Source organism: Amycolatopsis solani, from assembly GCF_033441515.1.
GTDB lineage: Bacteria > Actinomycetota > Actinomycetes > Mycobacteriales > Pseudonocardiaceae > Amycolatopsis > Amycolatopsis solani.
The window spans coordinates 4,316,074-4,426,301 of sequence record NZ_JAWQJT010000001.1 but is presented as its reverse complement, the minus strand read 5'-3'; the positions used below and the strand labels follow the sequence as shown (position 1 = coordinate 4,426,301).

Here is a 110,228-nt window from a genome sequence, read left to right as displayed (position 1 = left end):
GACGACCAGCAGGCCGTGGGCACCGGCCGCTTCGGCCTGCTTCGCCTGCTCGATGCTGTGCGCCGTGTTGTTGGTGCCCGCGCCGGCCACGACGGTCGCGCGGTCGCCGACGGCCTCGACCACGGCGCGGATGAGCTCCTGCTTCTCCGCGTCGCTCGTGGTCGGGCTCTCGCCCGTGGTGCCGTTGATGACGAGGCCGTCGTTCCCCAGCTCCACGAGGTGCTCGGCCAGCTCCTGCGCCCGCTTCAGGTCCAGCGCCCCGTCGGCGTCGAAGGGGGTGACCATCGCGGTGAGCACGCGCCCGAACGGTCTTCCGGGCGCTGCGGTAGGTGGGTTGGACATGCTCCAGACGGTACCCCGTCACCCCGACAAAACCGCGCCGACCTGGTCACCAACGGCGAAGTGCGTAGGATTTCCGGGACCCGGCCGCTCGTCGCGGAACTTCTACTTGACCTTGGTCACGATCGGCGCCGTGATGGGGCCGCCGTCGGACTTGGCGAGCAGGCAGTAGAACTCGCGAGTGGGCTCCTCGCCGCTCTTGGACGGCGAGCTCTGCCACTGCTGCTGGGTCGGCACGAGCGCGCGGTAGGTGAGGTCCTGCCGCTTCGCCTCGGGCACGATCGACGACCGGAACGCGGTCGCGCACGCCGCCTCGGCGCTCGCCGTCACCGCGGCCAGCCCCGGGTAGTCCGCGACCTTGGCGTCGTCGGAGTTCCAGTTCTCGACCGACAGCAGGCCGCCGATCTCGTAGACCTCCAGCAGGTGGCTCTGGGTGCAGTCGCCCTTGTTCTCGTCTTCGCTGATGATCGCGCCGTCCTGCACCGGGGTGTTGAAGCACCGGTAGTAGCTGCCGATGTTCGCGCGCACCTGGCCGCCGAGGCCGAAGGTCATGGTCGGCTGCTTCTGCGGGTCGGCCGCGGGCGTCTGGTAGGCCTTGCCCGCGAAGAAGCCGCCGACCAGCGCGCCGACGACGAGCAGCGCGGCGAGCGAGAGCCACAGCGCGCGGAGGTTCTTCTTCGGCGGCGGCTGCGGAGCCGTCCGCGTCGCCGGGGCGCCCAGCATCGCGGTGCCGTTCGGCGGGGTCGGGCGCACGCCTTGCGCCGTGGTCAGGAGGTTCTGCGCCTGGGCGGCGGAAAGCCGTGCGTCGGGGTTCGCGACGAGCAGGCCGAGGATGGCCGCGGCGATCGGGCCCTGCCCGCGCGTGAGGTACGGGATCTCGGTCATGATCGCGTGCAGCGTCGCGGCGGTGGTCGCGCGCTCGAACGGGATCGAGCCTTCGACGGCGAAGAACAGCGTCGCGCCGAGGGACCACAGGTCGGACGCGGGCAGCGCTTCGCGGCCTTCGACGCGCTCCGGGGCCATGAACGCGGGCGAGCCGACGATCATGCCGCTCGTGGTCAGGCGCGGGTCGTCGACGGCGTGCGCGATGCCGAAGTCGGTGAGCTTCACGCGGCCGTCCGGCGCGACCAGGATGTTCGCCGGCTTGACGTCGCGGTGCACGATCCCGGCGGAGTGCGCGGCCTGCAGCGCGGCCAGGACCCGCTCCCCCATCAGCGCGGCCTGCGCGGCGGGCATCGGGCCGCGCTGGCGCACGAGGTCGGCGAGGCTCGGCGCCTCGACGAGCTCCATCACGATGAAGGTCGTGCCGCCGTCGGTGACGACGTCGTAGACGGTGACGACGGCGGGGTCGTTGAGCCGCCCGCCGGTGCGCACCTCGCGCAGCGCGCGCTCGGAGAAGACGGCGGCCGACTCGGCGTCGGGCAGCCGCAGTTCCTTGACGGCGACCTGCCGCCCGATGACCTGGTCCTGGGCCCGCCACACGACACCCATGCCGCCGCGGCCCAGTTCGCCGAGCAGGAGGTAGCGGCCGGCGACGACCCGCTGACCAGGCGTGACGGGCGCCTGAGGTGGGTACGGCCGGGTCTGTTCGTCGGTCACGGTGCTCCTTTTGGCGGCGGTCGCGCAGATGCTAGTCCGACCGCTTCGGAGCGCGGGGGGTTCCGGGCAATTCGCGCTTCTCGCCCGGATACGGGAGCCAGCGGTAGCCCGGTGCGAAATCGCTGAACTCGGCGCGCCCGCCGGTGGCCGCCCAGATGTCTTCGTCGATCACGAGCCCGGGGAACACCGTCAGGTCGCGCTCGGCCATCAGCTGCGCGTAGGTGCGGAACTCGGCCGTCCCGACGCCGGCGAGGGCGAAGCGGTAGACCGGCGGCGCGGTCCGCAGCAGCCAGTAGAGCCGTCGCCCGGCCCCGGTCATGGCCGCGGGATCGGCGGGCACCGGCTCGGGCGCCACCCCGCACCACCAGCCGGCGCCGTCGGAGAAGACCCGCACCGGCCAGCCGTCGAAGTGGCGTGCGAGGTCCCTGGCGAAGTTCTCGCGTGCGCCGCATTCGGCGTTGAGGGCATAGGCCATCGGCTCAGCCTACGAAGGTCAGGTAGATCAAGACCAGGTTCAGCGCGATGATGACGGCCGCGATCACGCACGCCGCCACGGTGGTCAGGCGGCGGTTCGCGTCTTCGCCCATCAGCGTGCGGTCGGCCGTCAGGCGGATCAGCGGCACCAGCGCGAACGGGATCCCGAACGACAGCACCACCTGGGACACGACCAGCGCGGCGCTCGGGTCGGCGCCCAGCGCGAGCACCACGATCGCCGGCGTGAGCGTCACCAGGCGGCGCAGGACCAGCGGGATCCGCTTGTGCAGCAGGCCCTGCATGATCATCGCGCCCGCGTACGCGCCGACCGACGTCGAGGCCAGGCCGGAGGCCAGCAGGCCGATCGCGAACAGCAGCGCGACGCCCGGGCCGAGCGCCCCGGCGACCGCGCTGTGCGCGCCCTCGATGCTGTCCACACCCTCCTGGCCCTGCAGGTTCGTCGCGGCCAGCAGCAGCATGCCGAGGTTCACCGCGCCGGCCAGGAGCATCGCCAGGCCGACGTCGGCGCGGGTCGCGCGCAGCAGGCGGCGGCGCTGGGAGCCGTCCGGACGGCCGTGGCGGTCGCGGACCAGGCCGGAGTGCAGGTAGACCGCGTGCGGCATGACGGTGGCGCCGAGCATCGCCGCCGCGATCAGGACGCTGCCCGAGCCGTCGAACCGCGGGACCAGGCCGCCGAACGTTTCCGCCGCCGACGGCGGCTCGACGAACAGGCTGGCCAGGAAGCCGACGGCGATGACAAGCAACAGGCCGGTGACGACCCGTTCGAACGTCCGCTGGCCGCCGCGGTCCTGGACCGCCAGCAGCGTCAGCGAAACCGCGCCGGTGATCAGGCCGCCGGCGATGAGCGGCAGGTCGAACAGCAGGTTGAGGGCGATCGCGCCGCCGACCACCTCGGCCAGGTCGGTGGCGATGGCGACGACCTCGGCCTGCGCCCAGTAGGCGAGCCGCGCGGACCGGGGCAGCCGGGCGCGCAGGGCTTCCGGCAGCGACATCCCGCTGACCAGGCCCAGCTTCGCCGACAGGTACTGCACCAGCACGGCCATCAGGTTCGCCGCGACGATCACCCAGACCAGCAGGTACCCGTACCGGGCGCCGGCGCTGATGTTGGAGGCGACGTTCCCGGGGTCGACGTACGCGATCGCGGCGACGAACGCCGGCCCGAGCAGGGCCGATCCCGTGCGCAGGCGGGACATCAGTCTCGGCCGCACGGCCTCGGTCACTGCCATGGCGTCTGCCTCTCAACCGGATGTCGGGGACCCCAAATCGAAGTTTAGGCGTGCCGAACTTTCGATTTCAAGGGTGACGGTTCCCACCGTCGCGCCCGGAGTACCCGGCGAGCGACCGCTCGAACGGCGTCAGGGGTTGGCGACCTCGTGCCCGGATTCGCGCAGCGCCTTCACGGCGTGCTCGAGGTCGGCGCCGCGGACGAGGATGTGGTCGGTGTCGAACGTCGACATCGAGAACAGCGCGACCCCGGCCGCGGCCAGCTCCGAAGCCAGCGCGGCGATGATGCCGGTCAGCGTGAACTCCAGCGGGCCGCGGACCGAGAGGAGCCGCCAGCCGTCCTCGGCCGCCGTGCTGCCGCCCGGCTCGCGGCCGGCCGGGCAGATCACCGACAGCTCTTCGGGGGTGCGGGTCACCGAGACGAAGGCGTCGCCGGGCTCGAAGAGCTCGGCGGGCACCGGGGCGTCCGCAGGCAGCCGGACGACGGCGTAGTCGCCGGGGCGGACGTCGATCGCGAGTCGTTTCATCAGCCTTCGAACACCTTCGGGCTCGTGGCGATCTCGGTGCCGTCCGGCAGCGTCGAGATCGTGAAGTCCGCGAAGACGTTCGCGGCGGCTTTCTGCAGCTGGCGCAGGCATTCGACGGCGAGCTCACGGATCTCGACATCGGCGTGCTCGGTCGCGCGCATCGCGACGAAGTGGCGCCAGGCGCGGTAGTTGCCGGTGACGACGATCCGCGTCTCGGTCGCGTTCGGCAGCACCGCCCGCGCGGCCTGGCGGGCCTGCTTGCGGCGCAGCGTCGCGCTCGGGACGTCGGCGAACTTCTCCTCCAGGCCGGCCAGGAGCTCGGTGTAGGCGTCGACGCTCGCCTGCGTCGCGGCGAGGAACTTCTCGTGCAGGACCGGGTCGTTCGCGATCACGTCCGGCTCGACCACGGCGGCGGTGCGCTCCGGGACGTAGCGCTGCGAGAGCTGGGAGTAGGAGAAGTGGCGGTGGCGGATCAGCTCGTGCGTCAGCGACCGGGAGATGCCGGTGATGTAGAAGGTCACCGAGCCGTGCTCCAGCACCGAAAGGTGCCCGACGTCCATGATGTGCTCGAGGTAGCCGGCGTTGGTCGCGGTGGCGGGGTTGGGCTTCTGCCAGGACTGGTAGCAGGCCCGGCCGGCGAACTCGGCCAGCGCCGCGCCGCCGTCGGCGTCGGTCGACCACGGGACGTCCTCGGGCGGGAAGAACTCCGTTTTCGCGATCAGCTGCACCCTGGGTGACACGGTTTCGGTCACGTCAGCACTCCTTGTCCACGACTCCCCCGGCAGCCTAGCCGCTTCCTTGACTGACACCACGGATGACGTCATAGTGGTGTCATGGACTTGACGCCGTACATCGCCAACCTTCGCGAGGACCTCGCGAACACGGCTGCCGCCGGGGACGAGCAGACCCGGCGAGCGGCCGCGCTGCTGTCCTCCGCGCTCGAACCAGCCGTCCGCTTGACGTTGATGAACGCTCTCGCCGACCTCGCCGCCGAGGTCACGGCCGCCCTGCCGGGTCAGGTCGTGGACGTGCGGCTCGACGGGCGCGACGTCCGCGTGGTCGTCACCGGCGCCGCCGAGGAGCCGGCGTCACGCACGACACCACGTGACACCACGCCGCCACCACCACCGCTCGACGGCGGCGACATCAGCCGCATCACGCTGCGCCTGGTCGAGCAGATCAAGGGCCAGGCCGAGCGCGCGGCGGCGGCGCAGGGCGTCTCGCTGAACACATTCGTTTCCCAGGCCGTGCAGGGTGCGCTCGGTGGCGGTGGCCACCAGAAGCACCACGGCAAGGACGACCGGTCCGGGTCGCGCCTGCACGGCTGGGTCCAGGGCTGAGGGGACGGACATGAGCGAGGAACAGACGACACCGGCCGACGAGCTGGTGCGGGTCGACGACTTCGAGACCGAGGTCCCGCTGGAGCTCGACGTCAGCGTGACGATCGGGCGTGTCGAGGTCGTCCTCGAAGGGACCTCCGGCGCGCGGGTGGAGCTGCGGCACGACCAGGGCGAGCAGCAGCCGTGGGTGGCGGGGGTGAACAACCTGCTGTCGTGGGTCGGCGAGCGCTTCGGCGACCAGCTGGGCGTCGACCCGGCGGCCTCCCCCGCGGAAGCGGTGCGCCAGAGCCGGATCGAGAAGCTCGGCAACCGCCTGGTCGTGCAGGCGCCCAAGGCGTGGCAGCTGCGGAACGTGGCGCTGGCGGTGAAGGTGCACGCCCCGGTGGGTTCGCACGTGGAGGTGCGCGCGGGCGCGGCGGACGTGACGGTGACCGGTTCCGCCGGCCGCGTCGACCTGCTGACGGGCTCGGGCGAGATCAAGCTCGACCGCGCGGACGGCTCGGCCACGATCCGCACCGGCAGCGGCGCCATCACGCTCGGCCCGACCCTGGCGGGCCTCCAGGTCCGCAGCGGCAGCGGCAGCGTCGAGGCTTCGTCACTGGCGGGCTCGGCCACGCTGGCGACCGGAACGGGCAACGTCTGGCTGGGCGCGGTCTCGGGCGAAGTGATGGCCCGCACGGGCAGCGGCGACCTGTCGGTCGCCGACGCGGCTTCGGGATCGTTGGACTTGATCACGGGTTCAGGTGAGGTCCGGATCGGCATCCGCGGCGGGACGGCCGCCGAGATCGATCTGACTTCCAGTGGCGGGCGGGTTTCCAGCGAGCTGGACGTGCTGGAGGCGGCTCCGGAGGGGGACGTGAAGTTGAGGGTGCGGGCCCGGACGGGCTCCGGCAACGCCGTGGTGACACGCGCGGCCGGCTGAGTAAGGGGGAGACGGGCCGTTCCCGGCGGGGGTGCCGGGGGCGACCCGTCTTTTATGCGTGGTGGCGGCCGCGCGGTGCTGTGGCCCGGCGCGATCCGGTGGCAGCGCGGCGGGGGCACGCCCGCCTTGCACTCGGGGAGGGTTGGCGGCCGCGCGGTGCTTCGGCGGTAGCGGCGGCCTGGCGCGATCCGGGGCCAACCCGGCCGAGGCGCCAAGGACCGCCCGGCTTGCGCAAGGAGGGAGCGGCGGCGACGCGGGGGATGGCGCGGCGGCCGGTATCGGCCGGACCGCGGCAGCTGCCGTGGTCCGGCGCGATCCTGGGGCAGCCCGGCGGGGCCGCCGAAGGCGGCCCTGCCTTGCGCGCGGGGAGGGTTGGTGGCCGCGCGGTGCTTCGGCGGTAGCGGTGACCCAGCGCGATCCGGGGGCAACCCGGCCGAGGCGCCAAGGACCGCCCATCTTGTGCGCGGGGAGGGAGCGGTGGCCGCGTGAGGATGGTGCGGGAGCTGCGTTCGGCGCCGTGGCCGCAGCGGTGGTCCGGCGCGACCACCTCGCCGCGTCCACTGTGGACATCCGCGGAAGGCTAAGCCTGGCCGGTCAGCAGGTTGATGAGGCTGTGCGGGGTCCTCTCGCCGAAGCACAGGTCGAAGTCTCGGGCCGCCTCGGTCGCGGCCTCTGCGCTGCGGGGGAACAACGCCCGCTCGTACTCGGCCAGTGCGGCCTCCACGTCGTCCGCGTGGGCGGCGATCGCCCGGCCCAGGTCGGCGCCGTCCTGCATGGCGAGGTTGGCTCCTTCGCCGTTCGGGACCGACAAGTGGGCCGCGTCGCCCAGTAGGGTTACTCCTGGGGTGCGTGGCCAGCTGTGGCCGGGCGGCAGGGTGTTGATCGGGCGCAGGACCGGGGGCGTCTCGCCGTCGGTGATTAAGGCCGTCAGTTCCGGGGCCCAGCCCTCGAATTCCGCCGCGATCTGGGCCGTGGCCGCGGCCCCGTCGGCGAAGTCCGTGAACCAGTCCTGTGGCTTGGACAGCACCACGTACGTGTGGAGCGTGCCGCCCGATTCGCGGTGGGCCTGGATGCCCTTGCCCGGCTCCGGCGCGAACAGCGCCCCTCCCCCGGCCGCCTTCGCGGTCGACGGGTGGCGGGTGTCGGCGTCGAACAGGAACGTCTCGACGAACGATGTGCCGACGTACTCCGGGACCGCGGCCGACACCAGGGGGCGGATGCGGGACCACGCGCCGTCCGCGCCGACGAGCAGGCCGGTGGTCGCCGTCGTGCCGTTGGCGAACGTCAGCTCGTGGCGGCCGTCGCCGAGGGGGCGGGCGCCGGTGACCTTGTGGCCCCAGCGGACCGTGTCCGCGGGCAGTGAGTCCAGCAGGAGCCCGCGCAGCTCGCCGCGCTGGACCTCGGGGCGGGTGCCCGTGCCGTCGTCCGGCTCGTCGAGCAGGACCTTGCCGGTGCGGTCCAGGATCCGCGTCGCTTCGCGGCCTTCGAGGATCAAGGCGCGGAAGCCGTCGGTCAGGCCCGCCGCCTCGAGGGCCGGCTGGCCGTTGCGCTCGTGGATGTCGAGCATCCCGCCCTGCGTCCGCGCCGACGGCGAGCTCTCCGCTTCGTAGACCGTGACCGGGATTCCGTGTACGTGCAGGACGCGGGCGAGCGTGAGCCCGCCGAGCCCGGCGCCGACGACCACCACGGGGTCAGTCATCGCGACTCCTCTCTTTGGAATGTCGTTCCAATCTTGGAACGGCGTTCCAGACATGTCAAGATGAGGCATGGCACAACGGCGCGCGGAAGCCCTCTCGCGGGCGCGCATCATCGAGACGGCGGTCGAGCTCCTCGACGCCGACGGCGAGAGCGGGTTGACGTTCCGGGCGCTGACCGAGCGCCTCGCCACCGGCCCCGGCGCGATCTACTGGCACGTGGCGAACAAGGGCGAGCTGCTCGACGCCGCGACCGGCGCGGTGGTCGCGGCCGCGCTGGCCGTCGAGCGTGCCGCCGAATCACCCCAGGACGAGGTCCGCGCCGTCGCGCTCGGCCTCTTCGACGCGATCGAGGACCACCCGTGGCTCGCCGCGCAGCTCTCGGCGCAGCTGTCACGCGGCCCGGCGGGCCCGGTCGCGCCGAAGATCTTCGAGAGCATCGGACGGCACGTCCGCGACCTCGGCGTGCCGAAGGGCAGCTGGTTCACGGCGACCTCGGCGCTCGTGCACTACGTCCTCGGCGCCGCCGGCCAGAACGCGGCGAACGCGCGCGTCGTCAAGGCCGGCACCGACCGCAGCGAGTTCCTCGACGCCGTTTCGACGGCGTGGGAAGCACTCGACGCCGAGGAGTACCCCTTCGCCCGTGCGGTCGCCGAGGAGATGCGCGACCACGACGACCGCGAGCAGTTCCTGGCGGGCGTCGACCTCATCCTGACCGGGATCGGCACGGTCCATGCGCTGGATTAGACGTCAGCGCACCAGCCTCGCCAGCGGACCGGCCAGGTCGCCGCGGGAACCCACCGCGACGCCGGACAGGCCGAGCCACTCCGCCATGTGCCGCAGCTCCGCCGCCAGTTCCGGGAGCACGCGCGCCACGTCCGCGCCCTCCTCCGCGAAGGCGCCCTGGACCCGCAGGACGCCCGCCGCGCGGTCGGACTTCAGGTCCACCCGCGCGACCAGTTCGCCGTCCAGCAGGAACGGGAACACGTAGTAGCCGTACACACGCTTCGGCTCCGGGACGTAGATCTCGATCCGGTAGTGGAACCCGAAGAGCCGCTCGGTGCGGGCGCGTTCCCAGATCAGCGGGTCGAACGGGCACAGCAGCGCCCGGCCGGTCACCGAACGCGGCGTGCGGGCTTCGGCGTGCCGGTACGCCACCGCCTTCCAGCCGCGGACCGAAACCGGCTCCAGGACACCGGATTCGACCAGCTCCGCCACCGCCTGGCGCGCCGGGGCCGGGCCGAGGCGGTAGTAGTCGCGCAGGTCCGTCTCCGTCGCGACGCCCAACGCGCGCGCCGAGCGCTCGATCAAGCCGCGCGCGCCCTCCTCCGCCGAGACCGTGCGCGCCAGGACGTCCGGCGGGACCACCCGCTCGGTCAGGTCGTAGAGCCGCTCGAACGACCGGCGCGTGCCCGTCGTCAGCTGGCCGATGCCGAACAGGTACTCGCAGACGCGCTTGACCTCCGACCGCTCCCACCACGAGCCGGGCCCGCGCCGCTGCGCATCCGCCTCGACTTCGCGCTCGATGCCGCCCGCGCCGATCGGGCCGAGTTCCTTGACCACCGAAAGGATCTCGTCGACCAGCCCCGGCGACTTCTCGATCAGCGGGCCGTAGTGCTTCCACCAGCCGTCCCGCTTCGCGCCCGAGCGGATCAGCGGCCAGTCCTCGACCGGCAGCAGGCTCGCCTCGTGCGCCCACGTCTCCACCAGCATGCGCGGCTGACGGGCCGAGTGCGCCCACGCCGCCGCGTCCAGCAGCGCGGGCTCGTACGCGCCCAGCCGCGAGAACACCGGCATGTAGTGCGCCCGGACGGCGACGTTCACCGAGTCGAGTTGCAGCAGCTGGACGCGCGAAAGCACGCGTTTCAGGTGCCGCCGGGACGGCTCGCCGGAGGGACGCGGGTCGCTGAAGCCCTGTGCGGCCAGGAAGGTCTTCCGGGCCGTCGAGACGCTGATCGTTTGCATGGTGCCGTCATGGTGCCACCCACCACCGACAAAAACGGGCACCGCTATGTTCACGTCCTATGAGCGACGCCGCCGTCCGCCCCGCCGACCTGTCCGACGCCGCGGAGATCGCCCGCATCCAGCGCGAAACCTGGCACGCCGCCTACGAAGACCTGCTGGGCAAGCAGGCGCTCGCCGAACTGGACGCCGCCGACCTCGCCGGCACCTGGACCGAGACCATCGACTACCCCGGCACCCTCGTCTACGTCGCCACCGAAGGCGAGTACACCGTCGGGTTCTGCGTCGCCGGCCGCGCGCCCGAGGGCGAGATCGCCGCCGCCGACGGCAGCCTGCCCGAAGACGCGGGCAGCACCGGCCTGATCGCCACCCTGCTCGTCGAGCCGCGGTGGGGACGGCGCGGGCACGCCGGACGGCTACTCGCGACGGCCGCCGCGGGCCTGCGGGCCGACGGCGCCGGCCGCGGCATCGCCTGGGTCGCCCAGGGCGACCACGCCACCCTGGCCTTCTACCGCCGGGCCGGCTGGAACCCCGACGGCACGGTCCGCACCCTCGACACCGGCGAGCGCCTGCTCCGCGAGGTCCGGCTCACCGGCACCCTCGACCTGGCGCTCACCTGAGTCGCGGAAGATCACCCAGCGCATCACGGCGTACATGAACACGCCCTCGCAGGCGCCCGCGAGCAGCCGCGAGACGTGGTACTCGACGCCCAGCGCGGTCAGGCCCGCGCCCACACCCAGCAAAAACGCGGCGTAGTTGACGGCGATCGCCACGACGTAAAGCGCAAGCTGGATTCCGACGGCGGCGTGGGAATGGAAGTTGAACGTCCGGTTCAGCGCGAAGCTGAGCCCGAACGCGCAGCCGTAGGCGACCGTGATCGCCAGCCAGAGCGGCCAGCCGAGAAAACCGTGGAAAACGGTCAGCAACCCGAGGTCGACGCCGAACGTCAGACCGTTGATGACGCAGAAGCCGAGAAACGTCGGGGCCACGATCCGCGACAACCCGAACGGCAGTATCCGGACGACGGCCCGGCACAGGGCGCCGAAGCGGTCAGCGGGCGTACGGGATTGCTCGGCGGCCACCTCGTCAGCGTTCCAGCGGGAGGTGACCGGGAGCCGTCCGGCAGGTGATCTTCTGGTGCGGGCCACCGGCCGAAGTGGGGGGCTAACCCCCGTGTTTCCAGGTTTCGAACTGATAACGTGGAGAACGCGAGCGATTTTCGGGAGGTGACACGATGAGCTGGATCCTGCTGACGCTGGGCGTCGCGTTCGGTTCGGCCATCGTGCCGCTGATCAACGCCGAAGTGTTCCTGATCGGGCTGTGCGCGAGCCAGCCCGGCCTGCACTGGCTGTGGCTCGGGGCGGCCGTGGCCGTCGGGCAGATCGCCGGGAAGACGCTCTACTACCTCGCCGCGCGGGGGACGATCAAGCTGCCGAAGCCGTTGCACGACCGGCTGCACCGCGAGCGGCCGATGACCCCGCGGCGGGTGCGCTGGCAGTTGCGGACCAAGCGGTTGCGGGGGTGGGTCGAGCGGCTGCGGGAGCGGTGTCACCGGCACCCGCACTGGATGGCCGGGACGTACGGGGTCAGTTCGCTCGTGGGGTTGCCGCCGTTCATGGCGACCAGCGTGCTGGCGGGGCTGGTGCGGATGCGGCTGGCGACGTTCCTGACCACCGGGCTCGCCGGAAGGTGGATCCGGTTCAGTTTGATAGCGGCTTCACCTGCGGTGTTTGCGGGATGGTTGCACCACTGAGGAAGTTGAGTCGGTCCGAAGGTTGACTGGCTTCAGCTTTTTAGCGAGTCAACCATTGGACGGCGGCCGCGACGGCGACGGCCACGGCGAACGCCCAGCCGCCGATCGGCTGGGTCAGGACCGCCACCAGGAAGCAGAACGCCGCGAAGCCGCGGAGGCCGCTCAGCACGCCTCGCATGGTCGCGACGGCCGCTGCCGGGCCCCCTTGCGCCAGGGCGAAGGCCGCGACGACGGTCGTGCCGGTGGGGAACGGAGCCAGGACGCCGGTGCGGTCCGGACCAAGGCGCCCGGCGGCGGCGGTCAGGACGAGGACGAGTCCGGCGGTCGCCAGCGCCCGGGCGGGGAGGTCCCACCACGGCAGGCTCGGCGGGCCGGTTTCGTCCGACCTGTGCGAGCCCGCTTGTCTTGGCTCGCCCGCCCCACGCAAGCCCGCTTGGCTCGTCCGACACAGTGAGCCCGCTCGTCTCGGCTCGCCCGCCCCGCGCGAGCCCGCTCGTCTTGGCTCGTCCGACACAGGTGAGCCCAGCTCCCCGAACACCGGCGAGCGGGCCGGCAGAAGCCGTGTGCCTGCCCAGGCCGCCGCCAGGGCCGAGCCCAGTGCGATCCACGCCGGGACCGGGGCGAACGACAGCGCCAGGTCCGAGGCGAGGCACCCGAGCCATCCCACCAGCACGGTGACCGGCCACCCGCGAGCAAGCCCGACCCGGGCGAACACCACCGCGAACACCGCCAGCGACACCAACCCCGACAGCGATGCCGAAGCCGCCCGGGACGCGAAGGCCGCGCCGTGGTCCAGGTACGTGATCAGCAGGATCGGCCCCGCCACCACCGGCATCGCCACCAGGAGGCCGGCCACTCCCGGGCCCCACCGGCGACCGGCCAGTGAAGAGCCGGCTACCAGCAGCGGGGCCAGGACGAGTTTCAAGACCAGCATCACGGAGTCCAGTCCGCCGGGCTCAGCGAGGCCGCCACCCGCACGAAGCCGCGGACCAGCGGGCCTCCCCCGGCCTTCGGCCACGCCACGACCAGGTCGCTCGGCGGGCGGTCCACCACCGGGACGACGCGCAACCCCGGCGGCAGCGGCTGGCCGAGCGGGGCGAACGCCGAAATCCCGTTCCACAGCGCCGCCTGCAGGCACTCCTGGATCGTCCGCACGACCGGCCCACCGGGCACACCGCTCGTCCAGTACGCCGCCCAGGCCGGGTCGGTGCCGTCCGGGAGGCAGATCCAGCGGCGGCCGGCCAGGTCCGCCGTGGACACCGACGGCCGCCCGGACAGGGGGTCGTCGTCGCGCAGGACCACGCCGGTCCGGACCGGGCGCAGCACGTGGACGCTGATTCCGTTGTCCACGAACGGAGTCCGGGTCAGTGCCACGTCGACCAGGCCCGCGCGCAGTCCCGCCGTCGGGTCGGCGAGGTCGGTCTCGTGGACCCGGACGTCGACGTGCGGGTGGCGTTCGCGGAACAGCGCGACCAGGCGGGCGCCGGCGTGCTCGGCGGTGTCCGCCAGCGTGCCGACCGTCAGGGTCGCCGCGCCCGCCGCGGTGACGCGGTCGCGGATCCGGTCCGCCCGCGCCAGCAGCGCGACCGCCTCGTCGTAGAGCAGCGCGCCCGCGGCGGTGAGCGAGACGCCCTTCGGCGTGCGCTCGAACAACGTCGCGCCCAGCTCGTCCTCCAGCCCGCGGACCGCACGGCTCAGCGGCGGCTGCGCCATGTGCAGCCGCCCCGCCGCGCGGCCGACGTGCCGCTCCTCGGCCACCGCGACGAAGTACCGGAGCACGCGCAGGTCCATACTCCCACGGTATCGAGTCGACGCAGCCGGTCTTGGACGCCCGCCGCCGCGCAGACCGATGATCAGGGGCATGGACCTCAGGATCGGGTGCTTCCGCTACGACACCACCAGCCGGCTGTTCGAAACGACCACCGTGGAAACCGCCGATACGCTGCCGGAGATCTTCGAACGGCTGATCCGCGGGAACGAATTCGACGTCGCCGAACTCGGCCTCACGTTCTACCTGCGCCTGCTCGAAGAGGACACGCCCTTCGTCGCGTTGCCGATCTTCCCCAACCGGGTGTTCCGGCACTCCTGCGTCTTCGTCAACACCCACGCCGGCATCACCGGGCCGGGTGACCTCACCGGCCGGACCATCGGCGAATTCGGCACCTACGGCCAGGACTCGGGCGTCTGGGCCAAAGGCATCCTGATGGACGAGTACGGCTTCGAGCCCGAGGCGAACCGGTGGGTGATCGGCGGGCTCGAACACCCGTCGGCGCCCTTCGGCTTCGTCCCGCACCCGCACCCGCCGGCCCTCGACGTCACCACCGCCGGGGACGGCAAGACGCTGAGCGACATGCTCGACGCCGGCGAGCTCGACGCGCTGTTCTCCGCCAACGTCCCGCAGTGCGTGCTCGACGGCTCCCCGAACGTCGCCCGCCTGTTCCCGGACTTCGTGGCGCGAGAGCGCGAATACCACCGCCGCACCGGGATCTTCCCGATCATGCACACGGTCGTCGTCCGGCGGGAGCTCCTGCGGGAGGACCCCGGCCTGGCCCGTCGCGTCTACGCGGAGTTCGAAGCCGCGAAGGACGCCGCCGCGGCGCGCTACCGCCGGAACCGGCGGCTCTACCAGGTGCAGACCATGGTCCCGTGGGCGAACGCGCTGGTCGACGAAACTCTCGCCCATTTCGGCGAAAACTGGTGGCCCTACGGGATTTCCGCCAACCGCGTGACCCTCGAGACCTACCTCAGGTACCACTACGAGCAGGGGCTGTCGTCCCGGCTCTGGCGGCTCGAAGAGATCTTCGCGCCGGAGCTACTCGGCACCTGAGCGGTCGGCGGCTTCCAGCTCCACCGCCCGTTTCATCGTCTCGCGGGCCCGGCGCCGGTCGCCCGCGATGTCGTACGCGTAGGCCAGCTTGTACCAGGCCCGCCAGTTCTCCTGATCCGCTTCGACCTCCGCGCGGCGGTCTTGGAACCACGCGTCGGCCGCGTCGCGGTCCACGCGGCCCGAGGGCCTGCGGGGCAGGTCCGAGACGTCCGGGAGCTCGCCCTCGGCGTCCAGACGCCGCGAGAGCCGCTGGATCTGCAGGCCGTTGCGCCAGGTCACGACGACGATCCAGATGCCGAGCAGCGGCAGCAGCAGCACGCCGACGCCCAGCGCGATCCCCGCGCCCGTCCCCGACGCGAACAGCGCGAACGCCCGGTCGGCGAGCAGGACCAGGTAGACGACGAGCGCCGCCGTCATCAGCAGCGCGACGTTGCGGGCCTTCACAGGTCGAGGACGTTTTCCAGGCCGACCGTCAGGCCGGGGCGCTTCAGCACCTCGCGCACGCCGAGCAGCACGCCCGGCATGAACGACGTCCGGTCGAGGGAGTCGTGGCGGATGGTCAGGGTCTCCCCCTCGCCGCCGAACAGGATCTCCTCGTGGGCGACCAGGCCCGGCAGGCGGACCGAGTGGACGTGGACGTCCTCGACCGAAGCGCCGCGGGCGCCGTCCAGCTCGGACGTCGTCGCGTCCGGGCCCGGCGTCACGCCCGCCTCGGCCCGCGCAGCGGCGATCATCCGGGCGGTGTGCGCGGCGGTGCCCGAAGGCGCGTCGGCCTTGCGGTTGTGGTGCAGCTCGATGATCTCGGCGGAGGCGTAGAACTTCGCCGCCTGGGCCGCGAACCGCATGGCCAGCACCGCGCCGAGGGCGAAGTTCGGCGCGATCAGCACACCCAGCGACGGCTTCGGCTCCAGCAAGGCACGCAAGGAGGCCAGCCGCTCCTCGCTGAAGCCCGTGGTGCCGACGACCGCGTGGACGTCGTGCTCCACCAGGTACTTCAGGTTGTCCATCACGGCGTCGGGGTGGGTGAAGTCCACGACCACCTGCGCCTCGGCGAGCGCCGAGAAGTCGTCGCCCGCGTCCAGCGCCGCGACGACCTTCATGTCGCCCGCGCTTTCCACGGCCTTCACCACCGTCGCGCCCATCCGGCCCCGGGCACCGAGCACACCGACGTTGATGGTCATGAAGCGATCACCTCGTGCAGGTCGTCAGGAAGGTCGTCGGCGTGAGCGTACGGCCCGACGACCGCCGCCGCCGTGACCCCGCCCGGGCGCGCGAACAAAGTGCGAGCGAGCGCACACACGTCCTCGGTGGTCACCGCGTCGATGCGCGCGATCGTGTCGTCGACGCCCAGGTAGCGGCCGTAGTTGAGCTCGGTCTTGCCGATCCGTGACATCCGCGACGACGTGTCCTCGAGGCCCAGCACCAGCCCGCCGCGCAGCTGGCCCTTCGCGCGGGCCACCTCGGCGTCGGTCAGGCCGTCGACGCCGACCTTGTCGAGCAGCTCGCGGATGACGCCGGCGACGTCGCCGAGCTTCTCCGGCTGGCAGCCCGCGTACACGGCCATGTGGCCGGTGTCGGCGTAGCTCGCGACCGACGAGTACACCTGGTAGGCCAGCCCGCGCTGCTCCCGGATCTCCTGGAACAGCCGCGAGCTCATGCCGCCGCCGAGGGCCGCGTTGAGCACCGACAGCGCGAAGCGCCGCTCGTCGTGGCGCGACAGCGACCGCAGGCCCAGCATGACGTGCGCCTGCTCGGTGTCGTCGGTGTGCAGCGCCAGCTTCGGCACGGTCTTGATCCGGGCGCGGCCCTCGCGCGGCGCGACCGGCGTCGCGGTCCCGTTCAGGCGGTCTTTGAGCGCCTTGCGCACCAGGCGCAGCACCTGGTTGTGGTCGACGTTCCCGGCCACGGCCAGCACCATCCGCGGCAGGGTGTAGCGGCGCTTGTAGAAGCTCCGCAGCGCGGACGGCGACATCTCGATGATCGACTTCTCGGTGCCGAGCACCGGGCGGCCGAGCACGTGGTCGCCGAGGATCGCGCTGACGAACGTCTCGTGCAGCAGGTCTTCGGGGTCGTCGTCGCGCATCGAAATCTCTTCGAGGACGACGCTGCGCTCCATGTCCATGTCGCGGTCGGTGCACAGCGCCTCGAACACGACGTCGGTGACCAGGTCCACGGCCAGCGGGAGGTCGGCGTCGAGCACCTGCGCGTAGTAGCAGGTGTGCTCCTTCGCCGTGAAGGCGTTGAACTCGCCGCCGACCGCGTCGATCTCCTCGGCGATCTGCTTGGCGTCGCGGTTCTTCGTGCCCTTGAACAGCAGGTGCTCGAGGTAGTGCGCGGCACCGGCGACGGCGACCGGCTCGTCGCGGGAGCCGATGCCGACCCACAGCCCGACCGTGGCCGAGCGGGACGCCGGGACGTGCTCGGTGATCACGCGCAGGCCGCCGGGCAGCACGCTGCGCTTGACGACCGCACCGTCCGGAGTGGACTCGAGCGTGCGGGTGGTGCCGACGGGCTGTTCGTGCCCGGAAACCTGCCGTGCCATGGGTTCCTTACTCACGATGCCGCGAAGGCCCCCTGCCGCCGGCGGTCGTGAGTGTTTAGTCGGGTTCTAACCCGACTAAACACTCACGACCCGCACCGAGCGGATCAGGAGGCCTTCACGCTGACTGGACTTGCTTACGCGTCGGCCTTCTCGGCGTCGGCGGCGGGGGCGTCGGCTGCGGGAGCCTCGTCCTCCTTGACGACGATCAGGCTGATCTTGCCGCGGTTGTCGATGTCGGCGATCTCGACGCGGAGCTTGTCGCCCACGTTGACGACGTCCTCGACCTTGGCGATCCGCTTGCCGTTGCCCAGCTTGGAGATGTGGACCAGGCCGTCCTTGCCCGGCAGCAGCGAGACGAACGCGCCGAACGCGGCCGTCTTCACCACGGTGCCGAGGAAGCGCTCGCCGACCTTGGGCAGCTGCGGGTTGGCGATGGCGTTGATCAGGTCGATCGCCGCCTCCGCCGACGGGCCGTCGGCCGCGCCCACGTAGATCGTGCCGTCGTCCTCGATGGAGATGTCGGCACCGGTCTGCTCGGTGATCGAGTTGATCATCTTGCCCTTCGGGCCGATGACCTCGCCGATCTTGTCCACCGGGATCTTCACGCTGGTGACGCGCGGCGAGTACGGGCTCATCTCGTCCGGGCCGTCGATCGCCTCGGCGATGACCTCCAGGATGGTGAGGCGAGCGTCCTTCGCCTGCTTCAGCGCGGCGGCGAGCACCTCGGAGGGGATGCCGTCGAGCTTCGTGTCCAGCTGCAGGGCGGTGATGATGTCCTTGGTGCCGGCGACCTTGAAGTCCATGTCGCCCATGGCGTCCTCGGCCCCGAGGATGTCGGTCAGCGCGACGTAGCGGGTCTCGCCGTCGACCTCGTCGGAGATGAGGCCCATCGCGATGCCCGCGACCGGCGCCTTCAGCGGCACGCCGGCGTTGTACAGGCCCATCGTGGACGCGCAGACCGAGCCCATCGAGGTCGAGCCGTTGGAGCCCAGCGCCTCGGAGACCTGGCGGATCGCGTACGGGAACTCGTCACGCTTCGGCAGCACCGGGACCAGGGCGCGCTCGGCGAGCATGCCGTGGCCGATCTCGCGCCGCTTCGGCGAACCGACGCGGCCGGTCTCGCCGGTGGAGAACGGCGGGAAGTTGTAGTGGTGCATGTAGCGCTTGTGCGTCTCCGGGGACAGCGAGTCGATCTGCTGCTCCAGGCGAAGCATGTTCAGCGTGGTGACGCCCAGGATCTGGGTTTCGCCGCGCTCGAACAGCGCCGAACCGTGCGCCCGCGGGATCACGGCGACCTCGGCCGCGAGCGACCGGATGTCGGTGAGGCCGCGGCCGTCCATGCGGATCTTGTCCGTGAGGACGCGCTTGCGCATGATCTGCTTGGACAGCGCCTTGAACGCGGCGCCGATCTCCTTCTCGCGGCCCGCGAAGGCTTCGCCCTCGCCGATGCCGACCTTCTCCAGGACGGCGGCCTTGACCTCGTCGGTCGCGGCGTCACGGGCCTGCTTGCCGGCGATCTGGAGCGCGTTCGCCAGGTCGTCGGTCGCGATCGCGGCGACGGCGTCGTAGGCGTCCTGCTGGTAGGCCGGGAAGACCGGGAACTCGCCGGTCGGCTTGGCGGCGACGTCGGCCAGCTCCTGCTGGGCCTGGCACAGCACCTTGATGAACGGCTTGGCGGCCTCGAGGCCCTCGGCGACCGAGACCTCGTCCGGCGCCTTGCCGCCGTCGGCGATCAGGTCGAGCGTGTGCTCGGTGCCCTCGGCCTCGACCATCATGATCGCGACGTCGTCACCGACGATGCGGCCGGCGACGACCATGTTGAAGGTCGCCTTCTCCAGCTGCGACCAGGTCGGGAACGCGACCCACTGGTCTTCGATCAGGGCGACGCGCACGCCGCCGACCGGGCCCGAGAACGGGAGGCCGGCGATCTGGGTCGACGCCGAAGCGGCGTTGATGGCCAGCACGTCGTACGGGTCGTCCGGGTTGAGGCTCTGGACGGTGATGACGACCTGGATCTCGTTGCGGAGACCGTCGGCGAACGACGGGCGCAGCGGCCGGTCGATCAGGCGGCAGGTCAGGATCGCGTCGGTCGAGGGACGGCCCTCGCGGCGGAAGAACGCGCCGGGGATGCGGCCGGCCGCGTACATGCGCTCCTCGACGTCCACCGTCAGGGGGAAGAAGTCGAAGTGGTCCTTCGGGTGCTTCGACGCGGTCGTCGCCGAGAGCAGCATGGTCTCTTCGTCGAGGTACGCGACGACGGCGCCGGCGGCCTGCTTGGCCAGGCGGCCCGTCTCGAAGCGGACGGTGCGGGTGCCGAACCGGCCGTTGTCGATCACGGCTTCGGTCTCGTGCACGGTGACTCCGGTGGAGTCGGTCATGGATGTTTCTCCTCTTTGGTTCCTTCAGTCGGCGCGAGTCTCCCACCCTGGGACCCATTTCGCCTGAGGACGCTCGAGGAGTGGTGCCGGTCTTCGATCGAAGCCCCCGGGACTCTTCCCGGGAACCACTACCGAGGACCGGCGGACGGGATCCTCGTGCGCGCTCGCGCCGTTGTTTCCGTACTTGCACCGAGGGGGAGCAGCCGCCGGCCGCTCCCCCTCGGTTTCGAGCTATCGGCGCAGGCCGAGGCGCTGGATCAGCGCACGGTAACGCTCGATGTCCACCTTCATCACGTAGTTCAGCAGCCGGCGGCGACGGCCGACCAGCAGCAGGAGCCCGCGACGCGAGTGGTGGTCGTGCTTGTGAGCCTTGAGGTGCTCGGTGAGGCCGACGATCCGCTTGGTCAGCAGCGCGACCTGGGCCTCGGGGGATCCGGTGTCCGAGTCGTGCACGCCGTACTCGGCCAGGATCGACTTCTTGTCTTCGGTGGACAGCGCCACTTGTGTTGCTCCTCGAAATAATCAGTGCCGTGCGGCCCCGGGCGTGGATGCACGCCGGGAAGACGGTCACGGCCGCCACGGACTGCAGCCGGACCCGCTCGTGAGGTTACCAGTCGGCTGAACAGCGGCTTCAGGCGCCGTCCAGCTCGAACACCCGCGCCACCCGGTAGCGGGGACCACCCGGCTCGCGCTCGCTGACCACGAGCGCCACCTCGGCGGCGTGCCACTGCCGGCTCGTGAAGCCGGCCAGCTTCTCCTTCCAACGCGCGGCGAGCCCCGGTTCTTCCCGGGGGAACCTCGCGAGCGTCAGGTGGGCCGTGTACGGCCTCGCCTCGGCGTCGGCGCCCGCGGCGTGCGCGAGCGGCGTCAGCTCCGGTCCGGCGGCAGTCAACCACAGCACCCCGGGGAACGTCGCGGCCTTTTCCAGCCGGACGCCGGCGCCCGCCCGCCCGGCCAGGCGCTCCCCCAGCCAGGCCGCCCGGGTCTCGACGTCGTCCTGACCGTAGTAGGCGAGCGTGACGTGCCAGCGCTCCGGCGGCTCCCAGCGGAGCCCGCCGCCCGGCTCGCCCACGGCTTCGGCGACCGCCGCGACGACGTCGTCCGGCGGCAGCAGCGCGCTGAACAGGACCGGCATCAGGAGCCGTTGCCCGCCCGGCGGAGCAGGTCGGCGATGGCCGGGAACTCGTCGTCGAGGCGCTTGGCGGCCTCGCCGAGGTCTTCGTCCTCGGCCAGGTCCCGCAGGTAGGCGAGGACCTTCGCGTCCTCGTTGACCACCGGGATGTTGTCGCGGCCGACGGTCGGGCGGGAGTCGCGGACGTCCTCCATCGCGGCCAGCATCGCGTCGCGGTTGCCGGCGGCGACCTCGGGCACCAGGATCTTGCGCTCGAGCATGATCATCCTGGCCAGCACGACCGGGTTGCCGATCTTCGCCCGCCGCCCGCTCATCACCTGGCTGAGCATGGGGGCGCTGATCCCGAGGACTTCGGCCAAGAACGCCTGCGAAACGTCGAACGCCACGACGAGCCGGCGCACGCGGTCGCCGAGCGGCTCCCCGTACCACTCGCGCTGCAACGCGATGTTCCGCTGGACGATCTTGTGGTCCTCCACCAGTTCCGCTCCCCTAAAACCCGCTTGGCCGGACGGCCTGCGAGCACCGTCCGTGAGCATCTTGCCATCGCCGTCCGGCGCGTGACCGCGAAATCCCCTATTCGTCCCCGGTCGGGGCGTCCGAGGGCACTTCGAGTGCCTTTCTCGTCTCGATCACGTCTTCGTCGATCTGCGTGACGAGCCCGGCCGAGTCGGCGAAGCGGACCTGGTCACGCAGCCGCGTCACGAAGTCGATCGCCACGTGCTGGCCGTAGAAGTCTTCGTCGACGTCGAGGACGAACGCCTCGACGGTCCGCTCGCGCCCGGAAAACGTCGGGTTCGTGCCCACCGACACCGCGGCGCGCAGCCGGCGCGACGGGTCCGCCGAGCGGGTGAACCACGCGCTGTACACGCCGTCGGCCGGGACGGCGGCGAAGCGCGGCGTCGACAGGTTCGCCGTCGGGTAGCCCAGCTCGTGGCCGCGGCCGTCGCCGCGGACGACGATGCCCTCCAGGCGGTGCGGGCGGCCGAGCGCCTCCGCCGCCGCGACGACGTCACCGGCGTCGATGCACGACCGGACGTACGTGCTGGAAAAGGTGATCGCCGATTGGTCCTCTTCGGACAGTTCCTTGCCCTGCAGTTCCGCGCCGTAGGCGGCGAAGCCGAAGCGGCGGCCGAGGGTGCGCAGCATCGCGACGTCGCCGGCGGCCTTGGCGCCGAAGGTGAAGTTGTCGCCGACGATCACCGCGGCCGCGTGCAGGCGGTCGACGAGGACCTCGTGCACGAACTCCTCCGGCGCCAGCCGGGACAGCTCCAAGGTGAACGGCAGCACGCAGAAGACGTCGACGCCGAGGCTCTCGACGATTTCCGCCTTGCGCCGCAACGTGGTCAGCTGCGCCGGGTGGCTGCCCGGGCGCAGCACCTCCGACGGGTGCGGGTCGAACGTCAGCATGACGCTCGGCAGCCCCCGTTCGGCCGCCGCGGCCACGGTCCGGCTGATCAGCTCCTGGTGCCCGCGATGCACCCCGTCGAACACGCCGATGGTGACCACGCACCGGCCCCAGCCGCCGGGAAGGTCCCCCAGCCCACGCCACCGCAGCACGTCGCACTCCCGTCTCTGTAAGGCCCACCCTAGGCGGGCAGCAACACCACCACCGCGCGGGACACGCCTTGTTCGTCCGCGGCCAGCGCGAGGACCCGGCCGTCGGGTCCGAAGAGCCCGTAGGTGCCTTCGAGCCCGGCCGCGGGGATGCGCTGCCCGTGCCGGACCGCCTTCGCCGTGGCCGCGTCCAGGTCGCGCCTCGGGAAGGCGGCGGCGACGGCGGCGTCGAGGTCCAGGCTCAGCTCGGGCTGCTCCTCGAGCTGGTCGAGGGTGCGGGCCTTGGCCAGCGTGAAGGGGCCGACCGTGGTGCGCCGCAACGCCTTCAGGTGCCCGCCGCAGCCGAGGTCCGCGCCGAGGTCGCGGGCCAGCGCGCGGACGTAGGTGCCGGACGAGCACTCGACGACGGCGTCGAGCTCGACGTGGTCCTCCTCGTGCCGGACGGCCAGGACGTCGAAGCGGTAGACGGTGACCGGGCGCGCCGGGATGACGACGTCTTCGCCGGCGCGGACGCGGGCGTAGGCGCGCTTGCCGTCGATCTTGACCGCGCTGACCGCGCTCGGCACCTGCTGGATGTCGCCGGTCAGCTTCGCGACGCCTTCGGCGATGCCGTCGTCGGTGACCTTCCCGGTGTCCCCGGTCGTGAGGACTTCGCCCTCGGCGTCGTCGGTCGTGGTGCTGCTGCCGAGGCTCAGGGTGGCCAGGTAGGTCTTGCGGTCCAGCGCCAGGTGGCCGAGCAGCTTGGTGGCGCGCTCGATGCCGAGCACCAGCACGCCGGTCGCCATCGGGTCGAGCGTGCCGGCGTGCCCGACCTTGCGGGTGCCCATGATGCGGCGAGCGCGGGCGACGACGTCGTGCGACGTCATCCCGGCGGGCTTGTCGACGATCAGCAGACCGGGCGGCGGGGCGGGACGGCGGGGCGGTTTGGGGCTCGACACGCGGCAAACCCTAGCGGCCGCCGATTGGGGAACGATCAGGCCGTTCAGGCGGCGACGATCGGCGTCTCCGGTAGTGCGGCGTCCCAGCGGCGGCGCGTGATCCGGACCGGCAGCTCCTCGCCGCGGGCCTCGGCCAGGAACAGGTGGGCGCGGGTGCGGCGCCACCAGACGAGCATCCGGGAGGTGCCCACGGCGAGGATCGCGACGATCGCCAGCAGCGACAGCCGGAAGTTCCCGCCGGTCCACTCCAGCAGCACGCCGACGGCGAGCGCGGCGATCGTGGTCGCCACGAACCCGCCGACGTTGACCACGCCGGTCGCGGTGCCGACACGGGAGAGCGGGTTGTAGTCGCGGGCGAGCGCGAACCCGATCATCGACGCCGGGCCGCCGAGGGCGAGGAAGGCGAACGCGGGCACGAGCACCGGCACCGGAACGGTGCCGGGCCAGCTCAGCAGCACCGCCCAGATCAGCGCGGCCCCGCCGATGTACCCGCCGACCAGCGGCATCCGCAGCGACGGGTGCCTGCCGATCACGCCGCCGAGCAGCGGCCCGCCCGCCATCGACCCGAAGACGAACACGGTGAGCAGCGCGCTCGCGGCGGCCTTCGACTGCCCTTGGCCCTGGACCAGCCAGGGGACGCCCCACAGCAGCGTCAGCGCGTTCGGGGCGAACATCGTGCTGAAGTGGACCCAGAAGCCCAGCCGCGTCCCCGGCGTCCGCCAGGCTTCGGCGACCTGGTGGGCGAGCTGGCGCGGGCGGACCTGCTCGCGGGCGGGCTGCGCTTCGCCGTCCGGGACGTCCCGGACCCGCAGCGCCACGACCAGCGTGTAGAGCACGGTGAGGGCACCGACGGCGAGGAAGGTGGGGGTCCAGCCGGAGACGTCGAGCAGCAGCGACAGCGGAACGGTGGCGGCGAGGTTGCCGATGTAGCCGACGGCGGCGGTGAACGACGTCAGCAGCGCGTACTGGCGGCCCGGGAAGTGGGCCGCGACCAGGCGCAGCACGCTGACGAAGGTCAGCGCGTCGCCGAGTCCGAGGACGCCGCGGGCGAGCAGGCCGAGGCCGTAGGAGTGCGCGATGCCGAGCAGGAGCTGCCCGGCCCCGAGGATCAGCACGGCGGCGATGAGGACGCGACGGGGACCGTAGCGGTCGACCAGGACCCCGGTCGGGATCTGCATCGCGGCGTAGACGCCGACCTGGAGGACGGTGAAGGTGCCGAGCGCGGCGGCCCCGACTCCGAACCGTTCGGCCGCCTGCAGCCCGGCGACGCCGAAGGAGGTGCGGTGGAAGACCGCGAGGAGGTAGACGGTGACGGCGGCGAGCCAGATGAGCCAGGACCGTGCGGTGGCGCGGCCGGTGGCGGGCGGCACGATGACCTCCAGGGGTTCGGCGGTGTTCGGGGCGTGGAACGCCTGCGCTGCCGTCCCTACTACTTGTATCGCCTAAGCAACGGCGAAACATAGCCGTTATCCGGGTGGTTTTCGCCACAGGGTCGGGGGCGTCACACGTGGTCAGGGTGTTGCCGGGGGGCGTCGCTCGGACGGGTGAACGGGGCGGCCCGCGGTCGTGGGGGCAGCCGGGCACAGAGCGGGTCAGGCCGGGCGGATCGCGCCCGTCACCGCCCAGGTGCCGGAGCGCCAGCGGGCCACCACGAACGCCAGCCGGATCACCATGAACAGCGACAGCCCGGTCCAGATCCCCGTCAGGCCCCAGCCGAAGCCCAGGGACGCCCAGATCAGCGGCAGGAAGCCCAGCGCCGCGCTGCCGAGGGTCGCGTTGCGGAGGAAGGCCGCGTCGCCAGCGCCGAGCAGCACTCCGTCCAGGGCGAACACCACCCCCGCGATCGGCTGCAGGGCCACGAAGAACCACCATGCGTGCGGGATCTCCGCCAGTACGCCCGGGTCGGACGTGAACGCGTGCGGCAGCACCCACGACAGCGCCGCGAACAGCACGCACAGGAAGCACCCCAGCAGCAGCCCGTACGCCGTGATCTGGTTGGCGACCCCGCGGGCCTGCCGCGCCGAGTTCGCTCCCAAGGCCGCGCCGACCAGCGACTGCGCCGCGATCGCCACCGAGTCCAGGACCAGCGCGAGGAACGTCCACAGCTGCAGCACCACCTGGTGGGCGCCGACCGCTTCGGTCGACGTGCGGGCCGCGACCGCCGCCGCCGAGACGAAGCACGCCTGGAACGCCAGGCTGCGCAGGACCAGGTCGCGGCCCAGGCCGAGCTGGGCGCGCATCACCTTGAAGTCCGGGCGCAGCCCCACCTTCTCCTTCACCAGCGCCGCGAAGAACAGCGCCGCCGAGATCACCTGCGCGACGACGTTCGCGATCGCCGAGCCCTCCAGGCCGAGCCCGGCCCCGTAGACGAGCACCGGGCACAGCACGGCCGAGATCCCGTTGCCCGCCAGCACGTACCGCAACGGCTTCGCGGCGTCCTGCACCCCGCGCATCCAGCCGTTGCCCGCCATCGTGACGAGGATCAGCGGCGCCCCGAACAGCGCGATCCGCAGCCACGACACGGCCGCGGACGCGATCTCGTCGCTGCCCGAGAGCGCGCGGGCGATCGGCCACGCCAGCAGCTGCCCGGCGCCGAGCACGAAGAACCCGACGAACAGCGCCAGCCACGTCGCCTGGACGCCTTCGCGGACCGCGTCCGCCCGGCGGCCAGCACCGTGCAGGCGCGCCGTGCGGGACGTCGTGCCGTAGGACAGGAACGTCAGCTGGCTCGACACCTGCGCCAGCACCACCCCGCCGAGCGCGAGGCCCGCCAGCGACAGCGCGTCGAGGTGCCCGACCACGGCGGTGTCGACCAGCACGTACAGCGGCTCGGCGGCCAGCACCCCCAGCGCGGGCACGGCCAGGCCCAGCACGCGCTTCGCCGGCACCCGCTCGGTCTCCTCCACGTTCACCACGAACCGGACTCTAACCGCCCCCACCGACAGTCCTGACCGGCGGGAACGGCGGAACTTTCCGGGCCCGCCGGCCGACGCCGGTCACGCGACCAGCGCCGCCAGGTGATCCAGCCGCGGGAGCACCACGTCGGCGCCCGCGTCCGGGACCAGGAGCAACACCCGTTCCAAGCCCAGCTCCGCGTAGCGGGCCAGCATCGCCGGGTCGGCGGCACCGTTGAACAACGTCACCGGCACGGGCGCGCCGGCACGCTCCCGCAGGCGGCCCAGGCGGACGGCGAAGGCGCCGATCGTGTCCGCGGTCACGTTCTGGGCCAGCCAGCCGTCGCCCCAGGCGAGGACGCGGTCCTCCACTCCCGGGCCCATGCCGCCGACCAGCACCGGCGGGACGCGGCGGGGCTTCGGCCACGACCAGAGCGGGTCGAAGTCGACGAACTCGCCGTGGAACTCGGCCTCGTCCTCGGTCCAGATGGCCCGCATCGCGCGCACCCGCTCGGCGAGCAGCCGCATCCGGGTGCGCGGGTCGGTGCCGTGGTGGGCCATCTCTTCGCGGTTCCAGCCCGCGCCGACGCCGAAGAGGAACCGGCCGCCGCTGAGCAGGTCGAGGGTGGCGACCTGCTTGGCCGTGACGATCGGATCCCGTTGCACCACCAGGCAGACGCCGCTGCCGACCCGCAGCGTGGTGGTCACCGCCGCGGCCGCGGTGAGCGCGCCGAACAGGTCGAGCGAGCGCAGGTACATCCGCGGTAGTGCGCCGCCGGGCGGGTACGGCGTCCGGCGCGACACCGGGATGTGCGTGTGGTCGCAGAAGAACAGCGACTCGAAGCCGCGTTCCTCCGCGGCGGCCGCCAGCGCGCCCGGCGCGATCCCGTAGTCGGTGGGGAACGCGCACAGCCCGATCTTCACGCGCTGTCCCTCGCTTCCGCGCCGGTCAGGGCGAGCACCCGGGGCACGAGCCGCGCCACCAGCCGCTCCGGCGGGGTGCGGGCGTCGAGGACCAGCCAGCCATCGCGGGCCGCCCAGCGGTCGAGCGTGGCCGCGATCGACCGCTGGTGGGCCAGGAAACTCTCCCGGGAGCACGACAGGTCCATCCCGCACTCGAACGGCACCGCCCGGCCGTCCTTGCGCGCCCACGCGTCTTCGGGGTCGATGCGGAGGTGGACGGTGAGGTCCGCGGCGGGCAGCCCCGCGCCGACCGCCTCCACCCAGGACACGTCGGCGCCGTAAGCGATTTCGCTCGCGGCGTGCTTCTGCCAGTGCCCGTCGAGCAGCAGGATCTCCCCGGTCCCGGCCGGCCGGCCGGTGAGCGCCAGCGCCGAAGCCCACAGCAGGAACAGCAGCCGGGGCACGCCGGGCATCAGCGCAGCGCACCGGCGCGCCACGGCGACGTCGCCGGTCAGGCAGCTCGCGGTGGGGTACCGGACGGCGTCGGCGATGTCCCAGCGGTCGACGCGCGCCGCCGCGTGGCCGGCGGCGGTGAGCCGCTCGGCCAGCAGCGCCGTCACCGTCGACTTGCCGGCCCCGTCGGCGCCGACCACCGCGACGACGGGTCCACTTCGGACGGTCACGGGCGCGCGACCTGCGGGTGCACCGTGTACCCGGGTTGCTCCCGGATCAGCGCGGTCACCGCCGGATCCGCGGGCAGCCGGGGGTTGCGCGCGCCCGCGCCCGGCCGGTCGGGGCCGTCCAGCGCGCCGATCGCCAGCAGGCCGCGCAGGGCCGGGGACAGCTCACCGCCGTCGAGGCCGAAGCGGTCGGCGTCGCGCCAGGCCGCCACGACCGATTCGTCGACCGCGTACGCCTCGTCGTCGCTCATCAGCGCGATGCCCTCGGAGAACCGCACCGGCGCGAAGAAGGGGCTGCGCCGGGACGTCTCCCCCGCCGGGGCGGGCAGCTGGGCGAGCGGCTTGTCCCAGCCCTCCGTCACGCACCACGACAGCAGCAGGTTGCCGACGCGCAGCCGGTGGGCTGCAACGACTTCGACGTCGTCGAGCCCGGCGGCGAAGACCTGGTTGAGCAGCCGCCACAGCTCCTCCGCCCACGGCGCGGTCGCCTCGGTCCGCCGCAGCCTGCGGAAGAGGAACTTCGGCCCGACGTAGAGGTCGTCGGCCGCCGCCAGCAGTGCCTCCGCCGCGTTCTCCAGCGCGATCGCGGACGCCGTCGCCGCGGTGTAGCGGTCGCCGCTGAGCAGCGCGCCCCAGACGTCCTCGGCGAAGGCCGCGAAGATGTTCGCGTGCCGGGCGACGAGGATCCGGCGCACGACGTCCCGGCGCAGCGGCGCGAGCACGTCCTGCCAGGCCGGGGCCACCTTGACCCGGTGCCCGGTGGTCAGCCGGACGAGCGCGTTGAGCACCTTGAACTCGAGCAGGAACTGCTCCCGGTCGGTGCCGGTGGCGGTGAACCGGGTGCCGAGCGCGGCCAGCCGGCGCACCAGCGCACCGTCCAGTTTGGTCACGTGCACCAGCACGCCGTCGTGCTCGTAGCCGTGGTCCTGGCCGGGCAGGTGGTCGCCGACGGCGTAGACGTCCACATCGGACGTCCCGTGCCCGAGGCCGACGGCGAGGCTGCCGGCCAGGTACGCCAGTTCGATCTCGCCGCCGAGGCGGTGCTCGACCACGTGGCGGACCGCCGCGATCTGCCGCTCGGTGAAGTACACGTCGGGGATGGCGGGCTCGGTCATCGCGCGTCACCCGCCCAGCGCACCGGAAGCTCCCACAAACCGCTCACCTGCATCTCCCTCCGCCAGCGCAGGGCCCCTTCGGGCACCGCGAGTTCGAGTCCGGGCAGTTCACGCAGCAGGACCGCGAGGCCGGTCTGCAGTTCGGCCCGCGCCAGTTCGGCGCCGAGGCACCGGTGCCGCCCGGCACCGAACGCCACGTGCGGGTTGTGTTCCCTGGCCAGGTCCAGCCGCTGCGGGTCGGCGAACACCTCGGCGTCGCGGTTGGCCGCGTCGGTCAGCGGCACCACCACCTCGCCGCGGCGCACCATCCGGTCGGTCAGCCGGACGTCCTCGGTCGCGACGTGCGGGGTGCCGCCGCCGGTGGTGAACGACGTCCAGCGCAGCATCTCCTCGATCGCCCGGTCGAGCGCCGCCGGTTCGCCCCGCAGCGACTCCCAGCGGGCGCGGTCGGTCAGCAGCAGGTAGACGCACGACGCGAGCTGGTTGCTCGTCGACTCGTAGCCCGCGACGAGCAGCCCGGCGCTCATCACGATGGCTTCCTCGCGCGAAAGCTCGTCCGCCCGGCCGGGAACCGGGGCGAGGTCGGCGATGATGCCCTCGCGCGGGGCGCGGCCAGCCCAGATCTCGTCGACCAGCGCGGTGAAGTACTCGTGCATCGCGCGGTGCCCCTCGGCGACCTCCGCCGGCGACGCGTGGCCACGCGACATCATCGCGTTGACCCACGGCCGGAACCGGCCCCGGTCCGTGGCCGGCACCCCGAGCAGATCGCTGATCACCGCGAGCGTGAACGGCACCGCGAACTCCTCGACGAGCTCCGCTTCGGTGCCCCGCGCCCGCAGCCCGGCGATCAGCTCGGCCGCCAGCGCGGCCAGTCCCGGGCGCGCGGCCTCGGCCCGCCGCGCCGTGAAGCCGGCCGCGACCGTCCGGCGCCGCCGGGTGTGCACCGGCGGGTCGGTCAGCAGCAGCGCGAGCGAGCCGGCCTCGCGGTCGAACAACGCGCCGTGGGCCTCGCGGCTGAACCTCGGGTCGCCGAGCACGGTCCGCACGTCGTCGAAGCGCGTGGCGAGCACCGCGGGCCGCCCGCCCGCCAGCGTCACCGGGCACAGCGCGCCGGCGCCGAGGATCTCCCGGTACTCCGGCGGCGGTTCGAGGCCGGGTCCTTCGGCGAACGGGAACGACGGGGCGCTCATCAGGCAACCTCCTCTGTGCGCAGCAGCCGGACCGTGCCGGCCGCGCCGTCCAGCTCGATCCAGCCGCCGTCGGCGATGGCGGTGGTGGCGCCGGGCACGGCCACCACGGTCGGGATGCCCAGCAGCCGTCCGGTGATCGCGGTGTGCGACAGCAGGCTGCCGCGTTCGACGACGATGCCCTTCGCCGCGGTCATCAGGTACAGCCAGCCGGGATCGGTCTCGCGCGCGACGAGGATGCGGTCCCGGCAGTCCTCGACCGGGGCGGTCGGGTCGAGCACCACCGCCGCCCGGGCCCGGACGACGCCGCGGCTGGACGCCAGTCCCCGCAGGACGTCGCCCGGCGCGGGGCCGCTGCGTGCGGCGTCGCGGCCGGGGCCGTCCGGGGACAGGTAGGCCGGCGGCGCGGGTTTTTCGCGCCACGCCTCGAGTTCCGCCCGGCGCCGCGCGGCCAGGTCCGCGAGCCCGGCCGTCCCGCCCGTGCCGTCGATCGCGCCGAGCACCTCGTCCACGCGCAGGTGGACGACGTCGCCGGCGTCGGCGAGCCGGCCGTCGGCGGCCAGGACGGCACCCAGCCGGTAGAGGATGTCGCGGCTGACGCCGTAGAGCTGACTGCGGCACAACCGGGTGTCCTCGCGGGCCTTGACGAACCGCCGCAGCGCCCGCACGCAGAGCCCGAGCGCGATCCGGCGCGCCGGGCTCGGGCAGGCCCGGCGCAGCCGCCGGACGCCGTCGCGGCGGGCGTTGCGCTCCGCGGCGCGGTTGCCCTCGGCGGTCTCGCCGCTCGCCACCAGCGGGCGCAGCACGCCGATCAGCCGCCACGGGTCCTGGCGCGGTGTGCGGACCTCGAGCTTCAGGTCGTGCACGGTCCGGTCGCCGTACCGGCGCAGGTGCTCCGCGAACGCCTCGGCGACGTCGCTGCCGAACCGGCCGCCGACGATCGCGTCGTGCACCTCCCGGTCGGTGCCGTCCGCCAGCGCCGCGGCCAGCCGCGGGTCCCGCCGCAAGCGCGTGGCCAGCCGCAACGCCGACCGCAGGGCCAGCAGCGAGCGGTTCTCCGGGCCGCCGGGCAGCAGCCCGACGAGCAGCGCCGGGTCGCCGTCGGTCCAGCGGGCCAGCAGCCGTTGCGTGACGGTCAGGCCGACGAGCAGGAAGTAGCCGTTGAGCAGGGTGACCGGCCACGGCCCGACGAACTCCGCCCAGATCCGGCGGTACCGGCGGACCAGCTCCTCCGGCGCGACGCCGTCGAGCGGCCCGGTGGCCGCGGCGAGATCGTCCCACCACGTCAGGAAGCGGCGCACGGCGAGCGGGTGCCCGAGCAGGCTCGCGACCGCGCGGGGCAGCGCCCGGAGCGTCGTCAGCCACCCGTGCCGGGGCAGCGGCGGCGCGTCGTCGAGCTCGTCGCCGGACAGGCCCAGCGTCCGCTGCCACGTCGGGCGCAGCTGTCCCCAGCCCGGCATCAGGGCGTGCAGCCGGTACCAGGCGTCGAGCTGGTAGTAGACGCGCCCGTCGAGCAGCCCGATCATCCGCGCGAGGTCGCCGGCGTGCCGGTCGAGCCGCCGGGCGGGCACGCCGATCCGGCGGTAGAACCCGCGGAAGCAGACCTCGTAGAACTCCTGGGCCTGCGAGTAGGTGAGCGCGCAGGTGACGCCCGGGAAGCTCTCGGTCAGGTTGTGGTTGGTCCAGAGGACACCGGACGCGGGGGCCGGGTCGTCCCCGGCGAAGACGATCGGGCGCGCCTGGACGAGTTCGATCGTCCCGTCCGCGGTCAGGGCCCCCTCGATGTCCTGCGGGGCACCGAAGTGCGCGGCCACCCGCGCGGCGAGAGCGCCGATAGCCCGCACCTCGGCGTCGGTCAACACCGGTGCGGCGCGGAGCCCGGCCGGGACTCCGGTCACCCGCGGCTCCCCCGCGCGGGCGGGATCGGGGGCGACCATGCGGTGCTTCGGCACGACCGTGCGCGTCACGCGGCCGGTCGCGGGGTCGTGCGCGAAGTGGTCGACGTCGGCGAGCTCCTGAACCACGCCTTCGCCGAGGCCGTACGCGGCCGCGACCAGGTGGTGCGCGGCCCCGGTGCGCGGATCCCGGCTGAACGCGACGAACGAGCGGGCCGCCGGCACCATGCGCTGCACGCCGACCGCGACCCGCGCCCCGCCCGGGTCCGCGCCGCGCAGCCGCCGGTAGGCCACCGCCCGGTCGGTGAACGCGGACGCCCAGCACTCGGCGACCCGGGCGAGCAGGGCCTCGCGGCCCACGTTCAGGAAGCTGTCGCTCATCCCGGCGAACGGGTCGGCCGCGCTGTCCTCCCCGTCGCCGACGACGCAGGCGCGCACGGCGACCACGCCGTCCGGACCGGCGAGCTCGTCGAACGCCGCCAGCAGCCGCCCGGCCAGCGGCTCCGGGACCCCGCCGCGGCTCAGCACCCGCCGCCGGTCGGCGGGGTCCTCGGCGGCCGCACGGGCGAGAGCGGCGTCGAACGCCTCCACCGGCACGCAGAAGAACTCCGGGACCCGGAAGCCCGCGGCGCGGAGCTCGGCCTGGCGGGCGAACTTGTTCCCGACGGCGGCGGGGTCGGTCAGCCGCGGGCCGTCGCGCAGGAGCTCCACGGTCACCACACCCCCGGGACCAGCCGGGCTCGGCCGGCGGCGAACGCGGGGTACCCCGGGACGCCGAAGAGCATCCGTTCCTCGACGCGGATCCGCCACACCAGCGCACCGGCGAGCACCACCAGCCCGACGGCGCCTGGCACGGTGAACAGGTAGGCGGTGTAGCCGGCGCTGGCCACCAGCATCCCGGTGTACGCCGGGTGGCGGACCGCGCGGTACGGCCCGGTGGTGACGACCTCGTGGCCGTCGTGGCGCAGCACGCGGTGGGTGTAGAACCGCCCGAGCTCGCCGATCGCCCGCAGCCGCAGCGCGATCCCGCCCAGGAACAGGGCGGCGGGGGCCAGCACCCACCAGCCGATCCCGCCCCACGGCAGCGGGCCGAGCGCGCCGGAGACGACGACCACGGTGCGCGAGAAGCCGTAGGGCAGCACCGTCGGGTCGGGCGGCGACGTGCCGGCGGGGGTGAAGGTGATCCGCGATTCCGCGACGATCCAGACCAGGTGGACCAGCACGAACCCGGCGGCGACCGCGGACCGCGGGTCGGCGGCCGACAGCAGGCGGAGCACGAGGCCCACGCCGAGCGCGGCGACGATGACGAAGTACAGGAGCCGGGGAACCTGGTTCACCCGCACGAGGCCGATCACGCGGCGGCCTCCCCGGAGAAGCGGTCACGCGCGGCGCGGAACCGCTCGTACGCGGCGGCGCTGACGGTGATGGCGACGTACTCGAACCGGCCGGCGACCACGCCACCGGCGTCCAGCAGGTCGAACGAGACGGCCAGCTTGGTGCGCTTCACCGGCTCGCGGACCCAGCGGAACGAGTACGCCGGGCTCGGCGGCGACGCCGGCAGGTCGGCGTGGAAGGCCGTCCACAGGACCGTGGTGCCGTAGGACCAGCCCGCCGCCCAGTGCTCCAGCACGGTGAAGAACTGCCGGCTCGACTCGATCAGGCCGCGCGCCGAGAAAGCGGGCTCACCGGAGTCCAGGTAGTGGCCCGGCCGGGCGAGCAGGGCCGGCGCGGTGACCTCCGCCCCGGCGTCGGCCGGGACGCCGAGCACGATGTTGTCCTCGTCGACGCGGTGCACGAGGTCCTTGGGACACAACGCGTCCCGGGTGTCGCCGGGGTGCGGGGCCGCGGCCGGACGGGCGAGACCGGCGACCCGCCGCAGGGTCCCGGCGCAGATGTCGGCGTCGGCCTGCTGGGCCAGCAGCGACCACTGCCCGGGCACGCCCGGTTCCGGGGCGAGACCGAGCTCGACCGGGCCGGCCAGCGTGCCCATCGCCGGGAAGCGCAGGTCGAGCACCAGCCGCTCGGCCCCGCCCGGCCGCCCGGTCACCGACTCGGCGAGGTCGAGCAGGCCGCAGATGGTGAGCGAGCCGGGCAGGTGGTCGAGCGGGTGGTCGAAGAAGAAGGGGTGTTCGCGCGGGACGGTCAGTCCCGCGGTCCACCCTGGACCCGTTTTCCGCACCGGCCCGGTCAGCGGCTTCGCTTCGCTCATGCACGCCTCCTTCGCTCCCCGCCGGACTCGACCGGCGTCACCGCAGCATCGCGCGTGATCGCGGCGGGGATTGCTCCCCAGTGCGGAGACGGTGAACGAAGTGCCGAACTCCCGGGCGGCCAGTGCGTTCCGCACGATCTCCCGGAGCCGGCCAAGCGCCCCAATGTGGCGTTCGGTGCGTCCAGCGCACCCAATGTGGCGTTCGGTGCGTCTGACGCACCCAATGCCACATTGGGGCGCATCCCGCGGCCGTCAACGAACCGGGGCCGGATGCGGTTAGAGGAGTGGCGCCCGCTCCAGTGCAGCGCGCAGTCCCGCGAGGACCTCCTCGGCGGTGCCCGGGATCGTGCAGCCCGCGGCCTGCCGGTGCCCGCCGCCGCCGAACTCCGCCGCGACCGCCGAGACGTCGATCCCGATGGAGCGCAACGAGATCTGCCACTGCCCCGGGTCGGCGAGGTCCTGCTTGAGCACCGCGGCGACGGCGGCCTCGCGCACCGAGCGGACGACGTCGACGACCGACTCGACCTCCTCGGCCCGCACCGTCCCGGCCGCGTCGACGCCGACCACGGCGTGCACGAAACCCTTGCCCCGCGCGGCTTCCGGTTCCAGCCGGGCGCCGCTCAGCACCGACGACAGCATCGGCAGCCACGCGAACGGGCGCTCGTCGACGATCCGCCGTACGACGGCTTCGGCGTCGACGCCCGCCTCGAGGAGCCGCGCCGCCATCCGGTGCGTCTCCGGGCTCGCCCGGCGGAACCCGCTGGTGTCGGTGACGATCCCGGCGTAGATCCCGCGAGCGATCGGCTCGTCCAATTCGGCGCCCAGTTCGTCCAGGATGCGGAACACCAGGATCGCGCTGGCCTCGGCCGTCTCGTCGACGACGTGGCAGGTGCCGTAGCCGGTGTTGGTGGCGTGGTGGTCGATCACCAGCACGGCACCGGCGGTCTCGACGCGCCCGGCGAGCCGGCCCAGCCGCTTCGGCGTCGGCGTGTCGACGCAGACCAGCAGAGGTTCGGTGGCCGGGAGGTCGTCCGGGTGAGTGAGCAGCCCGTCCTCGTCGAGCCACCGCAGCGTCTCGGGCGCCTCGTCGGGCTCGCCGAACGAGACGCGCACCTTCGCACCGCGCTGGACGAGGGCCCGGCCGAGGGCGAGCGCGCTGCCCAGCGCGTCGGCGTCCGGGCGGATGTGGCCGAGGATCGTCACGTCGGTGGCCGAGGCGAGCAACGCCGCCGCGGCCCGGATGTCCTGCGCCGAAGTAGGGGTCACGGTGCGTCACGCTACGCTCTGCGGGATGCCTGAGTACGCGATGCTGGTCTACCCGTCGGCCAACCGGGTCTACGCCGCCTCCTCCGCCGCCCTGCTGCGCGCCGAGCTGGCGGTCTTCGGCGCGGCCCTGGCGGCCGAACTGTCCGCGATCGACGAGGCCGAGCTGGGCGGCGTGGGGTACGTGCGCTTCACGAGCTCGGCCCCGCTGGGCGAGCGCGACCTGGCGATCCTGTCGAACCTGTCCTCGTTGTACGCGCTGTTCGAGCTGGGCGACGGCGTCCTCCGTCCGGTGACGGTGACACCGCTGGCGAAGGCGGACTCGGACCTGCTGACGATCCAGAAGTACGCGGGCAAGACGAACGAGCTGTTCACGAAGCTGCTGGTGAACGTGACGCTGATGGCGACGGCGGACCCGTTTTCGGCCAAGGCGAAGTACCTGCTGGACCCGCTCTGTGGTCGCGGCACGACGCTGAACCAGGCGATGATGTACGGCCTGCACGCGACCGGCCTCGACGTCGACGGCAAGGACTTCGAGGCGTACGAGGCGTTCATCAAGACGTGGCTGCGGAACAAGCGCGTGAAGCACACGGCGGAGTCCGGCCAGCTCCGCCGCAACAAGGTGCGCCTGGGACGGCGGCTCGACATCGAGTACGCGCTGTCCAAGGAGGACTACAAGGCGGGCGAAACCCGCAAGCTCACGTACTTCCAGGCCGACACGCTGACCACCGACGAGGTGCTGCGCGCGAACTCCTGCGACGTGATCGTGACCGACGCACCGTACGGCGTCCAGCACGGCAGCCACCGCGAAGCCGGCCTGCAACGCAGCCCCCGCGACCTCCTCGCGGCGGCGGTCCCGGTGTGGACGCGGGTCCTGCGCCCGGGCGGCGCGCTCGGCATCTCGTGGAACACCACGGTGTTGCCGCGCGAGGAGCTCGTCGAGGTGCTGCGGAAGGCCGGGCTCGACGTGCGGGAGGGCGGGCCGTGGGAGGAGTTCGCGCACCGGGTCGACCAGGCCATCCTGCGTGACCTGGTCGTCGCGGTGAAGCCCACGTCTTGAGTCGACAGAGCCTGAGCAGGGCCATCCCGCCTACGGGTGGACCAGTTCGTCCAGCTTCTCCATCGACCTGCGCTCGCCGAGGTCGGCCGCCGCGCGGGAGAGACGTCCGTGGTAGTGCGCCGAGATGGGCAAGGCGTCCTCGTAAAGCCACGAGCACAGGGTTCTGAACGCCAACTCCTCCTCGCCGACTGCGACCAAGTGCCGGACATCGGCTATCACCTCTTCCGACACCAGCGGGGAATCGGCCAGGAGGTTCAGCACCAACGACTTCACGTTCTCGGGCATGGCGCCTTCCAGTGGTGACCCGCCATCAGGACTGCGTCAGCTCGGCCGGCTTCGGCACCTGCCCGTTCTCCTCGACAGCCGCCGCAGCCGGCGGCGGTGGCGTGCTCAGCCCCCGCTTCACCGAGTCCAAGATGGACAGTCCCTGGCCCACCAGGCCCGCGGCCATCTCGCCGAGGCCGTCCGCGCCGTTGAGGATGTTGACGTTCGCGCCCGACAGGCCGCGGCCCGCTTCCTTGACGATCTGCGGGAGCTGGTCGATCAACATCCGGTCGAGGGCGACGCGGTTGTTCGACGCCGCTGCCTCGGCCTGGACGCGCATCTTCTCCGCCTCGGCCAGTGCCAGGATGCGGATGCGCTCGGCTTCGGCGTCGGCGGGCTTGATGACCTCGGCCACCAGCTGCTGCTGCCGCAGCTCCGCCTCGCGCTGGGCCAGCTCGGTGCGCGCGTCGATGACCTCCTGCTGCGCCCGCGCCTGCGCGAGCGGGCCCGCCTGCGCCGCCTCGGCCTGGGCCTTGTCGACCTCGGCGCGGTACTGCGCCTGCACGATCGACGTCTGGCGCGCGTACTCCGCCTGCGTCCGCTGCGACTTCTGCTCCGCCTCCGCCGCGGCCTGGTTCGCCACCGCCTGGGCGATCTGGGCATCCCGCTGGATGGCGGCGTTGTGCGGGGCGGCCATCGCGGCGATGTAGCCGAGCTTCATGTCGTCGATCGACTGGATCTGCAGCGCGTCCACGCTGAGCCCGATCTTCGCCATCTCGACCGCCGAACCGTCCAGCACCTCGGTCGCGAGCTTCTGCCGCTCGGTGATGATCTCCTCGACCGTCATCGACCCGATGATGGACCGCAGGTGGCCGGCGAAGATCCGGCCGGTCAGCACGGACATCTGGTCCTGGTCGGAGAGGAAGCGCTGCCCGGCGTTGACGATGCTCTCGGTGTCGTTGCCGACCTTGAACGCGATCACCGCCCGGACCGTCAGCGCGATCGCCTGTTTCGTGACGCACACTTCGGTCACTTCGGCCTCGCACATGGAAAGCGTGAGGAACCGGACTTTCCGGAAGACCGGCATGACGAACGCGCCGTGGCCGGTGACGACCCGGAACGGCGACGTGCCCTTGCTGTGCTTGCCCCCGGAGATGAGCATCGCCTCGTTGGGCGCCGGAACGCGATAACCGAACACCGCTGTCCTTCCGCGAACACTAGGAAACCGGATCCGGGGCGTCCCACGCCACGACGTCGACCGCGCGCCGTCCCCGGGCTTCCACGACCAGGACGGTCGTGCCCTTCGGCAGCTCCGCGTCGGACCAGGCCAGGAAGGTTTCCGAGCCACCCCTGATCCTGATCAGCACCTCCCCCGGGCCCCGCTGCCCGCGGGTGCCGACGAGGAGGACTCCCGTCCGGCCCGCCGGGGAGAGGTCGGAGTGCATGGTGCCGGCCTCCCTCGGTGGACCGCCTCGGTGCGGGTTCCGCCCCCGCTGAACCCCATTGTGCTCCCGGCGGCGGCCGTTGGTGGGCGCCGCGAGGTACCGATCCGGTGCGTCCCGGTTGGCTATACTGCGGAGCGTGACGGTCGAGCATCGCCCCCTGCGCGCGGACGCGCGGCGCAACCGGGAGGCACTGGTCGCCGCCGCCCGGGAGGTCTTCGGGGCGAAGGGGGTCGACGCCCCGCTCGACGAGGTCGCGCGGCGGGCCGAAGTCGCCATCGGGACGCTCTACAACCGGTTCCCCACCCGGGCCGACCTCGTCGAAGCCGCTTTCCTGCCGGCGCTGCAAGAGGCCGAAGCCGTCACCGAAGAAGCGCTCGCGCGCGACGACCCGTGGGACGGTTTCGTGCACTTCCTCGAACGCTCGATCCTCATGCAGGTCGCCGACCGCGGGTTCACCGAGGTGTGCTCGCGGGTGTTCGATCCGGACTCCGGGATCGAGAAAGCCAAGCGCGCCAAAGGTTCCCGGCTGAACCGGATCATCGAACGCGCTCAGGAGGCCGGGGCGCTGCGGGCGGACTTCCGCGGGCCCGACCTCGCCATCGTCTTCGCCGCGGCGACCGCCACCCCGGACTGGCGGCGGGCGCTCGGCATGGTCCTCGACGGGCTGCGCGCGCGATGAGCTGGCTCGCCGACACCCGCGATTCCTACGACACCGTCGCCGAGAGCTACGCCGAATTCATGCGGGACGCCATCACCATGCGGCCGTACGTGCGCGCGGCGCTCGACGTGCTGGCCGCGCGGGTCGACGGGCCCGTCGTGGACGTCGGGTGCGGGCCCGGGCACGTCACCGCGCACCTGCGCTCGCTGGGCGTCGACGCCGCCGGGGTGGACCTCTCGTCGAACATGGTCGAGCTCGCCCGGCGGAACCACCCCGGGCTGAGGTTCGACGTCGGGTCGATGACCGACCTCGACCTGCCCGACGCGTCGGTGGCCGGGGTGCTCGCGTTCTGGTCGCTCATCCACGTCCCCGACGACGAGGTCCCCGCGGCGCTGGCGCACTTCCGGCGTGTCCTGCGGCCCGGCGGCCTGCTCGTGATCGGCTACCACGTCGGGGCCGGGAGCCGGCTGAAGACGCAGGGGTACGGCGGGCACCCGATGCGGGTGCACGTCCACCTCCGGCAGCCGTGGTGGCTGGCCGGGCGGGTGCGCAAAGCCGGGTTCGCCGTCGAGTCCGAATGGCTGCTCGACAAGGAAGCCGAAGTGCCGCAAGGGATCCTGTTCGCGACGGCCTAGAGCCGCGTGCCGACGAACTTCAGGACCTCCGGCAGGATCCCGCGCCAGTACTCGTCCTTGTGCCCGCCCGGGGAAAACCTCGACACCGCGGGCGAAACCGCTTTCACGAGCTTCTTGTCCGCGCCCAGGAACGGATCCGACTCGCCGCACCAGACGCCGAGAGCGGCCGGGCGGAGGTCCGGGGCGTGCAGCAGCGGTTCTTCCGCGCGCCAGTTGTCCTCGCCGGAGAACACCTTGCGGCTGCGGGCATCCGGCCAGTCCACGAACAGGGCCGCGCTCGCCGTCGCGACCGCCTTCAGGTCCGGGTGGGCGCGGGCGAACCTCAGCGCGCCGAAGCCGCCCATCGAGATGCCGAACACCGCCGACGCCGGACGCAGGTCGCGGGCGGTCAGCCAGGCCGGGACTTCTTCGGTGAGCATCCGCTGCGGATCGTCGCCGCCACCGACGTCCACCCAGTAGTGGTCGCCGTCGACGGCCGCGATCGCGAACGGCGGGGTGCCGGCGCGGACCGCCGCCGTCAGCAGGTCCGGGACGCCCAGCGACAGGAACGTCCGGGCCTGCGCGCCACGGCCGTGCAGCGCCAGGCACACCGGAAGCCCCGACGCCGGGACGCCGGCCGGGGTGATCAGCACCAGGTCGACGTCGGTGTCGCGGGCGTCCGACCGCATGCGCTGGACCGTCACCGGGTCGCGCAGCACCGAGGGACGCGTCGGCGCCGGCACCGCCGGCGGGCCGGGCGGGGGTTCGGCGGACGAGCAGCCCGCCAGCAGCGCGAGTGCGCTGCCGGCGAGCAGGCCGCGGCGGGAGAGCACGAGGTCAGCCCCGGCTCTCCTCCTCCGCCAACTCGTCGTCTTCGGCCTCTTCACGAGGCGCCTTGTACGGGTCGGGCTCGCCGGCGTGCTGGGCGCCGGTCGCGCGGCGGGCGACCTCCGCGTCGGCCTCACGGGCCTTCGCGAGGAGGTCTTCGATCCGCTTGGATTCTTCGGGAATCGTGTCGGCGACGAAGGTCAGCGTCGGCGTGTAGCGGACGCCGGTGCCCTGCCCGACCTTGGTGCGCAGCACGCCGCGCGCCGATTCGAGCGCGGCGGCCGCACCCGCGAAGTCCGGGACGGAGTCCAGCTTCTCGCCGAGCACCGTGTAGTAGACGGTCGCGTCGTGCAGATCGCCGGTGACCTTCGTGTCCGTGATGGTCACGTAGTCCAGTCGCGGGTCCTTGACCTCGTGTTCGATCGCGGACGCGACGATCTGCGAGATCCGCTTGGCGAGCTTGCGAGCCCGAGCAGGATCGGCCATGTCGTTCTCCTAGAAAGATCTAATCGTCGGGACCGAGCAGCCGCCGCCGGGCGGACAGGAGTTCGAACTCCGGCCTGCTCGCCACGTACCGCTCACACGAGTCGAGCACGTCCCGGACGTGCTCGCCACCTTCGGCGACCACGGCCACCCCGATGAGGGTCCGGCGGTGCAGCTCGGTGTGCCCGGCCTCGGCCACCGACACGGCGAAGCGCTTGCGCACTTCGGCCAGCACCGGACGGACCACGGACCGCTTCTGCTTCAGCGAATGGACGTCGCCGAGCAGGATGTCGAGCTCGAGAGCTCCGACGTACATAGGCAAATGAGGTGGTGTAGTAGGGAGACACCGGGTGTGCGCGAAACGCACACCCGGTGTCCGATCGTCCTTACGCTCGCGGCTTCTCGCGCTGCTCGTACGTCTCGATCAGGTCGCCGACCTTCAGGTCGCCGTACGAACCGAGCGTCAGACCGCACTCGTAGCCTTCGCGAACCTCGACCACGTCGTCCTTGAACCGCCGCAGCGAGCTGATCGGCAGGTTCTCCGCCACGACGGTGCCGTCGCGGAGCAGACGGGCCCGGGCGTTGCGCCGGATCTCGCCGGACATGACCAGGCAACCCGCGATCGTGCCGATCTTGGAGGACTTGAAGACCTCGCGAACCTCCGCGCGGCCCAGCTCGACCTCTTCGTACTCCGGCTTGAGCATGCCCTTGAGGGCCTGCTCGATCTCGTCGATCGCCTGGTAGATGACCGTGTAGTACCGGACGTCGACGCCCTCGCGGGTGGCCCGCTCGGTCGCCTTGCCCTGGGCGCGGACGTTGAACCCGAGGACGATCGCGTCGGACGCGGTCGCCAGGTCGATGTCCGACTCGGTCACGCCACCGACACCGCGGTGGACCACGTTCAGCTCGACCTCGTCGCCGACGTCCAGCTGGAGCAGCGAGGCTTCGAGGGCCTCGACCGTACCCGAGTTGTCACCCTTGATGATCAGGTTGAGGCTGTTCGTCTCCTTCAAGGCGGAGTCGAGGTCCTCGAGGCTGACCCGCTTGCGGCGCGACGCGTTGAGCGCGTTGCGCGTACGAGCGGCGCGGCGCTCGGCGATCTGCCGGGCGACGCGGTCCTCGTCGACCACCAGGAAGGTGTCGCCCGCACCCGGCACCGAGGTGAACCCGATGACCTGGACGGGACGCGACGGCAGCGCCTCGGTCACGTCGACGTTGTGCTCGTCGACCATCCGGCGGACGCGGCCGTAGGCGTCACCCGCCACGACCGAGTCGCCGACGCGCAGCGTGCCGCGCTGGACCAGGACGGTGGCCACCGGGCCGCGGCCGCGGTCGAGGTGCGCCTCGATCGCGACACCCTGGGCCTCCATGTCCGGGTTGGCCCGGAGGTCCAGAGCGGCGTCGGCGGTCAGCAGGATCGCCTCGAGCAGGCCGTCGATGTTGATGTTCTGCCGCGCGGAGATCTCGACGAACATCGTGTCGCCGCCGTACTCCTCGGCGACCAGGCCGTACTCGGTCAGCTGCTGCCGGATCTTGTCCGGGTTCGCGCCTTCCTTGTCGATCTTGTTGATCGCGACCACGATCGGGGCCTTGGCGGCCTGCGCGTGGTTGATCGCCTCGACCGTCTGCGGCATCACACCGTCGTCGGCCGCCACCACGATCACCGCGATGTCGGTCGAGTTGGCACCACGGGCACGCATGGCGGTGAACGCCTCGTGACCCGGGGTGTCGATGAAGGTGATCAGGCGCGGGTTGCCCTCGAGCTCGGTCTCGATCTGGTACGCACCGATGTGCTGCGTGATGCCGCCGGCCTCGCTCTCGCGGACCTTCGTCTTCCGGATCGTGTCGAGCAGGCGGGTCTTACCGTGGTCGACGTGACCCATGATGGTCACGACCGGCGGCCTGACCTGCAGATCCTCTTCGCCACCCGCGTCGTCGCCGTAGGTGATGTCGAAGGTTTCCAGCAGCTCGCGGTCTTCTTCCTCGGGGCTGACGACCTGAACCGTGTAGTTCATTTCGCCGCCGAGCAGCTCGAGGATGTCGTCCGACACGGACTGCGTCGCGGTGACCATCTCACCGAGGTGGAAGAGCACCTGCACCAGCGAAGCCGGGTTGGCGTCGATCTTCTCGGCGAAGTCGGTCAGCGAAGCACCCCGCGGCAGCCGGATCGTCTCGCCCTGCCCCTTGGGCAGGCGGACGCCGCCGACGCTGGGCGCCTGCATGTTGTCCATGTACTCCTGGCGCTTCTGCCGCTTCGACTTGCGACCCTTGCGCGAGGGACCACCCGGACGCCCGAAGGCACCCGCGGTACCGCCACGGCCACCGGGGCCACCACGGCCACCGCCGCCGCCACGGAAACCGCCGCCACCGCCGGCCGGGGCACCCGTGCCGCCGCCGGGACGGAAACCGCCGCCACCGCCGCCGCCACCGGGACCGCCACGGAAGCCACCGCCGCCGCCACCGCCACCGGGACCGCCGCGGAAACCGCCGCCGCCGCCACCGGGGCCGCCACGAGCGCCGCCGCCAGGACCGCCACGGGCACCGCCACCGGGACCACCGCGGGCGCCGCCACCGGGACCGGCGGGACGCTGCGTGCGGCCCGGCATCATGCCGGGGTTCGGCCGCGGGGGCATGTTGCCCGGGCTCGGCCGGTTGCCACCGGCGCCACCACCGGGACGCGGGGCCGGGCGGTCACCCGAACCCTGGCCGCCACCGGGACGCGGCGGGCGGTTGTCGCCGCCCTGGCCGGGACCGCCGGGACGCGGGCCCTGCGGCCGCGGGGGCGCGCCGGAACCGACACCGAACGGGTTGTTGCCGACGCGCGGGGTGCGCGGGCCGGGCTTGGGACCGCCGGGCTTGGGGCCCTGCGGCTTCGGCGGGACGACCGAGCCGGTGCCGCCCTGAGCGGGCGCGGCCGGGGTGTCCTGCTTGGGCGCGGCAGGAGCTTCGGCCTTCGCGGCCGGGACCTGCTGCTGGGGTGCGGGCGCGGCGGGCTGCTGACGCGGGCCGGGCCGGGGACCGGGGCGCTGCCCCGGGGTGGCCGGCTTCGACGCCGCGGGCGCCTGCTGCTGGGGTGCGGCCGGAGCCGACGCGGCCGGAGCGGGCGCCGCCTGGGCCGCCGGAGCCTGCTGCTGAGCAGGCGCGGGGGGCTTCGGGGCGGCGGGCTTGGCGGCCGGCGGGCCGGGGCGCGCCGACGGACCGGGGGTGGGCTTCTTGGCGCCCTTGGGGGCGTACGCGTCGCGGAGACGGCGGGCGACGGGCGCCTCGACCGTGGACGACGCGGACTTGACGAACTCGCCCTGTTCCTTCAACTTCGCGAGAACGTCCTTGCTGGTGATGCCGAGCTCTTTCGCGAGCTCGTGTACGCGGGCCTTGCCTGGCACAACTCTCCTCATCTAGGGGAGGCCAGGCGGAAAACCCGCTGACCTCGTCCTTATTGTCTGACGCTCATGGCTTCAGCTTCACGGCTGACTCATGACGGGTCGACCTGCTTCCTTGGTTCCTCGCGACCCCGGGAACGTCCCGGGCTCGTGGTGCGTAGTGGTGTGCTCGACGAACTCGCGGAGTTCACGAACGTCGAGCACCCCCGGGGCCCGCAAGGCCCTGGGGAAGGCTCGCCGCCGTTCGGCCTTGGCCAGGCAGTCCGGGTCGGGGTGCAGCCAAGCCCCCCGGCCCGGCAGCCGCCGACGTCCGTCGACGACCACCCGCCCGGCCACCGCGACCACGCGCAGCAGCTCACCGATCAATGCCCGCCGCTTGCAACCGACACAAGTCCGCACCGGGAGATTCCGGTGGGGCTGGTGCTCGGCTACCCGCCGCGGGCGTTGAACCACTCCTGAGTCTAGCGCTTCGACCTTCACTCAGCCGAACCGGTTGTCGCGGCGGGCCGCGTCGGACCGGCGTGGTCTTGATCACCCTCGTCGTCCACCGGTGCGGCGTCGCTGCGGATGTCGATCCGCCAGCCGGTCAGACGGGCGGCGAGGCGGGCGTTCTGGCCCTCCTTGCCGATCGCCAGCGACAGCTGGAAGTCCGGCACCACGACGCGGGCCGTCTTCGCCCGCTCGTCCACGACTCGTACCGAAACAACCTTGGCGGGCGACAGCGCATTCCCGACGAAGCGGGCCGGGTCCTCGGAGTAGTCGATGATGTCGATCTTCTCGCCGGCCAGCTCGCTCATCACGTTGCGCACGCGCGCGCCGACCGGGCCGATGCAGGCGCCCTTGGCGTTGACGCCCGGCACGGTGGACTTGACCGCGATCTTGGTGCGGTGCCCCGGCTCGCGCGCGACGGCGGCGATCTCGACGGTCCCGTCGGCGATCTCCGGCACCTCGAGCGCGAAGAGCTTGCGCACCAGGTTCGGGTGCGAGCGCGAGAGCGTGATCTGCGGGCCGCGGTTGCCGCGCGAGACGGTGACCACGTACGCCTTGATCCGGTTGCCGTGCTCGTAGGACTCCCCGGCCACCTGTTCGGCCGAGGGCAGCACGCCCTCGGTGTCCCCCACCTGGACCACGACCATGCCGCGGGCGTTCGCGCGGGCGTCGCGCTGGATGACGCCGGCGATGATCTCGCCCTCCTTGGTGGAGAACTCGCCGAACGTCTTCTCGTGCTCGGCGTCGCGCAGCCGCTGCAGGATGACCTGGCGCGCGGTGGTGGCGGCGATCCGGCCGAAGCCCTCGGGGGTGTCGTCCCACTCTTCGTCGACCTGGCCGTCGTGGGTCAGCGTGTGCGCGAGGACGCGCACCAGGCCCGTCTTGCGGTCGATGTCGATGCGGGCGTGCGACTGGTGGCCCTCGGTGTGCTTGTAGGCGGTCAGCAAGGCCGTTTCGATGGCCTCGATCACCGTTTCGAAGGGGATGTCCTTGTCCCGTTCGATCGCCCGCAACGCGGCGATGTCGACGTTCACTTCGACCCCTTCTCCGTCTCGGCGGCGATGATGCCGGACGCGTCGTCTTCGAGCAGTTTCAGGTCCTCGGCGGGCGGCTGCTTGAACTCGATCTCCACGACCGCCTTCGCCACGTCGGCGTAGCGGACGTCGCGGAACTTGCCGCCTTCGAGGACACGGGCGGCGTCCGCGCCCGCGTGGCCGACCCGGCCGATGAAGGCCGTGCCCTCGGCCGGGGTGATCTTCACCAGCCGGTACCGCGCGCGCCGCCAGTGGCGGGCCTGGGTCAGCGGGCGGTCGAGCCCCGGCGAGGTGACCTCCAGCGTGTAGGCGCTCGCCAGCACGTGGTCGTTCTCGTCGAGCGCCGCCGAAACCTTGCGGCTGACCTCGGCGACCTCGTCCAGCCCGACCCCGTCGTCGGCGTCGACGACGACCTTGACCAGCTGCCGCCGGCCGGCCTGCTGCACCTCGAACGAATCGAGGTCGAAACCCGCGGCGTTGACGGCTTCGGCCACTATCGGCTGGAGCCGGCTGGCGAGTTCTCCTGGCACGTGGGGCTCTCCTAGGTTGCGCGGGTCGGTGGTGGACCAGCTTATCCGGTCGCCCGCTCGGGCCGCGCGAGCGGCGGGGGCGGGCGGGGGCCTGGCAGGATGGGCCGACGTGACCGGAAGACCGACCGACCTGACCCGTCGTGCCGCCCTCCGCGCGGGGGCGCTGGCCGCGCTGGCCGTCCCGCTCGCCGCCTGCGGGCCCGGCTACGACGAAAGCCCCGACCCGCTGCAGCCGCTGCTGGCCGCCGCCGACGCGGACGCCACCGCCGCGCGGGCACTGGCCAAGGGCGAAGACGCCGCGGCCCAGCTCGCCACCGCGCGGGCGGCGCACGCGGCCGCGCTCAAGTCCGAAGTGGACCGCTTGAACCGGCCGAAACCGTCGCCGTCGCCTGCCCCGCCCGCCCCGGCGGCGCTGGGCGATCTGAAGGAGCGGCTGGCGACCGCGCGCAAGCAGGCCGAAGACCTCGTCGGCGGGCTGCCGCGCTACCGCGCCGGCCTGGTCGCGGCGGTCGCGGCGGGCTGCGCGGCGCTGCAGCGCATCGACCCGGCGCTCGGCCCGGGCGAAGACGCGCCGAAGGTGGGCGTCGCGCCCGGCGGCGCCGTGCCCGCGGAGGCGGTGGACCCGCTGCAGACCGCGCTGGCCGCCGAGCACGCCGCCGTGTGGGTGTACGGGCTCGTCGGCGCGTTCCTGCCCGCGGACTTCGGCGAAGGCGAGAAGAGCGGCGCCGCCGAGCACGCCCTGCGCCGTGACTTCCTGCAGGCGACGCTGGCGGCCTCGGGGGCGACCCCGGTCGCGCCCGAAGCCGCGTACGTGCCGAAGAACCCGGTGACGGACGCGAAGTCGGCTTCCCAGGTCGTCGCGACAGCCGAGGCGGACTGCTCGTCGGCGTGGCTGGCGGTGGTGAACCACACCGACGACGCGGGCCTGCGGACGACGGCACTGCACGCCCTGGTCGCGGCCTCCCGCCGCGGCACCCCGTGGCGCGCGGAGGCAGGCGAGAAGCCCACGGCGATCGCGATGCCCGGCCAGTCCGGCTGAAAAGCCGTGAAGGCCTCCTTCCCGGCTCTTATGGCCGGTAAGGAGGCCTTCACGGCTTGTGGTCAGGAGTGGAGGTCGGCCGACAGGCGCAGCGCGTCGTCGGCGATCTTCTCGATCAGGTCCTTGTCGGTGTGCTTCTCGTAGAAGTCGGCCAGCACGATCACCGTGTCCGTGCCGTCGACCTTCGAGGCGTACGCCGAGTTCTTGCCGGTCAGGCTCGGGGTGCCGGTGCCGGCGAAGGTCTTGTCCCGCACCAGGTCCGTCACGTTGCCGGTGTTGTCCTGGTCGGTGAGCGCCTTGAGCGACTTCGCCTTCGACGAGTCCGGCATCCCCACGACGACCACCGAGACCAGCGCCTTCGCGCCGCCCGTTTCGGTCGTGTACAACGCGCGGACCAGCGACTGGCACGGGTTGTCCTGGAAGAAGTCCTTGGTCCTGCCGTACGAGTTCGCCGGGCAGTCGTCGGCGCGCGCCGGCCCGGCGACCTTGGTGAACTGGTACAGCCCCGACGTCTGCGACGGCGGCTGCGCGACCGGCTCGTCCGGCGTCGAGTCGTGCCGGATCAGGAACCACAGCAGCCCGGCGACGACCGCGATCGCGACCAGCCCGGCGCCCCGGAGCAGCAGGGCCCGGGTGTCGCGCGCGGGCGGGCCCGGCGCGGGCGGGCGGGGCTGCGGGGGAACCGCGCCCAGCGGGGCCGTGTCGGACGGGCCTGGGGTGAAACGAGCACCAACCACGGCTCCATACGGTAGTTCACCGCCCGGACGGCGTTCACTCGAATGCGTGTAAGACGCGTTCGACGTCGTCAACGGTGTTGTAGAGGTGGAAACCGACCCGCACGCGGCCGCCGCGGAGGCTCGACGCGATCCCGGCCGCCGCCACCCGCTCCGGATCGGCGTCGAGCGACACGATCGCGGTACCGCGCGGCGAGAGCCCGAGCTTCTCCAGCAGCGCGTCGGCCAGCCCGGTGTTGTGCGCGTGCACCTGCGCCAAATTCACTCCATCGAGGTACTCCAGCGCTGCCGCGGCGCCGACCTGGGCGAGCCACACCGGGGAGAGGTCGAACGCGCGCGCGTCGGCGGCCAGGCGCAGCGGGAGGCCGTAGACGCTGGCCCACGGGTCCTCCCCCGCGTACCAGTTCGCCGCGACCGGCCGGGTGCGCTCGTGCGCGTCGGGGCGGACGTAGAGCCACGCGCAGCCCCGCGGCGAGAGCAGCCACTTGTAGCCCGCCGCGACCACCCAATCGGCCCAGGCGACGTCGAGCGGCAGCCAGCCCACCGCCTGCGTGGCGTCCAGCAGCACCGCCGCCCCCGCGGCTTCGGCGGCCGCGCGCAGGGCCGGGAGGTCCGCGATCCGCCCGTCGGCGGACTGGACGACGCTCACCGCGACGACGTCGTGGCCTTCGACCCGCTCCGGAAGCAGCTCCAGGGGCACTTCGGTGACCGTGACGCCCGGGTTCGCCGCGAAGGGGAACGTGACGCTGGTGAAGTCGCCCTCGGCGGCCAGGACGCGGGTGCCCGCGGGCAGCGCCGCGGCGACGTTGGCGACGAGCTGCGAGGCCGACGCCCCGATCGCGACCCGCTCGGCGCCGACGCCGAGCAGCCGGGCGAACCCGGCCCGCGACCGCACGACGTACTGGTCGAACTCGCCCGGCCGGGTCGCCCCGGTCCGCCACCGCTCGACCGACTCGGCCACGGCTTCGGCCACCGGCGCGGGCGGGATGCCCACGCTGGGCGTGTTCAGGTATCCGGGCGGGACGGCGAAGTCGGTTCCGAAGGCACGCATGCCCCGACTCAAGCAGACCGGGCCAAGCCGTTTAAGGCAGCAGCGCGACTACGTCGGCGTAAGAGGGCGGGCTCAGCGGCAGGTCACGGCCGTCACGCACGGCCCGCGCGGCCTCGGCGGCGGCCGCGAGGGCCATCCGGTAGGGCAGCGAGCCCAGGCTGATCCGGGCGACGCCCAGCTCCGCGAGGCCGGCCACGGTGACCTTCCCCGGCAGGAACAGCAGGTTGAGCGGGAGACCGGCGGCGACGATCCGCTCGACGTCCGCCGGCTCGGCGAGGCCGGGCACGAACACGCCGTCCGCACCCGCCGCCGCGTACGCCCGCACCCGCCGCTCGGCTTCGGCGATCGAGTGGCCGCCCACCCAGTGCGTGTCCGTCCGCGCGTTGACGAACAACGACGGCACGCGCTCCTTCACGGCCGTGACCAGCGCGGACTGGACGTCGACCGCGGCCAGGGAGCCGTCCGCGCGGCCGTCTTCGAGGTTGACGCCGACGGCACCGGCCGCGGCCAGCTCCTCGGCGAGATCGGCGACCGCGGCCGGGTCCGCGCTGAAGCCGTCGGCGATGTCGACGCTCACCAGCACGTCCAGCCGGGCCAGGCGGGCGGCGAGCGCGACGGTCGCGGCCCGCGTCGACGGCGCGCCGTCCGGCTCCCCCACCGCCGCGGACACCCCGAGGCTCGTCGTGCCGAGCGCGCGGAACCCCTGCGCGGCGAGGAAGGCGCCGACGCCGAACTCCCACGCGTTCGGCAGCAGCAGCGGGGACCCGGGAACGTGCAGGGCACGGAATTCGTCCATGCCCCGAAACCTAGGCCCGCGACGCTTCGGCGGGCACCGAAGCGAACGGCGCGGCGTCCGCGTGAGCCCTCGCGGACTCGCAGGGCTCGGAAATCCTGAAGAGACACCGGCCGAGGCAGTGGCCGCTGTGGACCACTACCTCGGCCGGCTGTTCACCGGCTGACGCCAGCGAGCCCCCTCGGCTCCCTGGGCCACCGGACCCGCGGAGCGCAAGCGCCGTGGAGGACGCCCGCTCCGCCGCTCAACCACCACCGGAACTCGCCGCTTGGGCCTCGCGCGGCGCCGGAATCGCTCCGCCGGGTGCCCGCGAACGCTTGCCACGGTCGCGGGCCGCGCAGCGCGCAGCGCCGAAACCGCCGCGCCGCCCGCTCCGCCACTCGACGGCCGCGAGCGCCGTGGCGGCGGGCCGGCCGGCCGCCGGAACTCGCCGCGGGCCGCGCTCACGTTGCCCAGCGCCGAACCGGCTGTGCCGCCGCCGAACTCGCCGCGGGCCGCGCTCACCTCGCTGCTCACCGGTCCGGCCGCGCCGCCGCCGGAACTCGTCGCGGCCCGCGCTCACGTTGCCCAGCACCGAACCGGCCGCACCACCAGCCGGCGGCACCGCTCAGCCCCCGCCGCCGCCCCCACCCGACGCCGCCGAGATCGCGGCCGTGCGGGCCGCGCTCACCTCGCGGATCACCTTGCGCAGGGCCGGGACCACCGCGCCCGCCTGCTCGCCCAGCTGCGCGATCCGGGCCTTGTACCGCCGCCGTTCCGCGCGCGGGAGGACCGCGCCCAGCTCGGCCGCCGCGGCCAAGGCCGTCAACGCCGCGATGCCCGGGGCCACCTCGCCCGTACTCCGCAGCGCCGACGTCACCTCGTCGTGCAGCGCGGCCGCCTCGGCACGATCGCGGACCGCCGGGCGGCGGCGCGGGAACAGGCCGAGCAGCCGGGACGTCCGCAGCGTGATCACCCCGGCTGCGTCGAGCTGGGCCTCCAGGGACTCGAGCGTGCCGCGGGCGCCGCGGCGGACGCGGGTGCGCCACTTGCGGTGCGGGTCCGCCGACAGCTCGGCCAGCAGGTCGTCGAGCACCAGGTGCCCGGTGCCGCCGGCGCCGGTGACGACCGGGCGGCCGTCCTCGTCGGCGACCAGGCCGCGCAGCACCAGGTCCGTCAGCGCCGCCGCGCGGACCAGCAGTGCCACGCGCTCGCGGTCCGGCAACCGGTCGCGCCGGGTGTCGCAGGCGAGCAGATATGCCCGTGCGGGCAGGGAAAGCATCGTCGTTCTCCTCACTGCCGCTTCAGCGCGGGCCAGATGTCCCGCCACGGCGCCGTCCGGCCGTCGTATTCCCACAGCAGTCCGTCGACCACCGTCGTTTCGCGCGCGAAGTACGGCCGCAGCTGCCCGGGGTCGAAGCCCGCGAACAGCACCGCGTCGGCCGACTCCGGTGGCGGGCCGAAGTACCAGTACCCGCGGTGTCCACTGTAGACACGCTGGATGCCGTACGGCGGCCCGTAGAACTCCGTCACCGCCGCGAACGGGTAGATCTCGGCGTACACCGCGGTCCGCGCCCGGACGTCGGCGGGCAGGGCCGCGTACGCCTGCCCGATCGCCTTCGCCAGCTCCTGCTGCGGCAGCTCCCCCTGCGCGAACGCGCTGCCGAGCAGGAACGGCCCGTACGACGTCCGCGCCGTTGCCGGCCACACCGGCAACGCGGCCAGCGTCACCACCGCCGACAGCGCGAACACCGGCCACACCACGGCTTTCCACCAGCGGACCAGATTCCGCCGGGTCAGTTCGGTGGCCGCGGCCGCGAACGGCACCGCGTACAACCCCATCACGTAGTTCGCCCGGCCGTGCATCAGCAGCACCGCCACCGAGACCGCCAGCGCCGCGACGCCGAGGTACCGGTACGGCCGCAGCTCGGGCGAGCGCAGCAACCGCCACATCCCGTACCCCAGCGCCAGCACGCCCGCCCCGACCCCGGCGCCGAGGAGCGCGTCCCGCGCGAAGCTGCCGTAGCCGGGGAATTCCGCCGCGACGACGTCACTCATGTGGGTGTACGGCCAGCCGTGCGTGGCCTGCCAGACCAGCGTCGGCAGCGTGGCGGCGACCGCGATCGCCGCACCCAGCCACAGCTTCGGCCGGCTGAACAGCTCCCGCGGTCCCAGCCACAACGCGGCGAGCAGCACCGCCGCCCACAACGCCGGGATCAGGAACTTCGTCTCCAGCGACACCGCCGTCACGACGCCGGCCCACACGAGCAGGCCGTCGCGGCGCGTGCGGGTCCAGCGGACCAGCAGCCACGTGACGACCGTCCAGAGGAACGGGTCGAGCACGTACGTGGCCAGCCAGTGGCTCGCGATGACGACACCGGACGTCGCGTAGCACCCGGCCGCCAGCACCTGGGCCCCGCGGCCGCCGCCGAACTCGCGGGCGATCAGCGCCGTGACGACCACCCCGGCCGCCGCGGCCAGCGTCATCGGCAGCCGCAACCCGACCAGCGAACCCGGCGCGAGCCAGTCCATCGCCGCCGCCAGTGCCGGGATGAGCGGTGGCTGGTCGAAATACCCCCAGTCCAGGTGATCTCGACCGGCCACCAGGAAGTAGAGCTCGTCGAAGCCGCCGGCGTAGCGCCCGCTGGTCAGCAGCAGCGCGAGCCCGGCCAGTCCCGCGACCACGAGCACCGGGCCCGTGGCGAACGTCGTCTTCGGTCGCGTTAGGACGGTCACCGTTCCTCCCCCCTCGTCGTGGTGTCCCCAGTCCACCGGTTCGGCGGGCCCCGGCGAAACCGGACGAGGGTGGTGATCGCGGCGACGAAGGTTGCGGGCCCTGGCGGCCGGGTGCAACTTTGGTTGCGATCCGGGCGCGGCGGCCTCGCGCGGCGGTTACCGTGACCGGGTGACCACCGCCCGGCGGCCGTTGTGGCCGAGCCGTTCCGACGCCTGCTGGCTGTTCTTCGCGGCGTTCGCGTTCGCCGGGATGAACGTGCTCTTCTTCGCCATCGGCGACCGGACGACCGGCGCGCTCGGCCCGGCGGCCGGGCTGGTGCTGCAGGTCGTCTGCGACCTCAGCCTGGTGCTGCTGTTCCGGTTCCCGGTCCAGGTGTGCGCCTTCGTCACCGCGGTGGCGTTCGCGATGCTCGCGTCCGACGTCTTCGCGCCCGGCCTGCTCGTGCCGGTCCACCCGCTCGCCCTGCTGACCGTCCCGACGATCACCCCGGTGATCCTGTCGCAGGCGGCGCGGGTGCTGGACCGGCGGACCGTCCTGTGGGTGGCCGGGATCCTGGCCGTCGTGGCCTCGCGGCCGTGGGCGCCGGACTGGGCGGTCACGCCGTTCGGGCTGCTCAGCACGGCGCTGCCGGCGCTGGTTTCGCTGTACTTCGAAGCGCGGCGCCAGCTGCTGCAGTCGTTGCGCGACCGCGCGGAACGGGCCGAGCGCGAACAGCACCTGCTCGCCGAGCAGGCCCGCGCGGAGGAACGGCGGCGGCTCGCGGGCGAGATGCACGACGTCGTCACGCACCGGCTCAGCCTGATGGTGCTGCACGCCGGCGCGCTCGGCGTCGTCTCGGCCGAGCCGTCGGTGCGGACCGCGGCGGAGGACATCCGCCGCGAGGGTGCCCAGGCGCTCGACGAGCTGCGCGACCTGGTCGGTGTGCTGCGCAACGGCACCGAGGTCGTCGGCGCGCGGACGCTCAGCCCGGCCGAACCCGGCGACCCGGCACGGCTGGTGGAGGAGTCCCGCTCGGTCGGGGTGACGACGGAGCTGGTGGTGGACGGCGACCCGGCGCGGGTGTCCCCGACCGTCGCGCGCACCGCGTTCCGGCTGGTCCAGGAGGCGCTGACGAACGTGCGCAAGCACGCGCCGGGCGCGTCGGCGACGGTTTCCCTGCGCTACCACGACGACGGGCTGGACGTCTCGGTCGGCAACACGGCCGCGGCGCGCCCGCCCGACCCGGCGCTGGCCGGCAGCGGCTCCGGCGCCGGGCTGGCCGGCCTGCGCCAGCGCGTCGAGCTGGTCGGCGGCCGCTTCGACGCGGGTCCGGCACCCGGCGGCGGGTTCCGGGTCGGTGCGATACTGCCCGCTTACGTACCGACGGCGGAAGGCACGCACTGTGATCCCGGTGCTCGTGGTCGATGACGAGCCGATGGTGTGCGCCCACCTGCGCACGATCCTGGGCTCGGCGGGCGACATCGACGTGGTGGCCCAGGCGGCCGACGGCGCCGAAGCCGTCGAAGCCGTGGTCCGGCACCGGCCGCGCGTGGTCCTGATGGACCTGCGGATGCCGGGCGTCGACGGCCTGACGGCGATCGCGCGCATCACGGCCATGCCGGACCCGCCGGCGGTGGTCGCGCTGACGACGTTCGACGCGGACACCTACGTCATCCGTGCACTGCGCGCGGGCGCGGCGGGCTTCCTGGTGAAGTCGACCCCGCCGGAGGACCTGATCGGCCTGGTCCGCGTGGCGGCGGACGGCCACACGGTGCTTTCGCCGTCGGCGGCCCGCCGGTTGGTGGCGCTGTCGTCGGACGGCCGCGAACGCGGGGAGGACGCGCGGCGCCGGACCGCGGGCCTCACCGACCGCGAGCGGGACGTGCTGGCGTGCCTGGGCGAAGGACTGTCCAATGCGGACATCGCGGGCCGGCTGCACTTGGCCGAGGCGACGGTGAAGAGCTACGTGTCGCGGATGCTCGTGAAGCTGGAGTGCGCGAACCGGACGCAGGCGGGGTTGCTGGCCCACGAGGCGGGGTTGGTGGTCCGCTAGGGCCACAGCAACGGGAAGGCGCGTGAGACCGCCCAGCCGATGAGGGCGAACCAGGCGGCGATCCAGACGAAGCCCGGGATCCCGGTGTACTCCGCGAGTACGGCGGCATCGTCCTGCTGGGCCTCGCCCCGGAAGCGGTTGAGCACGAGCACCCGCAGGCCGCCGATCTCACTGGTCAGCAGCAGCCAGGCTTCGGCGTAGGCGACGCCGTCCCGCAGCCAGTGCGGTGCCCAGCGCAGGGCGCAGAACGCGATCGCCCCGACCGCGGCGACCGCAGCGAAGGTGAGCAGGTCCCGGGTGAACACCAGCAGGAAGACCATCGCGGCCGCGGTCAGCGCCAGCACCGCCGGGACGAGCCCGCGGTGCAGCAGCGCCGCCGCGCCCAAACCGGCCAGCGGGGGCATCGCGTACCCGGCGGCGCCGATCAGCACCCCGGCCAGTGCCGACGGGATCCGCTGCCACGTGCCGCCGGACTCGGCCCCCGTGACTTCGACGCGCAGGACCTTGCCCCCGGCCAGGACGCTCACCAGCGCGTGCCCGCCCTCGTGGAACAAGGTGCCCAGGAAGTTGGCGCGGTAGAGCACGCTGCGCCGTCCGTTCGCCGGCGCGGCGAGCGAAACCAGCACCACCACCCCGGCCAGCAGCGCGGTCGTCGCGACGATCCCCCGGCCCGGCGCGGGCACGGTCTCGTTGAGCACGGCGAACGCCGACGCCATGGCGTCCCTCCCGGAGCCGTTTTCCCCAGTGTCGCCGGGAAAACGGCCGGGTGGGAGAGCGTTCGCCGATTGTCCAGGAGCTGTCCTGGCCTACGCCGAAGCGGGCGTGTGCTCCGCGTCGTAGGCGTCACGCGCGTCCTGCACCGAAGCCATGTGCACTCGCGCCCACTGGTCCAGCATCTCCAGCGGCTCCGACAGGTTCCGGCCCAGCGGGGTCAGCTCGTACTCCACCTTCGGCGGGATCGTCGCGTACGCCGTGCGGGTGAGGATGCCGTCGCGGACCAGGCTGCGCAGCGTCTGCGTGAGGACCTTCTGCGAGATCCCGTCCACGCGGCGGCCGATCTCCGTGAAGCGCAGGGGGCCGCCCTTCAGGGCGCCCACGATCAGGACGGTCCACTGGTCGCCGATGCGGTCGAGCAGCTGGCGGGTCGGGCAGTTGCGGTCGTACGGGTCGGGTCGCCACACAGCGCGTCTCCTCACTTTCCCGGAGAGAGTAACACGCGTTTCAGCCGGTGGGAGCCATCAGCGCTTCGAACAGGACCCGCAGGTGACGGCGCCCGCGTTCCCACCGTGCTTCGAGTTCGTCCTGGTCCTTCGTCGCCCAGCTGGCGATGAGGATGCCGCGCACGACGTCCATCGCCGTGTACACCGCGTGCAGGAACTCGTGGTGCTCGGCGTGCTCCGGCAGCAGCGCCGTGCCGAACTCGACCAGGCTGGACGTCGCGATCGGCTCGACCACGGCCATCTGGCGGCGCAGCTCGGGATCCGTGCGCGAGGCCACCCACAGCTCCACCGTCGCCGAGAACACCGGGCCCTGGTGCATCTCCCACATCAGCTGCAGCGCGTCGCCGACCGGGTCGCTGGACGCGCGGAGCCGGTCGAGCTCGGCCATCGCGACCTCGGTGCGCTTGGCCGCCAGGTGCCGGATCGCCGACGTCACCAGGTCGGCCTTGGTCGGGAAGTGGTGCACCTGCGCGCCGCGCGTGACACCGGCGCGGTCGGCGACGCGGGTGGTCGTCGTGCCCGCGTAGCCGTACTCGACGAGGCAGTCGATCGTCGCGTCGAGCAGCCGGACGCGCATCGCCGCGCTGCGCTCCTCCTGCGTGCGGCCGGTCGATCCCCGTCGTGGCGCTGACATGCGCCCACCTTATGGGGCCGCGGTCGCCGCCTCGACCAGGCCCGCCACGACCCGCTCGATGAACCGCGCCAGGAACCGGCGGTAGAGCGGGCCCGTGCCGGGGATCTTCGCCGTGAACGTCGAATGCCAGTGGATCTCGGTGCCGCCGTCACGCGGCGAAAGATCGACGTGGGCGACGTAGTCCCGCAACGGCAGGCCGTGCTCCAGCGCGTAGCCGAACCGCCGGCCCGGCTCCAGCGCGACGATCTTCTCGTACGACTTGACGCCGCCGGTCCGGAACAGCCGGACCGCGCCGAGCCCTTCCGGCTCCCCCTCGCCCTCGCGGACCAGCTCGAACGAGCCCAGCGGCGACCACTCCGGCCAGCTCGCGCCGTCGCGGAGGAGCGCGTAGACGGCGTTGGGCGGCGCGGACGTCCGGCCGCGCACGGAAATTCTCTGTACCATCTGGTACGTGTACCATCTGGTACATGATCGGGACAAGCCCGCGCGACCGGCTCCTGGCCTCGGCCATCGACCACATCGCCCACCACGGCGGGGCGGGCAAGAGCCTGCGGGCGCTCGCGGCGGACCTCGGCACCAGCCACCGCATGCTGATCTACCACTTCGGGTCGAAGGAGGGCCTGCTCACGGCGGTGGCGCGCGAAGTGGAAGCCCGGCAGCGCGCGGCACTCGCCGGCCTCGACCCGGCGGAGTTCTGGCGGCGACTCACCGACGACGACCTGCGCGCCAACGAAAAGCTCTTCTTCCAGCTCTACGGCCAGGCCCTCGGCGGCACGCCGGGCACGACCGGGCTCCTCGACGGCGTCGTCGACGACTGGCTCGGCCCGATCGAAGCGCTGCTCGCGCAGTACGGCGTCCCGGAGGACGACCGCGCCGCCCACGCCCGGCTCGGCCTCGCCGTCACCCGCGGGCTGCTGCTCGACCTCGTCACGACCGGCGACCGCGAAGCCGTTGACGCCGCCATGGCGCAGTTCCTGGCGAGGTACGGACCACGCACGTGATACTGGCGCGATGCGCCTGCTACTGGGGATGTCGGCCGCACTGCTCACGACGATCGGGGTGACGCCCGTGGCGGCGGCCGCGAGCCCGCCCGTCCGCGAGACGGCGTGGGTCGAGACCGGCACAGACCACGATCGGGACGGGAAGATCGACCGCGTCGCCGCGGACGTCGTGCGACCGGCGACGGGCGGCCGCGTCCCGGCGATCCTCGACGTCAGCCCGTACTACGCCTGCTGCGGCCGCGGCAACGAGTCGCAGAAGAAAACGTACGAACCGGACGGCACCCCGGCTCAGTTCCCGCTCTTCTACGACAACTACTTCGTCCCACGCGGGTACGCCGTGGTGCTCGCCGACGTCGGCGGCACGAACCGCTCGTCGGGGTGCTTCGACGACGTCGCGAACGGCAACGCCGTCGTGGACTGGCTCAACGGCCGGGCGACGGCCTTCGACGCGCCCGAGGCCGGCCGGCCGGTGACGGCGGACTGGGCGACCGGGGACGTCGGCGCGATCGGCAAGTCCCAGGACGGCGCCACCGCGATCGGCATGGCCGCGTCCGGGATCCGCGGGCTCAAGACGATCGTGCCGCTCGAAGGGGTCGCCGACAACTACGCCCAGCTCATCGCGAACGGCTCGCCGCTGGCCACGCCGGAGCACACCGGGTCGGCCTTCACCTACAACGAGCGCGCGGCCGGGCTGTGCAAGCCGTTCGAGGCGGACCTCAAAGCGCGGATGGGCACGAACGGCGACTACAACGCCTACTGGCGCAGCGTGCGCTACGTGCCGGAACCCGGTCAGGCGAGCGTGCTCGTCGCGCAGGGGTTCGGGGACGGCGCCGTCGCGCCCGACCAGTTCGCCGCCTACTGGGACGCGCTCGGCCGGGCGGGGGTCCCGCGCAAGGCGTGGCTGAGCCAGGCCGGGCACGTCGACCCGTTCGACCTCCAGCGGGCGCAGTGGGTCGAGACGCTGGGCCGCTGGTTCGACCGCTGGCTGAAGGGCGTCCGCAACGGCGTCGAACACGAGCCCGCCGTGCACCTCGAGACCACGCCGGACCACTGGACCGACGTCCGGAGCTGGCCGCCCGCGACCGCGCCGGTGACGTTCCGGCCCGGCTCCGGCACGGCCACGGTCGTCGACGACCCCGCCGTGGGCCGCGAGGAATGGGCGGCCGGGGTGTCGGCCGCGCGGTTCACCGGTGCTTCCCTGCCCGCCGAGGTCCGGATCGCCGGGTCGCCTTCGGTGACGGTCACGGCGTCGTCCGACAAGACCGCCGCGCGGCTCGGCGTCGCGCTCGTCGACTACGGCCCGGCGGACGTGCGGAACACGGCGAACTTCGGCAGCGGGATCAGGAACCTGGCGACGACGTCGTGCTGGGGCGTGAGCCGGCCCGGGGATTCCGCCTGCTTCCTCGACACGGCCACCGACCTCGTGCACGTCGACCACCGGATCATCGCGTACGGCTCGGCCGACCTCGGGCACCACGCGTCGCTGCGCCGCGGCGAGCCGCTCGTCCCGGGCCGGGCGTACCCGATGACGTTCACCCTCACCGCGCTCGACCACGTCGTCCCGGCCGGGCACCGGCTCGGGCTGCTCCTCGGCGGCACCGACGGGCTGCGGTTCGACCCGGCGTTGCCGGCTCTGGGTGACACGCTGACGTTCGACCTCGCGCGCACGTCGGTCACCTTCGGCCTTACAAAGCCCGAACAGTAGGCGGACGCCCTTCGAACACCGCCGCGCGAAAGTTCTCCTCGTACCCCTTGAGACGAGGAGAAACGATGCGAGGAACCACCTGGACGCGGCTGGCACTGGCGGGCTGCGGGAGCGCGGCCTGCCTGCTGGTGGCGGCACCGCTGGCCTCGGCCCAGACGACGTCGCCCGCCCCGGTCGCGCCGATCACGCTCAGCCCCGAGGAGTCGCAGCAGGTCTGCTCGGACTGGGTGCCGAAGCTGCAGAAGAAGGCTGACAACCTGAAGAAGCGGATCAACGGCGGCGCCGAGATCAGCGGCTCGGTCGCCAACCTCAAGGCGCGGGCCGCCGACCAGCGCGCCAAGGGCCACACGCAGCGCGCCGACCAGCTCGACCAGCGGGCCACCAAGCGCCAGGGCCGCGTCGGCGAGCTGGACGCGGCCAAGCAGAAGCTCGACGCCTTCGCGTCCGCGCACTGCAAGCCGGCCAAGTGAGGGCGGCGAGGATCGCGGCCGCGGTCGGGGCCGCCGCGCTCATCGCGCTCGGCTGCTCCGGCTGCCGCGACAACCTGATGGGGTCGCCGCCCGGCAGCGCGCCCGCGTCGTCCGAACTGAGCGGCGTCGAGTCGACGTTGAACGGCATCGAATCCGACATGAACAGCGATGGCACGCCCTGACCGGCTAGCGTCTCCTCGTCTGTGACGGCGGAGACGGGAGCGGGTATGGGGTCACCGGGGCGCGGCCTCGTCCTCGTGGTCGAGGACGAGGCCGCGATCGCCGAACTGGCGGCGCTCTACCTCAAGCGCGACGGCTTCGGGGTGCACGTCGAGGCCGACGGCGGGCGGGCCCTCGACGCCGTCCGCCGCCTCAAGCCGGTCGCGATCGTGCTCGACATCGGACTGTCCGGAATGGACGGTATCGAGATCTGCAAAGCGTTGCGCGCGGCCGGGGACTGGACGCCGGTGCTGTTCGTCACCGCCCGCGACGACGAGCTCGACCGCCTGCTGGGCCTGGAGATCGGCGCGGACGACTACCTGACCAAGCCGTTCAGCCCGCGTGAGCTGGCCGCCCGGGTCCGGACGGTGCTGCGGCGCGCGTCGGGGGCGACGCCGGCCGCATCGGCGTTCACGGTCGGCGGCACGCGGGTGGACGTGGTTTCGCGGCGGGCTTGGGCGGGCGACGCCGAGGTCTTCCTGACGTCGACCGAGTTCGACCTCCTCACGCACCTGCTCCGGCACCCGGGGCAGGTGCTTTCGCGCGACCAGCTGCTCAGCGCGGTCTGGGGCTACGCCGCGGCGGCGGGCACGCGCACCGTGGACGTCCACGTGGCTCAGCTGCGGGCGAAACTCGGCGCGTCGAGTCCGATCCGGACGGTCCGCGGCATCGGCTACGCGGCGGACCCGGCGTGAGGGGCACGCTCGCCGGCCGGATCACCCTGGTGTGCCTGGCGGTCGCGGGGGTCGCGGTGATCGTCGCCGGGCTGGTCGGGGCCCGGCTGATCCGGACGACGGCGGACAACGCGCTGCAGTCGTCGCTGTCCGCGCAGGCCGACGTCGTCGCGTCGCAGCTCGACGACACCGGCATCGGCAACCGCCTCGGCGTCGGCAAGGTGGCCGACGTCGTGCGCGGCCAGGGCATCTCGGTGGTGGTCCGCCGCGCGGGCGGCCAGGCGCTGGGTGAAGCAGTCGCGGTGCAGGCCGCGACCAAGGTCGGCCTCGCGGCGGACCACTCGAGCCGCACCACGGTCGGCGGCGCGCAGTACCTGGTCGAGACCCGGGTGGTCGGCACGCGCGGCGCGGCGTTCGCGCTGGTCCTGCCCGCGCGCAACGCCGAAGCGACGCAGCGCGCCCTGGTGCGCAACATCGCGCTGGCCCTGGGCATCGGTCTGCTGGTGGCAGCGGTCGCGGGTTTCGTGTCGGGGTGGCTGCTCGGCCGTCCGCTGCGGAGGGCGGCTCTGGCGGCGGGCTCGCTGCGAGCGGGCCGCCGCGACGTGCGGGTGCCGGTGCAGGGCCCGCGCGAGGTGGCGGAGGTCGCGGGCTCGTTGAACTCGCTGGCCGACGCACTGGCGGTGAGCGAAGCGCGGCAGCGGGAGTTCCTGCTGTCGGTGTCGCACGAGCTGCGGACGCCGCTGACGGCCGTGACGGGCTTCGCGGAGGCGATCGCGGACGGCGTCGCTTCGGGTCCCGACGCGGTCCGGGCCGGCGAGACGATCCAGCGCGAGGCGGCGCGGCTCGAGCGGCTGGTGACGGACCTGCTGGAGCTGGCCCGGCTGGGCGCGGACGAGTTCCGCCTGGACCTGGCCTCGGTCGACCTGGCGGCGCTGGTCCGCGACTGCGCGGAGGTGTGGCAGCTGCGCTGCGCCCGCGAAGACGTCCGGCTGTCGGTGTCGGCACCGGCGTCCCCGGTCCCGGTGGTGGCCGACGCCCGGCGGCTGCGTCAGGTGGTGGACGGACTGGCGGAGAACGCGCTGCGGGTGACGCCGGCGGGTGCCCCGATGGTGTTTTCCCTGTCGGTGTCCGCTTCCGGCGCTTCCCTTTCAGTGCGTGACGGCGGGCCGGGCCTGGCACCCGAGGACTACCCGGTGGCGTTCGAGCGCGGGGTGCTGAACGCGCGTTACCGGGACCGGCGCCCGGTGGGGTCGGGCATCGGGCTGGCTTTGGTGCACGGGCTGGTGACTCGGATGGGCGGGACGCTGACCGCGGGCCCGGCCCCGGAGGGCGGCGCGGCGTTCACGATGACGTTCCCCCTGGCCACTTCAGACGCGACGGTCCCCCTCCGCCTCCCCTGATCACGCCAGCTGGGCCGCGCGGTCCGTCACGTCCATCAGGGCCCAGTGCTCGACGACCCGGCCGTCGCGGACGCGGATCATGTCCATGCTCGTCACGGCGTAGCTGCGGCCGGTCGAGATCTGCGTTCCGGTGCTCGTGTAGCGGTTGACCGAAAACTCGCCGTCGGCGACGTTCTGCTCGACCCGCACGCCGACGTCGCGGAAGTCGGCGAAGAACTCGCCGCCGAGCATGGCTTCCCACTTCGCCCGCCAGGCGTCGATGCCGTGGTGGTCGCCGCCCGCGCCGCCGCGGTGGTCGACCACGTGCGGGTCGATGTAGCGCAGACCTTCCGCGACGCTCTCCGCGGTGAACGGCGTCAACGCGATCAAGCGGCGGTGCACTTCGGCGGCGTCCATGCTCACTCCTTAAGCGGGGAGTTCCCCGGATAGCGTTCGGTTATGCTAACCGGGGAAGTCCCCACTTGGCCAGGAGCGGCATGACGGCACGGGCGCGCAGGTCGGACGCGCGAGACAACCAGGCACTGGTCCTCGCCGCGGCCAAGGAGGTCTTCGCCGAGGACGGGCCGGACGCGCCGTTGGACCGCATCGCCCGCCGCGCCGGCGTCGGCAACGCGACGATGTACCGGCACTTCCCGAACCGGCGAGAGCTGGTCGTCGCCGTGTACGCCGACGAAGTCGCGGAGCTGCGAAGGCGCGCGGACCTCGACGCCGCCGACCCCGGCGAAGCACTCTTCGCGTGGCTCGAGCTGTTCGTCGAGCACGTGCGGACGAAGCGTGCGCTCGCGCTCTCCCTGGCCGATCCCGCGGGCGAGCACGAGAGCCTGTTCGCCGGCTGGCACGCGGCGATGAACGCGACCGCCGCCGCACTCCTCGACCGCGCCCGGGCGGCCGGCGTGGTGGCCTCCGACTTCACGGAGCTGGACCTCCTCCTGCTCGCCACCGGCATCGCGTTGTCCGGCGGCGAGCCCGGGCGGCTGCTCACCCTGGTCCGCCGCGGCACGGCGACCCGCTGACCGCGTACCTGGGCAGTCGGCTCGTTAGGGTCGAGGAATGGAGATGCTGCACCTGCGCTACTTCGTCGCGGTCGCCGAGGAACTGAACTTCTCCGCCGCCGCGCGGAAGTTGCACATGGCCGCCTCTCCGCTCAGTCAGCGGATCAAGGACCTCGAGCACGAACTCGGGCAGCAGCTGTTCGACCGCAGCACCCACCACGTCACGCTCACCGCCGCCGGGGCCGCGCTGCTGCCGCTCGCCCGGGACGTCCTCGAGCAGGTGAGCGCCATCCCGTGGCGGCTCAAGGAGGCGACCCGGCCGCAGCGCAGCACCGTCTTCCTCGGCATGCCCGCCGGCGTGCACCCCGACCTGCGGGACCGCGTCAACGCCCTCGCCGAGCGGGTCAAGGCGCACTACGAGCTCAAGCGCTGGCCCGGCACCACCGCCGACCTCGTCCAGGGCGTGCACGACGGCAAGCTCGCCCTCACGCTGGCCCGGCTGCCCGTCACCGACCCGGCGCTGGAACAGGTGCCGGTCATGTCGGAACGGCTCGGTGCGGTCGTCCCCGCCGACCTGTTCGCCGGGCGGGACTCGGTCAGCCTGGCCGAGCTCAAGGAACTCCCGTACGTCGCCTCACCAGGGGAAATCACGCCTGCCTATTTCGACCAGCTCGACCACCAATTGAACGAACTCGGCGTCAAGAAACGCATTCGCCTCACCAATACCGGCTACGGCGGGACGTCCGAAATAATTTCCAGCGGCGAGGCCTTTTCCATTTCCATGCTGGACGACCGGAGCCCGATGCACGGCTACCGCCTGGACAACGTGATCGTCCTGCCGTTCAGCGACTTCCGGCCCCAGCTGGACACCGGCTTGCTCTGGCGCCGGGACCGCGATCTCGGGGAGCTTGTCGAAGCCGCGAAGGACATCTTCGCGGACCCGATCAGCACGTAAAACAATGGTATGACCGCCGTGGTCACACCATTGTGCGCATCATGATCATTCCCTTTCGCGCCGCCCGCGCCTACGTTCGTAAGTAGAGCGAAACAGCAAGGCGCGAAAGGACGAATGATGACGACCGGACCGCTGGACAGCGTGCGCGTGATCGACCTCTCGACCGTGGTGATGGGCCCGTACGCGGCCCAGATCCTGGGCGACCTCGGCGCCGACGTGATCAAAATCGAGTCCCCCGCGGACACCGTCCGGGTGGGCAGCTACCGGACCACGCCGGGCATGACCGCGCTGAACCTGAACGTCAACCGCAACAAGCGCAGCGTGGCCCTCAACCTCAAGGACGACGCCGAGCGCGAGCAGGCCCTCAAGCTGATCGACACCGCCGACGTGCTGATCACCAACATGCGCCCCGGCGCGCTGAGCCGCCTCGGCCTGAACTACGCCGACGTCGCCGAGCGCAACCCGCGCCTGGTCTACGCCCACGCGCAGGGCTTCCGCGGCGACTCGCCCCAGGCCGGCAACGCCGCCTACGACGAGACCGTGCAGGCCTCCTCCGGCCTGGTCGACGTCGCCAACCGCGCCCTGGGCGAGCCGGTCTACCTGCCGACGATCATCGGCGACAAGGTGTCGTCGCTGACCATCGCCTACAGCGTGCTCGCCGCGCTGGTCCACCGCGACAAGACCGGCCAGGGCCAGCAGATCGAGATCCCGATGACCGACACACTGCTCGCGTTCAACCTGGTCGAGCACCTCGCCGGGCACACCTACGAGCCGGCCGAGGGCCCCACCGGGTTCGGGCTGTCGATGACGAAGGGCCACGCCGCGGTCCGCACCAAGGACGGCCTCGCCTGCGTCATCCCCTACAACCCGAAGAACTTCCGCGACTTCTTCGCCGCGGCCGAGCGTCCGGACCTCGCCGAGGACCCGCGCGTGAACGGCGAAGCCATCGACCGCGTGGACAACGAGTGGCTGACCGAGCAGATCGCCGCGTGCGCGCCGGCGCTGACCACCGAAGAGTGGGCCGAGGTCTGCGCGAAGCACAGCATCCCGATGGCGCCGGTGCTCGAACTGGACCGCGCGCACGAGGACCCCTACGTCCGCGACGGCCACTTGCTCGACACCGTCAAGCACCCGAGCGAGGGCACCATCCGCACGGTCGGCATCCCGGTGAAGTTCTCCGCGACGCCCGGCTCGATCCGTCGCCTGGCCCCGCTGGCCGGCCAGGACACCGCCGAAGTCCTCGCCGAGCTGGTCTGAACCACTGGCACTTTCCCTACGAAAGTGATCCGGAGCCGGCACCTCCACATCACTTTCACGTGAAAGTGCGGTACTTGGGAAGTGAAGTCATGAGTGAAGTACGCACCGAACGGATCGGCAGCACCCTGCTGATCACGATCGACCGGCCCCAGGCCCGCAACGCGGTCAACGCCGCCGTCGCGACCCGGCTGGCCGCCGCCCTGGACGAGCTGGAGGCCGACCCCACGCTGCGGGCCGGTGTCCTGACCGGCGCCGAGAACACCTTCAGCGCCGGGATGGACCTCAAGGCCGCGCTCAAGGGCGAGTCCCCGGAGATCCCGGGACGCGGGTTCGGCGGCCTGACCGAAGCCGAGCTGGCCAAGCCGCTGATCGCCGCCGTCGAAGGGTTCGCCATGGGCGGCGGGTTCGAGCTGGCGCTGGGCTGCGACCTGATCGTCGCCGGTGAGGATGCGCGGTTCGGCCTCCCCGAGGTCAAGCGGGGCCTGATCGCCGCCGGCGGTGGCGTCATCCGGCTCCCGAAGCGGATCCCGCACCACCTGGCGATGGAGTTCCTGCTGACCGGCGAGCCCGTCACCGGCCGTCGGGCCGGCGAGCTGGGCCTGGTCAACCGTGTCACCCCGAACGGCGACGCCGCCGCCGTCGCGCTCCAGCTGGCCGAAAAGCTGGCGGAGAACGCGCCCCTGGCGCTGGCCGCCGTCAAGAAGGTCGTGCGGGCCGCGGATCCGAAAGCCGCGCAGCGCGAGGAAATCAAGAAACTGATGCAGTCGAACGACGTCCGCGAGGGCATGACCGCCTTCGCCGAGCGCCGCGCTCCGAAGTGGACAGGCGAATGAAGATCGAAGAAGTCCGCCGGCACGTGACCACGCCCCTGACCGCCCCGGCGTTCGCGCCCGTGGTCCCGAGGTTCACCGACCGCGAGTACCTGAACATCGTCTACCGCACCGACGCCGACGCGCTGCGCGCCGTCGTCCCGGAGCCGCTGAAGGTCGAAGAACCGTTGGTGCGCTTCGAGGTCATGAAGATGGGCGACGTCTCCGGCTACGGCCCGTACACCGAGTCCGGCCAGGCGATCGAGGTCAGCTTCGACGGCGAGCGCGGCGAGTACCTGCACGCGATGTACCTCGACAACTTCCCGGCGACGGCGTCCGGGCGCGAGGTCAGCGCGTACCCGAAGACCATCGGGTCGCCGAACCTCTATGTCGACAACGGCGTCCTCGTGGGCACGCTGGACTACGGGACGCTCCGGGTGGCGACCGCGACCATGGGCTACAAGCACCACGAGCTCGACGCCGGCGAGGCCGAGCGCCAGATCACCGTCCCGACGTTCATGTTCAAGACGATCCCGGGCTACGACGGCGCACCGCGCGTGCAGGAGCTGGTCCGGACCGAGATCACCGACGTCGTGGTCAAGGAGGCCTACATCGGGCCCGCGCGGCTGCAGCTGTTCCAGCACGTCCTGGCCCCGCTGGCCGACCTGCCGGTGCTGGAGGTCGTCTCCGCGAGCCACATCCTCACCGACCTGACGCTCGCCCCGGTCAAGCCGGTCTTCGACTACCTGAACGGAGTGCGGTCATGAAGAACGCGGCCGTCATCGGTGCCGGCACCATCGGCCTTTCGTGGACGGCGTTGTTCGCCCACCACGGCCTGACCGTCCGGGTCACCGACCCCCGCCCCGACCTCGCCGAGGCCGTCGCCGAAGCGCTGAAGACATTCGCGCCGCACCTCGGCACGACGGCCGCCGAGCTGGCGAGCCGGGTGAGCATCGCCCAGGACGTCACTGAATCAGTGAAAGTGGCGGACGTGGTGCAGGAGAACGGGCCCGAGAGCGTCGAGTTCAAAAAGGACCTCTTCAAGCAGCTCGTCGAGGAAGCTCCGGAGCACGCGCTCCTGCTGAGTTCGTCGAGCGCCATCCCGTCGACGGCGTTCACCGGCGAGATCGACGGCCGCCGGGTCCTCATCGGACACCCGTTCAACCCGCCGCACCTGATCCCGCTGGTCGAGGTCGTCCCGGGTGAGCAGACCAGCCAGGAGAGCGTCGAACAGGCCGTGGCCTTCTACACCTCCCTCGGCCGGACGCCGGTCGTGGAACGCAAGGAGATCCCCGGGTTCGTCGGCAACCGGCTCCAGAACGCGCTCAGCCGCGAGGCGATCTACCTCGTCGAGCAAGGCGTGGTGACACCGTCCGAACTGGACGCGGTGATCACGAACTCGCTCGGCATCCGCTGGGCCACGGTCGGGCCGTTCCTCGGTTCGCACCTCGGCGGCGGCCCCGGTGGCTACCGGCACATGGCCGGGCACATCGGCAAGTCGATGAAGAAGATGTGGGCCGGGCTCGGAAACCCGTCCCAGAGTCCCGAAGAGCAGGAACGGCTCATCGAAGCCGTCGAACAGGCTTACGGCTCCTCCACGTACTCGGAACTCGCCGAGACGCGCGACCGCAAGCAGCTCGCCGTTCTGCACGCAGTGGAGGAGAACTGACATGGAATCCCTGACCGCCGACTTCTACGACTTCGAAGCGCTGCTCCCGGACGACGAGCACAAGCTGCTCGTCCAGGCCCGCGAGTTCATGCAGCACGACGTCAAGCCGCTGGTGAACGAGAACTGGGAAGCCGGCACCTTCCCGAAGGAACTGATCGGGATGTTCCGCGAGAGCGGGCTCGCCGGGCTGCCGTACGAGGGCTACGGCGAGCACAAGCCCGCGGTCAGCCACCTGCTCACCGGCATGATGGCGATGGAGATGAGCCGCACGGACGCTTCCGTGGCGACGTTCTTCGGTGTCCACAACGGACTCGCGATGTACTCCATCTACAGTGGCGGCAGCCAGGAGCAGCGCGACCGCTGGCTCCCGGAAATGGCCGCGATGGACAAGATCGGCGCGTTCGCGATGACCGAGCCGCTCGGCGGGTCCGATGTGGCCGGCGGCATGCGCACCACCGCCAAGCGAGAAGGCGACACCTGGATCCTCGACGGCGCCAAGAAGTGGATCGGCAACGCGACCTTCGCCGACTACGTCGTCGTGTGGGCTCGCGACGTGGATGACAACCACGTCAAGGGTTTCGTCGTCGAAAAGGACATGCCGGGTTTCGTGCCGGAGAAGATCCAGGGCAAGACGGCGTTCCGGATCGTCGAGAACGCCGAGATCACCCTCACCGGCGTCCGCGTGCCGGAGGCGAACCGCCTGCAGGGCATCGACTCCTTCCGGGACGTCGCCGAGATCCTGCGCGCCACCCGCGGCGGCGTCGCCTGGCAGGCGCTGGGCGTGATGATCGGTGCCTACGAGGCCGCGCTGGCCTACTCGCAGGAACGCAAGCAGTTCGGGCGGCCGATCGCGCGGTTCCAGCTGGTGCAGGACCTGCTCGTGAAGAGCCTCGGCCACATCACCGCGTCGTGGGGCATGCTCGTGCAGCTCGCCCGCCTGCAGGACGCCGGGATCTTCAAGGACGAGCACTCGTCGCTGGCCAAGGCGTTCGTCACCTCGCGGATGCGCGAGGTCGTCGCCTGGAGCCGGGAGATCTTCGGCGGCAACGGGATCGTGCTCGGCTACGACGTCGCGCGATTCTTCGCCGACGCCGAAGCGATCTACTCGTTCGAGGGCACGCGCGAGATGAACACCCTGATCGTCGGCAAGGCGATCACCGGGCAAAGCGCTTTCGTGTAAGCGCTTCAGTTCACGCAGCCGGCGGCCGCACTGGTCGCCGGCTGCTTGCTGTCCGGGGTCCCGGTGGTAGTCGCCGCGACCGGCTTGACGCCGCCGGTCGTGTCGTCGCCCGAGGCCTGCACCGCGGGCGTGCTGATCGCCGTGCGCACGAACTGCTGCACCTGCGCCGGGTCGACCTTCACCGCGTCGCCGTCGGACGGCGTCTGCAGCGACAGGCTCTGCACCGGGATGGTGGCGAACGCGATCGCGCCCGACGTCATCCCCCGCAGCTGCTGCGCGAAGCTCAGGACGTCCCAGCCCTTGTCCAGCACCACCGCGCCCTGCACCGCGCTGACCAGCGAGTTCAGCTTCGAGACGTCGGTGAAAGTGCCCGCGTTCAGTACCTTCTTGGCCATTCCGGACAGGAACGCCTGCTGCCGCGCGATCCGGTCGAGGTCGCCGTTGGTCAGGCCGTGGCGCTGCCGGACGAACGCGAGCGCCTGCGCGCCGGACAGCGTCTGCGGCCCGGCCGCGAAGTTCGCGCCCGAGTAGGTGTCGTGCACCGGCTCCTTGAGGCAGACCTCGACGCCGCCGACCGCCTGCGACAGCGCGTCGAACCCGGCGAGGTTGATCGCCGCGTAGTGGTTGATCGTCAGCCCGGTGAACTTCTCCACGGTCTGGATCGCCGTCTTCGCGCCCGCCGCGTTCGCCGCGACCTCCAGCTGCGCGCCGGAAAGCCCTTCCGCGCGCAACCCGGACATCGAGGCGTTCTTGCCGCGGCTGTACGCGGAGTTGATCTTGTGCTTGCCGTACCCGCCCGCGATGTCCACATAGGAGTCGCGCGGGATGGAGATCGCGGTGGCCGCGGCGCCGCCCGCCGGGATGTGCACGACGATCATCGTGTCGGTGGTGTCCCCGCCGTCGTCCCCGCTCCCCGCGTGCAAGGCGTCGAGCACGTTCTGCGGCAACGGGTTGCCGTAGGTGTCGGTGCGCGCGTCGATCCCGACGAGCAGGATGTTCTGGGCCACCTTGAGCGGTTCGCCGGGCACGGCGTCCTCGCCGTCGACCTGCGCCGACGGCGGGATGACGTCCGCGGTGACGATGCCGTCGTCCAGCTTGCTCAGCTGCGTCCACGCGTACCCGGTGACGGCGAGCACCACCGTCGACACGACGCCGATGGCCACGCGCCCACCGATCCGGCGCCCCCGGGACGACAGCAGCACGACACTTCCCCTTGCTTCCCTCTGGTTGAACCCCTCCGTCGAGGATCACCGGGTTAGCTGGGAATCAGCTGAGAAAATTGTAGGAAGGTCGTGACGCTGCCCGATCGGCCGAGCCGGTTCGAGCCGATCGGCCGATTTTCGCGACGGACCGTGCCGGAACGCGCACGGGGAAGTGCTGTGGCGCTGACCACAGCGGCCGGATCAGCGGGGCATCCGGCGCCAGATCGCGCGCGGCAGGAGGCGCATCGCGAAGAACACCGGGCGGAGCACGCCCGGCACCCACACGACCCCGCGCCGCCGGCGCAACGCCGCCGCCGTCGCGGCCGCCACCTGGTCCGGGGTGCTCGAGAACGGGGCCTGGGCCATGCCGTCGGTCATGCGGCCGATCACGAAGCCCGGGCGGACCAGCAGCAGGTGGACGCCGGAGCCGTGCAGGGCGTCCGCGAGGCCGCTCGCGAAGCCATCGAGACCGGCCTTCGCCGAGCCGTACACGTAGTTCGCGCGGCGCACGCGGATCCCGGCCACCGACGAGAACACCACCAGGTTCCCGTGGCCCTGTTCGCGCAGCAGGTTCGCGGCGTGGGTCAGCACGCCGACCTGGGCGACGTAGTCGGTGTGCACGACCGCCGCGGCGTGGGCCGCGTCCGTCTCCGCGCGGGTCTGGTCGCCGAGGATGCCGAAGGCGAGCACCACCGTCTCCAGTGGCCCGTGCTCCGCGGCCACCTTCGCCAGGAACGGGCCGTGCGCGGCGAGGTCGTCGGCGTCGAAGTCCGCGGTCTCGACGGTCTCGGCACCGGCCTCCCGCAGAGCGGCGACCTCCGCGGTCAGGTCCGCGCCCGGCCGCGCGGCCAGCACGAACCGCCGGGTGTCCCCGCTGACCAGGCGTTTCGCCAGGGCCAGCCCGATTTCGCTACGTCCGCCAAGCACCAGAACCGTTCCGCTCACGGCAGCAGTCTGGCAGCCTGGGTGCGCTAGCGTGCCGGGGTGGGTCACGCTCCGGACTTCGAGACGCTCGTAGAACGGCACCGCCGGGAGATCCAGGTGCACTGCTACCGGATGCTCGGCTCGCTGAGCGACGCCGAAGACCTGGCGCAGGAGACGTTCCTGCGGGCGTGGAAGGCCCGCGACGGCTTCGAAGGCCGGGCGAGCGTGCGCACCTGGCTCTACCGGATCGCGACGAACGCGTGCCTCGACGTCCTGGCCCGCCGTCCCCGGCGGGTGCTGCCCGACCAGCTCGGCCCGGCCGGGGAGCCGGTCGGCCCGATCGAGGCCGCGGACCTGCCGTGGCTGGAGCCCTACCCGGACCGGCTGCTCGACGGGGCCGCGCCGGACGACGCCGTCGTGGACCGCGAAACCATCGAGCTCGCCTACCTCGCCGCCCTCCAGTACCTGCCGCCCCGGCAGCGGGCGGCGCTCGTTCTGCGCGACGTGCTCGGCTGGCCCGCGAAGGAGACGGCGGCGGCGCTGGAGACGAGCGTGGCTTCGGCGAACAGCGCGCTCCAGCGGGCCAGGACGACGTTGCGTGAGCGACTGCCCGCGCGCCGTGCCGAGTGGACGGTCGGCGACCCGACGGCCGAGGAAACCGCGCTGCTCAAGCGGTTCATCGCCGCGTACGAGGACGGCGACCCCGCGGCGGTCGCGCGGCTGCTGCGCGAAGACGCGCAGGCGATCATGCCGCCGTACACGCTGTGGTTCGACGGTCGCGCGTCGATCATCCGGGCACTGTCGCTGTCCATGGACCCGGCGTCGCCGCACTGCGTCGGGCGGTTCCGGATGCGGCCGGTCCGCGCCAACCGCCAGCCCGCCGTGGCGACCTACCTGCGACGGCCGGGCGAAGACGGCTTCGGGTGGTTCGGGGTCAGCCTGCTGACGGTCGAAGCCGGGCTGATCACGGCGATGGCCGCGTTCGAGTCGGTGCCGGCCGCTGCCTGGGGCCTGCCCGAAGCGTGGCCAACTGCGCACGATGGGTACGGGTCGCGCTGACGGCAATACCGTGCGAAGCGAATAAGCGACCGAGTACGGGCGTGAAAATGCCCGGGCGGGTGATTCGCACAGGAATCACCCGCCCGGGCGCGCACACTCCCGGATCCGATTTTCTTCCGGATTCGGTTTCATTGCTCTTGGCCGCCGGGAAGAGGTCACCGGGCGGCGGTCAGGCCACTCGGTGCCGCTGCGGCGCGGGGCGCGCCAGCCGGCGTCGGTCCTCGGCGGTGGTCCCGCCGAAAACACCGTGGTCCAGCCCGTTGTCGAGCGCGTAGCGCAGGCATTCGGCGCGCACCGGGCAGCGTGCGCACACGGCCTTGGCCTGCGCTGTCTGCCGGGCGCCGGGGCCTACCGCGGAGATCGGGAAGAACAGTTCCGGGTCCTCGTCCTTGCAGGCCGCGAGTTCCGCCCAGCCCGTCATCGTGGCTTCCATTTCCTTCGTTCACCTCCCTTGTTCTTCTGTTTCCCATTGTCATCGCGCGTCAACCGACTTGAACGCGGCGGACGCGCGAGCGTACCCGCCTCGGTCAAGGGGTTTTGGCTTCGGTCCCCGGCTCACCCTCCGGGCAACCAAGACTGCAACACAAGAGACTACGCCTTTCTTCCCGGGATCTCGATGTCGATCACGTCACCCGATCGGCGAGACCGGGCCCCGGCGCACCGGACGGCGACCGGTCTCGCCGGCGCGGCCGGCTCCGGGCTTCTCCGCGCCCCGCAAGGCTTTCCGGCCCCGCCGCGACCGCCCGGGCCGAGACTCCGGGCGACCGCGCCCACCGGCCACGGCACCGCCGCCGACGGCCGGAATCCGCCGTTCGCGGCTTCGCGTCCTGGCCGGTCCGCCGCCGGCGGGTCCCGGACCTTGCCTCGCTCGATCATCGGGGCCGAGTACCCGGGAAGTCCGCCGTCACTCGTCACGGCGTGTCATCAGGAGAACCAATCCATTACTCCTACCGAGCAGTCTTGATCGGATCGTTACACGTAGCGGTCACCTCGGCGCACCTGTCCTTGTGGAGGCGAGGGGTGGTGAGGGGCCGGTGGGGAGTCACGACGATTTCGACGCGTTCTTCCGCGCCGACTTCGCGCCGCTGGTGGCGTTCCTCTGCAAGGCCGGGTTCGAGGTCGAGACCGCGCGGGACGCGGCCGCCGAGGCGATGGTGCACGCCCTGGAGGCGTGGCCGACCCTCGACGACCCGCGGGCGTGGGTCCGCCGGGTCGCCGGGCGGCTGCTCGACGGTGCCGGCGAGGCCCGGCCGGACTGGACGCTGGCGGGTGACCCGCGGGCCGACGACGAGCTCGCCGTGCTGGTCGGCCAGCACGGCGAGCTGATCGACCTGCTCGCGGCCCTGCCCGGCCGGCAGCGGATGGTCCTGGCGTGGTCCCTCGACGGGTTCACCCCGGCGCAGATCGCGGACGCGCTGCGGATCGCGCCCGCGACCGTCCGGTCCACCCTCCGCCACGTGCGGGAGCGCCTCCGGCGACTCCGGGTCGCCCGACCCGGTGACCAGCGGGACAGGGAAAGGTGAGCACCATGCCGGCAACCGAGTACGGGGATCGGGCGATCACCGAGCTGCTGCGGGAGTCCAACACCGCGCTGCACGACTCGCTGCGGGCCGGCCTCGACGTGGAGGGCACCCTGCTGCGGGTGCACAGCCGGGTGCTGGTCCGGGAGATCGCCGCGGCGCAGCCCGGCGACGCGTTCCCCGCGCACTGGCGCCGGCACGACGAGCCGGTCGCGGACGCGATCGCCGGCGACGGCGCCGCGACCGCCCGGCTGCTCGCCACCATCCGCCCGCTGGTGGTGCGCTACTGCCGGGCCCGCGTCGGCCGCCACGAGCGCTCGTTCGCGTCGGCCGACGACGTCGCGCAGGAGGTGTGCCTCGCCGTGCTCACCGCGCTGCCGTCCTACCGCGACCAGGGCCGGCCGTTCCTCGCGTTCGTCTACGGCATCGCCCAGCACAAGGTCGCCGACGCCCACCGCGCCGCGGCGCGCAACCGCACGGACCCGGTGCCCGAGCTCCCGGACGGCGTCAGCGAAGCCGTCGGCCCCGAGCAGCGGGCGCTGCGGTTCGAGCTGAACGAGCGGCTGGCCCGGCTGCTGGACGTGCTCCCGCCGAAGCAGCGCGAAATCGTCGTGCTGCGCATCGTGGTCGGGCTGTCGGCGGAGGAGACGGCCGCCGCGGTCGGCTCGACCCCCGGCGCGGTCCGCGTCGCCCAGCACCGCGCGCTCGGCCGCCTCCGAAGACTCCTGGGCGACGAGGACTGACTCAGCGCCGCACCCGCTCCAGCACGAACTCCGCCAGCGCCGCCGCGGGGCCGGCCATCGACTCCCTCGCCAGCAGCATGAACTCGATGTCGCCGGGTTCGGGCAGGCCGTCGAGCTCGATGAGGTCGGCCGGGACCAGGCTGCGCGCGTGCAGGGTGACGCCGAGCCCGGCCGCCGCCGCGGCGCGCAGGCCGGTCAAGCTCGACGTCTGGCACGCCGCGCGCCACTCGAGGCCGGCGCGTTCGAGGCACTCCACCGCCAGCTGCCGCGTGATCGACGGCATCGGGTACTGCACCAGCGGCACCGGCTGGCCCGGCTCCAGCACCGTGGCCGCCGAGCCGATCCAGACCAGCGGCTCCCGCCAGAGCAGCCGCCCGTGGTGCGCGCCCGGGCGGCGCTTGCCCAGCACCAGGTCCAGCTGCCCGGCACGCAGCCGCTGCGCCAGGACGTCCGAGAGCTCGACCGTCAGCTCGACGTCGACCAGCGGGTGACTGCGGCGCAGCCGGTGCAGGATCTCCGGCAGCTCGCCGAGCGCGAAGTCCTCCGATACGCCCAAGCGGACGCGCCCGCGCAGTTCGGCGCCGCGGAAGTGCCGCTCCGCGCGTTCTTCGGTGTCGACGATCGTCTGCGCGAACCCCAGCATCGCCTGCCCGCGCGCGGTGAGTTCGACGGTGTGGGTGTCGCGGGCGAACAGCAGCCCGCCGGAGTCGCGCTCGAGCCGCCGGACGTGCTGGCTGACGGTCGGCTGGCCGACGCCCAGCCGCCGCGCGGCCGCGGTGAAGCTGCGCGTCTCGGCGACGGCGAGGAAGGAACGGCACAGGCGGGGGTCCAGCACGGGGTCACTTTATCGCGATCCGCGATGACAGTCAGTTCGGTCATCGGGGTTCACAATGAACGAGGGCGCGCCGACAATGGCCGTGGAAGGAGATCCATGTCCCGGTTGCGTCTCGACCCGTTCGTCCTCGCCATCCTCGCCACCGTCGGGGTCGCCACCCTGCTGCCCGCTTCGGGCGCGGTGGCCGCCGGCTTCGGCACCGCCACCTCGATCGCCGTCGGGGTGCTGTTCTTCTTGTACGGCGCCCGCTTGTCCACGCAGGAAGCCCTCGACGGGCTGCGGCACTGGCGGCTCCACGCGGTCGTGCTCGGCGCGACGTTCGTGCTGTTCCCGCTGCTCGGCCTCGCGTTGTTCGCGTTGCCGTCGTCGGTGCTGCCCGCCCAGCTGGCCGCCGGGGTGCTGTTCCTCGCCGTGCTGCCCTCGACCGTGCAGTCCTCGATCGCGTTCACCTCGATCGCCCGCGGCAACGTCGCGGCGGCGATCTGCAGCGCGTCGCTGTCCAACCTGGCCGGAATCGTGCTCACGCCGGTGCTGGTGGCGCTGCTGCTCGCGGGCGACGGCGCCGGCGTCGACGGGTCGGCCGTGCTCGGGATCGTGCTGCAGCTGCTCGCGCCGTTCGTGGCCGGCCAGCTGGCGCGGCGCTGGATCGGCGGCTGGATCCGGAGCCACGCGGCGCCGCTGAAGGTGGTCGACCGCGGTTCGATCCTGCTGGTGGTCTACACGGCGTTCAGCGCGGGCATGACCGAAGGCATCTGGCACCGGCTCGACCTGGGCCACCTGCTGGTGCTCGTGGCGGTGTGCGGCGTGCTGCTGGCGATCGTGCTGGCCGCGACCGGCTGGGGCGCCCGCCTGCTGGGCTTCGCGCGCGCGGACCGGATCACCATCGTGTTCTGCGGGTCGAAGAAGAGCCTGGCGAGCGGCCTGCCGATGGCGACGGTGCTGTTCGGGCACGCGCAGGTGGGGCTGATCGTGCTGCCGCTGATGCTGTTCCACCAGATCCAGCTGATCGTCTGCGCGACGCTGGCCCGCCGCTACGCCGCGGCGGCGGAGCGGGAACTGGTGCCCGCCTGACCGATGAGTTCCCGCGGCCCCGCTGATGGGGCACCGCACGTACGCCCGGCGGCACCCGGGTCCGGCTGGACCCCGTCGAGCTGAGCACAGTGGACAGTCGGCCGTAACGGCGGCGAGCGGCGGAACGATCTCGGTGGAGTCGTTTCCAGGGGAGGATGCACATGGCACTTCAGGTTCGGACGGCACTCGCCGCACTGGGCGGCGCCGCCGTCGTCGCCGCGGGCGCGGTGGCCTTCGCGGGCGCGTCCGCCGCGGTCGGCCCGTCGCCGGCCCCGATCGTGCAGGCGGCGCAAGCCACCTGCGTGACGGACGGAAGCGGTTTCTGCACGGTCACCCACGGCCTCGGCAAGGTGCCGGAGGCGGTCGTGGTGTCGGCCGACACGCCGGGGCCGTTCAACGCGTTCATGCTCAACACGGTGCAGGGCTCGTACACGGCCACCACGTTCCAGGTGCGGGCGATGTTCACGCAGACCGCGCCGAAGACGTTCGGCCAGATCTGGTTCACCTACGCGGCTTACGGTCCCTCCGACCCGGTGCCTACGTTCACTTTCACCCCACCGACTTCGACCCGCTGAGCGGAATCCGCGGTCTTGGCCTTGCTCCGCAACGACTTCCGTCACCGGGGGTGCGGCGAAGGCTTGTCCCGCAACTCCTCCGCCATGATCGCGTCGACGCGCGAGCTCGCCCGCGACAGGGCTCGCGCGCCGGCGCGGATCAGGAAACCGAGTGCGAGCAGGAAGAGCAGCGCGAGGCCGATGACCGCGGGGTTCGCCACGAGCTCCTCCCGGTACTGGTGTGCGAGGAAGCCCAGGCCCGCCCCCGCCGTGAACGCGTCCAGCAGCGCCAGCCGGAACGCTTGGCGGTCGGGCGGGGTGGCGCCGGCCATCGGTCCCTCCCGCCGTGGGCTTCAGCGGTGACGCCCTTGCAACCTAGACGAGCGTGCCCCGGTCGGCGGTCACTTCAACCTGTTTGGCCTACCGGGTCTGCCCGGATGGCCGCTGTGATAACTTGAAACGAACTGAGACTTCTGTGCGGATGCAAATCCGCGTGCCGGGGTCAGGGGGCGGTAGCTCAGTTGGTTAGAGCAGGGGACTCATAATCCCTTGGCCGCGGGTTCGAGCCCCGCCCGCCCCACGAGGCAGCGAGCCCTGTTCGCGACGCCTTCGGCATCGCTCCCGGCGCCCGGAGTATCTTCCCGGGGGACAACCCCCGGACCCCCGGCGCGCAACGCGGGGCACCTTGCGTGCCGGTCCCGGTCGGTGACCGTCCACTCGGGACTGGTCAGCGCAGCCGGTCGTAGACCACCGCCGTCTCCCCCAGCTCGCCCGTTTCGTGGTGGGTCAGGCGCCACTTCGACGCGGGCAGGCCGTCGTCGAACAGCCGGGGCCCGCCGCCCGCGATTTCCGGGCAGATCATCAGGTACAGCCGGTCGAGCAGGTCCGCCTGGAGCAACGCCTTGATGACGCTCGCGCTGCTGTTGACCAGGATTTCGCCCGATCCCGCCGCCTTGAGCTCGGCGACGACGTCCGCGGCCGGCGCGTTCACCACGCGGGTGCGCTCCCACGGGGCCTCGGTCAGCGTGGTCGAGAAGACCACCTTCTCCACGTCCACCAGCCACTTCGCGTAGCCGCGGTCGCGCGGGTCGGCGTTCTCGTCCGCGGCCACCGCCGGCCAGAAACCGAGGAAGCCCTCGGCGTTGCGGCGGCCGAGCACCGCCGTCGTCGCCCCCTCCCAGATGCGGGTGAGGTGGGCGCGTGCGACGTCGGTCATCGCGTACGAGACGATGGCGCCCATGTCGGCGGGCCCGGCGGGGCCGTGGTAGCGGCCGTCGAGGGTCAGGCTCAGGTTCGCGGTCACAGTGCGGTCGGTCATGGGGTTCAGCCCTTCTCGGTGAGTACAGCGGTGAGGTTGTCGAGGACCTGACCCCAGCCGGTTTCGATGCCGGCGATGAAGGGGACGGCCTCGCGGGTCGTCGCGGTGATGCGCAGACCGAGGCGCAGCCGGGTGCCCTCGGGTTCTTCGGTGAGCGTCAAGTCGTAGTGGCCGGTGAACGAAGCCGGGCCCGGCACGGCGAGGTCGAACACCAGACGCCCGGGCTCGTCGGCGGCCTGGACCCGCCCTTCGGAGCGGTATTCGCCGTCGGCGTCGCGGTAGGCGACCACCGCCCGCCCGCCCGGCCGCGGCTCGAGGACGCAGTCGGTGATCGTCAGCGGCGCCGGGACCCACCAGGACGCCAGCAGGTCCGGCTCGGTCCAGTGCCGCCAGACGGTCTCGCGCGGCACGGCCAGCAGGCGGTCGAACGCGAATTCGCGCCCGTCCGCCCAGCGGTCCCCGTCCGCGAGCGCGGAGTCCGCCTCGATGGCCGCCCGGTAGCGCGCGACGACGTCCCGCTCGCCCGCGTGGCCCGCGGTGGCTTCGGCCAGTTCCCGCACCCGGCCCGCGAAGGCGGCGAGCGGCTCGGCCTCGAGGGCGTAGACGCGGCGCTGCCCCAGCGGGAAAACGGCGACGAGGCCGGCCCGGGCGAGGGTCTGCAGGTGCTTGGTGGTCTGCGGTTGCCGCAGCCCGGTCAGCTCGGCGAGCTCGCCGACCGAGCGGGGGCGCTCGGCCAGGAGTTCGACGATGCGCCACCGCGCGGCGTCCCCGAGTGCTGCTGCGATCCCGTCCATGGCGCTAAGTATTCACATAGCAGAATATTCATGTCAAGGAATACTTCTAGTCAGGGAGCCAGCGCAGCCCGTAGGCGTACCCGAGCTGCGGTGCCGTGAAGTCCTGCGCCACCTCGCCGGCGCCGTCGAGGTCCAGCGGCGCGCCCGGCTGCGGCGGGTCGGCGAGCACCGACGGCGCGACCCGGTCCAGGCGCCACACCGACCGCGGCGGCCGGTCCGGGTCGAAGCGGACCCGGACCGTGAACGACTCGCACGTCACCAGCGGCACGAACGTGTAGGACGACCGGATCGGCCGGCCGTCGCGGACCCGCAGGACCAGCGAGAACGTGTGGCTGTCGCCGCGGGACAGCGGCCGCGGCAGGTCGAGCAGCCAGCGGAAGTGCCGCTGGCCCTCCCGGCTCCGGTCGCTGATCCGGACGCCGTGCTGGGCGTCGGCGGCCACCTGCCGCTCGCCGTCGAGGTCGTCGTCGGTGCGGGGCACGGTGAGCTGCGCGGAGATCCGGCGGAGCCCGTCCTGGGTCGCCACGATCACGCGTTCCTCGATCAGTTCCGGTTCGGGCGTGTCCAGCCGCACGAGCGCCTTGAGCCGCTTGACGAACCAGCCCCGGTCCGGGTCGGGCACGCCGTCGCCCGGCTGGGAACCGGCCTGGATCTCCGCGGCGAGCCGGGTGAACGCCCGGTCGATGCGGCGCCGCGCCGTGCGTTCGGAGATCCGGAGACGCTCGGCGAGGATGCCGATCCGGTCGCTGAGCCGGGCGTGCTGCGTGCCGCCGGCGATGCCGAGCGCGACGTTCACCGCCAGCTGGTCGTCGGGCGGGAAATCCGCGATCGCGGCCGAAATCGCGTCACGCAGAACTCGCCGCGCGTCGCGGTCGCTCGTCGTCCGGTGGATTTCGCACCAGCCCGAGACGAGCGGCCCGAGGCGGCTTCGCAAGCGTTCGGCTTCCAATCCCCAGCCACGCCGCAAAGCGGTGAGTTCCCGGAGCAGACCGTCCTGTTGTGCCATGGGGTTTCGATTGTGACACGCGGACTTCCGGGCGATCGGGCGTAGGCCGTGCGCCGATCAGGTGATTCCGGGATGGCCAGTTCCTGGCCGATTCCGCCGCGATTCGGCCCGGCCGTGGCCTTTTCCGGTTCTTCGGTTGTCCGACCATTTTCCCGTCGACGACATCGGGAGGACGGGTTGCTCGACAGCACCGACGTCGCGGGGGTCCGCCGGTTGGCCCGCGACGGCCTGCTCGCCTGCTCGGCCGCGGACGCGACGCCCGGCGTCCGCGCCCGGCTGCGTGGCGCGGTCTACAGCGTGGCGTGGCCGCTGGTGTTCACGCGGATCACCAAGCCGCTGGAGCGGCGGCGACGGCACCCGGACTGCGCCCGCGGCCTCGAGTGGCTGCGCCCGGACTGCCTCGACCGCTTCCACGACGACGTCGAGGCGGTCGTCGAGCACGCGCTGCGGCGCGCGACCGACCCGATCGAAAACCTCGAAGGCTGGCTGGCCACCCGCCTCAGTCCGGCGACGGTCGACGCCCACCGGCGCCGGCGCGGCGAAATCGGGGCCCTGCAACGGCCCCGCCTGCCGTCCTGGCTGGGCGAAGCCCTCCGCCACGACACCTGGTTGTGCGATCTGGCGGTGCAGGTCCTGACCTGGGCCGGCGTCCCGACGACGGCGGGCGCCGAACTGTGGCCGCTCGACGCCTGGGCCGCGCGACGCGCCGAGGTGACCGGCGAGCCGGTGGCCGACCGCGACACGATCGACCGCGAAGTGCGGAAGGTGCTGACGGCGATGCGCTCCCGCCCCAAGTGGTACGCCGAGCACGTCGAACGGCCACTGGGCCACAAGCGCGCGCCGGTGGCCCCGATGCCGGCGGACCACGCGGCGGAACTGCCGGCGCTGGAGCTGGTCGGGCGCGACGAGGTCGAGGACGCGCAGCTGGTGGCGCTGGCCGAGCAGGCACTGGCGGCGATCGACACCCGGCTGGCCCGGGGCGACCCGGCGGAGGAGGTCGTCGCGGGGGTGATCCGGGCGCTGTTCGGCGCGGCGGGCACCTCGGTCCATGACGACTGGCTGGCGCGCGCGCTCGCCGACCGGGAGCGGCGCGACGGGATCGTGGCCACGGTGCTGGCCATCCTGGGCCGCTGACCGCGGTCGGGCGTGCTCGGTGCCGGATGTCTTGAATGAGTCATTCAGGACATCCGACGTCCTGAATGAGTCATTCAAGACATCGGGACGGGGCTCGGCGGGCACGACCTAGGCCGATTTGGGCGGAGCGGCGCGGCCGTCTTCGGCCAGCCGGCTCCGGCGGGCCTCGAAAACCCGCGTCAGCACCTCCGGCGAACAGCCCGCAGCTTGCGCACGCCGCCGGGCGGCGGTCAGCTCGGCCAGCAGGACCGCCCGCATCGCCGCGCGCGCCGCATCGGGGATTCTTCTGAGCGGGGCCGCTTCGGTCACCCCGGCCTCCTCTCCACCACACCGGCGCACCGCCGCCGGCCCAGACATCACCTGACGGACACGTCACCGGCACCACACCGCGCCACCTGCGTGACGGCTGGTCCAGCAGACCGCGAGCCGGCCCCTCACCGCCACCACGGCGGCGGGGGCACCGCGCCACCCCGCCTGGCGGCCGACCCAGCAACCGCAAGCCGGCCTCTCACGGCCACCACGGTCGCGGGGCACCGCGCGGCGGCCAGCCCAGCAATCCGCGAGCCAGCGCACCACCGCCACCAGGGCGGCGGAGGCACCGCGCCACCCGCCTGCCGGCCGGCCCAGCAATCCGCGCGCCGGCCCATCACCGCCACCAGGGCGGCGGGGGCACCGGCAAGTGCAGTGCCGCGCCGCCCGCGTGGCGGCCCGTCCAGCAGTCCGCGAGCCAGCTCGTCAGTGCGACCGGGCCGAGCAGGCTGTCCTCCCACACCGGGGTGAGCGCGCCCGCCTGGCGCAGGACCGCTTCGGCCGTGCCGCAGAAGGACACGATCGCCGCGACCGCTGCGTCGGCTCTTTCCTCCGGCCAGGCGACGGCGGCTCGCGGCAGCCGGGCCGGGATGGCCAGGCCGGTGGCGATGGTGCAGTCACGTGCCAGCTGCAGGGCGAGGTCGAACTCGACGGATTCGGCGTGGCGCTGCCGGGCTCGCCAGCGGGGCGAAGCCGCGGCCGCGTGCAGTCCGGCCAGCCGGGCGGCGGCCAGCCCGTCCCACACCGTCAGGAGCACCGCCCGCGTGTCGGCCGGGGGCGCGACGGCGAGCTCGTGGCTGACGGCACTGAGCCAGGCACACGGGTCCTTGACTTGACGATCGACGACGACGGTCACGGCAGCCAGTTTCCCACCGGAACACCGCCGTGAACCCAAGATGATCATGGTTCACCCGAGGACCACCCGGTCGGTGGCGGCCCGATGAGCGGCGCCGTCGCTGGATCGGGCACTCCAGGTGACCGTTCGGTCACAGCTGTGCGACCATGTCGGCGCTCAGTGCCGAGCACGCCCTCCCGACCACCCTCCGCGAAAGGCCGCCACCGAGTGATCAAGATCAGCAAGAGCCGGGCCGGCACCCAGCGCGTCACCTTCAGCCTCCCCGTCGGCGCACCGCCCGGACGGGTGAGCGTCGTGGGTTCGTTCAACGACTGGACGCCCGGCCGCCACCACCTCACCCCGCGCTCCAACGGCCGCCGTTCGGCGTCGATCGACGTCGATCCGGGCACGGTGCTGCACTTCCGCTACCTCGGCGAAAACGGCCACTGGTTCGACGACCCCGACCTGGCCGACCGCGCCGACGGCAACTGCGTCTGCACGACCGCCTGACGCGGCTCAGTAGCGACGGCTCAGGACCGGCGGCGGCGCTTTCCCGAGCCGCCGCCGGTCCGGCGGGCCGGCTTCGGGGGCGCCGGTTTGCGGGCCGGGCGCTTGCGCTCCGCCGGAGCCGCAGCCGGTGCCTGCGGGCGGCCACGCGTGCTGTTGACCGTGCGGCCGCGGACGATGCCGATGAACTGCTCCATCAGCTCCGTCGTCTCCTCCTCCAGCCACGACAGCGCGACGCTCGACTGCGGCGCGTCCCCGATCGGGCGGTAGGTCAGGTCGCGGCGGTGGTGCAGCCGGGCCAGTGACTGCGGGACGACGAGCACCCCGACGCCGGCCGCCACGAGTTCGATCGCGTCCGCCGTCGTCTCCGGGCGCGACACCGCCGGACGGCCCGGCAGGGAAGACCACTCCAACGTGTCGTCCAGCGGGTGCAGCACGACCTCGTCCGCCAGGTCCACCGTGGACACTTCGTCCGCCGCCGCGATCAGGTGGTCCTTGGCCACCACGACCACCGTCGTCTCGGTGTACAGCGGGATCGCGTGCAGGCCGTCGCGGTCGATCGGCGAGCGCAGCAGCGCCGCGTCCGCGTCCCGCGCGCGCAGCAGGCCCGCCGCGTCCGGCGCGGCGACCGGAAGGAGGGTCAACGGCACCTCCGGCATCCGCTCGCCCCAGGTGCGCACCCACTTGGCGGGGGTCGCGCCGGGAACGTAGGCGAGGCGGAACGAGGTCACCGGGTCAGGTTACCGGGCACCCGGCTGGCTACCCTGGACGGCATGACGTCGCACAAAACCGCCCAGACCATGAAGCCCGCGACGGCGGCGAAGAAACTGGGCGTGTACCTCGAAGCCACGCCCGCGGAGTTCCAGGAGGGCGTCGTCTCGCGCGACGAGCTGAACGCGCTGCAGGCCGACCCGCCCGAGTGGCTGCGGGAGCTGCGCCGCACCGGGCCGCACCCGCGGCAGGTCGTCGCGGCGAAGCTCGGCGTCTCCATCGGCGGCCTCACGCGGGGCGGGATCACCGAAGCCCTGACCACCGACGAGATCGACGCGCTGAAGGAGGAAAGCCCCGACTGGCTGGTGCGGGAACGCGCCACGCAGGCCGAGGTGCGCAAGGAAACCGTGCGCGTGAAGGAGAAGAACCGCTGACCACGACGGCGGAAGCCGCGCGCCTCGACGCGGCGGACGAACTGGCCGCCTTCCGCGACCGGTTCGTGCCGATCTCCGATCCCGGTGTCGTCGCCTACCTGGACGGCAATTCGCTCGGCCGTCCGCTGCGCGCCACCGCGGAACGGCTGCGGGAGCTGGTTGCCGAAGAGTGGGGCGGACGGCTGATCCGGTCGTGGGAAGAACGCTGGCTCGCGCTGCCCGAAGCGATCGGGGACGAGCTCGGCCGCGTCGCGCTCGGCGCCGCGCCGGGCCAGACGATCGTCGCCGACTCGACATCCGTGTGCCTCTACAAGACGCTCCGCGCGGCCGTCGCGCTGCGGCCGGGGCGCGACGAGATCGTCACGGACACCGCGAACTTCCCGACCGACCGGTTCCTCGTCGAAAGCGTCGCCGCCGAACTCGGGCTCACGGTCCGGTGGATCGAGTCCGCCGACGTCCGGCCCGAAGACGTCGCGGCGGTGACCGGGCCGCACACCGCGGCGGTCGTGCTGTCCCATGTGGACTACCGCTCGGCCGCGATCGCCGACCTGGCCGCCATCACGCGGCTGGTGCACGAACGCGGCGGCCTCACCGTCTGGGACCTCTGCCACAGCGTCGGCTCGATCCCGGTCGAGCTGGACGCGGCGGGCGCCGACTTCGCCGTCGGCTGCACGTACAAGTTCCTCAACGCCGGGCCCGGCGCGCCCGCGTTCCTCTACGTCAACGCCCGCCACCACGCGGACTTCGGCCAGCCGATCACCGGCTGGATGGGCGCGGCCGACACCTTCGGCATGGCGGCCGAGTACGTCCCCGCGCCGGGGATCCGCCGGGCGCTGTCCGGCACGCCGCCGGTGCTGGGCATGGTGGGCGTCCAGGAAGGCGTCGCGCTGCTGGCCGAAGCGGGCATCGACCGGGTGCGTGCCAAGGCCGTGGCGCTGGGGCGGTGGGTGCTCGCGCTCGCCGACGAGTGGCTGGTCCCGCTCGGGTTCACCGTCGCCTCACCCCGCGACGACGACCGCCGCGGCGGTCACGTCACCCTCCGCCACCCCGACGCCGAGCGGCTTTCGCGGGTGCTGATCGAGAACGGCGTGCTGATCGACTTCCGCCGTCCCGACGGCATCCGCGTCGGACTGAGCCCGCTCACCACGGGCTTCACCGAGGTCCGCGCGGCGATGGCCCGGATCAGGGAGCTCGCCGGATAGTAGCCATGGCTACTATAGCCATGTACTGTATCTGGCATGAGCACTCCGGGACACCTGGTCTGGCGCCTCTCCATGAAGTGGCGGGTGGCCGTCGACCGCGCGCTGGCCCCCGCCGGCCTGACGCACGCCCAGTACGTCTTCCTCGCCTCGCTGCTCGACCTCCAGCGCACCGAGCCGCCGAGCCAGCGGGAACTCGCCGACCACACCGGTCTCGAAGCCCTCTACGTCTCCAAGCTCGCGCGCACCCTCGACGCCGGCGGCCTGATCGAACGCGCCCGCGACCCCCACGACACCCGGACCATCCGGCTCGCCCTCACCGAGCGCGGGCGCGAGGTCGTCGAGCCCGCGATCGCCACCGTCGGCGCGCTGCTCGACCGGCTCCTGGCCCCGCTCGGCGGCCGCCGCGGCGATCGGACCGCGGCGCTGACCCGCGAACTCACCCTGCTGCTCGACACCCCGCTCGAAGGAGCCTGACCATGCCCGTCCTCCACCACGAAGAAACCGGCAGCGGCACCCCGATCGTCTTCCTGCACGGCAACCCCGGCTCGTCGCACGGGTGGCGCCACGTCCGCCCCCACGTCGGCGCCGGGCGGCTGCTCGCGCCCGACCTCATCGGCATGGGCCGCTCGCCCAAGCCCGACCTCGCCTACACCTTCGCCGACCACGCCCGGTACCTCGACGCCTGGTTCGACGCACTGGAGCTCGACGACGTCGTCCTCGTCGGCCACGACTGGGGCGGCGCGCTCGCGTTCGACTTCGCGGCCCGCCACCCCGGCCGGGTCCGCGGGCTCGCCTTCTTCGAAACCATCGTGAAGCCGATGGCCTGGGCCGACCTGACACCCCAGGCGGCCGAGCGATCCCGCAAGATCCGCACGCCCGGCGCCGGCGAAGACCTGGTGCTGGCCCAGGACCTGTTCATCCGGCAGGCGTTCACCGGCGGCGTCCGCACCCCGGTCGGCGACGACGACCTGGCCGTCTACCTCGCGCCGTTCCCCACGCCGGAGAGCCGCCGCCCGGTCCTCGCCTGGGCGCGCCAGCTGCCGCTCGGCGGGGAGCCGGCCGAGGTCGTCGAGCGCGTCGAGGCCTACGACCGGTGGCTGGCCGGCAGCGACGGCACCCCCAAGCTGCTCCTGACGTTCGAAGGCTCGCCGACGCTGCTCATCGGCGAGGAGATGGCGCGGTGGTGCGCCGGGAACATCGCCGCGCTGGACGTCGTCGCGTGCGGCGAGGCCGGGCACCACGCCCAGGAGGACCGGCCCAAGGAGATCGCGGCCGAGCTCTCGGCGTGGCTGGACCGGCACGGCCTCCGCTGACGCGTCAGGTGTGGCGCAGCGGCGGCACGGCTTCCAGGCCGAGCACGCGGGTCGCCACCCACGCCAGCGAATCCGCCGTGCGGGCCGGCGTGTCCGACGGCTGCATGACGTGGCTGAGGACCGCGCGCACCACCAGGTCGATCACGACGTCGACCTGGTCGTCGGTGAGCGGCAGCCGGTAAGGCCGCACGCGCGCGCCGAGCACGACCTTCGCGCGGGCGAGCAACGCGCCCGCGTCGGTGGTCAGCAGCGGGAGGAGCTCGGGGGCGGCGCCGTGCGACGCCGAGACGATCGCCCGCAGCAGGACGTTGTCCTCGGCGAGTTCGAGCACCGAGCGGACGGCCTCGTAGAACGCCTCGATGAGGTTGTCCGGATGGTGCTCGAAGGCGGCATCGACGACGGTGAGGAACCGGTCGAGTTCGTGCGCGACCATCGCTTCGGCCAGCGCGGCCTTGGAGCCGATCTCGTTGTACACGGTCTGGCGGCTGACGCCGACGACCTCGGCCAGCCGGGCCATGGTGACCGACGGCCAGCCGGACCGCGCGGTCAGCTCGATCGCCGCGGTGATGATCGGCCGCCGGTGCTGACCACCTTCGGGCGGCGCCTGAGGTGCCCCGCTCATGATCGTCATTCTAGGCCGTCCCCGCGAAGGCCAGCGCATCTGCCCAGGCTGCACCCGTAGCGATCCGCCTGCGGTGCTTCATGATCTCGCGCGGGCGATCGACGGTCAGCGCGCCGACCAGCCGGTCGCCCCGGCGGTAGAGCGTGGTGTCCCCCGCGGTCACGACCTCGTCGGCCACCGGCGTCCCGACGAACTGGATCCGGTGGCCGTACCAGTCGGACCAGAAGTACGGCACGGCTTCGAGCGGCCGCGCCGACGCCGGGTCGAGCGCGTGACGAGCGGCGGCCGCACCCTGCTCGGCCGCGTTCGTCCAGTGCTCCAGCCGCAGGTGGCCGTCGAACAGCGGGTTCGCCACGTGCGCGACGTCGCCCGCCGCGTAGACGCCCGGCGCCCCGGCGGACAGGGTCGCGTCGCAGACCACGCCGCGGTCGCGCTCGTGCAGGACCAGCCCGCTGCCCTCGAGCCAGCCGGTGGCCGGGACGGCGCCGATGCCGGCGACGACGAGGTCGGCAGGCAGGACTTCGCCCCCGGCCAGGTGCACGCCGTCTTCGGTGACGCCGGTGACCTCGGTGCCGAGCCGCAGCTCCGTGCCGGCCTCGTGGTGCAGGCCGGCCAGCGCGGCCCCGGCGGTCTCCCCGACCGCGCGGGCGAGCGGGACGGCGGCGGCTTCCACGATCGTCACCGGCAGGCCGCGGGCGCGGGCGGCGGACGCGACCTCCGAGCCGATGAACCCGGCGCCGATCACGACGGTCCGGGCGCCCCGGTCGAGCGCGGCACGCACCGCGACGGCGTCCTCGGCCGTGCGCAGGGTGCGGGCGCCCGGCAAGGTGCGGGCGGTGGCCCCGGTGGCGATGACCAGGGCGTCGTAGCGCACGGCCGTGCCCGCGACGGTCACTTCCCGCGCGCCGATGTCGAGCCCCTCGGCCGGCGCACCGAGCATCAGCTCGACGCCGAGGACTTCGCGGAGCACCTCCTCGGAGTGGAACGGCTCGACCGCGACCGGGCCGCCGGTGGCGAGGAACGCCTTGGACAGCGGCGGCCGGTCGTAGGGCAGGTGCTCCTCGGCCCCGACCAGCACGACCCGGCCGCGGTACCCGGTGCGGCGCGCGGCTTCCACGGCCCGCAGCCCGGCCAGCGAGGCGCCCACGACGACGAGGGTCATGTCAGCTTCAAGGCCAGGACGGGGCAGGCGTCGACGGCGGCGGCGAGGTCCTGCCGGTGTTCCTCGCCGGGGCGCTCGTCGAGCACCACGACGGTGCCGTCCTCACCGACCTCGAAGAAGTCGGGCGCCATCGCTTCGCACATGCCCAGGCCGTCGCACTTGCCGCGGTCCGCTTCGATCCGCATCACGCACCCACCCGGCCCGGCGCGACGAAGTCGACCTTTTCGCGGACGCCGCAGTCGGGGCAGCACCAGGAGTCCGGGATCGCCGACCACGGGGTGCCGGCCGGGAAGCCTTCGCGTGGGTCGCCGAGCTTCTCGTCGTAGACGTACCCGCAGCCCGGGCACATCCCGCCTTCGGTCGCGTCGCCGTGCGTGTCCGCGGCCGCGGGCTCGGCCGCCGTGACGCGGGTTCCGTACCGGGCCAGGATCTTCTCGCGCTTCGACGGCTGGATGTTGGCGCGGGAGACGTCACCGTCGAAGTGCGCGAGCACCCGCGGGTCCATCACCCGGCGCCACACCGGCGGGACCAGCGCCAGCACGATCATCCCGGCGTACCCGGTGGGCAGCACCGGCGATTCGGCGAAGTCGCGCAGGGTCTGGTAGCGGCGGGTCGGGTTGGCGTGGTGGTCGCTGTGCCGCTGCAGGTGGTAGAGCAGGACGTTGGTGGCGATGTTGTTGGAGTTCCAGCTGTGGCTGGGATCCACGCGCTCGTAGCGCCGCTTCCCCGCCGCGCCGACGCGCTGCCGCAGCATGCCGTAGTGCTCCATGTAGTTGACGACTTCCAGCAGCGAAAACCCGACGACGGCCTGGATCACCAGGTACGGCAGGATGCCCACGCCGAGCCACGCGATCATCGCCACCCACAGCACCGCGGACATCAGCCAGGCGTTGAGGACGTCGTTGCCGATGCGGAACGGGTGCTTGCCGCGGCGGGCGTAGCGCTTGCGCTCCAGGCGCCACGCCGACTTCAGCGAACCGAAGACCGTGCGCGGCCAGAAGCGGTAGAAGCTCTCGCCGAGGCGGCTGCTCGCCGGGTCCTCCGGCGTCGCGACGCGGACGTGGTGGCCGCGGTTGTGCTCGATGTAGAAGTGGCCGTAGAAGCTTTGCGCCAGCGCGATCTTCGACAGCCAGCGCTCGTGGCTCTCCTTCTTGTGCCCCAGCTCGTGCGCGGTGTTGATGCCGATCCCGCCGATGCAGCCGATGGAGACGGCCAGGCCGATCTTGTCGACGACGCTGTAGTCCCCGCGCGCGATCAGCCAGAACGCGGCCACGAAGCCGACGTACTGGATCGGCAGGAACGCGAAGGTGATCCAGCGGTAGTACCGGTCCTGCTCGAGCCGTTCGATGACGTCGTCGGGCGGATTGCTCCGATCCAGCCCGGCGGCGAGGTCGATGACCGGGACGACCACCAGGATCACGAACGGGCCGATCCAGAACCACCCGCTCCAGCCGGTGGCCGCGTGGAGCCCGATGGCGAGGAACGCCAGGGACGGCACGACCAGGCCGATCAGCCACAGGTACCGCTTGCGGTCACGCCACAGCTCGGTCGAACCGGCGGGGACGGTTCCGGTCATTTCGCTCATCACGCCTCCTCGAGTGATTTACGAAACTGTAGGTGATGTAAAGCTGGTTTGACAAGAGCGGGTTCTTTGTCAACCGGGCCTTGCCCGCGCCGATACCCTGGACGACGGGTGAGGAGCAGTGGCAGACGAACCGCGGCCAGTGGTCGTGCCGGACTTCCGGGGCAGGCAAGCGCTCGACGCGTGGCTGTCGGGCCACGACGCGGGCTTGACCCTGCAAGGACCCGACCCCGACAGCCCCCATCCGCTTCTCAACGGCTTGGTCGTCGCCCAGCTCCCCGCCGCCGGGACCCGGCTGGACCGCTGGGGCACGGTCACCGTCTGGGTGGCCGGCGGCGGTGACCCCAGCGGGGTGCGCGAACCCCGCCGCCCGCTCCCCGAACCCCGCGAAGAACCCGGCTACGGCGACACGCCCTAGCGACCCCCCGTGGTCAAGATCATCACCGGACAGAAGGGGCACTACCCCTGCCCCTTCTTTCCCGCAACGCGAACAACCCGTCCGCCGGTTCGGACGAATTCATCTTCACCCGTTCGGCCTAGCGTGCAAGGAGCCGATACCCACCGCGAGGCCGTTACCAGAGGAAATGGCGGTAACCGCCCCAACGCACTCGGTAAACACTGTTCAACAGCTGGCGGACAACCGTCCGCCAGCCGGGTCAGCACCACCGGGCCTCGGTGGTTCGTGGTAAAAAACGGACCCTGATCGATTCCGCGGCAACACGGAGGGTGAGGCGAAGACGGGTGACGGCGGCCGCTGTGTCCCATCGTCGTGTCCGCTTCCTCGTCCGGGTCCCCTTTCCTCGCCGACCGTCACTCAGGAGTTCGTGAACCGCCGTGCTGAACAAAGACGCCAAGGACGAGTCGGACAAGCCGTACGACAAGTCGATCCGCAAAAGGCTGACCAGGACCGTTCTCATTCCCAGCGTGACGCTGCTGGTGCTGTGGATCGCGGTCTCTTCGTACTTCCTCTTCAACGGCGTTTACGTCCGGCTGGTCGCCGCGTCGGTGCGCGAGGTGTCGATCCCCGCGGCCACCGCGCTCGCCGAATTCCAGAAGGAACGCCAGAGCGCGCTGCAGTACCTGGACGACCCCGCGCTCGGCCCGGGCCGGCTGCAGGCGCAGCAGAAGGTCACCGACGAGAAGCTCGACACCCTGCAGGACGCGTTCGCCGCAACCATCTCCAACGCGCCGGACGAGATCGCGTCCAAGGTGAACGCGCTGAAGTCCCAGTTCGACCGGCTGCCCGTGCTGCGCTCGCAGATCAGCTTCCGCAGCATCGACCGGGCGCAGGTCAACAGCTACTACAACGGCGTGATGGACACGGCGTCGAACCTGTTCGACACCCAGGCCCGCGTCGTGCCGGACGCCGAAGCCGCGACCGGTGGTATCACCGCGACCTCGGTCTTCCGCGCTGGTGACGCGATGTCTCGCGAGACGTCGCTGGTGTCGACGGCCTTCTCGGCCGGCACCTTCGCCCCCGACGACTTCGCCCAGTTCGCGCAGCTGTCCGGGACCTACCGCGCGCAGCTGGCGCAGATCGAGCCGTTCCTCGACGCGAGCGTCCGCGACCGGTACCGGGCGCTGACCAAGAGCACCGCCTGGCAGCAGCTGGCCACCGCCGAGCAGGCGATCGTCAAGCACGGACCGTGGTCGCCGAGTGAGCAGAACTCCGTGCCGGTGTCCGAAACGGACTGGCTGAACGCCACCACCCAGGTCGCCCAGGGCCTCAACGACCTGGCCATCACCCAGGCGGACAAGGTTTCCGCAGCCGCGATCGACTCCGGTGACGCGCAGCTGCGCAACGTCATCATCGGCAGCATCCTGGCCCTGCTCGCGTCACTGGCGGCGATCATCGTCGCGGTGCGGGTGTCGCGCTCGCTCGTCGACCGCGCGCTGATGACCCGCCTCGCGCGGCTGCGCAACGACTCCCTCGACCTCGCCCGCAACCGGCTCCCGAACATCGTGGAGCGGCTGAAGAACGGCGAACCGGTCGACCTCAAGGAAGAGCTGCCGCAGCTCGACCACGGCCGCGACGAGATCGGCCAGGTGGCGGAGGCGTTCAACACCGCCCAGCTGACCGCGGTCAACGCCGCGGCGAGCGAGGCGAAGGCCCGCAGCGGTGTGCACAACGTGTTCCTCGGCATCGCGCACCGGAACCAGGTCCTGGTCCACCAGCAGCTGCAGATCCTCGACGAGATGGAAGCGCGGGAAGACGACTCGACGCAGCTGGCGTCGCTGTTCCAGCTCGACCACCTCGCCGCCCGCGCCCGGCGGACCACCGAGAACCTGATCATCCTCGGCGGCAAGCAGCCCGGCCGCCGCTGGCGCAAGCCGGTCGCGCTGATGGAGGTGCTGCGCGCCGCCGTCTCGGAAACCGAGCAGTACGCGCGGGTCCAGGTGGAGCAGGTCGCCGACGTCGCGATCCTCGGCGCCGCGGTGGCCGACACCATCCACCTCATCGCCGAGCTGGTCGACAACGCGACGTCGTTCTCGCCGCCCGGCTCGCCGGTCGAGGTGACCAGCCGCCTGGTCGCACGCGGCGTCGTCGTCGACGTCTCGGACCAGGGGCTCGGCATGAAGGACGGCGTCCGCGAGTGGGCGAACTCGATGATGGCGGAGGCGCCCGAGTTCGACGCGATGGCGCTGCGGGCCGACTCCAGCCTCGGCCTGTTCGTGGTCGCGCGGCTGGCGGCCCGGCTCGGCATCACCGTCACCTTCGACCCCTCCCGCTACGGCGGCCTCCGCGCCACCGTCCTCATCCCGGTCCAGCACCTGGCGGGCCAGGACACCCCCGGGACCGAAGAGCCCGGCAGTTCCCCGGCGGAAACGACCGCGGTCCTGGCCCCGGTGGGCGCGCCCGCCGCGCGGGCCGCAGAAAGCTCGCCCGGTTCGATGGACTCACCCAGCTCGTTCACCGGCCAGATCCCGATGAAGCGGGAGACCAAGCCCCGGCCGTACCCGGTCCGGGCCCTCACCCCGCCCGAGGCCCTGCCCTCCGTCCCGGCCGCGGTGCCGGAGCCGGTGGCCGCCGCGGAACCCGCCGGCGGGCCGCGCCCGGCCGACGACCGGCCCCGGCTGCCCCGGCGCGAGCCGCAGCAGAACCTCGTCGCCCAGCTGGAGGCCGAACCGGACGACAGCGACGACGACGTCGTGACACCGGGCGAAGGCACCGCGCGCACGCTGGCGGCGTTCCACAAGGGCACCCGCCGCGGCCGCGGGCCGGACGAAGCGTAGTTCCCGACCGCACACAGGAAAGTCCACACAGGAAAGTCAGGGTCTGACGTCGAATGAACGAGTACGGGAACCCCAAACCCGATCTCAACTGGCTGCTCGACGACGTGGTGAGCCGCGTGGTCGGCGCGCAGAACGCCATCGTGCTGTCCGCCGACGGGCTGCTCATCGGCAAGTCGGCAGGCATGAGCAAGGACGACTCGGACCAGCTGTCGGCCATCGCCTCCAGCTTGCAGAGCCTCGCCAAGGGGGTGAGCAAGCAGTTCAACCGCGGTCCGGTGCTGCAGAACATGATCGAGATGGAGCGCGGCTACCTGTTCGTCTCGGCGGCGGGCCAGGGTGCCTGCCTCGCCGTGCTGGCCGCGGACAACGTCGACGTCGAAATGATCGCCTACGAGATGAGCCGGCTGGTGAAACGGGTCGGCGACTACATGGCGTCCGCGCCGCGCGAAGCGGCGCACGTCCTGCGGGAGGCCACATGAGCTCGGACGACGGCTGGTACGACGAGGCCGCCGGGCCGCTGGTCCGGCCGTACACGATCACGAGCGGGCGGACGCCGGCCGACACCGCGCGGCTCGACCTGTCCACGCAGGTGATGACGCTGCGGTCGGAGCAGGAGCCGGTCGGGCTCGGCCCGGAGCACGTGGCGATCGTGCAGCTGTGCCGCCACCCGGTTTCGGTCGCGGAAATCGCGGTCTACGTGAAGATCCCGCTGGGGGTCGTGCGCGTGCTCGTCGGCGACCTGATCGAACGCGGCCTCGTGATCACGCGCTCCCCCACCCACCACCCGGCGCAGTCGCCGGACCTCGAAACTCTCCAGGCGGTTCTCGATGGCCTCATCAAGTACTGACGGCACCGGGGCCGACCTGGTCCCGACGCCGGTCAAGATCATCGTCGCCGGCGGGTTCGGTGCCGGGAAGACCACGATGGTCGGTTCGGTCAGCGAGATCCCGCCGCTGACGACCGAAGAGGTGCTCACCGAGGCGAGCGCCGGCATCGACGACCTGTCCGGCGTGGAGCGGAAGACGACCACGACGGTCGCGCTCGACTTCGGCCGGATCACCATCTCGCCGCGGCACGTGCTGTACCTGTTCGGAACGCCGGGGCAGGCGCGCTTCTGGTTCATGTGGGACGACCTGGCGCGCGGGGCGATCGGGACGGTCGTGCTGGTCGACACCCGGCGGCTGGAGACCAGCTTCGCCGCCATCGACTTCTTCGAACGCCGGAAGATCCCGTTCGTCGTCGCGGTGAACTGCTTCGACAACGCGCCGCGCTACACCGCCGACGAGATCCGGGAGGCCCTCGTGGTCCCGGATCGGGTGCCCATCGTCATGTGTGACGCGCGTGACAGGGACTCCAGCAAGCTCGCGCTGATCCGGTTGGTGAAGCACGCGATGACCGTGGTGCCCGCGCGGGTCTGAGACCTGCGCGTTGTCCGCTTCGTGTCCGGTCCGGACGCGCCGGTGTCCGAAGTGTCCCTCCGTGTCCACGGCGGACACCGGCGTACCCACATGGCCCAATTGGTTGGACCACCCGGGTGCAGCTTTTTAGTTGAGCAAGCATCCAACTGATAGCATCCGGTCGTGACCGATCGAATGCCGGACTTTCCTGAATATATAAGGGAAAACTACCCCGCATCGGGTCGGCTCTTCGGTGACTTTCTGTGCGGGCTCTGGTCTACCGCCTGTGAAGCGCTCGGGGTCCCGGTCGAGCAGTCCGTCCGGACGACCCAGAAGCTGCGCACCGCCCTGCCCCGGTGGGCGCACGAACGGATCGGGCTCATACCCGCCCACCCGTCCTATGTGGCGGAGGACGGCTTCCCGGCCGAGATGTCGGTGAACTGGTCCGGTGACCGGCCGGAACTGCGCGTGCTCTTCGACAGCCTCGGCCACGACTTCACCTGGCCGGGAGACAGCGATCCCGTCACCCGGCGGCTGGACCGCGTCCACGAGACGTTCACCCCGCGGGCGGGCCGCCCGTCCCCCGCGCCGGTGTGGCATTCGGTCGCCTGGCGCCCGCCGTCGCGCGTGGTCCACAAGACCTACTTCGGGCTCTACGACTGGCCGCACGCGCACCGCGAGGCCGCCGTCGCGGAAGCGATGGACCGGCTCGGCATGGGCGCGGCCTGGGACGACGCCCGCCGCCGCGTCGAAACCGTCGCGGGCGAACGGGAAATCGAGTTCTTCGCGGTCGACCTGGCCGAAGAAACCCGGGCCAGGGTCAAGATCTACTACCGCAACCACGGCGCCGGCCTCGCCGAGGTCAACGACGTCGCTTCGGTGGCGCTGAGCCACGACGCCGGAGCCGCGGCGGCCGCGTACCGCATCCTGACCGGTGACCGGCCCGACGCCGGTGCGGCCGCGCTGAGCTGCCTGGCGTTCCGGTCCGGGGTGGACCGGGCCGCGGAGTCCACGACGTACCTGCGGCTGCCGGATCTCACGTCCAGTGACGAAGAAGCCGTCGAGCGCACGGCGGAACTGCTGCACCGCGAAGGCGTCGACCCCGGCCGGTTCCGCCTCCTGACCGCCGCGCTGGCGCCGCGGCCGCTGGCCGAAACGCGGCTGCTGGAGCTGGTGAGCTACCGCACAGCGGGCCGCCGCGGTGACGTGACCACGTACTTCCGGTTCCCCGTCTACGACCGGGCGCTCGCGCCTGTTGATCTTCGCTAGCCGTCCCGGAAGGATGATCTCCCGCAGCACCACGGTAAGGAGCCGATCGTGACCCAGCAGGACGTCGAGCGCATCGCCCGTCACAACGAGCAGCGGCAACGGGAATACGAGTCCTCGGACTTGATCCGCCTGCTGGCCGACGAGGCCACGTCGGCCGAGACCAGGAAAGCGGTGCTCACGTACCTGCAGCCGTGGTCGAACGCGTTCCAGCGGATGATCAGCGCGCGGGTCAGCTTCGAGAGCGACCCGGAACTGCGGGCGCTCGCACTGGAGCACCAGCAGGAAGAGGTCGGCCACGACAAGATCCTGGCCCGCAGCCGCGCGGAAGACCGGCAGCTGGTCTGGGACCCCGTCATCGAGATGGGCGCTTCCTGGTTCGTCGACCAGTTCGCGATCCTGCCCGGCGTGCAGCGCGCGGTGCTGGCGCACCTGGCCCTCGAAGCCGGCAGCCTCGTGTTCAGCCAGGCGGGCACGAAAGCGTTTCCCGAGGACGAGTACTTCGAGCTGCACGACGAAGCCGACGTCGAGCACCTCGAGATGGGGTACGAAGTCCTGCGGCAGCGCGGGGACTGGACGGAGGACGCGGTGATCGCCGTCCTCGACCGGGCGTGGCAGGTGATCGGCGTGGTTTCCGACCGCATCGCCGAGTGCGCCCGCCGCGATACGGTGGCCGCATGACGACACCTGAACCCGCCGGCGCGGCCCGTGCGATCGCCGAGGAGGCCGCGCTCGCGTACCGGGAAGCGTTGGGAGACCGCCTGATCGGTGCGTACCTGCTGGGCAGCCTTTCCTACGGCGGCTATTCCGCGGCCGCCAGCGACATCGACCTGGCCCTCGTGCTCACCGACGTCCCCGGCGGCGACCCGGTCGGACCGGTGACGGCCGAGCTGCAGGAGCGGAGTCCGTTGCACCGCAAGCTGTCGGTGTTCTGGGCTTCCCTCCCGGCCCTGCGCGAAGGCCGCGACGACGGCCGCTTCCCGGCGCTGGACCGCTTGCAGCTGGCCGACCACGGCGTGCTCCTCGACGGCGAAGACGTCCTCGCCGAGGTGGCCCGGCCGACGGCGGAGGAGATGCTGCTGGAGAGCGCGCGGTTCGCGATCGCGGTGCTGGCGACCGACGAGGTGGCCGCCGAGTTCCGCGAGCCGCGGCGCCTGCTGGCCGACAAGGTGTGGTTCACCAAGGCGGTGCTGTTCCCGGTCCGGTTCCTGTACTCGGCAACGCTTCCGACGGGCCGGGCGGCGAACAACGACGAAGCGATCGAGTGGTTCCTGGCCCAGCCGGACGCCCCCGCGGCGTCGCTGGTCAAGCTGGCCGAGCGGGTCCGGGCCGGTCACCCGCTCGAGGCGGCCGAAGCCCGCCCGGAACTGCTCGCGGGCCTGGTTCCGTTGTACGGCCACTACATCGAGGCGGAGACGAAGCGCCTGCGCGACACGGGCGCCCCCGCCGACGTCGTGACGGCGTTCGAAAACTGGGGCGCGCGGCTCGGCTGACGACGGCCGGTGCCGGCCCGGTCACGACTGCCGGGTCGGCACCTGCGGGTTCCGGGCCGCCCACGCGGCCACCTGCGCGCGCGAGTCGAAGCCCAGCTTCCGCAGGATCCGGTTCACGTGCCCTTCCGCCGTCCGGCGGGAAATGACGAGCCGGTCCGCGATCTCCTGGTTCGACCGGCCGTCCGCGATCAGGAACGCGACTTCCCCTTCGCGGCCGGTCAGCGGCGTCGGCCGCTCCGGGTCCGCGGCCTCGGACCGGGGCGGGCCCAGGTCCCCCAGCGCGTAGGCGATCGCCTCCGGCAGGGCGAACTCGCGCCCGCGCCGCACCGCCGCTTCGAACGGCCCGTCGCCCAGCGCCCGCCGGGTGCGCGTCTCGCATTCGCCGTGCGGGGCACCGAAGTAGCGGGAACCGAACATCGGGAAGCCGACCGCCTGCCAGATCGGCTGCGCCGAACCCAGCATGATCGCGGCCGGCTCCCAGCGTTCGCGGGCGGCTTCGGTCCACGCCAGCGCCTCGATCGCCAGGACGATGCCGAGCAGGTCGTGGAACGTGCTCTTCACGCGCAGGCAGTCCCGCCCGCGTTCGGCCGCCCGGTCGAGGTCGCCGCGGCCCAGCGCGACCAGAGCCTGCGCGTAGACCGCGTACGCGTGCGCCCACTGCTCGCCGTGCGCGACGCCGGTCGCGCACGCCTCCTCGCACAGCCGGCCCGCGCGGTCGAGGTCACCGAGGAAGATGGAGGCGACGGCCAGTTCGATGCCCGCCAGCATCACGTTGCTGTTGAGCTCGCCGAGCTGCCGGTAGCGGGCCTGCGCCTCTTCGAACAACGCCTTCGCGTCCCCGACGTCGTCCCCGACCAGCAGGTTGCAGCCGAGCCGGTGCGTCGCGTACGCCAGCACGACGTCGTCGCCCGCCCGCCTCGCGTAGGCGCGGCACTCCTCCAGCATCGCGACGGCGGCGGCGTTGTCACCCTGCAGCGTCGCGACGTACCCGTTGACGCACAACGCTTTCGCCCGCTCCGCGTCCGGTTCGGCGTCGAGCGCGAGCGCGCGGTCGAGCCAGTGGCGGCCTTCGCCGAACACCCCGCAGCCCGCCCAGTAGAACCAGAGCGTCGAGGCCAGCCGGAGACCGGTCCCGAGCTCCCCCGGTTCGGTCAGGCTGTAGTCCAGCGCGGCCCGCAGGTTCGCGTGCTCCAGGCGGGTCCGCCGGAAGATGTCCGCCTGCTCCGGGCCGAACCACGCGCGCTCGCTCCGCTCGGCGACGTCGAGGTAGTGGTCGCGCATCCGCCGCAGCACCGCCGCCGTCTCGCCGGACCCGGTCAGCTTGTCGCGGCCGAACTGCCGCAGTGGTTCCAGCAGCCGGAACCGCTGCCGGTCGCCGTCGGCCTCGCGGATCAGCACCGACTTCTCCACCAGCCCGGCGAGCCGGCTCCGCAGCTCGGCGGCGGGCAGCCCCGCACCGGCGCAGACGCGCTCGGCCGCCGCCAGGTCGAAGCCGCCCGCGAACACCGACGCCCGCGCCCACAGGTGCCGTTCGGCCGGGCAGCACAGCGCGAAGCTCCACTCGATGGCGGCGCGCAGCGTCTGGTGCCGCGGCTCGCCACCGCGCTTGACCGTGCCGGGCAGCCCGAAGCAGTCGCCCAGCCCGGTTTCCAGCTCCGCCAGCGTCAGCACCCGCAGCCGGACCGCGGCCAGCTCGATGGCCAGCGGGATCCCGGCCAGCAGGCGGCAGATCGAGCCGACCCGCTCCTGGTTCTCCTCGGTGACCGCGAACTCCGGGTCGACCGCGGCCGCGCGCTCGGCGAACAACGTCAGCGCCGGGTAGCGCAGCCAGGCCCCGCCGGCCAGCGGGCGGCCCGGGGCCGGCACCGGCAGCGGCGAGACCGGCCACAGGTGCTCGCCGGCCAGCGCGAGCCGTTCCCGGCTGGTCGCGAGCAGCCGGAGCCCGGGCGCGGCCCGCAGCAGGTCGTGGGCCAGCGCGGCGCAGGCGTCGAGGAGGTGCTCGCAGTTGTCGAGGACCACCAGCGCCCGGCGCTCCCGCAGGTGCTCGGCGAGCACGCCCGCCGGGCTCCGGCCGGTTTCGTCGTGCACGCCCAGCGCCTCGAGCACGGTGTGCGCCACGAGCGCGGGGTCCTGCAGCCCGGCGAGCTCGACCAGCCAGACGCCGTCGGGGAACGCGCGGGACAGCCCGGCGGCGGTCTGCACGGCCAGCCGCGTCTTGCCGACCCCGCCCGCGCCGGTCAGCGTGACCAGCCGCGCCCGCGTCAGCAGGTGCTTGACCTCGGCCACGTCGGCCTTGCGTCCCACGAAACTCGTGCTGTCCGCGGGCAGGTTGCCCCTCTCGAACCCCGTGCCGGCCTTGCCCACGACTGAAACCGTATGGAGGGCACCACGACCGGTCAATGCGGGGGCACGGGCGTCCCTCGGAGGTTGCAACGCACGGGCGTCAGGCGTCCGGGATCCGGTACAACGTCGGCGCGTCGCCGCCGTGCATCGCGGCCAGGCTCGTCCGGCACGCCTGGCGGACGTCGCGGTTCGCCGCCGATCCAGCCTGACCGCAGCGCGGGCAGAACAGGTGCACCGCACCGGGCGGGGTTTCGTCGACGGCGACGTCGACCGGGCACTCGCAGCGGCGGCACCACCGGTGCCCGGTGGCGACCAGGACGTGCAGCGGATCGCCGACGCACTGGTGGGTCCAGCACCGGTGGACGTAGCAGGTGCTGCGGGTGTGCGGGCTGAGGCCGTGCTCTTCGGCGGTGTCTTCGGCGGCCAGGATCGCGGCCAGCCGCCGGTCGGCGAGGTCGGCGTAGCGGTCGCGGCTGCGGGCGGGCGAGGGGGCCGGCCGCGCCTCCGGGACGTCCGAGGGGGTGACGACCCGGAGGAGGGGACGCGACCGGCCGTGCACCATGGGTTCCGAACCTCCTGCGGACTACTGCGGCACCTCCGAGCCTGCTCCGCCACGGCCACGCACCGCACCCGTACAAGTACCCGACTCCATACCTGTCCCGGATCACCGAACGCACCCGCGGGACTACTTCCCGCAGTCTCGGCCACTCGGCTACCGCAGGGTCAGCGGCGTTTCCGACTCGACGCGGGTGAGCTTCTCCGGATTGCGCACGTAGTAGACGCCGGTGATGCGCCCGGCCTCGACCCGCACGGCCATCACGCCGTCGAGTTCGCCGTCGAGGCGCAGGGTCAGGCCGGGGTTCCCGTTGACCACCGTGGGCTCGGTGGTGAGCGCGGCCTCGTTCTTGGCGAGCCCGCCGAGGACCAGGCGCGCCAGCCGGCCGGCCCCGGTGATCGGCCGCGGCACCGCCTGCTTGATGCCGCCGCCGTCGCTCAGCATGACGACGTCCGGTGCGAGGACGTCGAGAAGTCCTTGCAGGTCACGGCTTTCCAGTGCGCGCTGGAACGACGCCAGCACGGCCCGGGTTTCCCGCGCGGAGACGGTCTCGCGCGGGCGCCGGGCGTCGACGTGCCGCCGCGCGCGGTGTGCGATCTGCCGGACGGCGGCCGGGGTCTTGCCGACGGCGTCCGCGATTTCGTCGTACCCGAAGTCGAAGACCTCGCGCAGCACGAAGACAGCTCGTTCGGTCGGCGCGAGCGTCTCGAGGACGAGCATGAGCGCCATGGACACGCTCTCGGCGAGCTCGACGTTCTCGGCGACGTCCGGCGTGGTGAGCAGCGGTTCCGGGAGCCAGGGACCGACGTAGGCCTCCTTGCGGCGCTTCATGGTGCGCAGCCGGTTGAGCGCCAGGCGGGTGGTGATCCGGACCAGGTAGGCGCGCTCGTCGCGCACCCCGGCCGGGTCGACGTCCGCCCACCGCAGCCAGGTTTCCTGCAGCACGTCCTCGGCGTCGGCCGCGGACCCGAGCATCTCGTAGGCGACGGTGAACAGCAGGTTCCGGTGGGCGACGAAGGTGTCGGTGGCGTTCATGGTCGGCTCCTTTCCTCGCCGCGGTCAGGCCGCGAACCGTCCCCAGGCGACGAACACGGCCACGGCGAGGTACGCGAGGTTCAGGACCGCGAACTTCGCGCTGCCGTACCGGACGTGGGTGATCATCGCACCGGCCATGAGCAGCACCCAGCAGGCGGCGGTCACCGGCACGAGCACGGGCGCGATCCCGGTCAGCGCGGGCAGCACCAGCCCGGCGGCGGCGAGCAGTTCGAGCACCCCGAGTCCCCTGACGAACCCGGGCCCGGCCGCGGCGGTCCACTCCCCGCCCGGCGCGGCGGCCAGCTTCTCCACGGGCAGGAACGCCTTGCTGACACCCCCGGCGAGCGCGACGAGCGCGAGCGCTCCGGCGGCGATCCACAGCGCCAGTTCCATGGCGGTCTCCTTCTCTCGGTTCGGCCTCAAGACACCGCTCGGAAGGTCCTTGTGACAGCGCATGACGGGGATCACTTGTTCTCTGTACCTACTAGTATGTACGGTGCTTCGCATGGAGATCCTGATCCCCTCCGCGAGCACGCCCGCCCCCGCCGAAGCGGTCACCGGCAGCGCGTGGGTCACGGCGCTGGCCACCGGTTCCCGCACGCAGGTCGACACCGTCCGGTTCGCCCCGGGCGCCCGCACCCGCTGGCACCGCCACCCGCTGGGCCAGATCCTGGTCGTGACGGAAGGAATGGGCCACGTCCAGAGCAAGGGCTCCCCACCCGAGCTGATCCGCCCGGGCGACACGGTCCGGGTGGCACCCGGCGAGTGGCACTGGCACGGCGCGACGGACACGACCCCGCTGACCCACCTGGCGATCGAGGAACTCCCGGCGGACGGCACCCCGACGGAACTCGGCTCGTTCCCGGACGCCGAAGAGCTGCCGGCGGTGAGCCGCGCACTGGTGCTCGAGCAGCACCTCCCGGAACCCCGCGTGATCGACCACTTCGAAGTCCGCCGCATCTCGATCGCCCCCGGCGGCGGAACGGGGTTGCACGTCCACAACGGCCCGGTGTTCGGCAGCATCGAGCGGGGTTCGGCGGTGTACCAGATCGAGGGCGAGCCCCCGGTGCTGCTGAGCCGGGGCGACGTCTTCTACGAACCGGAAGCGACGCGGATCGCGCGGTTCGACGCCCAGGGCGAGGGGGTCACGTTCGTCGCCCACTTCCCCGCTGGGCCCGGCGAAACCCCGCGCCTGGACCCGGTTCCCGCTTGACCGGCTACCCGAGCAGGACGTCGCGGCCCCGCTGGTGCAGGTGCTCCAGCGCGTCGAAGACGACCACCCGCCGGTACCAGTCCAGCCACTCGCCGGCTTCCTCCGCGACCGTCGCGATCCGCCGCAGGTCGGCGTCCCCCGGCAGGGCGCCGGGATCGCGGTAGTGCGTGGAGAGCACGCCGAGGCCGCTGCCGCCCGGGCCGAGCACCGGGGTGCTCTGCACCGCGCGGACGCCGGCGCGCAGCAGGCCGCTCTGGTCGGTGCCCGCCAGGTGCGGATCGGTCTCCAGGTCGGTGCTCACGACCTGCCGCCGGTGCCGCAGGGCCAGCGAGCACGTCGTGCCACCGGTGACCATCGCGAACGTTCCGGCGAAGGCGTCGTCGAAGCCCCGATGCCCCTCCAGCCACAGGCCGATGTGGAAGGGATCGGCGGTCTGGGTGCTGCCGCGGTCGGAGCCGCTCAGGGAGAGGACGCGGTCGAGCGCCTCGCACAGTGTCGTGGCCGGCGTGGTGCGCGACCGGAAGGACGCCCGTGGCCGCGGGATGCGCCGCCGGCCGGGAAACCATTCCGGGCCGCACGGTTCCCGCAGGTCGAGGACCGCGCCGGCCAGCAGCCGCAACCGGACGTTGAACCGTTGCGACGCCTCCCGCATGAGCCCGAACGCCACCGGCTCGGGCACGCCGTAGCGCCGCCGCACCGCCCGCAGGGATCGGGCGATGTGGGCGCGGGTGTGCATCCGGCGGACGTCGATGACGGCGGGAGCCGGCAACGCGAAGTCCGGCGGCAGGCCGAGCAGCCGCAGCGCCTCGCCGGTCGAGCCGGCCAGGTCGGCACCCGGACCCGGTGCGATGAGCTTGACGGCCGTCGCCGCGGCGCCGATCGCGACGATGACCGTCGACGCGGTCGTCCGGGCGGCGTCGCGCAGCACGGCCGCGCCGGCCGCGGCGACCACCGTGCAGCGGGTCAGGTCGACGACCAAGCGCTCGCCGGGCGGGACGTACTCCGCGAGGACTTGCGCCACCGTCGGCGCCGCCACCTTGTCGAGGCGTCCGGAAAAAGCCACCACGCACACCGCGTCCGGCACGAAGCGGACTTCAGCGTTGACATCGGGATAGCCGTTCACCGCGGCTCTCGCTTCCTTCGCCGCCGGGTTCTCGCGAATCTCCGCGGTCAGTTCGGCAACAGTACCCACGGCACCGAATCCGCGCTCGTCGCGCAACGGACGGCGAATCGATGCACATTCGAAAGCGGGGCACCGGATTTCTCCGGTGCCCCGCTGTTTCCCGCGAACCGTCAGACGGTGTGCGGGGTGTGCGCGACGGTGTTCCAGCCCGAGGCGTGGACGCCGGCGTCGCCGCCGTTGCCCGCCCAGCCGGAGTTCCCGCCGGTGGTGCTGCTGTCGTTCCCGGCGTCACCGGTCGAACCGGTGGCACCCGTGTCACCCGAGTTGCCCGAGGTCACCGTGGTGTGCGACGTCGTGCCGTTCTCGTGGGTGCGGCCACAACCGTGGTGCCGGCCCTGCTGCTCGTGCCCGCGGGCCGAGGTGACGGCGGTGTTGCCGCCGGTCGAGCCCGAAGTGCCCGAGTCACCGGACGTGCCGGTCACCGCGTTGTTGTGACTGGTGGCGTTTCCGGCATCACCGGAATCGCCGCCGTTGCCGCCCTTGGCGGTGCCGGTCACGACACCCAGGAGGCCCTGTCCGTGCCGGTTCCGGCCGTGCCCACCGGTGTTCGTGGCGGAGTTGTGGCCGGTGCTCACGACGGTGGCGTCGCCGCCGTTGCCCGCCCAGCCGGAATTCCCGCCGGTGGTGGTGCTCCAGTTGCCCGCGTCGCCGGTCGAACCGGTGGCGCCGGTGTCACCCGAGTTGCCCGAAGTCACCGAAGTGGCCGACTTCGTGCCGTTTTCGTGGTTCCCGCGGTTGCCCTGGCCACCCACGGTCCACCCGACGGCGGAATTGCCGCCGGTGGAACCGGAGTCGCCCGAGGTGCCGGAATTCCCGCTCACCGCGTTGTTGTGGCTGGTGGCGTTTCCGGCGTCGCCGGAATCGCCACCGTTGCCGCCCTTGGCGGCGCCGGTCACGACACCCAGGACACCCTGTCCGTACCGGTGCCCACCGGTGGTGGCGTTCTTCCCGGACGTGGCCGTGGTGGCGTCGCCGCCGCGGCCCGCGTTGCCGGAATTCCCGCCGGTGGTGGTGCTGGTGTTGGTCGCGTCACCGGTCGAACCGGTGGCGCCGGTGTTCCCGGAATCGCCCGAGGACACCGAGGTTTCGCACTTCGCCAGCACGCACAGGCCGTAGGCGCTGTTGCCGCCGGTCGAGCCGGAGTTCCCGGAGTCACCCGAGTTCCCCGACGTCGCGGAGTTGGCGCTGGTGGCGTTCCCGGCGTCGCCGGAGTCACCACCGTTGCCGCCCTTGGCGATGCCGGTCACCGAGCCGAGGACGCCGCGGGCGCCCCGCGAGTCCGCGGTGTTCGTGCCCGACGCCGCCGAGGTCCCGGAGCCGCCGTGGCCGGCGTTCCCGGAGTTGCCGCCGGTGGTGGTGCTGGTGTTCGAGGCGTTCCCGGTCGACCCGGTCGCGCCCGTGTTCCCGGAATTGCCCGAGGACACCGAGGTGCTGCACTTCGCCAGCACGCAAACGCCGTAAGCGCTGTTGTGCCCGGTCGAACCGGAGTCGCCCGAGGTACCGGAGTTCCCGCTGACAGCGGTGTTGCCGCTGTGCGCGTTCCCGCCGGAACCGGAGTCCCCGCCGGTGCCGCCGGCCGAAGCACCGGAGACGACGGAGTGCAGTGTGGTGCCGAGCCCGTCCAGCGGGCCCGAGTTCCCGGTGTCCGCACTGGCCACCGCGGATCCCAGCAGGACGAACCCGCCGGAGATGAACGCGGCGGTCAGGCCGCGTCGTACGTACTTGTGCATGGACTTCCCTTTCCTGACCATCTGTCCTCAATGGATTTCCGGAGGTGGAAAGGGTTCGTCAGCTCGGATGGTCGTTGCCGTAGTGTTCGAGCCAGTGCAACGACCACGCACCGGCGGGCGGGGCCCGCCACGTGCGATCCGTCCCGGGCACACCGCTCCCGGCCCCGGTCACGGCGAACTCGCCACCGTGCTGGGCACCGGAACCCGCCGACAGCGCACCGCTCACATCCGCGGGTGGCACGCCGCCATCGGATCCCGGCCGCGGATCGGCAGCACCGATCCGCACCGAACCGGAACGTCCGGCCGCCCACCGGGCCGCGGCCCGCACGTCGTGCCGGCGTTGCGCGTGGGCCTGCTCGACCACGACCGGACCACTCGGCCCGGCAGCCACCGGTACCGAACCGAAGTCCCCGCGTGGCGCGGGGTTCCCCGGCGTGGCACCGCTGTCGTCGCGTGGCGCGGATTTCGCCGGCCACCCGGTCACCGCCCGCACCACCGGCGCGGTCACCGGTGCGGTGGCGCGCAGGACCGGCGAGGTCACCGGAGACAGCGCGTGCACCACCGGCGCGGTGACCGGCCGCAAGGCCGACAGCACCGGCTCCGCCGCGTGCAGCACCGGCCGGGTCACCGGCGCGATCACGGGCTCGAGCCCGTTCGTCACCGGCTTCACCGCCGGAGCCACCCGCGATGTCACCGCGTGCACCGTGCCCGTCACCGGCTTGAGCGCCGGTCCGGCGGGCTTGAGCAGGTCGTGCGCGGTGCTCCCGGCCCGGCTGAGCACACCAGGCCGGTCCGGCGGCGAACCTTCGGAAGCGTTCGCGGCCCCCGACACGGCCAAGGCCAGCAGGGTGAATCCGAACAACGCGCCGGCTACGACGAGCACCCGAAGAACGACCGGGTGCCCCACCGGTGTGTCATCCGTCAGGGAAGTATCCATCCATCTCACCCCCCTTCGAGTCTGGACTTCACCGTCAGTACTGGTTCGGGGCCCGAATCCCCCTCGGATGGGCGAGCAAACGATCTTTTTTTCTTTGTTTGAACGGGTTTATTGTCGCTGGCAACGGGTATGACCTGGGGTTTTGCAGCTCCGCAATACCGCCGAGGCCCAGACCGGCACTACCCGGACAAATCGCTGACGAACCGATGCGATGAGGGTGGTTCCGGCATACGACGTCACCCGATGGTGAAAATCGGTGACTCGACGGGTGGCCACCAGGGGCACCCACCGGCCAGGAGCACGACTACTATCGCACTTAGTAGCTCGCGGTGAACTCGTTGCGACACTTGGTGATCGTCGAAATTTCTTCACCCAAAAGGTGGACGGAAGCACGATCCGTTCGTAATCTGTCCGAGATCTCGCGGCCGATGCCGTTCCCCGACGGCGACGCGGGATCGCTGCCGGGATGCCGGACCACCACCGCGCGCGTCACCTTTTGCGATGCCGCGCGGCCTGGTTCCGGCGAAGAGGACTCCCTCCTGGCAGCCCTACGGCAAAGGAGAACTCCGCGACCGTGCAGTCGCAACCGATCAGGCGCGTGATGTCCGGCGTCCTCGCCGCGGCGTCGGTGATCACCCTCGTCACCGTCGGCCTCCCCCCGGCCACCGCCGCCCCCGTCCCCGTCCTGCAAGCCCCGCCCACCGGCTCCGACGCGCTCGCGAAATACCGCGAACTCGCCGAGCAGGCGGAAAGGCTCAACGAAGACCTCCTCAAGGCCCAGAGCGATCTGGACGCCAAGCAGGGAGAACTCGACAAGGCCACCGGCGACGTCAACGCGGCAAAGGAGCAAGGTGCCGCGGCCACCGAGAACCAGAAGAAGTACCAGGCCGAAGTGGACGAGTTCGCCGGCGCGTCGTTCACCAGCGGGGTCCAGCTGAACAAGCTGTCCGCGCTGCTGGCCGGTACGTCCACGCAGGACTTCCTGGACCGCTCCTCCGCACTGGAGGTCATCGCGACCGAGAAGAACGGCGCGATGGACAACCTCACCGGCGCCGTCCGGCAGGCCGATGACGCCACCGCCAAGGCCACGGACGCCGCGAAACGCGCGCAGGACGCGCGAGACGCCGCAGCGAAGCTGACCGAGGACATCAAGGCCAAGCAGAAGACGCTCAACGAGCAGATCGAGCAGATCAAGGCGGCCGACGAGAACCTGAGTGCCGCCGACCGGGCCGTCCAGCGCGACACCGGCGGCAAGGCGCCCAACGTCAAGGCTCCGACGGCGGCGGCCCAGACCGCGATCAACGCGGCCTTGAGCAAGCTCGGCAGCCCGTACGTGTGGGGTGCCACCGGGCCGAACTCGTTCGACTGCTCGGGCCTGCTGCAGTGGGCGTACGCGAAAGCCGGCATCACCCTGCCGCGCAACTCCGCGGCCCAGGCCCGGTTCGGCACCCCGGTGCCGCGCGACCAGCTGCAGCCCGGCGACCTCGTCGCCTACTACTCGCCGGTGTCCCACATCGGGATGTACCTCGGCGACGGCAAGATGGTGCACGCACCGACCAGTGGCGACGTCGTGAAGATCTCGCCGCTGCAGAGCCAGTACGCCGGTGCGACCAGGCCCACCGCCTGACCGGAGCGCCGAGGCGGGGGCATCGCGCACCTGAGTACTAACTTGCGTAGTACTGTGGCGCCATGGCAGCGCGCATCGGCCGAGTGCAGCAGGTCATCCTGCTGTGCCTGCTGGCGCTGGGCGTCACAGCGATGCACCACGTCTCGGCGTCCGGCGAGCCGGACTCCGTGGCAGCGATGTCCGTCGCCGCGAGCGTGCCGGCCACGGACACCGGCATGGGCACCGGGGAGCACCACGAACCCGGTCCCGGTGGCGCCCACGAGATGCTCCACCTGTGCCTCGCCATCCTGACCGTGGTCGGCGCGCTCTTCCTGGCCTGGCTCCTGCTCGTGCGCCGTCCGGGCACCGGAACCCACGCGCGAAGGAAGCGCCTGCGGGGTTCACCGGCGCCGGAGCGCCCACCGGACAGACCCGGGCGGACCATCCTGAACTCTCTCTGCGTGCTGCGGGTGTGAGCGGCCGGATCACACCAGCCGTTCACATTCCCCAGTAACCAGAGAAGGTTTTGTCATGCGGAAAAAGCTGTTCCTCGGCGCGCTCGCCGTCGCCTCCGCCGTCGTCCTCGGCGCGTGCGGCGGCAACGACTCGATGTCCGGAATGGACGGTGACCACAACGCCGACGACGTCACGTTCGCCCAGCAGATGATCCCGCACCACAGCCAGGCGCTCGACATGGCGAAGCTGGTGCCTTCGCGCAGCACCGACCCGAAGGTCGTCGACCTCGCCGGGCGGATCGAAAAGGCGCAGGACCCCGAAATCAAGCAGATGCAGGGGTGGCTGACCACCTGGGGCGCGAGCATGCCGGGGATGAGCCACGAGTCGATGCCCGGGATGATGCCCGCCGAGGACATGACGACGCTCGAAGGCAGCAAGGGCGCCGAGTTCGACAAGAGGTGGCTGGACATGATGATCAAGCACCACCAGGGCGCGGTCGACATGGCCGAGACCGAACTGAGCAAGGGCAGTAACCCCGAGGCGAAGGCGCTCGCCCGGAAGATCATCGACGCCCAGCAAGCGGAGATCACCGAGATGCAGGGGCTCCTGCGGAGCTGACGCCGGCCGCGGAGCGAGCCTGCGTGCCGCGGTGCGCAGGCCCGCCCCGGCTATCCTGGCCCGGGGAGGTTCCATGCGGCAGTTCGGCGAACTCGAAGCGGCGATCATGGACGTGCTCTGGGACGCGGCGGAGCCCATGCGGGTGCGTGACGTCCTCGACGAGCTCAACCGGGACCGCGACCTGGCCTACACCACGGTGATGACCGTCCTGACCAACCTGCACCGCAAGGGCTGGGTGGACCGCGAGATGGAAGATCGCGCGTACCGCTACCGGACGATCACCACCCGTGAAGAAGCCACCGCGCAGACGTTGCGCGACCTCCTCGATGCGGCCGGCGACCGCGAGTCCGTCCTCCTGCACTTCGTCAGCTCGGCCTCGGAGGAAGAGTCCGACATCCTCCGCCGGGCGCTGCGACGCAAGGCGCGCAAGCGATGATCCTGGCGGCGGCCCTGCTGCTCGGCGCCGTGGTCATCGGCTGGTGGTCACCGGCGGCGTTGAGCCGGCTCGCCGCGACCGGGGCCGGGCCGGGCACCGTCATCGCGTGGTGGCTGCTCGCCGCGGCCGGCGTCGTCGCCGGCGCCGTCGGCGGAGTGCTCCTGCTGGTGCTGCCGGGCCACGGTCCGGCCGGCGCGGTGCTGCGGATCCTCCACGACTGCTGGTCGACGGCCGGCCACGACGGCTTCCCCGCCCTCGACCCGATCGCCGGGCTGGGGTCGGTCGCGGTGCTGGGCGTGGCCGCCGCCCGCCTGGCCCGCCACGCGCTCGACCGCCGCCGGCGCCGGAACGTCCTGCACCGACGGCACCTGACGGCGCTGCGGCTGTCCGGCGACCAGCAGCCGCTGCCCACGTTGTGGCTGCCCGACGACCAGCCGATCGCCTACAGCATGGGCGGGCGCCGGCCGCTCGTGGTCGCCAGCACCGGGCTGGCCGACCGGCTCACCGAGCCGGAACTGCGTGCGGTGCTGGAGCACGAACGCGCCCACGTCCGCGGCCACCACCACCTGCTGACGAGCTGGGCCGAAGTACTCGGCCGGACACTGTGGTTCGTCCCGCTCATGCGCGAGCTGCCCGCCGCCGTCCGGCTGCTGGTCGAGCTCGCCGCCGACCGGACGGCCTCCGCACGGTGCGGCGCTGCGCCCCTGCGCTCGGCGCTCCTGCGGGTCCGCGCGGGCGAAGGTCCCCGGCGCGCGCTCGCGATGGCCGGGGGCGACACCGAGATCCGCCTGAGCTACCTCGACGGCGCCTCGGACCCGCCGTTCACCGCCGGCGTCAAGGCGGTGGCCGGCGGGATCGCGGCCTTGCTCGCGCCGCCCGCGGTGGCGGTCGCCCTGGTCGTGGGCGCCGGCCTCATCGTGTGCCCGTGAGGGTCTGGCTGGTGAAACTCCGCAGCCGCAGGCTGTTGCCGACCACGAACACCGAACTGAACGCCATCGCCGCGCCCGCGATCATCGGGTTCAGCAGCCCGGCCGCCGCCAGCGGCAGCGCCGCCAGGTTGTAGGCGAACGCCCAGAACAGGTTGCCCTTGATCGTCCGCAACGTCCGCCGGGACAACCGGATCGCGTCGGCCACCGCGCGCAGGTCGCCGCGGACCAGGGTGAGGTCGCTCGCCTCGATCG

The 110,228-nt window shown here is 72.4% G+C and carries 122 protein-coding genes, 1 tRNA gene and 1 pseudogene (2 of these 124 only partly in view); 51 read left to right on the top strand and 73 right to left on the bottom strand.

Features of this window, described 5'->3' with window-relative positions; genetic code table 11:
- The 6 genes from dapA to thyX all read right to left on the bottom strand — a co-directional run.
- Positions 1-342, bottom strand: the start of a protein-coding gene (dapA, locus tag SD460_RS20640; protein ID WP_318306522.1) for a 4-hydroxy-tetrahydrodipicolinate synthase. Its footprint begins 672 nt before the window's first position; 342 of the gene's 1,014 nt are visible here — the first part of the coding sequence; its start codon is at positions 340-342; its stop codon lies off the left edge, out of view.
- Between the two features lie 102 nt (positions 343-444).
- Positions 445-1,938 (bottom strand): serine/threonine-protein kinase, encoded by a 1,494-nt coding sequence (locus SD460_RS20635; protein WP_290055056.1) that lies wholly within the window; start codon positions 1,936-1,938, stop codon positions 445-447.
- 31 nt (positions 1,939-1,969) lie between these two features.
- Positions 1,970-2,413: a hypothetical protein gene (locus SD460_RS20630; RefSeq protein WP_290055058.1), complete on the bottom strand. Its 444-nt coding sequence runs from the start codon at positions 2,411-2,413 to the stop codon at positions 1,970-1,972.
- Between the two features lie 4 nt (positions 2,414-2,417).
- Positions 2,418-3,659, bottom strand: a complete 1,242-nt coding sequence (locus SD460_RS20625; protein WP_290055061.1) for an Nramp family divalent metal transporter — start codon at positions 3,657-3,659, stop codon at positions 2,418-2,420.
- Positions 3,660-3,788: 129 nt separating this feature from the next.
- On the bottom strand, positions 3,789-4,184 hold the full coding sequence (locus SD460_RS20620; protein ID WP_290055064.1) for an ACT domain-containing protein: 396 nt from the start codon (positions 4,182-4,184) through the stop codon (positions 3,789-3,791).
- A complete protein-coding gene (gene thyX / locus SD460_RS20615) occupies positions 4,184-4,936 on the bottom strand; it encodes an FAD-dependent thymidylate synthase (RefSeq protein ID WP_290055067.1) in 753 nt (250 codons plus the stop codon). The genes SD460_RS20620 and thyX overlap by 1 nt, the downstream gene beginning before the upstream one ends.
- An 81-nt stretch (positions 4,937-5,017) precedes the next feature.
- Between thyX and SD460_RS20610 the strand changes: the two genes are divergently transcribed.
- Both SD460_RS20610 and SD460_RS20605 read left to right on the top strand, forming a co-directional pair.
- Positions 5,018-5,524 (top strand): toxin-antitoxin system HicB family antitoxin, encoded by a 507-nt coding sequence (locus SD460_RS20610; RefSeq protein ID WP_290055069.1) that lies wholly within the window; start codon positions 5,018-5,020, stop codon positions 5,522-5,524.
- 10 nt (positions 5,525-5,534) lie between these two features.
- Positions 5,535-6,446, top strand: a complete 912-nt coding sequence (locus tag SD460_RS20605; protein ID WP_318306521.1) for a DUF4097 family beta strand repeat-containing protein — start codon at positions 5,535-5,537, stop codon at positions 6,444-6,446.
- A 580-nt stretch (positions 6,447-7,026) separates the two neighbouring features.
- On the opposite strand, the gene SD460_RS20600 is transcribed toward SD460_RS20605, so the two are convergent.
- Complete coding sequence (locus tag SD460_RS20600; RefSeq protein WP_290055075.1) at positions 7,027-8,145, bottom strand: FAD-dependent oxidoreductase; 1,119 nt, start codon at positions 8,143-8,145, stop codon at positions 7,027-7,029.
- A gap of 67 nt (positions 8,146-8,212) precedes the next feature.
- Between SD460_RS20600 and SD460_RS20595 the strand changes: the two genes are divergently transcribed.
- Entirely contained in the window at positions 8,213-8,887 is a 675-nt protein-coding gene (locus SD460_RS20595) for a TetR/AcrR family transcriptional regulator (protein WP_318306520.1), read from the top strand.
- Positions 8,888-8,890: 3 nt separating this feature from the next.
- Here SD460_RS20595 and SD460_RS20590 read toward each other — a convergent pair whose 3' ends face one another.
- Positions 8,891-10,105, bottom strand: coding sequence for a winged helix-turn-helix domain-containing protein (locus SD460_RS20590; protein ID WP_290055082.1), 1,215 nt, complete (start codon positions 10,103-10,105; stop codon positions 8,891-8,893).
- A 59-nt stretch (positions 10,106-10,164) separates the two neighbouring features.
- Between SD460_RS20590 and SD460_RS20585 the strand changes: the two genes are divergently transcribed.
- On the top strand, positions 10,165-10,722 hold the full coding sequence (locus SD460_RS20585) for a GNAT family N-acetyltransferase (protein WP_290055085.1): 558 nt from the start codon (positions 10,165-10,167) through the stop codon (positions 10,720-10,722).
- Positions 10,723-10,788: 66 nt separating this feature from the next.
- Here SD460_RS20585 and SD460_RS20580 read toward each other — a convergent pair.
- Positions 10,789-11,091, bottom strand: a pseudogene (locus SD460_RS20580) (GtrA family protein); the annotation flags it as partial.
- Positions 11,092-11,336: 245 nt separating this feature from the next.
- Between SD460_RS20580 and SD460_RS20575 the strand changes: the two are divergent.
- Positions 11,337-11,855 carry a YqaA family protein gene (locus SD460_RS20575; protein WP_290055088.1) on the top strand — a complete coding sequence of 173 codons (519 nt, stop codon included), beginning with the start codon at positions 11,337-11,339 and terminating at the stop codon, positions 11,853-11,855.
- A 40-nt stretch (positions 11,856-11,895) separates the two neighbouring features.
- On the opposite strand, the gene SD460_RS20570 is transcribed toward SD460_RS20575, so the two are convergent.
- Positions 11,896-12,789 (bottom strand): hypothetical protein, encoded by an 894-nt coding sequence (locus tag SD460_RS20570; RefSeq protein ID WP_290055091.1) that lies wholly within the window; start codon positions 12,787-12,789, stop codon positions 11,896-11,898.
- Complete coding sequence (locus SD460_RS20565; RefSeq protein WP_318306519.1) at positions 12,789-13,646, bottom strand: LysR family transcriptional regulator; 858 nt, start codon at positions 13,644-13,646, stop codon at positions 12,789-12,791. Before SD460_RS20565 ends, SD460_RS20570 begins: the two co-directional genes overlap by 1 nt.
- 70 nt (positions 13,647-13,716) lie before the next feature.
- On the opposite strand from SD460_RS20565, the gene SD460_RS20560 reads away from it, so the two are divergent.
- Complete coding sequence (locus tag SD460_RS20560) at positions 13,717-14,682, top strand: substrate-binding domain-containing protein (RefSeq protein WP_290055095.1); 966 nt, start codon at positions 13,717-13,719, stop codon at positions 14,680-14,682.
- Here the strand turns inward: SD460_RS20560 and SD460_RS20555 are convergent.
- The 19 genes from SD460_RS20555 to SD460_RS20465 form a co-directional block, all read right to left on the bottom strand.
- Complete coding sequence (locus SD460_RS20555; protein ID WP_290055097.1) at positions 14,668-15,126, bottom strand: tetratricopeptide repeat protein; 459 nt, start codon at positions 15,124-15,126, stop codon at positions 14,668-14,670. The genes SD460_RS20560 and SD460_RS20555 overlap by 15 nt on opposite strands.
- Positions 15,123-15,863: a 4-hydroxy-tetrahydrodipicolinate reductase gene (gene dapB / locus SD460_RS20550; protein ID WP_290055100.1), complete on the bottom strand. Its 741-nt coding sequence runs from the start codon at positions 15,861-15,863 to the stop codon at positions 15,123-15,125. The genes SD460_RS20555 and dapB overlap by 4 nt, the downstream gene beginning before the upstream one ends.
- Entirely contained in the window at positions 15,860-17,224 is a 1,365-nt protein-coding gene (locus SD460_RS20545) for a M16 family metallopeptidase (RefSeq protein WP_290055103.1), read from the bottom strand. The genes dapB and SD460_RS20545 overlap by 4 nt, the downstream gene beginning before the upstream one ends.
- Before the next feature lie 134 nt (positions 17,225-17,358).
- Complete coding sequence (locus tag SD460_RS20540) at positions 17,359-19,602, bottom strand: polyribonucleotide nucleotidyltransferase (RefSeq protein WP_290055105.1); 2,244 nt, start codon at positions 19,600-19,602, stop codon at positions 17,359-17,361.
- Between the two features lie 231 nt (positions 19,603-19,833).
- On the bottom strand, positions 19,834-20,103 hold the full coding sequence (rpsO, locus tag SD460_RS20535) for a 30S ribosomal protein S15 (RefSeq protein WP_155545968.1): 270 nt from the start codon (positions 20,101-20,103) through the stop codon (positions 19,834-19,836).
- Between the two features lie 130 nt (positions 20,104-20,233).
- A complete protein-coding gene (thpR, locus tag SD460_RS20530; RefSeq protein ID WP_318306518.1) occupies positions 20,234-20,737 on the bottom strand; it encodes an RNA 2',3'-cyclic phosphodiesterase in 504 nt (167 codons plus the stop codon).
- Entirely contained in the window at positions 20,737-21,210 is a 474-nt protein-coding gene (locus tag SD460_RS20525) for a helix-turn-helix domain-containing protein (protein ID WP_086861159.1), read from the bottom strand. Before SD460_RS20525 ends, thpR begins: the two co-directional genes overlap by 1 nt.
- 97 nt (positions 21,211-21,307) lie before the next feature.
- Positions 21,308-22,291 (bottom strand): bifunctional riboflavin kinase/FAD synthetase, encoded by a 984-nt coding sequence (locus tag SD460_RS20520; RefSeq protein ID WP_290055116.1) that lies wholly within the window; start codon positions 22,289-22,291, stop codon positions 21,308-21,310.
- 29 nt (positions 22,292-22,320) lie between these two features.
- On the bottom strand, positions 22,321-23,226 hold the full coding sequence (truB, locus tag SD460_RS20515; protein WP_290055119.1) for a tRNA pseudouridine(55) synthase TruB: 906 nt from the start codon (positions 23,224-23,226) through the stop codon (positions 22,321-22,323).
- Positions 23,227-23,270: 44 nt separating this feature from the next.
- Positions 23,271-24,596, bottom strand: coding sequence for an MFS transporter (locus SD460_RS20510; RefSeq protein WP_318306517.1), 1,326 nt, complete (start codon positions 24,594-24,596; stop codon positions 23,271-23,273).
- A 222-nt stretch (positions 24,597-24,818) separates the two neighbouring features.
- Positions 24,819-26,138 (bottom strand): MATE family efflux transporter, encoded by a 1,320-nt coding sequence (locus SD460_RS20505; RefSeq protein WP_318306578.1) that lies wholly within the window; start codon positions 26,136-26,138, stop codon positions 24,819-24,821.
- Positions 26,139-26,222: 84 nt separating this feature from the next.
- The gene (locus SD460_RS20500) at positions 26,223-27,044 is read right to left on the bottom strand and encodes an LLM class F420-dependent oxidoreductase (RefSeq protein WP_290062897.1); all 822 of its coding nucleotides are present in this window, start codon (positions 27,042-27,044) and stop codon (positions 26,223-26,225) included.
- Positions 27,041-27,706, bottom strand: a complete 666-nt coding sequence (locus SD460_RS20495) for a dTMP kinase (RefSeq protein WP_318306516.1) — start codon at positions 27,704-27,706, stop codon at positions 27,041-27,043. The genes SD460_RS20500 and SD460_RS20495 overlap by 4 nt, the downstream gene beginning before the upstream one ends.
- Entirely contained in the window at positions 27,703-28,818 is a 1,116-nt protein-coding gene (locus SD460_RS20490; RefSeq protein WP_318306515.1) for a hypothetical protein, read from the bottom strand. Before SD460_RS20490 ends, SD460_RS20495 begins: the two co-directional genes overlap by 4 nt.
- A complete protein-coding gene (locus SD460_RS20485; protein ID WP_318306514.1) occupies positions 28,815-30,008 on the bottom strand; it encodes a cytochrome P450 in 1,194 nt (397 codons plus the stop codon). Before SD460_RS20485 ends, SD460_RS20490 begins: the two co-directional genes overlap by 4 nt.
- Positions 30,008-32,617, bottom strand: coding sequence for a PEP/pyruvate-binding domain-containing protein (locus SD460_RS20480; RefSeq protein WP_290060927.1), 2,610 nt, complete (start codon positions 32,615-32,617; stop codon positions 30,008-30,010). Before SD460_RS20480 ends, SD460_RS20485 begins: the two co-directional genes overlap by 1 nt.
- Positions 32,614-33,255, bottom strand: coding sequence for a methyltransferase family protein (locus SD460_RS20475; protein ID WP_290060928.1), 642 nt, complete (start codon positions 33,253-33,255; stop codon positions 32,614-32,616). Before SD460_RS20475 ends, SD460_RS20480 begins: the two co-directional genes overlap by 4 nt.
- Positions 33,252-34,109 (bottom strand): hotdog family protein, encoded by an 858-nt coding sequence (locus SD460_RS20470; protein WP_290060930.1) that lies wholly within the window; start codon positions 34,107-34,109, stop codon positions 33,252-33,254. Before SD460_RS20470 ends, SD460_RS20475 begins: the two co-directional genes overlap by 4 nt.
- A gap of 276 nt (positions 34,110-34,385) precedes the next feature.
- Positions 34,386-35,375 (bottom strand): DHH family phosphoesterase, encoded by a 990-nt coding sequence (locus tag SD460_RS20465; RefSeq protein WP_290060932.1) that lies wholly within the window; start codon positions 35,373-35,375, stop codon positions 34,386-34,388.
- A gap of 25 nt (positions 35,376-35,400) precedes the next feature.
- Between SD460_RS20465 and SD460_RS20460 the strand changes: the two genes are divergently transcribed.
- On the top strand, positions 35,401-36,432 hold the full coding sequence (locus SD460_RS20460; protein WP_290060934.1) for a TRM11 family SAM-dependent methyltransferase: 1,032 nt from the start codon (positions 35,401-35,403) through the stop codon (positions 36,430-36,432).
- Positions 36,433-36,462: 30 nt separating this feature from the next.
- Here SD460_RS20460 and SD460_RS20455 read toward each other — a convergent pair whose 3' ends face one another.
- From SD460_RS20455 to SD460_RS20445, 3 genes are read right to left on the bottom strand one after another with little or no spacing between them, the layout of a single operon-like run.
- Positions 36,463-36,717, bottom strand: coding sequence for a MafI family immunity protein (locus SD460_RS20455; protein WP_290060936.1), 255 nt, complete (start codon positions 36,715-36,717; stop codon positions 36,463-36,465).
- 25 nt (positions 36,718-36,742) lie between these two features.
- Complete coding sequence (locus tag SD460_RS20450) at positions 36,743-37,858, bottom strand: SPFH domain-containing protein (protein WP_290060938.1); 1,116 nt, start codon at positions 37,856-37,858, stop codon at positions 36,743-36,745.
- 55 nt (positions 37,859-37,913) lie between these two features.
- On the bottom strand, positions 37,914-38,141 hold the full coding sequence (locus SD460_RS20445) for an NfeD C-terminal domain-containing protein (RefSeq protein ID WP_290060940.1): 228 nt from the start codon (positions 38,139-38,141) through the stop codon (positions 37,914-37,916).
- A 136-nt stretch (positions 38,142-38,277) separates the two neighbouring features.
- Here SD460_RS20445 and SD460_RS20440 point away from each other — a divergent pair, with 136 nt between their 5' ends.
- Both SD460_RS20440 and SD460_RS20435 read left to right on the top strand, forming a co-directional pair.
- Positions 38,278-38,820: a TetR/AcrR family transcriptional regulator gene (locus SD460_RS20440; RefSeq protein WP_290060942.1), complete on the top strand. Its 543-nt coding sequence runs from the start codon at positions 38,278-38,280 to the stop codon at positions 38,818-38,820.
- The gene (locus SD460_RS20435) at positions 38,817-39,434 is read left to right on the top strand and encodes a class I SAM-dependent DNA methyltransferase (protein ID WP_290060943.1); all 618 of its coding nucleotides are present in this window, start codon (positions 38,817-38,819) and stop codon (positions 39,432-39,434) included. The genes SD460_RS20440 and SD460_RS20435 overlap by 4 nt, the downstream gene beginning before the upstream one ends.
- Here SD460_RS20435 and SD460_RS20430 read toward each other — a convergent pair.
- From SD460_RS20430 to rimP, 7 genes are all read right to left on the bottom strand, one after another.
- Positions 39,431-40,246 (bottom strand): alpha/beta hydrolase, encoded by an 816-nt coding sequence (locus SD460_RS20430; protein WP_290060944.1) that lies wholly within the window; start codon positions 40,244-40,246, stop codon positions 39,431-39,433. The genes SD460_RS20435 and SD460_RS20430 overlap by 4 nt on opposite strands.
- A 4-nt stretch (positions 40,247-40,250) precedes the next feature.
- Positions 40,251-40,727 (bottom strand): 30S ribosome-binding factor RbfA, encoded by a 477-nt coding sequence (gene rbfA / locus SD460_RS20425; protein WP_290060945.1) that lies wholly within the window; start codon positions 40,725-40,727, stop codon positions 40,251-40,253.
- 19 nt (positions 40,728-40,746) lie between these two features.
- Positions 40,747-41,040, bottom strand: a complete 294-nt coding sequence (locus SD460_RS20420; RefSeq protein WP_290060946.1) for a DUF503 domain-containing protein — start codon at positions 41,038-41,040, stop codon at positions 40,747-40,749.
- A gap of 70 nt (positions 41,041-41,110) precedes the next feature.
- Positions 41,111-44,107 (bottom strand): translation initiation factor IF-2, encoded by a 2,997-nt coding sequence (infB, locus tag SD460_RS20415; RefSeq protein ID WP_318306513.1) that lies wholly within the window; start codon positions 44,105-44,107, stop codon positions 41,111-41,113.
- Between the two features lie 78 nt (positions 44,108-44,185).
- The gene (locus SD460_RS20410; RefSeq protein WP_290062468.1) at positions 44,186-44,470 is read right to left on the bottom strand and encodes a YlxR family protein; all 285 of its coding nucleotides are present in this window, start codon (positions 44,468-44,470) and stop codon (positions 44,186-44,188) included.
- 110 nt (positions 44,471-44,580) lie between these two features.
- Positions 44,581-45,627: a transcription termination factor NusA gene (gene nusA / locus SD460_RS20405; RefSeq protein ID WP_318306512.1), complete on the bottom strand. Its 1,047-nt coding sequence runs from the start codon at positions 45,625-45,627 to the stop codon at positions 44,581-44,583.
- Complete coding sequence (rimP, locus tag SD460_RS20400; RefSeq protein ID WP_290062466.1) at positions 45,624-46,157, bottom strand: ribosome maturation factor RimP; 534 nt, start codon at positions 46,155-46,157, stop codon at positions 45,624-45,626. The genes nusA and rimP overlap by 4 nt, the downstream gene beginning before the upstream one ends.
- Before the next feature lie 109 nt (positions 46,158-46,266).
- On the opposite strand from rimP, the gene SD460_RS20395 reads away from it, so the two are divergent.
- Complete coding sequence (locus tag SD460_RS20395; protein WP_290062465.1) at positions 46,267-47,196, top strand: ferritin-like domain-containing protein; 930 nt, start codon at positions 46,267-46,269, stop codon at positions 47,194-47,196.
- Between the two features lie 62 nt (positions 47,197-47,258).
- Here the strand turns inward: SD460_RS20395 and SD460_RS20390 are convergent, their stop codons facing one another.
- From SD460_RS20390 to SD460_RS20370, 5 genes are all read right to left on the bottom strand, one after another.
- A complete protein-coding gene (locus tag SD460_RS20390) occupies positions 47,259-47,888 on the bottom strand; it encodes a hypothetical protein (protein WP_290062469.1) in 630 nt (209 codons plus the stop codon).
- A 79-nt stretch (positions 47,889-47,967) separates the two neighbouring features.
- Positions 47,968-48,981, bottom strand: coding sequence for an aminotransferase class V-fold PLP-dependent enzyme (locus SD460_RS20385; RefSeq protein ID WP_290062464.1), 1,014 nt, complete (start codon positions 48,979-48,981; stop codon positions 47,968-47,970).
- Between the two features lie 31 nt (positions 48,982-49,012).
- Complete coding sequence (locus SD460_RS20380; RefSeq protein WP_318306511.1) at positions 49,013-49,777, bottom strand: isocitrate lyase/PEP mutase family protein; 765 nt, start codon at positions 49,775-49,777, stop codon at positions 49,013-49,015.
- Between the two features lie 604 nt (positions 49,778-50,381).
- Positions 50,382-51,035 (bottom strand): GOLPH3/VPS74 family protein, encoded by a 654-nt coding sequence (locus SD460_RS20375; protein WP_290058242.1) that lies wholly within the window; start codon positions 51,033-51,035, stop codon positions 50,382-50,384.
- Positions 51,036-51,046: 11 nt separating this feature from the next.
- On the bottom strand, positions 51,047-52,489 hold the full coding sequence (locus tag SD460_RS20370) for an ArnT family glycosyltransferase (RefSeq protein WP_290058241.1): 1,443 nt from the start codon (positions 52,487-52,489) through the stop codon (positions 51,047-51,049).
- A gap of 169 nt (positions 52,490-52,658) precedes the next feature.
- On the opposite strand from SD460_RS20370, the gene SD460_RS20365 reads away from it, so the two are divergent.
- Together SD460_RS20365 and SD460_RS20360 are read left to right on the top strand one after the other, a co-directional pair.
- Positions 52,659-53,897, top strand: a complete 1,239-nt coding sequence (locus SD460_RS20365) for a sensor histidine kinase (protein WP_290058240.1) — start codon at positions 52,659-52,661, stop codon at positions 53,895-53,897.
- Complete coding sequence (locus SD460_RS20360; RefSeq protein ID WP_318306510.1) at positions 53,872-54,522, top strand: response regulator; 651 nt, start codon at positions 53,872-53,874, stop codon at positions 54,520-54,522. Before SD460_RS20365 ends, SD460_RS20360 begins: the two co-directional genes overlap by 26 nt.
- On the opposite strand, the gene SD460_RS20355 is transcribed toward SD460_RS20360, so the two are convergent.
- The 4 genes from SD460_RS20355 to SD460_RS20340 all read right to left on the bottom strand — a co-directional run bounded on the left by SD460_RS20355 (position 54,519) and on the right by SD460_RS20340 (position 56,820).
- Positions 54,519-55,238, bottom strand: a complete 720-nt coding sequence (locus tag SD460_RS20355) for a M50 family metallopeptidase (RefSeq protein WP_290058238.1) — start codon at positions 55,236-55,238, stop codon at positions 54,519-54,521. The two genes, SD460_RS20360 and SD460_RS20355, sit on opposite strands and share 4 nt — an antisense overlap.
- Before the next feature lie 90 nt (positions 55,239-55,328).
- Positions 55,329-55,703, bottom strand: a complete 375-nt coding sequence (locus tag SD460_RS20350) for a winged helix-turn-helix transcriptional regulator (protein ID WP_290058237.1) — start codon at positions 55,701-55,703, stop codon at positions 55,329-55,331.
- 40 nt (positions 55,704-55,743) lie between these two features.
- Entirely contained in the window at positions 55,744-56,319 is a 576-nt protein-coding gene (locus tag SD460_RS20345; RefSeq protein WP_318306577.1) for a TetR/AcrR family transcriptional regulator, read from the bottom strand.
- 66 nt (positions 56,320-56,385) lie between these two features.
- Positions 56,386-56,820: an SRPBCC family protein gene (locus SD460_RS20340; RefSeq protein WP_290058235.1), complete on the bottom strand. Its 435-nt coding sequence runs from the start codon at positions 56,818-56,820 to the stop codon at positions 56,386-56,388.
- A 23-nt stretch (positions 56,821-56,843) separates the two neighbouring features.
- On the opposite strand from SD460_RS20340, the gene SD460_RS20335 reads away from it, so the two are divergent.
- The 6 genes from SD460_RS20335 to SD460_RS20310 all read left to right on the top strand — a co-directional run bounded on the left by SD460_RS20335 (position 56,844) and on the right by SD460_RS20310 (position 61,845).
- Entirely contained in the window at positions 56,844-57,377 is a 534-nt protein-coding gene (locus SD460_RS20335; RefSeq protein WP_290058234.1) for a TetR/AcrR family transcriptional regulator, read from the top strand.
- Positions 57,378-57,387: 10 nt separating this feature from the next.
- Entirely contained in the window at positions 57,388-59,082 is a 1,695-nt protein-coding gene (locus SD460_RS20330; RefSeq protein ID WP_318306509.1) for a CocE/NonD family hydrolase, read from the top strand.
- Between the two features lie 65 nt (positions 59,083-59,147).
- Entirely contained in the window at positions 59,148-59,552 is a 405-nt protein-coding gene (locus SD460_RS20325) for a hypothetical protein (RefSeq protein ID WP_290058232.1), read from the top strand.
- Positions 59,549-59,734, top strand: a complete 186-nt coding sequence (locus SD460_RS20320) for a hypothetical protein (RefSeq protein ID WP_290058231.1) — start codon at positions 59,549-59,551, stop codon at positions 59,732-59,734. The genes SD460_RS20325 and SD460_RS20320 overlap by 4 nt, the downstream gene beginning before the upstream one ends.
- A gap of 45 nt (positions 59,735-59,779) precedes the next feature.
- Positions 59,780-60,466: a response regulator gene (locus SD460_RS20315; protein WP_318306508.1), complete on the top strand. Its 687-nt coding sequence runs from the start codon at positions 59,780-59,782 to the stop codon at positions 60,464-60,466.
- Entirely contained in the window at positions 60,463-61,845 is a 1,383-nt protein-coding gene (locus tag SD460_RS20310) for a HAMP domain-containing sensor histidine kinase (RefSeq protein WP_290058229.1), read from the top strand. The genes SD460_RS20315 and SD460_RS20310 overlap by 4 nt, the downstream gene beginning before the upstream one ends.
- Here SD460_RS20310 and SD460_RS20305 read toward each other — a convergent pair whose 3' ends face one another.
- Positions 61,846-62,241, bottom strand: coding sequence for an ester cyclase (locus SD460_RS20305; RefSeq protein WP_290058228.1), 396 nt, complete (start codon positions 62,239-62,241; stop codon positions 61,846-61,848).
- An 80-nt stretch (positions 62,242-62,321) separates the two neighbouring features.
- On the opposite strand from SD460_RS20305, the gene SD460_RS20300 reads away from it, so the two are divergent.
- From SD460_RS20300 to SD460_RS20270, 7 genes are all read left to right on the top strand, one after another.
- Complete coding sequence (locus SD460_RS20300) at positions 62,322-62,858, top strand: TetR/AcrR family transcriptional regulator (RefSeq protein ID WP_290058227.1); 537 nt, start codon at positions 62,322-62,324, stop codon at positions 62,856-62,858.
- Between the two features lie 37 nt (positions 62,859-62,895).
- Positions 62,896-63,792 carry a LysR family transcriptional regulator gene (locus SD460_RS20295; protein ID WP_290058226.1) on the top strand — a complete coding sequence of 299 codons (897 nt, stop codon included), beginning with the start codon at positions 62,896-62,898 and terminating at the stop codon, positions 63,790-63,792.
- A 117-nt stretch (positions 63,793-63,909) separates the two neighbouring features.
- Positions 63,910-65,049, top strand: a complete 1,140-nt coding sequence (locus SD460_RS20290) for a CaiB/BaiF CoA transferase family protein (protein WP_290058225.1) — start codon at positions 63,910-63,912, stop codon at positions 65,047-65,049.
- A gap of 89 nt (positions 65,050-65,138) precedes the next feature.
- Positions 65,139-65,882: a crotonase/enoyl-CoA hydratase family protein gene (locus tag SD460_RS20285; RefSeq protein ID WP_290058224.1), complete on the top strand. Its 744-nt coding sequence runs from the start codon at positions 65,139-65,141 to the stop codon at positions 65,880-65,882.
- Complete coding sequence (locus tag SD460_RS20280; protein ID WP_290058223.1) at positions 65,879-66,625, top strand: acetoacetate decarboxylase; 747 nt, start codon at positions 65,879-65,881, stop codon at positions 66,623-66,625. The genes SD460_RS20285 and SD460_RS20280 overlap by 4 nt, the downstream gene beginning before the upstream one ends.
- A complete protein-coding gene (locus SD460_RS20275; RefSeq protein WP_290058222.1) occupies positions 66,622-67,527 on the top strand; it encodes a 3-hydroxyacyl-CoA dehydrogenase NAD-binding domain-containing protein in 906 nt (301 codons plus the stop codon). The genes SD460_RS20280 and SD460_RS20275 overlap by 4 nt, the downstream gene beginning before the upstream one ends.
- Before the next feature lies 1 nt (position 67,528).
- A complete protein-coding gene (locus tag SD460_RS20270) occupies positions 67,529-68,707 on the top strand; it encodes an acyl-CoA dehydrogenase family protein (RefSeq protein ID WP_290058221.1) in 1,179 nt (392 codons plus the stop codon).
- Positions 68,708-68,712: 5 nt separating this feature from the next.
- Here the strand turns inward: SD460_RS20270 and SD460_RS20265 are convergent, their stop codons facing one another.
- Both SD460_RS20265 and dprE2 read right to left on the bottom strand, forming a co-directional pair.
- Positions 68,713-69,909 carry an LCP family protein gene (locus SD460_RS20265; protein ID WP_290058220.1) on the bottom strand — a complete coding sequence of 399 codons (1,197 nt, stop codon included), beginning with the start codon at positions 69,907-69,909 and terminating at the stop codon, positions 68,713-68,715.
- 201 nt (positions 69,910-70,110) lie between these two features.
- Entirely contained in the window at positions 70,111-70,854 is a 744-nt protein-coding gene (gene dprE2 / locus SD460_RS20260; RefSeq protein ID WP_318306507.1) for a decaprenylphospho-beta-D-erythro-pentofuranosid-2-ulose 2-reductase, read from the bottom strand.
- A 39-nt stretch (positions 70,855-70,893) separates the two neighbouring features.
- Here dprE2 and SD460_RS20255 point away from each other — a divergent pair, with 39 nt between their 5' ends.
- Positions 70,894-71,892 (top strand): RNA polymerase subunit sigma-70, encoded by a 999-nt coding sequence (locus tag SD460_RS20255; RefSeq protein ID WP_290058218.1) that lies wholly within the window; start codon positions 70,894-70,896, stop codon positions 71,890-71,892.
- A 169-nt stretch (positions 71,893-72,061) separates the two neighbouring features.
- On the opposite strand, the gene SD460_RS20250 is transcribed toward SD460_RS20255, so the two are convergent.
- A complete protein-coding gene (locus tag SD460_RS20250) occupies positions 72,062-72,325 on the bottom strand; it encodes a WhiB family transcriptional regulator (protein ID WP_290058217.1) in 264 nt (87 codons plus the stop codon).
- 601 nt (positions 72,326-72,926) lie between these two features.
- Between SD460_RS20250 and SD460_RS20245 the strand changes: the two genes are divergently transcribed.
- Positions 72,927-73,415 carry an RNA polymerase sigma factor gene (locus SD460_RS20245; RefSeq protein ID WP_290058216.1) on the top strand — a complete coding sequence of 163 codons (489 nt, stop codon included), beginning with the start codon at positions 72,927-72,929 and terminating at the stop codon, positions 73,413-73,415.
- 146 nt (positions 73,416-73,561) lie between these two features.
- The gene (gene shbA / locus SD460_RS20240; protein WP_318306576.1) at positions 73,562-74,155 is read left to right on the top strand and encodes an RNA polymerase sigma factor ShbA; all 594 of its coding nucleotides are present in this window, start codon (positions 73,562-73,564) and stop codon (positions 74,153-74,155) included.
- 1 nt (position 74,156) lies between these two features.
- On the opposite strand, the gene SD460_RS20235 is transcribed toward shbA, so the two are convergent.
- Complete coding sequence (locus tag SD460_RS20235; RefSeq protein WP_290063045.1) at positions 74,157-74,990, bottom strand: LysR family transcriptional regulator; 834 nt, start codon at positions 74,988-74,990, stop codon at positions 74,157-74,159.
- 96 nt (positions 74,991-75,086) lie between these two features.
- Here SD460_RS20235 and SD460_RS20230 point away from each other — a divergent pair, with 96 nt between their 5' ends.
- Both SD460_RS20230 and SD460_RS20225 read left to right on the top strand, forming a co-directional pair.
- Positions 75,087-76,061, top strand: a complete 975-nt coding sequence (locus tag SD460_RS20230; protein ID WP_290063046.1) for a bile acid:sodium symporter family protein — start codon at positions 75,087-75,089, stop codon at positions 76,059-76,061.
- A gap of 161 nt (positions 76,062-76,222) precedes the next feature.
- Positions 76,223-76,636: a hypothetical protein gene (locus SD460_RS20225; RefSeq protein ID WP_318306506.1), complete on the top strand. Its 414-nt coding sequence runs from the start codon at positions 76,223-76,225 to the stop codon at positions 76,634-76,636.
- Between the two features lie 41 nt (positions 76,637-76,677).
- Here SD460_RS20225 and SD460_RS20220 read toward each other — a convergent pair whose 3' ends face one another.
- A complete protein-coding gene (locus tag SD460_RS20220) occupies positions 76,678-76,947 on the bottom strand; it encodes a hypothetical protein (RefSeq protein WP_290056136.1) in 270 nt (89 codons plus the stop codon).
- 174 nt (positions 76,948-77,121) lie between these two features.
- Between SD460_RS20220 and SD460_RS20215 the strand changes: the two genes are divergently transcribed.
- Positions 77,122-77,195, top strand: a tRNA-Ile gene (locus SD460_RS20215).
- Between the two features lie 147 nt (positions 77,196-77,342).
- Here the strand turns inward: SD460_RS20215 and SD460_RS20210 are convergent.
- Genes SD460_RS20210 through SD460_RS20200 form a run of 3 tightly spaced genes read right to left on the bottom strand, consistent with a single transcriptional unit; the run spans position 77,343 to position 79,733 of the window.
- Positions 77,343-77,933, bottom strand: coding sequence for a dihydrofolate reductase family protein (locus SD460_RS20210; RefSeq protein WP_290056135.1), 591 nt, complete (start codon positions 77,931-77,933; stop codon positions 77,343-77,345).
- 5 nt (positions 77,934-77,938) lie between these two features.
- Complete coding sequence (locus SD460_RS20205; protein WP_290056134.1) at positions 77,939-78,727, bottom strand: metalloregulator ArsR/SmtB family transcription factor; 789 nt, start codon at positions 78,725-78,727, stop codon at positions 77,939-77,941.
- Between the two features lie 46 nt (positions 78,728-78,773).
- Complete coding sequence (locus SD460_RS20200) at positions 78,774-79,733, bottom strand: hypothetical protein (protein ID WP_290056133.1); 960 nt, start codon at positions 79,731-79,733, stop codon at positions 78,774-78,776.
- A 177-nt stretch (positions 79,734-79,910) separates the two neighbouring features.
- Here SD460_RS20200 and SD460_RS20195 point away from each other — a divergent pair, with 177 nt between their 5' ends.
- Positions 79,911-80,867: a hypothetical protein gene (locus SD460_RS20195; protein WP_290056132.1), complete on the top strand. Its 957-nt coding sequence runs from the start codon at positions 79,911-79,913 to the stop codon at positions 80,865-80,867.
- Positions 80,868-80,975: 108 nt separating this feature from the next.
- Here the strand turns inward: SD460_RS20195 and SD460_RS20190 are convergent, their stop codons facing one another.
- Positions 80,976-81,176, bottom strand: coding sequence for a hypothetical protein (locus SD460_RS20190; protein WP_290056131.1), 201 nt, complete (start codon positions 81,174-81,176; stop codon positions 80,976-80,978).
- Positions 81,177-81,513: 337 nt separating this feature from the next.
- The gene (locus SD460_RS20185) at positions 81,514-82,032 is read right to left on the bottom strand and encodes a hypothetical protein (RefSeq protein WP_290056130.1); all 519 of its coding nucleotides are present in this window, start codon (positions 82,030-82,032) and stop codon (positions 81,514-81,516) included.
- A gap of 207 nt (positions 82,033-82,239) precedes the next feature.
- On the opposite strand from SD460_RS20185, the gene SD460_RS20180 reads away from it, so the two are divergent.
- The gene (locus SD460_RS20180; protein ID WP_290056129.1) at positions 82,240-82,521 is read left to right on the top strand and encodes an early set domain-containing protein; all 282 of its coding nucleotides are present in this window, start codon (positions 82,240-82,242) and stop codon (positions 82,519-82,521) included.
- A 20-nt stretch (positions 82,522-82,541) separates the two neighbouring features.
- Here SD460_RS20180 and SD460_RS20175 read toward each other — a convergent pair whose 3' ends face one another.
- Positions 82,542-83,249: a substrate-binding domain-containing protein gene (locus tag SD460_RS20175; RefSeq protein ID WP_318306505.1), complete on the bottom strand. Its 708-nt coding sequence runs from the start codon at positions 83,247-83,249 to the stop codon at positions 82,542-82,544.
- A gap of 42 nt (positions 83,250-83,291) precedes the next feature.
- Between SD460_RS20175 and SD460_RS20170 the strand changes: the two genes are divergently transcribed.
- From SD460_RS20170 to SD460_RS20155, 4 genes are read left to right on the top strand one after another with little or no spacing between them, the layout of a single operon-like run.
- A complete protein-coding gene (locus SD460_RS20170; RefSeq protein ID WP_290056127.1) occupies positions 83,292-83,663 on the top strand; it encodes a DUF5997 family protein in 372 nt (123 codons plus the stop codon).
- A complete protein-coding gene (locus tag SD460_RS20165; RefSeq protein ID WP_290056137.1) occupies positions 83,660-84,865 on the top strand; it encodes a kynureninase in 1,206 nt (401 codons plus the stop codon). The genes SD460_RS20170 and SD460_RS20165 overlap by 4 nt, the downstream gene beginning before the upstream one ends.
- Before the next feature lie 36 nt (positions 84,866-84,901).
- Positions 84,902-85,339, top strand: a complete 438-nt coding sequence (locus SD460_RS20160) for a MarR family winged helix-turn-helix transcriptional regulator (RefSeq protein ID WP_290056126.1) — start codon at positions 84,902-84,904, stop codon at positions 85,337-85,339.
- A 2-nt stretch (positions 85,340-85,341) separates the two neighbouring features.
- Entirely contained in the window at positions 85,342-86,178 is an 837-nt protein-coding gene (locus SD460_RS20155) for a haloalkane dehalogenase (protein WP_290056125.1), read from the top strand.
- Between the two features lie 4 nt (positions 86,179-86,182).
- On the opposite strand, the gene SD460_RS20150 is transcribed toward SD460_RS20155, so the two are convergent.
- The 4 genes from SD460_RS20150 to SD460_RS20135 are packed head-to-tail and all read right to left on the bottom strand — an operon-like array spanning position 86,183 to position 89,547.
- Positions 86,183-86,809, bottom strand: coding sequence for a TetR/AcrR family transcriptional regulator (locus tag SD460_RS20150; RefSeq protein ID WP_290056124.1), 627 nt, complete (start codon positions 86,807-86,809; stop codon positions 86,183-86,185).
- 1 nt (position 86,810) lies between these two features.
- Complete coding sequence (locus SD460_RS20145; protein WP_290056123.1) at positions 86,811-87,962, bottom strand: NAD(P)/FAD-dependent oxidoreductase; 1,152 nt, start codon at positions 87,960-87,962, stop codon at positions 86,811-86,813.
- The gene (locus tag SD460_RS20140) at positions 87,959-88,147 is read right to left on the bottom strand and encodes a ferredoxin (protein ID WP_290056122.1); all 189 of its coding nucleotides are present in this window, start codon (positions 88,145-88,147) and stop codon (positions 87,959-87,961) included. The genes SD460_RS20145 and SD460_RS20140 overlap by 4 nt, the downstream gene beginning before the upstream one ends.
- Positions 88,147-89,547, bottom strand: coding sequence for a fatty acid desaturase (locus SD460_RS20135; RefSeq protein WP_290056121.1), 1,401 nt, complete (start codon positions 89,545-89,547; stop codon positions 88,147-88,149). Before SD460_RS20135 ends, SD460_RS20140 begins: the two co-directional genes overlap by 1 nt.
- Positions 89,548-89,665: 118 nt before the next feature.
- On the opposite strand from SD460_RS20135, the gene SD460_RS20130 reads away from it, so the two are divergent.
- The 8 genes from SD460_RS20130 to SD460_RS20095 all read left to right on the top strand — a co-directional run bounded on the left by SD460_RS20130 (position 89,666) and on the right by SD460_RS20095 (position 96,934).
- A complete protein-coding gene (locus tag SD460_RS20130) occupies positions 89,666-89,962 on the top strand; it encodes a PASTA domain-containing protein (protein WP_290056120.1) in 297 nt (98 codons plus the stop codon).
- A 416-nt stretch (positions 89,963-90,378) separates the two neighbouring features.
- Positions 90,379-92,778, top strand: a complete 2,400-nt coding sequence (locus SD460_RS20125) for a sensor histidine kinase (protein ID WP_290056119.1) — start codon at positions 90,379-90,381, stop codon at positions 92,776-92,778.
- Between the two features lie 53 nt (positions 92,779-92,831).
- Complete coding sequence (locus tag SD460_RS20120; protein WP_086861080.1) at positions 92,832-93,257, top strand: roadblock/LC7 domain-containing protein; 426 nt, start codon at positions 92,832-92,834, stop codon at positions 93,255-93,257.
- On the top strand, positions 93,254-93,625 hold the full coding sequence (locus tag SD460_RS20115; protein WP_290056118.1) for a DUF742 domain-containing protein: 372 nt from the start codon (positions 93,254-93,256) through the stop codon (positions 93,623-93,625). Before SD460_RS20120 ends, SD460_RS20115 begins: the two co-directional genes overlap by 4 nt.
- The gene (locus SD460_RS20110) at positions 93,606-94,196 is read left to right on the top strand and encodes a GTP-binding protein (RefSeq protein ID WP_203612585.1); all 591 of its coding nucleotides are present in this window, start codon (positions 93,606-93,608) and stop codon (positions 94,194-94,196) included. The genes SD460_RS20115 and SD460_RS20110 overlap by 20 nt, the downstream gene beginning before the upstream one ends.
- Before the next feature lie 162 nt (positions 94,197-94,358).
- Positions 94,359-95,444: a hypothetical protein gene (locus SD460_RS20105; protein WP_290056117.1), complete on the top strand. Its 1,086-nt coding sequence runs from the start codon at positions 94,359-94,361 to the stop codon at positions 95,442-95,444.
- Between the two features lie 48 nt (positions 95,445-95,492).
- The gene (locus SD460_RS20100; protein WP_290056116.1) at positions 95,493-96,122 is read left to right on the top strand and encodes a hypothetical protein; all 630 of its coding nucleotides are present in this window, start codon (positions 95,493-95,495) and stop codon (positions 96,120-96,122) included.
- On the top strand, positions 96,119-96,934 hold the full coding sequence (locus SD460_RS20095) for a hypothetical protein (protein WP_290056115.1): 816 nt from the start codon (positions 96,119-96,121) through the stop codon (positions 96,932-96,934). Before SD460_RS20100 ends, SD460_RS20095 begins: the two co-directional genes overlap by 4 nt.
- Before the next feature lie 21 nt (positions 96,935-96,955).
- Here the strand turns inward: SD460_RS20095 and SD460_RS20090 are convergent, their stop codons facing one another.
- The 4 genes from SD460_RS20090 to SD460_RS20075 form a co-directional block, all read right to left on the bottom strand.
- The gene (locus tag SD460_RS20090) at positions 96,956-99,298 is read right to left on the bottom strand and encodes an ATP-binding protein (RefSeq protein ID WP_318306504.1); all 2,343 of its coding nucleotides are present in this window, start codon (positions 99,296-99,298) and stop codon (positions 96,956-96,958) included.
- A 79-nt stretch (positions 99,299-99,377) separates the two neighbouring features.
- Positions 99,378-99,839 carry a hypothetical protein gene (locus tag SD460_RS20085; RefSeq protein WP_290056112.1) on the bottom strand — a complete coding sequence of 154 codons (462 nt, stop codon included), beginning with the start codon at positions 99,837-99,839 and terminating at the stop codon, positions 99,378-99,380.
- A 150-nt stretch (positions 99,840-99,989) separates the two neighbouring features.
- The gene (locus SD460_RS20080; protein ID WP_290056111.1) at positions 99,990-100,868 is read right to left on the bottom strand and encodes an RNA polymerase sigma-70 factor; all 879 of its coding nucleotides are present in this window, start codon (positions 100,866-100,868) and stop codon (positions 99,990-99,992) included.
- A gap of 24 nt (positions 100,869-100,892) precedes the next feature.
- Entirely contained in the window at positions 100,893-101,261 is a 369-nt protein-coding gene (locus SD460_RS20075; protein WP_290056110.1) for a DoxX family protein, read from the bottom strand.
- A gap of 112 nt (positions 101,262-101,373) precedes the next feature.
- Between SD460_RS20075 and SD460_RS20070 the strand changes: the two genes are divergently transcribed.
- Positions 101,374-102,081 (top strand): cupin domain-containing protein, encoded by a 708-nt coding sequence (locus SD460_RS20070; RefSeq protein WP_290056109.1) that lies wholly within the window; start codon positions 101,374-101,376, stop codon positions 102,079-102,081.
- A gap of 4 nt (positions 102,082-102,085) precedes the next feature.
- Here SD460_RS20070 and SD460_RS20065 read toward each other — a convergent pair whose 3' ends face one another.
- The 3 genes from SD460_RS20065 to SD460_RS20055 all read right to left on the bottom strand — a co-directional run bounded on the left by SD460_RS20065 (position 102,086) and on the right by SD460_RS20055 (position 105,931).
- On the bottom strand, positions 102,086-103,273 hold the full coding sequence (locus SD460_RS20065; protein ID WP_318306503.1) for a GAF and ANTAR domain-containing protein: 1,188 nt from the start codon (positions 103,271-103,273) through the stop codon (positions 102,086-102,088).
- A 101-nt stretch (positions 103,274-103,374) separates the two neighbouring features.
- Complete coding sequence (locus tag SD460_RS20060; RefSeq protein WP_290056107.1) at positions 103,375-104,994, bottom strand: YadA family autotransporter adhesin; 1,620 nt, start codon at positions 104,992-104,994, stop codon at positions 103,375-103,377.
- A 58-nt stretch (positions 104,995-105,052) separates the two neighbouring features.
- A complete protein-coding gene (locus tag SD460_RS20055) occupies positions 105,053-105,931 on the bottom strand; it encodes a hypothetical protein (RefSeq protein ID WP_290056106.1) in 879 nt (292 codons plus the stop codon).
- Between the two features lie 574 nt (positions 105,932-106,505).
- On the opposite strand from SD460_RS20055, the gene SD460_RS20050 reads away from it, so the two are divergent.
- The 5 genes from SD460_RS20050 to SD460_RS20030 all read left to right on the top strand — a co-directional run bounded on the left by SD460_RS20050 (position 106,506) and on the right by SD460_RS20030 (position 109,976).
- Entirely contained in the window at positions 106,506-107,558 is a 1,053-nt protein-coding gene (locus SD460_RS20050) for a C40 family peptidase (protein WP_290056105.1), read from the top strand.
- Positions 107,559-107,620: 62 nt separating this feature from the next.
- A complete protein-coding gene (locus tag SD460_RS20045) occupies positions 107,621-108,013 on the top strand; it encodes a DUF6153 family protein (RefSeq protein ID WP_290056104.1) in 393 nt (130 codons plus the stop codon).
- 55 nt (positions 108,014-108,068) lie between these two features.
- Positions 108,069-108,611, top strand: a complete 543-nt coding sequence (locus SD460_RS20040) for a DUF305 domain-containing protein (protein WP_290056103.1) — start codon at positions 108,069-108,071, stop codon at positions 108,609-108,611.
- A gap of 73 nt (positions 108,612-108,684) precedes the next feature.
- On the top strand, positions 108,685-109,047 hold the full coding sequence (locus tag SD460_RS20035; RefSeq protein ID WP_290056102.1) for a BlaI/MecI/CopY family transcriptional regulator: 363 nt from the start codon (positions 108,685-108,687) through the stop codon (positions 109,045-109,047).
- Positions 109,044-109,976 carry a M56 family metallopeptidase gene (locus SD460_RS20030; RefSeq protein WP_318306502.1) on the top strand — a complete coding sequence of 311 codons (933 nt, stop codon included), beginning with the start codon at positions 109,044-109,046 and terminating at the stop codon, positions 109,974-109,976. The genes SD460_RS20035 and SD460_RS20030 overlap by 4 nt, the downstream gene beginning before the upstream one ends.
- On the opposite strand, the gene SD460_RS20025 is transcribed toward SD460_RS20030, so the two are convergent.
- Positions 109,960-110,228, bottom strand: the end of a protein-coding gene (locus SD460_RS20025; protein WP_290056100.1) for a heavy metal translocating P-type ATPase. 1,936 nt of this gene lie beyond the right edge of the window; 269 of the gene's 2,205 nt are visible here — the last part of the coding sequence; its start codon lies off the right edge, out of view — the gene reads right to left on this strand; its stop codon occupies positions 109,960-109,962. The genes SD460_RS20030 and SD460_RS20025 overlap by 17 nt on opposite strands.

What these genes read in the sequence shown, in the direction of transcription:
- SD460_RS20270 (WP_290058221.1), top strand. Translation starts at nt 67,529, where the DNA reads ATGGAATCCCTGACCGCCGACTTCTACGACTTCGAAGCGCTGCTCCCG.
- SD460_RS20385 (WP_290062464.1), bottom strand. Translation starts at nt 48,981, where the DNA reads ATGCGTGCCTTCGGAACCGACTTCGCCGTCCCGCCCGGATACCTGAAC.
- SD460_RS20295 (WP_290058226.1), top strand. Translation starts at nt 62,896, where the DNA reads ATGGAGATGCTGCACCTGCGCTACTTCGTCGCGGTCGCCGAGGAACTG.
- SD460_RS20035 (WP_290056102.1), top strand. Translation starts at nt 108,685, where the DNA reads ATGCGGCAGTTCGGCGAACTCGAAGCGGCGATCATGGACGTGCTCTGG.
- SD460_RS20600 (WP_290055075.1), bottom strand. Translation starts at nt 8,145, where the DNA reads ATGACTGACCCCGTGGTGGTCGTCGGCGCCGGGCTCGGCGGGCTCACG.
- SD460_RS20280 (WP_290058223.1), top strand. Translation starts at nt 65,879, where the DNA reads ATGAAGATCGAAGAAGTCCGCCGGCACGTGACCACGCCCCTGACCGCC.
- SD460_RS20085 (WP_290056112.1), bottom strand. Translation starts at nt 99,839, where the DNA reads ATGGTGCACGGCCGGTCGCGTCCCCTCCTCCGGGTCGTCACCCCCTCG.
- SD460_RS20080 (WP_290056111.1), bottom strand. Translation starts at nt 100,868, where the DNA reads ATGAACGCCACCGACACCTTCGTCGCCCACCGGAACCTGCTGTTCACC.
- SD460_RS20470 (WP_290060930.1), bottom strand. Translation starts at nt 34,109, where the DNA reads ATGAGCGAAGCGAAGCCGCTGACCGGGCCGGTGCGGAAAACGGGTCCA.
- SD460_RS20605 (WP_318306521.1), top strand. Translation starts at nt 5,535, where the DNA reads ATGAGCGAGGAACAGACGACACCGGCCGACGAGCTGGTGCGGGTCGAC.
- SD460_RS20055 (WP_290056106.1), bottom strand. Translation starts at nt 105,931, where the DNA reads ATGGATACTTCCCTGACGGATGACACACCGGTGGGGCACCCGGTCGTT.
- SD460_RS20585 (WP_290055085.1), top strand. Translation starts at nt 10,165, where the DNA reads ATGAGCGACGCCGCCGTCCGCCCCGCCGACCTGTCCGACGCCGCGGAG.
- thpR (WP_318306518.1), bottom strand. Translation starts at nt 20,737, where the DNA reads ATGCCGGTCCTGTTCAGCGCGCTGCTGCCGCCGGACGACGTCGTCGCG.
- SD460_RS20490 (WP_318306515.1), bottom strand. Translation starts at nt 28,818, where the DNA reads ATGACCGAGCCCGCCATCCCCGACGTGTACTTCACCGAGCGGCAGATC.
- SD460_RS20460 (WP_290060934.1), top strand. Translation starts at nt 35,401, where the DNA reads ATGCCTGAGTACGCGATGCTGGTCTACCCGTCGGCCAACCGGGTCTAC.
- SD460_RS20045 (WP_290056104.1), top strand. Translation starts at nt 107,621, where the DNA reads ATGGCAGCGCGCATCGGCCGAGTGCAGCAGGTCATCCTGCTGTGCCTG.
- SD460_RS20545 (WP_290055103.1), bottom strand. Translation starts at nt 17,224, where the DNA reads ATGGCACGGCAGGTTTCCGGGCACGAACAGCCCGTCGGCACCACCCGC.
- SD460_RS20345 (WP_318306577.1), bottom strand. Translation starts at nt 56,319, where the DNA reads ATGCGCGTCCGGCTGCTCGACGCGACGATCGACTGCCTCGTCGAGTAC.
- SD460_RS20540 (WP_290055105.1), bottom strand. Translation starts at nt 19,602, where the DNA reads ATGACCGACTCCACCGGAGTCACCGTGCACGAGACCGAAGCCGTGATC.
- SD460_RS20325 (WP_290058232.1), top strand. Translation starts at nt 59,148, where the DNA reads ATGCGAGGAACCACCTGGACGCGGCTGGCACTGGCGGGCTGCGGGAGC.
- SD460_RS20200 (WP_290056133.1), bottom strand. Translation starts at nt 79,733, where the DNA reads ATGGCACAACAGGACGGTCTGCTCCGGGAACTCACCGCTTTGCGGCGT.
- SD460_RS20445 (WP_290060940.1), bottom strand. Translation starts at nt 38,141, where the DNA reads ATGCACTCCGACCTCTCCCCGGCGGGCCGGACGGGAGTCCTCCTCGTC.
- SD460_RS20420 (WP_290060946.1), bottom strand. Translation starts at nt 41,040, where the DNA reads ATGTACGTCGGAGCTCTCGAGCTCGACATCCTGCTCGGCGACGTCCAT.
- SD460_RS20150 (WP_290056124.1), bottom strand. Translation starts at nt 86,809, where the DNA reads ATGACGATCATGAGCGGGGCACCTCAGGCGCCGCCCGAAGGTGGTCAG.
- SD460_RS20315 (WP_318306508.1), top strand. Translation starts at nt 59,780, where the DNA reads ATGGGGTCACCGGGGCGCGGCCTCGTCCTCGTGGTCGAGGACGAGGCC.
- SD460_RS20155 (WP_290056125.1), top strand. Translation starts at nt 85,342, where the DNA reads ATGCCCGTCCTCCACCACGAAGAAACCGGCAGCGGCACCCCGATCGTC.
- SD460_RS20225 (WP_318306506.1), top strand. Translation starts at nt 76,223, where the DNA reads ATGGCACTTCAGGTTCGGACGGCACTCGCCGCACTGGGCGGCGCCGCC.
- SD460_RS20565 (WP_318306519.1), bottom strand. Translation starts at nt 13,646, where the DNA reads ATGGACCTGCGCGTGCTCCGGTACTTCGTCGCGGTGGCCGAGGAGCGG.
- SD460_RS20290 (WP_290058225.1), top strand. Translation starts at nt 63,910, where the DNA reads ATGACGACCGGACCGCTGGACAGCGTGCGCGTGATCGACCTCTCGACC.
- SD460_RS20070 (WP_290056109.1), top strand. Translation starts at nt 101,374, where the DNA reads ATGGAGATCCTGATCCCCTCCGCGAGCACGCCCGCCCCCGCCGAAGCG.
- SD460_RS20250 (WP_290058217.1), bottom strand. Translation starts at nt 72,325, where the DNA reads ATGGAAGCCACGATGACGGGCTGGGCGGAACTCGCGGCCTGCAAGGAC.
- SD460_RS20570 (WP_290055091.1), bottom strand. Translation starts at nt 12,789, where the DNA reads ATGCTGGTCTTGAAACTCGTCCTGGCCCCGCTGCTGGTAGCCGGCTCT.
- SD460_RS20115 (WP_290056118.1), top strand. Translation starts at nt 93,254, where the DNA reads ATGAGCTCGGACGACGGCTGGTACGACGAGGCCGCCGGGCCGCTGGTC.
- SD460_RS20140 (WP_290056122.1), bottom strand. Translation starts at nt 88,147, where the DNA reads ATGCGGATCGAAGCGGACCGCGGCAAGTGCGACGGCCTGGGCATGTGC.
- SD460_RS20300 (WP_290058227.1), top strand. Translation starts at nt 62,322, where the DNA reads ATGACGGCACGGGCGCGCAGGTCGGACGCGCGAGACAACCAGGCACTG.
- SD460_RS20030 (WP_318306502.1), top strand. Translation starts at nt 109,044, where the DNA reads ATGATCCTGGCGGCGGCCCTGCTGCTCGGCGCCGTGGTCATCGGCTGG.
- SD460_RS20285 (WP_290058224.1), top strand. Translation starts at nt 65,139, where the DNA reads ATGAGTGAAGTACGCACCGAACGGATCGGCAGCACCCTGCTGATCACG.
- SD460_RS20135 (WP_290056121.1), bottom strand. Translation starts at nt 89,547, where the DNA reads ATGAGCGAAATGACCGGAACCGTCCCCGCCGGTTCGACCGAGCTGTGG.
- SD460_RS20560 (WP_290055095.1), top strand. Translation starts at nt 13,717, where the DNA reads ATGGACCTCAGGATCGGGTGCTTCCGCTACGACACCACCAGCCGGCTG.
- SD460_RS20485 (WP_318306514.1), bottom strand. Translation starts at nt 30,008, where the DNA reads ATGAGCGCCCCGTCGTTCCCGTTCGCCGAAGGACCCGGCCTCGAACCG.
- SD460_RS20170 (WP_290056127.1), top strand. Translation starts at nt 83,292, where the DNA reads ATGACGTCGCACAAAACCGCCCAGACCATGAAGCCCGCGACGGCGGCG.
- SD460_RS20095 (WP_290056115.1), top strand. Translation starts at nt 96,119, where the DNA reads ATGACGACACCTGAACCCGCCGGCGCGGCCCGTGCGATCGCCGAGGAG.
- SD460_RS20340 (WP_290058235.1), bottom strand. Translation starts at nt 56,820, where the DNA reads ATGGTACAGAGAATTTCCGTGCGCGGCCGGACGTCCGCGCCGCCCAAC.
- SD460_RS20380 (WP_318306511.1), bottom strand. Translation starts at nt 49,777, where the DNA reads ATGGACGAATTCCGTGCCCTGCACGTTCCCGGGTCCCCGCTGCTGCTG.
- SD460_RS20305 (WP_290058228.1), bottom strand. Translation starts at nt 62,241, where the DNA reads ATGGACGCCGCCGAAGTGCACCGCCGCTTGATCGCGTTGACGCCGTTC.
- SD460_RS20120 (WP_086861080.1), top strand. Translation starts at nt 92,832, where the DNA reads ATGAACGAGTACGGGAACCCCAAACCCGATCTCAACTGGCTGCTCGAC.
- SD460_RS20060 (WP_290056107.1), bottom strand. Translation starts at nt 104,994, where the DNA reads ATGCACAAGTACGTACGACGCGGCCTGACCGCCGCGTTCATCTCCGGC.
- SD460_RS20435 (WP_290060943.1), top strand. Translation starts at nt 38,817, where the DNA reads ATGAGCTGGCTCGCCGACACCCGCGATTCCTACGACACCGTCGCCGAG.
- SD460_RS20575 (WP_290055088.1), top strand. Translation starts at nt 11,337, where the DNA reads ATGAGCTGGATCCTGCTGACGCTGGGCGTCGCGTTCGGTTCGGCCATC.
- SD460_RS20145 (WP_290056123.1), bottom strand. Translation starts at nt 87,962, where the DNA reads ATGACCCTCGTCGTCGTGGGCGCCTCGCTGGCCGGGCTGCGGGCCGTG.
- SD460_RS20220 (WP_290056136.1), bottom strand. Translation starts at nt 76,947, where the DNA reads ATGGCCGGCGCCACCCCGCCCGACCGCCAAGCGTTCCGGCTGGCGCTG.
- SD460_RS20625 (WP_290055061.1), bottom strand. Translation starts at nt 3,659, where the DNA reads ATGGCAGTGACCGAGGCCGTGCGGCCGAGACTGATGTCCCGCCTGCGC.
- SD460_RS20355 (WP_290058238.1), bottom strand. Translation starts at nt 55,238, where the DNA reads ATGGCGTCGGCGTTCGCCGTGCTCAACGAGACCGTGCCCGCGCCGGGC.
- SD460_RS20210 (WP_290056135.1), bottom strand. Translation starts at nt 77,933, where the DNA reads ATGACCGACCGCACTGTGACCGCGAACCTGAGCCTGACCCTCGACGGC.
- SD460_RS20590 (WP_290055082.1), bottom strand. Translation starts at nt 10,105, where the DNA reads ATGCAAACGATCAGCGTCTCGACGGCCCGGAAGACCTTCCTGGCCGCA.
- SD460_RS20075 (WP_290056110.1), bottom strand. Translation starts at nt 101,261, where the DNA reads ATGGAACTGGCGCTGTGGATCGCCGCCGGAGCGCTCGCGCTCGTCGCG.
- SD460_RS20450 (WP_290060938.1), bottom strand. Translation starts at nt 37,858, where the DNA reads ATGCTCATCTCCGGGGGCAAGCACAGCAAGGGCACGTCGCCGTTCCGG.
- SD460_RS20595 (WP_318306520.1), top strand. Translation starts at nt 8,213, where the DNA reads ATGGCACAACGGCGCGCGGAAGCCCTCTCGCGGGCGCGCATCATCGAG.
- dapB (WP_290055100.1), bottom strand. Translation starts at nt 15,863, where the DNA reads ATGACCATCAACGTCGGTGTGCTCGGTGCCCGGGGCCGGATGGGCGCG.
- SD460_RS20230 (WP_290063046.1), top strand. Translation starts at nt 75,087, where the DNA reads ATGTCCCGGTTGCGTCTCGACCCGTTCGTCCTCGCCATCCTCGCCACC.
- SD460_RS20275 (WP_290058222.1), top strand. Translation starts at nt 66,622, where the DNA reads ATGAAGAACGCGGCCGTCATCGGTGCCGGCACCATCGGCCTTTCGTGG.
- SD460_RS20330 (WP_318306509.1), top strand. Translation starts at nt 57,388, where the DNA reads ATGCGCCTGCTACTGGGGATGTCGGCCGCACTGCTCACGACGATCGGG.
- SD460_RS20455 (WP_290060936.1), bottom strand. Translation starts at nt 36,717, where the DNA reads ATGCCCGAGAACGTGAAGTCGTTGGTGCTGAACCTCCTGGCCGATTCC.
- SD460_RS20160 (WP_290056126.1), top strand. Translation starts at nt 84,902, where the DNA reads ATGAGCACTCCGGGACACCTGGTCTGGCGCCTCTCCATGAAGTGGCGG.
- rbfA (WP_290060945.1), bottom strand. Translation starts at nt 40,727, where the DNA reads ATGGCCGATCCTGCTCGGGCTCGCAAGCTCGCCAAGCGGATCTCGCAG.
- SD460_RS20375 (WP_290058242.1), bottom strand. Translation starts at nt 51,035, where the DNA reads ATGCTTTCCCTGCCCGCACGGGCATATCTGCTCGCCTGCGACACCCGG.
- SD460_RS20610 (WP_290055069.1), top strand. Translation starts at nt 5,018, where the DNA reads ATGGACTTGACGCCGTACATCGCCAACCTTCGCGAGGACCTCGCGAAC.
- SD460_RS20110 (WP_203612585.1), top strand. Translation starts at nt 93,606, where the DNA reads ATGGCCTCATCAAGTACTGACGGCACCGGGGCCGACCTGGTCCCGACG.
- SD460_RS20205 (WP_290056134.1), bottom strand. Translation starts at nt 78,727, where the DNA reads ATGGACGGGATCGCAGCAGCACTCGGGGACGCCGCGCGGTGGCGCATC.
- SD460_RS20040 (WP_290056103.1), top strand. Translation starts at nt 108,069, where the DNA reads ATGCGGAAAAAGCTGTTCCTCGGCGCGCTCGCCGTCGCCTCCGCCGTC.
- SD460_RS20620 (WP_290055064.1), bottom strand. Translation starts at nt 4,184, where the DNA reads ATGAAACGACTCGCGATCGACGTCCGCCCCGGCGACTACGCCGTCGTC.
- SD460_RS20335 (WP_290058234.1), top strand. Translation starts at nt 56,844, where the DNA reads ATGATCGGGACAAGCCCGCGCGACCGGCTCCTGGCCTCGGCCATCGAC.
- SD460_RS20630 (WP_290055058.1), bottom strand. Translation starts at nt 2,413, where the DNA reads ATGGCCTATGCCCTCAACGCCGAATGCGGCGCACGCGAGAACTTCGCC.